This is a genomic window from Methanocalculus chunghsingensis (assembly GCF_018132105.1).
Taxonomy (GTDB): Archaea; Halobacteriota; Methanomicrobia; order Methanomicrobiales; family Methanocorpusculaceae; genus Methanocalculus; species Methanocalculus chunghsingensis.
The window spans coordinates 1-93,386 of sequence record NZ_JWHL01000005.1; the positions used below are offsets into that span (position 1 = coordinate 1).

The following is a 93,386-nucleotide window of genomic DNA, read 5'->3' on the forward strand; positions in this document are numbered from 1 at the left end:
ACCGGGGGCCACATAATCCGCTGATTGTTTGGCACTCTCGCTGCTGTCACTTGCCGCGACAATAATCGTTGCAGCCGCAGCCAGCTGCACGATACTGAAGATCACTACCAGCACTATCAACAGTCTGGTGACATGTGTTCGTTTCATTAGATTCTTTTTTGTATATACTACATTATAAACTTATCTCTTTTAAAAAAACTATATTTTAGCTAGCTTTTAATTTTTTATTGTAATATTACGACTATTTTAACATTTAAGTAGTAATTTATGAAGGCATCTCACGTCACCCCTGACTAACGTTGTAAGATGTTTCTTGCTTGTAATAAATGAGAACAAAAATCAATTTTTTCTAGATTTTATTGAAGAAAACCATTTTATTTCCAATCCTCATATCAATCTCACATTGAGGGTGACGCAGATTTTGTTGTAGTAGGATCTTTATAATCCATAATATTATTACATTATTCTTCCTTCAAGATCCATAAACGTAATCAGCACCAAAAATTTTTAAACGAATTTTAGATTTTTTTTCTAAAATAAAGACCATAAATGTCAATAAAGTTTAGTAAACAATTTTTTTCCAGTGAATCCTGGAAAATGTAGTTCGTGTGCGTGCCGCATGGTAAAAATGAATGTGGATTATAGAGTTTAAGAGTTTTTAGAGTATATTTATTCAAAATATATTAATTTTCAGACCTTTAAAATTAATAATCTTTAAATATCATTAATATATTATAATCTCAAATCCAATAAGGATAAAAAAACAAAATAACCGGAGATCCGCTTCAGGATTGTATGGGAGCTATGACCCGGCCACTCAGATATACTATTGAAGGTCCAAAATCATCTTTTTCTTATCTGGTTAAAACACGAAGAAATCATATCGAGGTAACGTTCCATTCATATCTATCAGAGAAATCCTATCATAATTTCCCTTATCAGCATTAATTCCTGCCAATTGGAGTGAAAATTTTTTATTTATGCCTGAGAAGTAATAATCCTGGCATTGACAAAGTCAATCTTCGCTCCATATACTGAGATATTATCAATGAAAACGAATGTTCCTTCAACAACATTATTGATACCGAATTCATATCCATCGATTTTTGAATTTTTTATTATAATCCCAGAAGGATTACTAACTCCCTCTGTTATTGTAATACCGGATGTATTCATTGACATTGTTTCAGAATAGATATTAACCCCATCAATAACAACATCTATGGGATCTCCACTGTGGAAGTGAATCGGGTATACCTGGTTGACTAAGCTGGTTCCAGTGATCCTGGTACCGGATGGATCAACGGGCATTGCCATTGCAACTCCCATCCATGAATCCGTATCACGAGAGTTTTCGATATGGAACCCACCGCCATAGGTGAGGAAGCCATAACGATTATTTTCAGACGTACAATTGATCAGGTGCATATCATCACTTACCATGAAGCCTGCACCAAATATCGTTCGCTCATCTGTTTGTTTCCCTTTTTGATCGTTATTCCGGCTGACACAGTCGATGTACGTTACATTCTGTTTAATAGCCGGGAGGAATTGTCCATTGAAAGTCTTGGGGTTTTCAACATGGAATCCCGATTCCCAGTTTCCTTCTGCGGTACAATTGATTGCAACAAGATCAACAAGGTTGTTATTTTCGGCAAATAAGAACCCCGTAACCCACGGATTGTACCTGCTCTCCCGTCCACAATTAATCGCAACACAATCAATAAATCGTGTATTAATTATGTCCAGATATGAACCACCTGCATTCAGAACGAATCCTGTTGACCCGGCATCATACACTTTACAGTTGTTAAATTCAATATTCTCGATATTTTTATTATACCCGGGTAACGAACCTCCATGAACATAAAAGACCCCTTCAATGCTCGAGTCGCCTATGCCGGTGACGTTCCTGACGGTGACGTGGCCAACACGAATCGTGACGACCCCCTTATAGGGATAACTATAATTCTCCCCGGATACATGGAAGTCTCTCAGTGTTACACCTTCATTGATAACACTGAGGTGCGCGTCATTCTTTACAAATTTTATAAATGTCTTCGTTTCTCCCTCGCCGCGTAGCGTTGTCAATTCTTTCGGCCTTATACTTCTTTCACAGATATACGTACCTTCCATCAGGAGCACTTCTCCACCTGACGAGGGTACAGCGTTTAATGCTTCCTGAATAGTCAGGTGATCATTGACACCGGGGGCCACATAATCCGCCGATTGTTTGGCACTCTCGCTGCTGTCACTTGCAGCGACAATTATTATTTCTGCATGTTCCGGTTGATTATCATTAGATATATCAATAAAAAAGTTATATATAAAAATCATAATCAGCATTAGAACCGTAAGATGCACCTTCATCTTTACGGAATATATAGTTATCATATATAATAGATTTGTTTCAGCTTAGTGTCGTCATCTGATATGCTCGTTCGCTTGTATTGTTTTATAATGATATGATATCAATTTGTGAGAGAATTAATAATACTATAATAAAATTTATAATTATATAATTGCTATATGCCAGTACCTGAAAATTAATCAAATGATGAATAAAATAACTATTACATACAAATAAATATGTAAAAGTTATAATAAAAAGCATCTGATAGATTTGAGGCGATGACTTCATGAATTGGAATAATAAAAATGTATTGGTTACTGGTGCCGGAGGATTCATTGGGAGCCATCTGGTTGATGAACTGGTTCGAAGAGGGGCAGATGTCACCGCATTTCTCCATTACAATGCAAGGAATGATTGGGGGATGCTTGATGATCGATATAATGAAAATGATGATCGGGTCTCAGTCGTTATGGGGGATGTGACGGACGGCTTTGCAGTTTCTCATGCGATCGAGGGTCAGGATATTGTATTTCACTTAGCGGCATTGATTGGCATTCCATACTCATACATCGCTCCAGAATCGTATATTAATACAAACGTCATGGGAACACTCAATGTCCTTGAGGCCTGCCGCAGACATGATGTCGGAAAGATAGTGCATACCTCCACAAGTGAGGTATATGGTACTGCACAATATACTCCAATAAATGAAAAACATCCACTGCATGGGCAATCACCGTATTCTGCAAGTAAAATTGCCGCTGATAAGATTGCAGAATCATATTATTGCTCATTCAGCCTCCCGGTCGCAACGCTGCGACCTTTCAATACTTTTGGTCCACGGCAGTCAAATCGCGCAGTCATTCCGACCATAATAACTCAGGCACTGACATCCGACAGAATCAGTTTGGGTTCACTCACACCAGTACGTGATCTGACCTATGTTTCAGATACCGTCCAGGCATTCCTCCGAATGGCTGAATGTGATTCTGCAGTAGGATTGACAATTAATGCTGGCAATGGCAAGGGGATTACGATTGGCGAACTAGCAGCTAAGATAGTCACTCAAATCAATCCCGAAGCCCAAATAATTAACAATGATGAGCGGATCCGCCCTGAAAAAAGTGAAGTGAGAGTTCTCGTCTGTGATAATTCTGCTGCTGAAGAGATTCTTGGTTGGAAGCCATCCATATCACTTGACGAGGGGCTCAGAAAGACGGTGGACTGGATGAAAGAACATATCACATCCTATAAACCGGGGATGTATTCAGTCTGAGGCATTATCATGCAGGCAGTTATTCTTGCAGGAGGCCGGGGAAGGCGCCTATACCCGTACACAACAGTACTACCAAAACCGCTGATGCCAATTGGAGACATCCCAATCCTTGAAGTGATCCTCCATCAGTTAGAAAAATATGGTTTTGATGACATTATTATTTCCACCGGGTACCTCCACAGTCTTATTCGGGCATACCTTGGGGGGACATCACATCCAGGACTTTCAATCAGGTACAGCCATGAGGAGGAGCCTCTTGGGACAATAGCACCTCTCCATCTGATACAGAATCTCGAAGAAACATTTCTCGTTATGAACGGGGACCTCCTGACAAATCTGAACTATCGGCAGCTTATCGATTTTCATAAAGAAAAAAATGCAATTGCAACGATAGCAACCTACGCAAGGGATACAAAAATTGATTTTGGTATACTTGAACACGATGTTGATGGCCGAATCAATAAATTCTGGGAGAAGCCGGTGTATCACTTTGAGGTGAGTATGGGAGTGTATGTGTTAGAGCGTGAGATTCTGAATATGATTCCCAAGAATCCACCCTTTGGATTTGACGACCTTATGTATACGTTAACAGATAGGAAAGATCCAGTCTATAGTTATCCATTTGATGGTTATTGGCTTGATATTGGAAGACCAGACGATTATGAGCGAGCCATCGTCGAATTTGAGGAGATGAAGGAGATTTTCCTGAAATGAATGTTCTCATTACCGGAGCGTCCGGCTTTACGGGTTTCTATTTAATCAGGCACCTTCTCTCACATAACGAGGGGGTTAATCATATCTGGGGGCTTAGCCGTCGGTTACCTCTGAAGTCTCATGCCGGATTTACCGCAGTTCGTCTGGATCTCAGCAATAAAAAGGAAGTTGAGGATAAAATCGATGAGATCAAACCGGATGCGATTATTCACCTTGCCGGTCAGAATCATGGAGATCTACCTGATCTCATGTACGCAAACGTTGTCAATACCGGTTGGCTTCTCGATGCGGTACGAAAGAATGCGCCAGAATCACGGGTTCTTGTCATCGGCTCCTCAGCAGAATATGGGTATGCAGGTAATAAACTGATTTCTGAAGACACCCCCCTTCAGCCGACTGGGGTTTATGGAGTCACCAAGGTAGCCCAGGACATCCTCGCGCTTCAATATTACCGTGCCTATAATCTCAAAGTGTCAGTTGCCCGCCCATTTAATCTGATTGGGCCTGGGCAGCCGGATACCTTCATCTGTGGTAAGCTTGTGAAACAGGCGCTAGAAATCAGAGCAGGTAAAAGAATATGTTTCGAATGTGCAGGGGGAAACACACGCCGGGATTTTATTGATGTTCGCGATGTGGTAGATGCATACTGGAAACTTATCTCTCACCCACACTTCACTGATCGGATTGCCGGAAATACATTCAATATCGGTTCCGGAAGTAGCTATTCCATTTCTGAACTAATTCATATCATGTCAGAAATTTTAGGCAAGACATGGCCATGCATAATGGGGGAGATGGAAAATGAACTTATTCCCAGCCAAATCACAGATATAACCCGTTTAACAAGTGAAATCGAATGGAAACCCTCCTTCACGATTCATCAGTCAATAAAAGATATGATGGAAACAATATAACAGTCTAACAATTGTTACAAAATCTAATCTTTGAATTTTTAAGCAAGAGAACTGCTCCTTTTCCCGAGAACATCTGACCCGATTGTTCCAATATGGCATCCATTCCTCAGCCAGTCGCGGAAGGGCCATCGGCAGCAATAACGGATGAGGGTACTCGTACAGACAGGCGATTAGATAATCCAAGAATTTAGGCAAAAGATGAAAGGAGAGAAGGATTTTGTGCTTTTGATAGCGCCATCCCCCCTCTCAAAAAAAGTGTTTATCCCCTCTTCCGCACACCCATCAGAAGGAGCCCCGCAACCCCTGTAGTAAGGATTGCGACAAGGCCTCCTGCAGACTTCTCAGCCGCAGGCGCCTCGGTCGGGGGGACCTCATTCAGCGGAGCATCGGAGGTCACCGGCGGGGTTGCCGGCCCCTCTGTCACAACCGGGGCAGGATCATCAGAGTGATAACTCATCATCGCATACTGGCCGCCCCCGGAGATCTCCACAACCAGGGAGGAGCCCTCAACCCGTGATGGAACGATAGTCCATCCACCATCCCTGTATGCAGCGATGAACGGTGTGCCGGCATCCCCATCCATCACAAACGAGAGGCGGGCAGGGGGCTGGAAGGAGATACCTGTCGGGGAGATGATATATGAACCGGATAAAGCGATCCAGTCGGCCGGGATATTAACCGGTTCGGACTGGATGATCCGGATGTCATCCGGGGAGGCCCAGGTCACCGATGAAGCCACAGTCTGAAGCCATACAATCCCGTCAAGTGAACTGACAGAGACCTGGTCGACAGGGACAGGCGTTGTTGTGCCACCTGAGCTTCCGGAACTACCACCGGTTGGTGGTGCTGTCGTCGGCGTGGGGGTGACCGTCGGTGTCCCGATGGTAATCTGCTGGTTCATCGCTTCACTCCCATCCACCAGGACGATGATCCGGGCCGATCCGTCCGAGATACCTTCCAGCCCAAAGGTGATCGATCCTGCATCAGGTCCCTTCTTGGTGCCGGAGAGTTCAAGCATCATATCGACATAATCGGAACCATCAACCGGCTTTCCGAACGCCTTGAGGACCTCGATGGTGCCCGACGGGATAGCATCAAGGCTCTGGGTGATCCGCACCTCTCCGGTCTGCGTCCGCTGGGTCATCCGCTTGATGGTATCACCATCAGATGCCTCAAGGCCAGCTTCGGTCACCGGAGAAGCAAGGAGAAGGACACGCGGACTTTCCATCCCGAACGGTACACTTACCTGGTTGGACTGGTAGGTGAATGTTGACGCTCCATCAAGCTCGATGGCAGCCTCCATCCTGAGCGCAAAGATACTGCCATCCTGGAGTCCTGAGATCCCGATGGTGATCGTATCCCCTTCCTCAATCTGCTCCGGGCTGATCGTGACCGAGACTGCTGAAGCCTGGGCAACAAGAGCGAGAAGGAGAAGGCATACTGTAAAAACAGTGATTCTATATTGTCTCATATCATCACGTACCTGAGATTTTGATCGCACGCTATCTAATCTTTCCGGTAGATCTCCTGTATACAAAGAGAGGCTTCCGTTCTCTCCGGGTTTTTTGGATGGTATGCATACCTTAACGATTCATGCCATACAGAATATATAATACGTATGAAGCAGAGGGTCAGGCATTACTATCATGGCATCGGAACCATCAGAGAGGAGCGTGGTGCCGAAACACTCGTTTCGTTTGATAACGGGGAGTCTCTCCGGGTATACACCATGACCCTCACTCCCATCAGGGATGAGAAGACAGAGACTGCCATCTCCCAGCCTCCCGACCAGGACACCCATCCCCACGCTATCCCACCCGAAGAGGCGAAGACAGACACCCTCCTCTTCACCAGGGATACTGCATACAAAGAAGAGACATCCCCGGCGACTGAAAAGAAAACCTCAGGAAAGAAGGGGAGAACGATCCCCCCTCAGGTACCAGAGACGAACAGGAATGACACCTATCTCACGATGATCGTGCTGATCATCGGTATCATCTTCATATCCGCGGTGATCATCACCACCACCCCGGAACCACCGGAGGAGATCCCGATCACCAATAGTAACAGTGCCATCAACCAGAGCCAGCCGGCGGTCTGGGGGATGCTTGAGGACTACTTCGGCAGATCCGTGATCGTCATCAATGCAACACCAAATCTGCCACCGGAAGCGCCGGATGATACGGCCGACCCTGTGATTGAGTACGACGATGAGCTCTTTATTCAGACGATAACCGCAGGTGCCGTCCCCCTCACCATCATCAGCATGCATACCATCATCGCCATCGATCAGTCAAACGCACAGATCCTTGCCCAGAACATCGAGAGCCTGCAGACAATCGCCGGTGAGAACTTCGGAAAGGTCAGTAAAATGAGGGTCTCCAGGGGGCAGATCGAGCGGAAAGAAGACTTCCAGCATGCAATGCTCGAGTTCATCTCTGCCTCCTCGTATCTGCGGCGTGGACTCCCGGCCTCAGATAGTGAGAGGCGGGAAGCACTGAATTACCTGGCAACAGGAACCGAGCGGCTTGATGCCGCCCTCCGCGATATCAATCTCGATATCGAGAGCCTTACTGAAAGGGACCTCTATGCGGTTGAATTATCGACACTCAGCGCACCGACAAAACCTGATGATCTCCTCGCTCTTGGAACACCATTCATCTACAAGGATGCCACAGAGAGTAACGAGATCTCGATCTACCCAAGGTACGCACGCCGGCAGACGACAATCTGGTATGATGATGCTGCGGGAACCGGGCACCTCACCGCCGGTGAGGGAAAGACCTTCATGATAATCCTCATTCAGGTGACACACCGAGGAAACCTTGATGGACGGCGGTATACCATCCAGACACCACAACCTGCTGCATTCACCCTTCATGGCGGCGGGGAAACATTCACCCCTGTGCAGACGGTCGCACATACGTCGCTTGGGGAAATGTACCGGCCATTCACACTAAACAGGAAGGAGAGTCGCCAGAGCTCTATACTCTTCGAGGTGCCATACAGCCTGAGCCCGCTTGATGCTCATCTCTCGATTAATCTTGGATCAACCTGGGGAACGCCGGCATGGGATCTGAAAGAATAATCATAGGGAAGATATCTTCCCGACATAATACCAGGCGATCATCGCGGCATCAGCAGAGTCGACGACAGAATCTCCATTGAAATCTACTCCCAGGTCAGCAGGCTCAAGGCCGACTGCCATATAGGCGACCCGTGAGACATCCCCGATATCAACACGTCCATTGCCATTGAAGTCGCCCCGGAGATGCTGCTGGCCAACGGTGATCCGGGTTGATGTCACCTCATCCCCATCAACCGTGATGGACGCATCGATCGTTCCGGCAGTGATACCAGAGAGGGCGAAGCTGATGGCAGCCTGATCCGGACCTTCCTTGACACCCTGAATCTGAAGCATCAGGGTAAGATGTTCTCCTCCATCGGCTGTTATCCCGCTGATGACAAGTTCCTCGATTGATCCTGCCTGGAGTGACTCCATCCGCTGGAGGATGGTCACAACGCCGGTCTGGCTGTTCTGGATGATACTCTTTTCAGCACCACCTTCCACGACCACCAGTCCCGCACGGGTCACCGGTTCGGCACGCAGCCGGATCTCAGCACCGGTGAGGGTATAGGGAATGGTCATCTCCCTGGCGGAGAGAGCAAATTCCTGGTCCGTGATCGGGATGCCGATGGCGAGCTCTACTGTAAGGGCACTCCCATCTTCGAGATCATCGATCGCGATGGTGATGGTATCTCCTTCTTCAATATGATCAGGAGAGATGGCAACCGAGACCGCCCCTGCGCAGAGAGGAAGAAGAGCCAGGCAGAATGATATGATAAGCAGCGTAATGCGGTTCATACCAAACAGATTCGTCATCCGATCATATGGTAGATGCGGTTTGGAGTCAGAGAAGAACGTCCGAACGTATCAGATGAGACGGAAATACCCCCAATAAAAAAAAGGTTGTTAGTTGTTTTTGTTATAGTAGTATGCCCCGCCTGCGATCAGGAGCAGGAGAACGATACCGATGATCACGTAGGTCCATGGGAACTCGGATGGCTCCGGAGCGACCGGAACATCCGGTGTCGTCGGAACATCCGGTGTGACAACCGGGGTCGGGGTTGGTGTGACGATGACAGACGGTGCTTCAGTGTCAGCAAAGAGTGCAAAGATACTGAAGTGGGTGATCGATGCGGTGATCGTCCGTGTTTCCGGATTCACCGTCGTCGGAACATTCTCCCAGACACCAGCTTCTGCATTATACCATTTCACAACGAGGAAGTCAGGGTTCTGATCTGCCTCGGCCATTGCTGCATTCCATTGCGCCTCGGTGAGCTCAAACGCAAGCCTGATCGATGGTGAGAATGTTGCGCCTGCAGGTCCAAGGGTAACCGCATGTCCGGCAAATGAGAAGGCTGCACCGGATGGTACTGCCGGTACATCTCCGGCTGCAAGATCATCGATGGTCACTTCTGAGAGCGGAGCTCCGTTCCTGTCAAGTGCGACGACATTGCGGTTCAGGTAGACTTTTGCAGCTTTCGAGGAGGAATCGACGATATAGGACTGGAGCAGCTGACCAAGAGAGTTGGTCAGGAGTGACCCTGTCCCGACAGTCTCAACAGGACGTGGAGCACTTGAGCCGCCACCACCACTTGGACCCGGGGCCGGGGTTGGAGTCGGGGTTGGAGTAACAGTTGTCAGGGTAACCTGCTTCGTTCCATAGGATGTCAGGTACCCGTTATTCTCCACGATCATGTGAACAGTATAGGTGCCCGTCAGGAGACCGGTGGTGTCAACATCGAGCGTCTTTGAATTTGTGGTTGTTGCTGCATTTCCGTATCCTTCGGATATCCAGACATTCGCCTGGGAAATGAGCTTCTTAACGCTCTGGTTGCCATCGCCGATGAGATAGACACTATCAAGCGATCCTGTACCGAGGGTTGTCAGATCGATGGTGACGTTTCCGGTGTAGGTTGAACCCTCACGAATGAGGAGACCCGCAATGTTCTGTGGAACTGCTGCTCCACCCCAGTTGACAACGACGGGGTTGCCGATGAGATAGCTGTCAGCAGTTGTGGTAAACTGGGAAGCTTCTTCGGTAATGATGAACGGTGTTGCCGAGATCAATGATATACGCTCATCCGGACCATCAAGGCACATCGCAACAATTGAATACTCGCCGGGTCCGAGGTCACTGACTTGAAGACCGGACGGAGCGGTGTATCCAGAATGAAGATTGACGTAGTTCTCTTTGATCATTGTGGGGAGGTCAGTATAGAAATCAAACGGTGCCTGTGTCTTGATGATAATTGCATCACCGTTATCATCGATTCTGAAGATAGCATAGCCTTGAGGGCCATACATGACAACCTTGTCCTTGGAGAGCATCGCCTCGATGGTATCCTTGGATGCGGAGGCTGAACCACTGCGAAGAATCTCGTCAATGAGCGTGCTGTTTGCCTTTCCGATAAGGATGGCGGCTTTATCGATATTTGGAACCGAGGCAGTGAAGGTCAGGGTCCCTGTCGGATCGATGTAGTAGGAGACACCCTGCGGAATCGTGTTGGCTGCAATATCATCGTTTGCACGGTTATCGACGACGACACCCGATCCTGCTGTCATCTGCTTCTGCAGAACACCAAGGGTCGGGAGATTCATCGTTCCCGCAGCACCACCGATGGTAAATGCGCGTGCCACTGAAGGGGTGAAGTAGTTGTAGACGGCGGTCTTCGTCAGATCAAGGCCGGCAAATTCACCAGCTGTTGGTTCATCGATGTATGCGAGGTAGTTGTTGTAGATATGGAATGGTGCGCTCTGGCCGACATTTCCAGCCTCATCAACCGCATAGACGACAGCCTGCCTGTTCCCCTGTGTGTTGCCCTGTGCGACACCATAGGCCAGGTTTCCGGACGGGAACGTTGTGCTCGACGCACCGCCGATCCAGATGCTCTGTGGGTTTGCATCCGTGACAGTGTAGGCAATCGTCAGCGTCTCAAGTGCCTCGGGATAGCCATCGCCATCAGAGTCGGTGATGCCGTTGATTGTGACAACGGGTGCAATAGTATCTTTTGTGAAGGACTGGGTTCTGCTCACCTCTCCAACACCGAAGAGTGAACTGGTACCATTGACGACGATGGTATATTGTCCGTCAGCGAGTGCGCCATAGGCAGTATAGTTGAGTTCAATCGAACCTGCATCCGCACTGCTCGGTGTCAGAGTGATCTGCCCGGTTACATCGACATTGTTGATGAACATCTTCACTGTCGCGCCGGTGACCTGGACGTAGTCTGCCTTGATGACAGGCTCGGTTGCATTGGTAAATGTACCGTCAAGATTTGGATTGAAGGTAATACCTGATTCGGCAACGGTAATAGTATGGGTTCTCGTTGCCAGGTTACCTGCCATATCAGAGGCGGCAACCACAACAGTTGATGCACCCAGTGGTACATTCGACCGGGTTCCTGTGACGGTATATCCTCCGGCAACAGGTGTGATCGTCAGGTCTGAGTTTGGAATGGCCACTCCACCGACTGAGACGGTGATCGTTGCTGGATCAACACCCCCGACATCAGTAATGGTTGCAGTAACAGCAACATCCTGAGGAACGGTTGCACCATCAGCCGGGGTGGTGATGGTGATCTCCGGAGGAACGTCATCTTTTGTGGTGAATGAACCATCTACTGGAGTGTATGGGCCAACGGTCCCGGGATCACTCAGTGTTGTAATTGATACGGTTAACGGAGTCGATGATCCATCATCCTTTTCAGCCCGACAATTCAATCCGAAGAGAGAGGTTGTACCTGAAAGACTGTCTGCAGGTGAATTTGCAAATGCTGATACAGTGACAGTTCCAGGAACTGCTACATTAGGGAAGATTGACCACCCGGCAGGATTATACGTTGCATTTGCAGATGGAACAGTCATCACTGTTGGATCATATGTGATCACAATAGTGAAGGCATCCAGACTGGCCATATTCTGACCATAGATTCCAACAGATGCTGTTGTATCTTTTTGTACATCAGTAACAGTACCAGCAGCAATCTCTTGTGCTGCAGCGAGTCCGGTACATGCTGCCAATAACAAAACAGCACAGAGACTCATTATCAATAATCGACTAATAGTCATAAAACCCTCCAAGTGATATCTTACTATACTCTAACCCTCATAATTAATATTCCGATTACTATTCCAAAGATTGCGGGAACAAATGATAAAGGCGTCTGGGAAACAGGAATTTCCGATGTCCCGGTTGTCATAATCTGTTCGTTATTGATCTCGATCACCTCATCGGAGAGATTATTCTGTGAGGCATCTGGTGTTTCCGTTGCCAATTCTTCTCCTTCAGCCTGTTGAACCGGTGTCGTAGAGGGGGTGGGTAGATAGATAGTTTCAGAAACAGGCAATTCCCAGGCAACACGCTTTTCTACAGGAATTGTCGGTTGTGGAACAACAGAATCTTCAGACGGTGATTCATACACCGGGATTGTACTCTCATCTACCAATGGTTCACTCCCGACAAAAGGGATTGGATTTCTATTAAAATCATCCAATATTTCAATAGAGACCTTCGGGGAGAAACCAGCCTCAGCCTGAATACGCGCAAGTGGAACACGTGTTGACTGAACATGAGGAGTCATTGCAAATGCCGAGATTCGAACCAGACCAATCTCATTATCATACTTTGAAAAGACCTCAAATGGCTCGACCGAATTCACTTTAAAAATTGGTGTCGACAAATCGTATTCAAGCTCAACGGTATAGGCACTGATCACATACGGTTGGCTGGATGAGAATAAAAGAACATAATCTCCATCAACCGGCTCAACGGTGACATCTGCAGCGGTTACTGTCATTGTTAGAATAAGAATAAGAAAAAAACCGATCAATACCTTCCTCATAATTCACTCCAAAAAAAATTATTGATAGTATCTATCACGCTCACCAACAGTATACCATGCGACATCCCGGGCATCCAGAATTGTTACCATCCCTGTATCCTGAACATCTGCATAGAATCTGTCATTGAATGATAATTGTTTACTACCAACGGTCGACCAGGCAATATCCCGTGCGTCAAGAATCGTCACAGTTCCACTGCCATCCACATCCCCAAGGGGTCTTCCCTCGAAGGTAAGGATAATCTGATCGATCTGACCGGTGTCAAGATCTGAGATCAGAACGACACCTTCGGAGATATAATCCCGGACATCGAATGGACCCTGCCAGCCTGTTACATTACGATAGCTGAATGTCACTGTATCATTGACCAGTGCAGTTCCAAGTGTACGGTTGATAGTCGGCACATCCACTGCAATCGTGGCTATACCACCACTGCTTGAGATGGTCGAGTTGAAGATCTGTTTCGCCGTCACCGCTGCATTCCAGTGGTTTGTGCTCGTCTCACTAATCGTCTCCTCAATCTCTGGTGGCATCACCAGGACATCGCCGGCAGCACCGGTGACGGTTGTGATATGCGGCAGGCCAGTGTCCGTCACAAACTGAGCAGAGTAATCGGTTACCTCACCGGTGTTGACACGGAGCGTGGTATTCAGCCACCGGTCAACACCTGTTCCGTAGATAGCTACGTTATACGTATCCTCGATCCGCTCGATGGTCGTCGTATTGACACCGGTTCCAACACTGATATCATTGACATAGAAGTCCGCATTGACCGGATCTCCATCCTCATCCACGGCAGAGACGGTTAATGTACCAAATCCTCTGATAGTTGCGGTGGCGTCGCCAACGGCCATCCACTCGTCATCATACATCGGGTAGACCCGTGCTTCAACGGTCTGTGATCCGGATTCTCCGAACCTGAGTGGGACATAGAAGTTCTTAATCTCGCCTGCAACAATGCTCGGCTGGGACTCGTCATCAGACCCGGGGTAGACATAGAGCCTGCCTGCTGTCCGGTTAACCATATGCGACAGGTATACCTTTGATACCGGGTCCGACGGATTGCTGAGATAATATGCAGAGTTCTCGCCGGTATCTGCTCCGGTGAAGTTCACACCAGCGCTGATTGGAATCTCAATGATCATCACCGTCTGATTGATATTGCCGGGTCCTGTGTTATCCACAGTGAAGACGACGTCAACATCATCTCCGATCTCGAGGCCTGCCGGGTCAGCAACAGGTATCGTGACATCAAGGAAGAAGTCGGTTGCGATCGGGTCGATGAATACCTCAGGGATGCGGGCAACTTCCCCAAAGGTCGCCCTGGCAACAGAGAGTGGAACCTTCTCGAAACTCTGGACAGCGACAACCATCTTCACCGCATCAGGACCTGCATCAGACTTGCCGGTTATGGCAATCGTTCCGAGCCTGTTTGCAACAGCATCGCCATAGAGGTCATCGACCTGTTGCGGAGTGAGAGTGAATGAATGACGGACATTGGCATTGTCAAACGTCAGCGTCTCCGGTGCACGAATCACATTCCCACCATAATTGACCCCGACGTTGGCGGTGAAGGTAAAGTCAGTCTTCACCTGAAGTTCCATCAGGGTATTGACGACCGCTCCGGTCGCCCGGGTGTTCCCCCAGCGCCCGTTGCTATCATACTGGCTGATAAGGTACCGGAGTCCTCCGGCGATATTCTCATCATCGGTTGAAAGGCCTGACCTGTTCAGGGCAAGGATCGCATAGGCAGTCGCCTCACTCTCTGCATACCAGCCATCCTCCCAGTAGAAGTTTCCGGCTGCATCAGTCTTCCGGTCGGCAATAAGTGCGTCCCGGAGTTCCGGAATCTTATCGTCTATCTCACCGACAAGAGCCTGATCATCGCTGTAATGCTCTTTGATCGCATGTAATCCGAAGATACGGAATGCTAGAGCCTTTGTTGTGGGTGTATCCTTTCCATCGGTCAGCAGATAGTCAGCAGACCTGTTCAGTGACTGGTTCACAAGAACCTGGGTCGCTGGTGTCAGGAATTCAAACTCACCGACGAACTTCTCGGAGATGAAGCCGGTCCATTCATACCGGTTGCTGATGTAGCCCCAGGAGTGCCATCCACCCTCATGGGTTCCTGTTTCAATCTGCTGATCAATCAGCCAGAGGGTGCTTGCACTGAGGTTGATCTCAGTCGTGTTAAAGATATCAACATTCCAGTATCCAGGATCATTGATCATGTCCTTCTTCAGCTCTGAGAAGACGTAATTTGGCTGGAGCGTGTAGAAGAGCGACGGAGCCGATGTTGTACCCCACGCCCATGCTCCATAATCAGCAGTACTGAATCTGCCAGTATCAAGCCTCTGCGGGTTTGCGGTGCTTGTCGCCTTCATCCGGTCAAATGCCTGATCCATAGTTCTCCTGACAGATGCATTCAGCGAATCAGTGAGACCGTCATGTTCGGCATAATACTGCTTCACACGGAGTGCGGCAAATGCCGGGCTCATCGTCTGCTCGGGGCAGCCATGCGGGTATCCGATCAGATATTCAAGACCCTGTAATGTACGCCCTTCTGCACCTGCCGATGCGGTGATGGTGATCTCACGCCCCTCGGAGGGGTTACGGTTGAAGATCTCAAAGTTGATCTCTCCTGCAGCATCAGTTCCATCAAGCGCGGTGGAGCGGAGGACTTTAATATCGACGAAGGGTTCTCTGACAACCAGCGTTCCATTGACAAAGTCAGATTCACCTTTGGCGTCAAGCTCAATTGAGTAGGTAAATGTTCCAAGCTCACGTGGGACGATAGAGTACCAGATCGCCGAGTTCCAGGTGGACTGGTAGCCATAGAATGTCCTCTCAGCAGGATTCCAGTAATTCATCTGGATCGGATTGTTCTGTGTCAGGTCGATCTCTGTACCATCAGGACCCCACATGCGAAGCCTGCCGTTCACCTGGCCTGGCTGGTTGGCTGTGTAGTAGGTACCAAGCATAACAGAGTTGCCCTGGACAACCGAGCGGTTATAACCATAGTACTGCTCCCACCAGCCTTCATTCTGGTTTGTTATCTCCAGATTATAGCTATCAATACGGACCGAGCGGGTTGCTACATTTCCTGCAGGATTATCATCTCCTGCAATCGTTGCGGTCAGGGTCTGCTGTCCGGCAGTGTCCGGCTGCCATGTGTTGACGGTAAAGTATCTGGACTGGTATGCCCCAAGTGCAATCTCATCCTGCTCCCAGAGAACAGCCCCGCCAGTCGTCACATTCGCGGAGACATTGACCGGGGTAGCTTTTGTATTCCAGACCGAGACCGAGAGGGAGACGGTTGAATCAACAGGGCCTGATGTCGGTGCCCAGAGGGATACGCGGGCATCAGTCACCCGATCCTGGGTAAAGGTACCACCGGTGATCTCAAGCTCAAGGAAGTTGTTGTTATCTGTTCTGACAGTGGCAGCAGTGGTCGATCCAAAGTCAGCCGTCCTCCCAGCCTCAGACTGCGCCTGGAACCGGAGTGTTGCCACGGTCGTGTCGGTCGCATAATTGACGTTTGTTCCCTCAACAAGCAGGCGGCCATACCCTGGATTGGTCACTGTCACACCTGTGGCAGGAGCCGAGCCGACATACCTGCAGACCGTTGGATCATACGTGACAGGAATGGAGAATGAACGAACCGGCGCTCCTGCAGAGACGTTGGAGAGGACGACAGGGACATCTTTGATCTCGGCACTTGCTCCGGTGACATGCGGCAGGATTACCGTGACAGGTTTAAATGAAGCAAATTCTGATGTAATCGTCTTGGAAACCTGCCCCTGGTCGGGATAGAGTATCCGCTCAGTGGGCTCTTCCTGTGCCTGGCCCCGGGAGTTCACCTCGACGGTGTAGGTCTTTGTACCCTTCGTCTTATCGAGCTGAATGGTCTCGCTTGCAGTCCAGTTTTCACCGGGTGCAAGGGCAGGGACAGAGATGAACTCATTGACCCCATCCCGTGCGACACGGAGGTACGTCGGGACTGCAGACACATCGCCGTCATTGCTGACACCATAGGTTACCCGGTGGGTTCCAGGGATGACATCGGCATTGATAACAGTCTGGCTCGATGGAAGCCCTTCAATCAGTGTTGTGTCAAGGACAGGAACGAGATCCGGATAGGTGACCCATGCCTGCATCTCGTGATAGTTGTTATCATATCGAATCTCCTCAAACGCCCGTGGTTCAGGGTTGATCTCGATGGCAATCTTCTTCATACCGGTTGAGATATCCACCCCATGCGTAATCTCGAGGACCTGATAGTCAGGACCATCGTCAGCCACCCTTACATGAGTAATAGAAGAAGAAGGATCAAGTGTGATAGCAGTGTAAATTGTAAAATTACTATTAACCGGGATCGTGTACCCCAATAACTCCCAATTCTCACTCCTATCAACAAAGGTCATTCTGATTTTGAAATCCTGATTCACAGGTGCCCGGCCGACATTACGAATAACAAAGGTCGGATCCATCATGATGGTGCCGTTCTTGTACTTCTTGATATGATCCGGGGAGATGATCTCATGGACCGCAAGATCCGGTAATTCGGGTGGCAGGATCGTCACGACGCCGGAATGCATCTTTTCCCAGTCAAAATCAACCGCGTCGAATCCATGACTCCATTCAGCCCAGTTAAAATCAAGCCATGCCTCACCAGACACCCCGGACTCTGCCCTGACTGTGATCAGGACAATATCCTGTGGAGTAGCCCCGATATTCAGAGGTGTCTCTGAAGGTATCGTTACGGCAACGCGAAGGAGACTCTCATGATGGTAACCAGGTCCTGTATAATACTCATACTCCTCCCCATAATCTTCCTCACCAAAGTGGGTAACATTATAGGTCACGAGCGTACCAGAAGGAAGACCGGGAGCCACGACGACATCCTCAATATCCACCATCTCTGATTCAAAGAAGATGAGAAACCCAACCCCTTCAACTCCGGTCACATTGGCAACCGAAACCGGGATATCCACAGTCTGGCCTGCCGGAACCTCATCAGATCCAATCCGGATTGTGGCATCCGAATTCTGATCTATCAGAGCCTGCAGACTGGTAGAATCAGTCTGTTTTGGTACATCTGCACCATATTCATCATTCAGCACAAAATAAGGAGGGTCAGAATACCCCCCCTCTTCAGTATCATTGCCATTTGCCCCGGCATATGCCACTCCGATAAGGCAGCATATGATGACGGCAACAGCAAGAAATCTCTGCAACTCACCCATAATCAATCACTTCTCGACTGTCATTCTGTATATGCTAATACATTTCCCGAATCTACTTAAATCTTCTCTCATTTTTCGCTGATATGGAAAAAAATCAGAGGTCATTTATCTTCCCCACATAGAAGTACGCAATCTTAGCCGCATCATTCCCATCAACTGACCCCGAATTATCAAAGTCCGCCTCGGGATCTTCGGTTGTCAGTCCGGCAACCATCCAGGCGACCTTAGAGACATCCCCGATATCGATCCGGTCGTTCCTGTTGAAGTCGCCCCGCAGATGGACGGAGAGATCTCCATCCTCCTGAATGCGGAAGATTTCATACGCAAAGGTATCTGGAGACCATTCAGCGCCGGTGATCTCTATTGGCGCAGCACCAACCTTCTGGCCAGCCTCAAATCTGATATCGATGATCCCGGTGAGATCGATAAAGTCACGTTCTCTGGTGAGGGTCATCGAGATATCGGCCCTGCCGGTGGTGTTGTCAATATCATAGATCAGCTGGTAGAGATCATCCGCAACCGATGCATTCGGAGTGATTTCAACCAGCTCAACGAGCGTCTGATCAAACGTCAGATTGACGCCAAACGCGATGGCGCCCTGAATCTGTTCGACCGAGATCCCGGTTGTCCTGTTCATACCTGTGGCGATATCAAGGTCACCAACCTGGACACGGCTTGGGACATGGACAGTGATATACCCTTCTTTTGTGATCGTATCACTCCCCTGCTCATTTGTAACGGTCAGGGTCACATTGTACTGCCCCGGAGTCCCATAGAGCTTCACCGGGTGGCGATCAGTTGATGTCGTTCCATCCCCGAAGTTCCACTCCCATGATGTCGGGGTGCCGGTAGATGTATCACTGAACCTGATTGTCAGGGGAGCGGTTCCGGTGGCCGGCACTCCGACGAAGTTCGCCGTTGGTGCAACCGGCTCAGGACCGACAGACTGGACAGAATACCCAGAGAGTGTCGTAAAGACGTGATCCGGCGTTCCGCCACCGATCTCCCAGTAGAGATAGCCGTTCTCCGGGATATACATCTTCAGAGTGGCGGCCCCGTCGGCACCGGTTGTTGTGACATCCACACCACCATACTCAGAGAAGAGAGAGGGTAATTCCTCGTAATATGCATATGGACCGACACTATCATAGGTCAGATAGACGGGCACACCGGCCCGGCCATCCGTCATCCGGACGGTCACATCAACAAGGCCCGCCTGCTCAACAAACAGAGGGGGCGGGTTCTCAACAACGAGCGGGGTTGCTCCGATGAACATCGAATATGACCACCAGTTGCCCTGGCTGTAGTTGCCACGATAGAAGTAATCCTTCATATCAAGGGTGATCAGATACGACCCAAACGGCAGGGCAGCTGCAAACTCACCATCCCCGGTGATAGACTCTGAATGGATAGTTGCAGCCTGCCGGTATCCGTGATCTGAATCCCAGCCCGTTTTCACATCCTGCCGTGAGACCTCAAAGATACCGGGCATCGGAATCGGATCTCCTGCCTGATCAATGATTGTTACATCCCCCATCAGGATGCCATCATCACCCCCAGGAATGTACTCTCCGGTCATAACAGGCCATTCGTACGGCGGATAGACATACGTATACGCATAGGCGTCACCTGAGATGCCAATAACCTGGATACCATTCCCGGACCATTCACCTTCAAACCTGATATCAACCGGGAGGGAGGCATACCCATACCCGTCAGCCCCCGTCGTCACAACGGCAGACTGGTCGCTTGTATAGAGATAGACCGTTCCGGCAACAGGCTCGCCGGTCTCGGGATTCCAGAGCTGGCAGGTGACATTCATCTCGGTTCCCGGCACGATACTCTTCTGATCAGACGAGAATCCGCCAGCCCAGTCACCGCGGATGGAGATCGCCTGGGACGGTATGGTATCCGGGGCGACTGGATGGTGTGTAAACGGCCAGAGATCGACAATGATGAGCGCAATTGACCCCATCATTTCCGAGTTGACCCCACTCTCACCATAGAAATCGCTCCCGGCAATGACGATGCCAAGATATGCACCCTCAGGGACCGGGATATCCGCCTTCCCGATACCGTTCTTCAAGAGATACGGAACGGTGATGAAATCCATCTGCAGATTCTCGATCTCAGCAAGGAGATCCCGGTACCCGGGTGTCATCTGCTCGACCTCTCCTTCAAGAAGCCGGTGCATTTCTACTGGATATTCTGCCGAGAGAGACCGGACATCTGCTTCAGAGAGCCATATGATCGGAAGTTCCCGTGTCTCGTCAGGAGCAGGCGTTGCATTCAGCGGTGAATACCGCTTCACAAGAACGGGTGTGGTACTCTTCGGGGCAGCACGGGATACAACCGGTTGTATCTCCTCTTTGAACCAGTCATCATCAAAGAACGTGACCTCTCCTACATAGAGAACCTCTGATGCATCAGCTATCGGAGAGACTTTCATCTCACCATAATAGGAGGATATCGTCGATCCGTCTATCTCATGCTCGATCACTCCGTTGACCGGCGTGAGCGTCTCATTCACGAACTCTTCCTGCCAGGTGCCGAAGATAAACCGCAGATCACCTGTATACGGCTCCATCGTCACCGGATCAACGAAGGTATACTTCACTGGAATGGTCGAGTTCTGGAGGGCTTCATACCGCTTCCAGGGAGTATCTATCAGCAGAAGCTCCTGCGAATGGCTATTCCGGGTATATATCCATCCCGAAACGACATTGCCATGATCGTCAGTCACCTGATAATCATACTCATATGCAGTCGGAACAAACGAAACCGTCACCATCCCTGAGGCATCCGTCATGACGGTTGTATTCAGAACCTCATCGTCCCCGGCCCGGATAAGGAACTGAACAGGTTCATCCTGAGAAGGAGTGCCGTTCCAGACGATTGCGGTGATAACATTCTCTTCACCAGGCTTCAGGTACTCATACCCAAATCCGGCATGCAGCCGGGGACCATCATAAACCGGGGGAGCAAGCGGCTCTGTTGCATTCACAGCAGCCCAGGCACTCACCCTGCCGTAGCCATAGTCGTTGTCGGGGCCTTCTGGCCCGAGATCGACGGCGGTGCTGGTCAGAATTGATCGGATATCCTCAGGCTCCAGATCCGGGTTCACCTGCAGGAGCAGGGCAGCCACACCGGCAACATGCGGGCATGCCATCGAGGTGCCGCTCATGGTGCGATAGAGCTCCCCATCCCGTGTCGATGCAGAGAGGACCTGTGTTCCCGGTGCAACGACATCCGGCTTGATGATGGTATCCGCACCCCAGCCGACCGGTCCCCGGCTGCTATATGGAGCGATATAATCCTGCATAGACCCGGTTGCACCGACATGAATCGCTGCCGGAGTTGCAGGGCCACTGACCGTCCGGAGACCAAATTCCCCATCGTTTCCGGTGGAGGTGACAAAGGTCACGCCATCGGCGACGATCTGATCGACCGTCTGGGACTGGAGGGATGTTCCATTATCTGTATAATACACAATCCATTCAATGGAAACCGGATACTCCTCTTTCGTCCGGCTCCAGCCATCCTCGGGATCTGCCTCCCACCCGGTATCCCCGGATGCATCATCATAGAACCCGATCTCAGGGATCGCCATCCAGTCAATATACCAGCCGGCATTGATAACTGACCCATCAGTCTCATACCGGAGGCGGAGGTCAAAATAGCTCAGCTGGTACTGGCCATCCTGTTGCCAGAGATACTCTGTGAGATTGGCAGTATAGACACCATCACCAGTACCGGTAAATTCCAGGATGACATCCCATGAAGAGGTCCCGACATTATAAACCTCGAGATACCCAAAATCCCAGCTACTTTCGATATCGTACCAGGTTTCCATTTCAAAGGTTGCCGAGTCAAGAACCCCGACATAGTCCGAGTAATCAAACCTCTGATAGAGCACATTATCGAGGTTATCCCCCTTTCCGGAATGCCAGACCCTGTTGCTCGCATTTATTGAAGGATAGGCAGCATTCAGGGTCCAGTTACCGGCAGGCAGGGCCTCATCACCGATGAATTTCAGCATCACATATCCCGGAGGATTCGGGAAAGAAAGCCAGTCACAATCAACACCGGAATACACAGTACCATCGGGTCGCATCATCGTCAGCTCGAGATCGGCAAACGGAGCCTCTTCACCCATGAGGAGAATAAACGATGGATCATAGCCGTCTCCGTCATTGGTTACCTCAAAGGAAATATCAACGCCTTCGGGGCTTTCACAAACCACATACTCGGAGAAGGTATCATACCATCTGCTCCCTCCACTGTACGAGATCAGATCAGCACCAAGCTCCACAGCCGTTTCAAACCCGGCAATGATCGTCGAGGTTTGTCCAGAACCGTTTGCGTCGAAGACCTTAACACCGATCAGATCAGCACCCGGCGCCACTCCGGTGTAGACCCCCCCGGCACCGGTTCCGGCAACCGTCCCGGCACAATGGGTTCCATGGCCAGCATCATCATAGGGTTCATCCAGATCATTCACCAGATCGACCCAGCCGATGATCTTCCCTGCAAGGTCCGGGTGCCCGGAATCGATGCCGGTATCAACGACCGCGACCGTCACCCCGGTCCCATCGATTCCGTTTGACCAGACATCAGGAGCCTCAATCCAGGAGAGACCCCATGCAATATCATCCTCTGCCGGATGCGACGGATCGATCCATTCGACCTCAGCAGATCCGGGTTTGAAGAACTGCATCTCCCGCTCACCCTTTTCAGGTTTGGTCAGGAGATCCAGTGTCACAATCCGGTCCGGTACGACCCGGGCAACATCCCTCCGGGCGGCGACCTGTTTGACCTGATCCTCGGTGAGGGTCGCTGCAATCGCATTGACAGACCAGAGTGGCCGCACCTCACCCACCCCCATACTTTTAAGGGATGTTACGACATTTCGTTGCGATTCCGCCGCAAACATAGCGAGTTCTGCAGACCCTGCTCCATGAGCGGGCTGCTCTTTCATAACAATAATAACCTGCTGCGAATCACCGGAAAACGGTGCTGCAGACCCGGTTCCCACAAAGAGAAGGAGAACCAGTGCAAAAATAATAATGGCAGAACGTGCAGACATAGAGACCACGTCAGGGCTATATCCACACTCATTGGTTATAATAACTTTTATGAGATCTTTAATATATTATATTATTTTTATTTATATTTCATAATTTTTCGAATGAATGGAATCATAAACAGCCCGGAAATACAGGCAACCGAGAGAGGAGCAGGGGTCGGTTCGGGAACCGCAGGTTCCTCACCCGGTACGACAGGGTCGGAGGTCAGATCCGGAATGGGTGTAACCGTAGGTGCAGCAGTAGACTCCGGCAATGCGGGAAGTTCCACCGGATCATCTGAGGTAAAGAAATCACCGGGATCATAGGTGGTTACAGGAGCCGGACTCGCTACTCCCGAACCTCCCCCTGAGGACGATGGCTGGGATGTGGGTGATGGTGTCGCACCAGGTGCGATGGTACTCGCAATCTCCCCTCCATTGACATCATCAAACTCAATGGAAGCAAATGCAGGAAAGTCGCTCCAGCGGGCATTGGAGAGGCTCAGAGGAGTCGTTCCCGCGGCTACTGATGAAAATGAAACCAGAACAACTCCGTCCGGAGACGCAATTGTCACAGGATCGGGAAAGATGACAAGAACTCGTGCAGTACCCGGAGTATTCATATTGGTCGTCATTGAGACGCCCTGGTAGTCATCTGCCTTGCTGATGGATGCGATCTGCACAATATCGGGATCATAGGCGAGATCAAACTGAATGCTCGTTGCCGATGCAATGCCGGAGACCTTTACCTCCAGGAGAGATTCATCGGCACGACCTGAATCAATCTCAATGACTGATGCCGCATGAACCGTGCCGACCATGACGAGCAACAGACAGACAAGTACGCCAAATGAACGAATATTCATGTAATAATCACGATCTTTTATCCACAAATAGCTAACGGTACAATTCAATCCCGGATATCGGCATCTTTTTTTCCGATGTGATGATAAAGAGATATATGCAATCCCGGCCGGCTGACATCGCAACAGAGCTCCTCGATCCAAGGATCCTCCCGATTGATCTGAAGATAGCACTCCTCTGGATCATCGGAACGGTCAGCTGTATATATCTCCCTTTTCTCCAGAATACACCATTCCGGGTAGCATTCGCCCTTCCCTTCATCCTCTTCATCCCGGGGTACCTCCTCATTGCGGCCCTCTTCCCGGCAGATGACGATCTCGACTGGATAGAGCGGATTGCACTCTCCTTTGGGTTATCCATCGCAGTCGTCCCGTTAATCGGCCTTGGGTTAAACTATACTCCATGGGGGATCAGACTCGACCCGATCGTCATCTCGCTCATCATCTTCGCCCTCGCAATGGCAACAGTCGCCGCGTATAGGAGAATTATCCTTCCTGTCGAACAACGGCTTACAATCCCGTTCAATGAAGTAAAAGAAGGGGTCAGAGAGGAGTTATTCCCGGAGAAGAGCAACAGGCTCGATCGCGCCCTAAGCATCATCCTCATCTGTGCCATCATCCTTGCCATTGGGACAACCATCTATGTGATCGTCGTCCCGAAAGAAGGGGAGAAGTTCACCGAGTTCTACATCCTCGGGGAGAAAGGAAAAGCTGCGGACTACCCGACGAACTTCCAGGCAGGAACGGAACAGTTTGTCATCATCGGGATAGGAAACCACGAGTACAGAAACGTCACCTATACCACACAGGTTTTTGGCTTTAATCAGCAGTTTGATACCAGCACAAATACATCATCGATCCTCTCGTCAATTCCGCTTGGATCCTACCAGATCGAGATCCCACATAATGAGACCGTTGAGCGACGCTTCAATTTCACCATCAACGATACGGAGATTAACCGAATCCAGTTCCTCCTCTTCACCGAGGATCTCCCGGAACCTGGCCTCTCACCGGCAGAACTTGTCAATAGCAGCTACCGGGATCTCCACCTCTGGATCAGGGTGACCTGAGGACGATCCGAACCGATCGATCCTCAGGGTTCATCGTAATCTGATCATAGATCCAGGGTTTTCCGGTCGCCTCAGCAAGGAGAAGACCGGCAAGGCCGCATATCGCACAGGGAAACATCGTGCAGCACTTCGGCGACTCAGCCGCTACTATCCTGCATCCATCAAAGAGGGTAAATCCGACGATCCCGATAACAGGATCCTCTCCCTCGACCGTTGCATGAACCTCATCAGCCAGTTCAAGGCAGACGATGATCGCCTCTTTATATGCTGAGAGGGCAGATGCAACCCCGTCGGGGGTACCGAGCCCGTACTCATCCCGGAGATGATGCCGGAGCGGGAGGGAAAGGGGTGGTACACAGAGACCAACTGATCCCTCCTGGATACAGAGCGAGGTTATTATATCACCCTCCGGAAGCACGGAGAGGCCGGAGGAGGTAAACTGCAGGGGATCGCCATCCCTGCGGGGAAGAATCGCTGCATCCCCGTCGACACCGAGGTCGGCAGCAACCCGGGCAAGGGCGATCCGGGCGCCGGGATCAAGCAGGCCCGCAATCTCCGGTGAGACAGCGGCGCCCCTGTGGAAGGTCAGGAGGAAGAGTCCGGCGATGAAGCAGGCAAATCCAGAGAGGATGAGCGTTGCCGTCGTCATATCTGCTCTGTCCGTAAAGGCAACGAGGCCAAGAGAGGCTGCTGCTGCGATAAAGAGGAGCAGGGCGGCCCTGGCATCATCCGAATCTCCCGGATGGCTGAGCCGGTACACGAGATCAGAGAGGTTCATACACCATCACCCCTGACCGTTCGGGCTACTGCATGTTCCAGGAGGTAAAGGACCCCTGAAAGAAGAACCGCCAGAATCAGAACAATGAGCATCACCCTGAACGGGTCAGTACCAGGGATAGACAGAAGTGCGAGAACCGATCCTCCAGAGAGGATGATGCCCTGCATCCACCCTGACAGAAGGTTCTCCGGACCTGTAGCCAGTGCGATGAGAAGAAGAGCAGAGACTACCATCAGAGGGATCGAGAGGTATCCGACCGCGACAACGAGAGGAATACCGCAGCAGAGCCGGGCTACGCCCTGATCATCATACCAGCGTGAGAAGAGTATCCCGGCAAGTGCCATCGGCCAGGTTATCAGGAGAATCAGATCCCCAAAAAGGAGAGCTCCTCCCGAAACCAGGAGAAAGAGGAGAGCGATAGTATCATCAGGAGAAAAACGGAACATTCAGATCACCTCGACAGAGTCAGGGGAGAGCGATGAGAGAAGATACCCTTCCGGGAGAGATGACGGGATCCGGAGATGGAGAGAGAGGCCGACCCGTCTGGCGGCCCGTGTAACCATCGCAAGATGGCTGAGATCACCGGTACATGCACTGAAGAGGAGAAGGGATGTCCCCCGAGCCCGTGAAAAGGCACGGAGACATTCCTTTTCAAATGCCGGAATCCCCCGGATCTGGTGCACCGCCTCATACCATCGGTTCAGCCTGGAGGCGGCAGGTGCGGCTTTCATCCGGATGGCAAGATCTGACGGTGCAGCGTACCGGTAGAAGTGGTGATCCCGGTATGCGGGAGGGAGATCCCGAATGGCAGCAAGCACCCGGTGGGACTGGCGTTCATTTGGCAGGAACCGCAGCACAGTACCCCCGGCGATGACAAGGAGAGAGACGGAATGGGATACTTTGAGCGTCTCCTCGATGGTGCCGACGGTAAAACCGACCAGCTTCTCATTCTCGGAGGCTTCCCCGGAGAGATCCAAAACGATCATCGGAATCTCGCCACGTTGCGCATACGTCTCCCGGATGATGAGCTGATCCCGTTTCGCCGTCGTCTTCCAGTCGATCTGGCGGGTGTCATCACCAGGCATATACTCACGATATGATCGGACAACAGATCCGGATGGAGAGGTATACCGGCGTGAGGTCGCATCCCCATACCCCAGACTATCTCCGATGGCAAGGACAGGAGAGCCCTGGGGCTGCACCTGGATGAGCGGGTTTTGATCCTCTTCCCGGCCAAGGGCGATCTCTGACGTAAAATAGCTATCAGCCAGTGTCACCACCGCCCCATGGAATGAGACACTTCCACGGGTGATCGCCCTGGTACGGTACCTGATCAGGTCATCCTCCAGGAGATTGAGCAGTGGAATATCGCCGACCGTGGCAAACCCCGGTCCCGGATAATCGAGGAGCGTAGCCTCCATCCCTTTCGGCATCTCGGCTGTTGCTGAAAGGGTGACAGCGATGAGCCCGTACTGCCGTATGATCTTGTTGTCACAGTGCCTTTCTATTCTGATACTCCGGATGACCATCTTCTCCCCGGAGAAGAAGACGGCTGCACGGGAGAAGAGAAAGAGGAGGATCAGCGTTCCGGCAAGCACGCCAGGGCTGCTCCCCATGGCGCCACCCCCTGCCACGGTAAGGATCCCTGCGGCACCGATGGCACGCGAGAGGGATGTTGGCCGCACCTTAAGGCACCTCAACTGATCGGATAATATCACTGACAACAGACTCAAGGGTGATACCGGCAATCTCAGCTTCACGACGGAGGATCATCCGGTGCTGGAGAATATTCGGGGCGATGGTGCGTACATCATCGGGGGTCACAAAATCGCGGCCGCGGAGAGCCGCAACCGCCTTACTCCCTTTATAAAATGCGATCGAGGCACGCGTACTTGCCCCAAGGGAGATATCACCATTCGATCTCGTTGCAACGACAAGATCCCGGATGTACGCGGCGACCCGCTCTTCGATATGAACCGAGGTGACTGCATCCCTGAGGCTGAAGATATCGGCCTTGCCGGAATGCTCTTCGAGATATGCAAAGTACTTCTCCCAGTCAAGCCTTCCTGAACCAAGCCTCACCAGAACCTCAAGCTCCTCATCCGGATTGAGATACTCGGAGGTAAAACTGTACATAAAGCGATCCTTCTGGGCCTCTATGAGCGGGAAAGTTCCTTCAAACTCATAGGGGTTCTGGGTAGCCATCACAAAGAAGGGACTTGGCAGGGAGAGCCGATCCCCCTCGATCGTCACCTGCCGTTCGCTCATGACTTCGATGAAAGCACTCTGTGTCCTCGGATTCAACCGGTTCAACTCATCAATCAGAAGAATATTTGCAAATGCCGGACCCTTCCGAAGGACGAACTCACCCTTCTGCTGATCATAGATCCGAAGGCCGAGGATATCGGCAGGCTGCGTATCAACGGCACACTGCACACGATTGAACGAATAGCCGAGGATCTTTGCATATGCCTTGGCAATCGTCGTCTTCGCAGTGCCGGGAACACCCTCAATAAGAATGTGTCCATCTGAGAGGAGGGCGACATTGATCAACTCGATCAAGGAATCCTTCCCGACGACATACTGATTTAAGAGCGAACGGATCTCATCGCATCTCTGTGCGATCTCTGGGATGGAAATTTCTGATGACATGTATTTCACGTTTAAAGGATCTGCCTGCGGAAAGCGAAGGCCACAACCATCATGAGTAAAAATATGACGATAATGCTACTTATTGGTGCGGATTTAACCGTATGAACAAGATATGCAGGACCATCCGCATCTGCGGGCCGCCCGTACATGGCATCCACCATGACGCTATCGGAATCGAGGAGATTGAAGAGAAGGCGTTGGTTATCATGAAGACGCCGGACCTGCTGCATCGTCGAGGCGAAGAGGCTGGCATCAGCGATAAGGATCACATCCCCGATCTCACTCTTCTCTGATGCCATCAATGTATAGCGCCCCAGCTCCTCACCGGATCCGGGGCTGCCATCGCCATCGTGATCAATCCAGGAGAGGACCGATGTCCGGACGAGCGGCTCACCGCCCTCGATAGACGAGGGACGGTTAAAGACGAGGGTTTCGACACCCTGTAAAACCGAATGGTTCGAACTGACGGTTGCACGAACCGTCCGGGGAGATGCAAACTCCATATCAACGCTCGAAACATTTCCAGGACGGATCCGCATCTCCAGACCCAGTGCCTCGAGAAGCTCGTTTGCACCCCCGTCCTCATCAGCGATGATGACGATCCCGCCTGCTGCAAGAACCCCTCTGACGATCGGTTCGGCATCAGTACCATCAGGAGCGATGAGAATATACCGATCCGGTTGATCATGGGGAGCAACATTCGGGCTGTGGATCACCGCCCCCAGACTTTCTGATAGGGAAAAGAACGCCGCCGTCCCATTCCAGCCAGGATTGAACCGCGAGAGTTCTGCTGAGGTAGCCTGGAGATGCGCCCCTGCAGCGCCCAGTGTCAGAAGGATGAGGAGACAGGCAATAAGAAGAGACGGTCTTATGCCAGCACCTCCCGGAGAAGAAGATACTCTGAGAGGAACCATTCACGTTCCTTATCCTGCGGAATCTGCCCTGCGTAGAGGACCCGCTCATAGGCAGAGAGCCATGCATGCATACGGGTATCAGATGGGAGAGCCACCCGGAGATCGCCTGCCGTCGCATATGAAGGATTCTGCAGCCCGGCAGCCCCGGCGAGGGAGATGAAGAGATGGCGGAGTGCATCCGGATAATCGGATCCGGCAGCGGCATGGTATGCCTCAAGGACGGGATCAGAATCGCTCTCTGGCAGGGGAGAAAGATCCGTTTCGATATCATCGGCCAGGCCCTCTTCGGTATCATCCGGACGCTCTTCCAGGAAGGAAGCCGGGGGGGTGGGAAGGGGACGCCGACTTCTCAGGTACCAGATCCCGCCCCCGACAGCAGCAAATAGCATCAGAACAACCAGAGGATAAAGGAGTATCGCACCAATCTCCTGCCCCTCCTTCCGGGGTGGCACATGAACAAGCACCTCGACACTCCATGATGGTTCAAGGGGATACCGGAGATCATCAAATGCCGCAACGACCCGGTGATCACCTTCCGGTAACCCGAGGGGGCCGGCAAACCGGCCATCCTCATCCGTCGTCAGGGTTGCAACCGGCCTCCCGGCTGAGAGGATCCGGACCGGCGCATTCCTGACGGGGATATCCCCGGAGAGGAGAAGACCACTGACCTTCCCCCCTCCGGAAGAGGAGAGGGTCACGGACGTCGGGGATTGGATAACACGAAACACCGGGACATCCGAGAAGACACCGTCACTGGTCGCATAGAGGGTATGCATGCCGGTCCGGATCATAGCGATTCTCATCCGGTGAAGATACGTTCCATCAAAAGTAACGGTACCATTCCAGAGCAATCTGCTGTCAAGGTAGAGCGCGACATCCCTGCTTCCGGACCCGGTGATACGGCCGGAGATCGTCAGGATATCGCCATACCTCACCTCTGCCGGTTCAACCCCGATGGTGATCGACCGGTCTGCCCGTGGCGGGACGACACGGCGGATTTCGGTAGATCGCTCCTCCTGCTCATCCTCAACACTCGCCGAGACAGCCAGCGCATCTTCGACACTCTGTGTGTAATCATCCGTCGCGACACCGAACCGTTCCGAAACCCCGGCCATCTCCTCATTACGCCCCTCATATGATGATACCGTCTCTTTAATTCTGGATCTGAGCGCTTCCCCCTCATACATAACCGAGTAGAGCATATCCGGGTTATCTGCATCCCGGTACTCGATCTCAAGCCGTTTCAGCTCAGAGAAACGCTGGGTATCCTCAAATAATGAGGTGAGATCCTCCCGGTTCTGCGCATTCAGGCGGCGCCACTCCTCAAGATCCGACTGGGACATATCAAGCCGTATCACCATATTGTCAAACTGGCGAGACCGGGCGAGGTACTCATCAAGATCCTTCTCTGCGGATTCAAAATCCTTCAGATTAATGTTGAGGACGAGGGTGCCGGAACTCGCAAAGATCTCCTCCATCAGCGGGAGGGCAACTCCTGTGGAATCCTGCGAGAGCTGCCTCAGAACCGAAACCCGGTCATGCATCGCGGTAAATGCATCAGATTCGGTGGTGTAGAGGGCAGGGCTCGCGGCATGCGGGGTGATGAGGAGGAGGAAGATGCAGACAGCCACCGCTATAGCCGGGAGTGTCGGCAATGTATGCTTTGAATCGCGTCCTCTTTTCATGAACTGATAATCTCCAGTACTTTATGGGCGACGATGGCACCAAAGAGGATGACGCCGGCGGCGATGATATACCGAAGGCGTTTCAGAAAGAGCGGCCTGATATGAACAGGATCTGCAAGCTCGGCGATGACAAGCATCCCGATGAGGACGAGGACGAAGAGGATCTCAAGATCAGGACTCTCGGCAAGGATCATGAAGAAGATCACGATCCCCATCCAGATGGTGATAGCCGATACTGCAAGCTCCCCTGATCGAATATGCATCCAAACACCCTTTACACAATATATAAGAGACCCAATACTATAATAGTCATCGATACAATCATACAGATGATACAGATGAGATCGACAGTACTTATTACGATCCTCCTCCTTATGTTCCTGGCTCTGCCGGCAGCAGCATTCAGTGCAGACCGCTTCACACTGACAATCGAGGAGAATGGAGATGCGGATATAGAATTTGACTACACCCTCACATGGATTGAGAGGGTCGCCGTCTATCTCAGGATAGCTGAACCTGAGAACGAACTCAGGCAGGCCCTTGAACGAAATTACAACCGCCCGGTCGAGATTAAGGCAGTAACACCGGGATCCGTTCAGTTTACCGTTGATGGACTCTCAAAGGTGAAGGAGACATTTGACGGAACAGTCTACACAGTTCCTGTTCTTGACTTCTCATCTGCGGTCACTGCGCTTGAAAGGTACTGGTTTGCACCCCTCGTAAAGGTTGATCTCTCCCCGGATATCTCAACAGTCACCTTCCCTGACGGAAGAACAGAAGAGTTCAGGAATGTCACCATCATCCCGATGCTGGTGCATACCATATAATATTTTTTTATCATTTTCAGCCAGGTAATGAACAGTCTTCGGATGAAGCTCTCCCCAGGTCATACTGATCACCGGTTGGGGAGATCCCTGCTTCAATCTACTCTCAATTACAATAGCCTGTGATAACTATCTTCAATATGTCCATATTCCGATCTGATAGTTCTGCAGATATCAAATAAAAACTGAAGAGAAGAGGAACGAGTGCGTCGACCGGGACTCGAACCCGGGTTTAGGCGTTGGCAACGCCTAGTGATAACCACTACACTATCGACGCATCGGGGCAATGCCCTGCGACCTAAATAGATAGGATCTCACCGTATTTATTCATATCGAAATCCCCCGAGCATATGATGAAGAGAACTGGAAAATAACATCGCCTCAGAAAAATCGTCATCTTAATAGTCCAGCATCACAAAACTAAAGGAAATGATCCCCCTGATCATCGATTGCACACATAAGAAGGTCATCATCTTCGGTGGAGGCGTGGTTGCCACACGAAAGGCCCGGTACTTTGCCGGAGAAGCAGACATATCAGTGATCAGCAGGAGCTTCTCAGATCCAATCACCGACCTCCCGATTGAGCAGATACAGGCCGACATCTCTCTGATGCAGGATGACGAGATAAGAGAATACCTCAGGGGTGCGTTTCTTACGATTGCAGCAACCTCCAGCAAAGCAATCAATGACCGGATCGGGCGGATCGCTGCAGAAGAAGGGTGCCTCTTCAACAATGCTGACGGCAGCGCAGGAGACATCTTCATCCCCTCGATCGTCCGTGGAGAGAACCTCATCATCGGATTCTCCACATCAGGGGGGAGCCCGGCAGTGGCACGGATCCTCAGGGAACGTTTTGAAGGAATTGTACCGGAGATCGATGCGATGATTGATCTCCAGCGCATCATGCGTGACGCTTTGAAGAAGACCGATCTCCCGGAAGAGGAGCGGCGGCGCAGGCTCAGGGAGGCGGCGCAGGATCCGGAGATCATCGAGGGGCTTTCCAGAGCCAGAGATGAGACGATCCGATCGGCTCTTCTGAGGTATGCCCATGAGTGACGGCCTCCTCGTCCCGATCGCTATCGCCGGCCTCGATCACCTGACAGCCAGCCAGAAAGAGCTGGAGGAGTTTCGGTTTCCGGATGAGGAGGAGTTCATCAGGCAGGCACGGTCACGATACAAAGGCGTCCTCCTTCTCCAGACCTGCAACCGGGTTGAGGTTCTCGTCCAGGGAGATCCACAGGACCTCGCCCGGTTCATGCAGAGCCTTGGAAGGAACAGGTTCAGTATTCATCATGGCCTTGGAGCACTCCGCCACCTTCTTGGTCTTGCAAGCGGGATCAACTCGATGATCGTCGGTGAGGACCAGATCCTCGGCCAGATGCGAAAAGCACTCCTCACCTCAACAGCAGCCGGCGGGAACAGCCAGGCGATCGATATCTGTATCAACACGGCAATCCATTTCGGCGTCTCGGTCAGGCAGACGACGATGATCAACAGGGGTTCGGTCTCCATCGGATCTGCCGCCGTCAAGCTGGCAGAAGAGCTCCTCGGCACCCTGAAGAACCGCCATATCCTCGTCATCGGGACCGGGGAGATGGGCCGTCTCGTCACAAAAGCACTCAGGGAGAAGGATCTCACCGCCATCTATGTGACAAACCGTACCCATGAACGGGCAGTTGAACTGGCAGAAGAGATCGGGGGAAAAGCCATCACCTTCAAAGAGCTCTTCCCGGTCATCACCCTCTCGGATGTCGTCATCTCCTGTACAGCAGCCCCGCATATCGTTATTAAGCGGGATGAACTCGCAGATGCAATGCTGGGGAGAAAATGGCCGCTGGCTGAGAAACCAAAACCCCTCATCATCATCGATATTGCACAGCCGCGGGATACCGAGGATGCTCTCCGGGAGATCCCGGGAGTCCATCTCTTCACCATTGATGATCTCCGGTCGATATCTGAAGAGAACCTTGAGGCACGACGAAGTGAGGCAGAGACGATCCGCTCCCTCATCGAGTCCGAACTCGACACCTTCATCCGGAGGATCAACCGTGCCGCAGCGAATGATACCATCGCAGCACTGCATACATGGGCTGAGGCGATCCGCATCCGTGAGAGGGATAAAGCGATCAACCGGATCGGATCAGCAGATCCCAAGGTGATTCAGGTCATCGATGACCTGACACGCGTCCTGACAGGGAAGATCCTCGCCGATGCGACGATGTCGGTCAGGACCTGTGCTGAGGAGTGCGATCTTGAGACTGCCGAAGGCATCGTCGATGCGATAACAAAAGGAGAGAGACTATGTTTCCGACGACACGATTGAGAAGACTCAGAAACCGTAAAGTACAACCCCTGGTGAGGGAGACGGACCTTACAAGAAGCGATCTCATCGCCCCGCTCTTCATCGACGAGACGATCCAGCATCCTGCCCCCATCCCCTCGATGCCCGGGCAGTCGAGGCTGCCCCTCAGAGACCTCCCCGAGACGGTCAAACGGCTCTCTGCCGCAGGAATCAGGGCAGTGATCCTCTTTGGCATCCCGAAAGAGAAGGATCCGGGTGCGGCATCGGCATATGCAGACGACGGGATCATGCAGCAGGCGGTCCGGCTGATCCGATCGGATGTGCCGGAGATGCTCGTCATCACTGATGTCTGTGCATGCGAGTACACCGATCATGGCCACTGCGGGATCATCATGGAGTGCGGAGACTGCCCTGAGCTCGACAATGATCTCTCCCTTGACCTGATGGGACGCATTGCGGTCAGCCATGCACGGGCAGGAGCAGAGATGGTGGCACCCTCCTGTATGCTGGATGGACAGGTGATGGCGATCAGGCAGGCTCTTGACAGGGAAGGCTTCTCCTCCATTCCAATCCTCTCGTATTCGACAAAATTCGCAAGTGCGCTCTATGGCCCCTTCAGGGAGGCGGCCGATTCGGGATGCTGTCAGGGCGACCGCTCCACCTACCAGATGGACCCGGCAAACAGAAACGAGGCATATCGGGAGTCGCTCCTTGACGCAGAAGAGGGAGCCGATATCCTGATGGTGAAGCCGGCGGGGCTCTATCTTGATATCATCAGGGAGATCACGACACTCGGCCTCCCCGTCGCCGCCTACCAGGTGAGCGGGGAGTATGCCATGATCAAGGCGGCTGCCGCCAACGGATGGATCGATGAAGAGAAGGTTGTCCTTGAGTCCCTCATCTCAATAAAAAGGGCCGGGGCAACCCTGATCATTACATACTTTGCAGAAGATGTCGCACGGTGGTTACAATGAGAAGTGATGAGTTATTCAGACGAGCAGTATCCCTCCTCCCCGGAGGCGTCAGCAGCCCGGTCAGGGCGATCAAGCCATACCCCTTCTATACAGACGGAGGGAAAGGATCCCGTATCAGGACATGTGATGGGGATGAGCTCATCGACTGCTGCCTCGGGTACGGCCCGCTCATCCTCGGCCATGCGAATAAACAGGTAGCAGACGCCATACGAAGCCAGCTTGAGAAGGGATGGCTCTATGGAACACCGACAGAGCTTGAGATCCTGATGGCTGAGCGGCTCATCCGGGATCACAGGGGAATTGAGATGGTACGATGCGTCTCAAGCGGTGCAGAGGCGACGATGGCCGCCATCAGGCTCGCCCGTGGTTATACAGGGAAGAAGAAGATCCTCAAGATCGAAGGAGGGTTTCATGGAGCCCATGACAGCGTCCTGATCAAGGCGGGATCGGGTGCGACGACGCTCGGCATCCCTGATTCGGCAGGGATTCCACCGGCTATCGCTGAACTGACCCGGCAGGTCCCATACAATGACCCGGAGGCACTGGAAGCGATACTCAGTAGCGACGAGGAGATAGCGGCATTCATCATCGAACCGGTGATGGGCAATGTCGGAACTATCCTGCCAGATAAGGAGTACCTGAAGGAGGTGCGGGCGATAACAGAAGAGCATGACGTCCTTCTCATCTTCGACGAGGTGATCACCGGGTATCGCCTCGGCATTGGTGGTGCACAGGAAAAGTATGGGATCAGACCTGATCTCACCACACTCGGAAAGATCATCGGCGGCGGCCTCCCGATTGGTGCGTTCGGCGGAAGGAGGGAGATCATGGAGATGATCGCCCCGGCAGGACCGGTCTACCAGGCAGGCACCTTTAACGGAAACCCGCTCTCCCTTGCAGCAGGCATCGCAACCATCGACCTGCTGACAGGTGACCCGGCTTTCTACAGCCGGCTCGATGCACAGGCACGGGTTATTGAAGAGAGCATTCCAGGGACCGCAGACGGCTCATTTGTCAGAACCGGATCCATGTTCACCTACTTCTTCAGGGATGCCCCGCCAAGGAACTATATTGAGGCAAAAGAGAGCGATACCACCCGTTTTGGAGCCTTCTGGAAGAAGTCGCTCGCATCAGGCATCTTCTTCCCGCCTGCGCAGTTTGAATCCTGTTTCATATCATCGGCCCATACAGACGAGGATATCAGCAGAATCGCCGGGGTCTTCTCCTCATGCCTCAACTGATCCGAATCGGTACACGGGGAAGCGCCCTTGCAATGCGCCAGACCGAGATCGTCTCACGCCTCCTCGCCAGCAAGGGTCTCAGGACCGAGACGACGATCATCAGGACCGAAGGGGATGCAGAGACGAGTGTCCCGCTTCACCAGGTCGGTGGCCAGGGTATCTTTGTCCGGGCACTCGATGATGCAATCCTCCGGGGCGAGATCGATGTTGCGGTCCACAGCATGAAGGATATCCCCGCACTCCGACCGGAAGGGCTTGCCACCCCGGCCATCCTCGCCCGTGACCCGCCAACAGACTATCTCGCCTTTGATACACCCCTCGATGAGATCTCCATCATCGGGACATCAAGCACGCGGCGGCGTGCCCAGCTCCTGCGGCATGATCCGGAGCTTGAGATCCGGGAGCTGCGCGGGAATATCGACACCCGGATCAGAAAGCTCAGGGACGGGGAGTATGACGCCATCATGCTCGCCGAGGCGGGGTTGGTCAGGATGGGAATGCAGATTAATGGTATCCGTCTTCCGGTGACACAGTTCGTCCCTGCGCCAAACCAGGGAACGATCGCCATCGTCTGCAGGGATGATACCGGTTTGAAGGACGCACTCGCACCCCTTGACCATCAGGAGACACGCATGGATACGATGATCGAGCGGGCGGTTATGGAGGAGGTGGGGGGTGGCTGCTTCACCCCCCAGGGGATCTTCTGCCGGGATCGCTATCTGATCGCAGAGATCCTCTCCCTTGACGGATCAAGATCCGAGCGGATCGAACGGAGAGTAGATGATATTGACGATGCACGCTTCACCGGCCGGGAATTAAGGGATGCCGCTGCCGATCTGATACGTGAAGCAAAGACGACACTGGGACTGGAAAAACCATGAGCGGAATTGTATATCTTGTTGGTTCAGGGCCTGGCGGCCTTGGACTTCTGACATTTCGGGCACGCGAGGTGATCGATGCAGCAGAGGTCGTCCTCTATGATCAGCTGCCGGGCGAAGAGGTCCTCGCCTCATTACCGGCATCCGCAGAAAAGATCAACTGCGGAAAGTTCGGGGGGGCGCACACCCTCACCCAGGACGAGATCGAGAGCCTGATGGTGGACCGGGCGAAGAAGGGATACCGGGTCGTCAGGCTGAAAGGCGGCGACTCATTCGTCTTTGGCCGTGGAGGCGAAGAGATGGAGGTACTCAGGGAGCATAACATCACGGTTGAGGTCGTTCCGGGGATCACAAGTGCCGTCGCCGTCCCCGAATGTGTCGGCATCCCGGTCACCCACAGGACATGGGCAAGCCAGGTCACCTTCCTGACAGGCCATGAAGATCCAACCAAGGAGGAGTCAGCCATCGACTGGCGATGGCTTGCGGGATCACCCGGCACCATCGTCATCCTGATGGGGGTGAAGAATCTCCCCATGATCACCAGGTCGCTCATTGAGCATGGGATGGCAGGGACAAAGCCGGTTGCGATCATCGAACGCGGATTCCGGCCGGATCAGCGGGTCACCACAGGAACACTTGCAGATATAACAAAGAAGGCGGAAGAATCAGGGGTGAAGCCCCCGGCCATCATCGTCATCGGTGAGGTCGTCTCGCTCTATCGGGATGGGAGCGAGGGGGCGTGGAGCAGATAATCGCTATCTGTTATTGCGCTTGAGGAATCTGATGACATTCTCAGATTCCAGCCACCTCTCATCCAGTTGCATGATCTGACCATCAATCTGATCGATCTCCTCATCGATCGCCTGGATATATTCGGGTTTGTCCTTCAGAAGGAGGAGATACCCCCTGATCACCTGGAGGGGATTTCTGATGCTATCCCCGATGATGGCAAACTGTTCAATATTATGACTGATCTGCTCAAGAGAGAGGTTTCGTTCTTCTTCAATCCGGAGCCGCTCAGAGATATTCCGGGCAACCCAGACGGCAGCAGGCTGATGGTTCATGGAAAACGTATGCATACTTACTTCAACCGGGATCGACTCGCCGCTGAGGGGGTGAAAATGCCCTATGGAAAGTCCTGTTTCAGGATTGGCATGCTCCATATCAAAGAACGTCGATAGACGCATCCCAATCAGATCGTGATATCCCACCCCGAGGAGGGAGAGGGCGGCCTCATTTGCATCACAGATTACTCCGGGATTATCATCAGGATCGATTGCCACAAGGAGCATGGGATCCATAGCCGCATTGAAGATCCGTCTGTATCGTTCCTCACTCTCCCGAATCCTCCCCTGATGCTGATCAAGAGATTCCAGCATCCCGTTGATGGAGCCGGCAAGGCCGGAGAGCTCATCATCGCCCTCCAGATATACAGAGTCGCGGGCAACAGAATCCCCCTTGATCTTCTGAACCTGACTGTTGAGAGAGGCGATTCGTGAGATGAAGGAATGATTGAGGAAGAGATATATCAACACCCCTGAAATGAACGCCAGGAAGGCAATCACAATAAATGCGGACTGATAGGCTAATCTTCCTTTCTCATAGATGGAGCGATCATGGGTCACCGAGAGAAGGAAGAGAGGGGACCCATGTATATCACTCAAAAGACGGGACCCTGTGATCATCGTGCCATCTGCGGATCTAAAGACAGCTGCCCCCCGTTCAGGATTGCCATCCAGTGTGATGGTGAGGTCCTCTCCCGTCTCTTTGGAGAGGGCAGCGATCCATTCGTCGTCAACGAGTTGCCCGAAGGAGACCGCACCAGAGGTAGCGTCGATCGGGGCAAGGACAACAAAAACCGGCCCATCTCCGGTCTTCAGAAACCCCGAGGTTTCATGAAAGCCCTCTGCCATGAGATCATGATGGAGAAGGGAGAGTTCAGGGGGAATGGGAAGCGGACGCTCATCACGGGGATCATACCCTTCAGCTGAGAGGATGCTCCCATCCTCCCGGGTGACAATGATGTATTGGATGTCAAGATACTCATAGAGACCTGTATCAGAATAGATCTCCGGATATTCAGTCTGCTCTCCGGCCATTGTTAAAGAGATGCCGTCACATTGCCCAGGATAAAGGGCATATCCCGCCAGGTACTCCTGCCTGAGATCGATAGTCCGGACTACCCGATCAAGCGTCTCTTCGATATGCGTTTCTTCAAGGTTTGCAAATCCGTCAAGAATTGCTCCCTGGGAGACGAGGCCGAGACCAGCAATGAGACAGAGGCTGACAGATGCAATAATTGCAATCGTCTGGGCGCGGACATTCATGAGATTATTATTATGTAATTAGTCGCTTTCCCGCAACGATTTATCATTTTAAAGATCAAGGTACTCCTGATCATCTATGCGTAGTGATGCAATAAAAAAAGGGTACCCGCGTGCCCCAAACCGATCCCTCCTCAGGTCACTTGGGGTCAGTGATCAGGAGATGGATCTCCCCTTCATCGGGATAGCCAATGCATGGAACGATATCGTCCCTGGTCACACCCATCTTCGGAACCTCTCCCAGAAGGTCAGGGAAGGAATAGCCGCAGGCGGGGGCGTTCCCTTTGAGTTTGGCGTCATCGGAATCTGTGATGGGATCGCGATGGGCCATCAGGGAATGCGGTACTCCCTCCCTTCCCGTGAAAATATCGCAGACTCAGTCGAACTGATGGCAGAGGCACACCGGTTCGATGGCATCGTCTGTATCGGGACCTGCGACAAGATCGTTCCCGGCATGCTGATGGCCGCCGCCCGCCTCGACATCCCCGCGATCATGCTCACCGGCGGGCCGATGATGCCCGGATACCTTCAGGGAAAAGACCTCTCCCTCGTCGATGTCTTCGAAGCGGTCGGTAAGGTCGCCGCAGGAACCGTTCCCGAAGAGGCGCTCTGCACCCTCGAGTGTGCCGCAATGCCGGGATGCGGCAGCTGTCAGGGCCTCTATACTGCTAATACGATGGCCTGTATGAGTGAAGCGATGGGGATGTCCATCGTGGGGTCAGCCGCCATGCCTGCTGTTGAAGCAGGGAAGCTCAGGATTGCCAGGGAGACAGGACTGCGCATAATGGATCTCGTCAGATCAGGCATAACCGCGACTGATATCATCACAGAAAAGAGCCTTCGCAACGCCATACGCGTCGATATGGCACTCGGGGGATCGACAAATACCGTTCTCCACCTGATGGCGATTGCCCGGGAGGCGGGAGTACCCCTGAATCTTGAGACCTTCAACAGCATCAGTGACACCACCCCCCATATCTGCCATATGCAGCCCGCGGGGCCGCATGCGATGGTCGCCCTCCACAGGGCTGGCGGAATCCCGGCGGTCTTTCAGAGGCTGATCGACTCGCTTGAGGATGCAGAGACGGTTTCAGGGAAGACCGTGTACCAGATCGCCGAAGAGATACAGCTCCTCGATGAGAGTATCATCCAGCCGATCACTGATCCGGTGCATACGAGTGGCGGCCTTCGAATCCTCTCCGGAAGCCTCGCCCCGAATGGTGCCGTCGTCAAGTACGCAGCAGTTCATGAGTCCATGTGGAAGCACAAAGGACCCGCACGTGTCTTTGATGGCGAAGAACTGGCGATGAAGGCGATCCTTGGACGGGAGATACAGGAGGGCGATATCGTCATCATCAGGTACGAAGGTCCCCGCGGCGGTCCGGGGATGCCGGAGATGCTCGCACCAACATCGGCACTCATGGGACTTGGGTACCAGAAGGTGGTCCTGATCACCGACGGAAGGTTCTCCGGGGGAACACGGGGGCCATGCATCGGCCATGTCGCACCCGAGGCGGAGGTCGGAGGGCCGATCGCTCTTGTCAGGGATGGGGATGAGATCATCGTCGACATCACGACAAAACGCCTTGATATAAACGTTGATGAGGCAGAACTCGACCGGAGACGGAGTATGTGGAGACCGAAAGCGCGCACGCTCAAAGGTGTTCTTGCACGCTATGCACGCACCGTCGGCCAGGCAGATTCGGGTGCCGTCGAATTATAACCCTTTTTTTCCCTCCATACAAGCCGCATCTCCCGTATCGTTAATTCAGAGTGTTTATATTCGTTCATCACCAGAATCACAAAAGGGTTTCAAAAGCCCTGGTGTTTGTATGATTGAAGAATTTATCAAAGGAAACAAGTCTTTTATCGAGAACGATTTTGAGAAGGATCCGGCACGGTATGATGCCCTTGCGAGCTCGCAGAGCCCAAAAGCACTCTGGATCGGATGCGCAGACTCACGGATCGAACCAGAACGGATAACAGATGCAGATGCAGGCGAGCTCTTCGTTCACCGGAATATCGCAAACATCGTCCCGGTCGGGGACTGGAACTTCGCTGCCGTCCTCGAGTATGCAGTCGCCCACCTCAGGGTTCCGGGTATCGTCATCTGTGGCCACTCCGACTGCGGAGGGATCAAGGCACTCGACAAGGAGATGGATGACGCCTATATTCCCCTCTGGATCGACAATGCCCGTGAGGCGAAACGAAGGGTCGATGCACGGATGGCTGCACCCACAACACCGGAAGAGGCAAAGAACCGGCTCACCGAGATGGAGAAGGAGAATATCAGGCTCCAGATCGAGCATCTGAGAACATATCCGATCGTGAAGAAGGCAGAAGCCGACAAAAAAGTGGAGATTTACGGGGTATATTACGATCTCGCAACTGGTCTCCTTGAAGAAGTGCAATAATTCAATTATCCAGTTCTTTTTTTATCTCCTTCCGGATGAGGGCGAGAGATACCCGCCCAATCGGGGTGACACGCCCATTGACGATGACGATGGGGAGTGGTGGCTGATGCTCCTCGATGATATCGCGGATCCGCCGTGGGACACCATCGTCAAGGAGGGTGAGCGTGACGCTGATATTATCGCCAAATTCCGAGCGAAGCTTCTTTTTCAGTGCATCCACAGCCGGCAGGAGACGCTCGGTCGGGAAACATTCGGTCAGCTCACAGGAGCGGTCATCATCGCAGGGGAACGGTCCGCAGGGGAGTTCTGAGAGACCGATGATCTCAATATCAATATCCATAGAAGGTATCTGAATGGAGACGATTTAGCACCATCGTTTGGTGCAGGAGTCTGTCCCGAGATACACCCTCACTCATCAAGATTCAGCAGAACCATCTGCGACTCATCAATCCCCTGCACCGACAGGCTCCCGCCGCCGGAGCCGGGATACTCGGTCAGGAAGGATTCATGCGGCGGCAGGGCGACACGCCAGCACTTCGTCGTCTCCCCGTCGAGGTCAGAGACGAAGTCCGGAGGAATGGTCGCCCCCTCACCGGTATCTGCCGAGATATCATAGAGCGTCAGCTCAACCGGTTTTGCCGTATGATTATCGACCCGAATGGAGACATGGTCCCCACGGAGCCCGCGTTTCACCACCACACGGCGCATGATCCTCCCTTCAATCGCGGAGGTGTCGGGGACCGGCGCTTCCACGATCTCTGCGACCTTTGAGGCGATATCAGGGATGATGGCACAGACCGCACGTGCCCGATCCTCTGCGATCCGGCCCCGGTCCCGCCGTGAGAGAAAGAGTTTCAGATCCCGGCCAAGCTCCTGGAGTGCAAGGACGATCTCCCGTTCGACCTCGGGGATCGAGGCGACGGCATCCTTGCTCTCACTTGTAAATGGAACATTTGTCGAAGCGACATGGACGAGGATCAGAACCGGGCCCATCGGGAGGCCGGCCTGGGATATCCCATACCCCTTCCAGTTGATCGACTGGATCGACTGGGTGATGGCGCATGCCCCCTGCTGATAGAGGAGCGGCACCCGGTTTGCAAACCTGAGTATCTTTGCGGATCCTTCTGCCTCAAGCCTTCCTCCATATCCTATCGCCGCCTCCACCACGAACGAATGTCCTGAGAAGACCCCGGGCGCCCTGCTCCGTGCCTTCACAAAATCGAGGGCAAACTCCTTCTCAAGCCCCTCAACAAGAAGCTCCTCCCCGATTGGGGAGAGGCAGGTCTGCGCCGGGGGTGCCGGGATCCGGACCGTCTGCATCGTTGCAAGGAGTGTCTTCAGATCAGGCGGGGAAAGTGACGATGCCGTGACGCCCCCATCTATCAAAGCGAGGGCAAGGATCTCCGAAGCGGTCTTCTTTCCGACACGCGAGAACTCCTCCTGGAGGAATACCTCTACCGGAAGGTCGCTTGCCGCCGCCATCCGTTTCAGTATTCCAAGTTCAATCCCATGCGGATGTGGCTTGATCGACCTGGGGCAGGGGGGAACCTCACCGGATACCCGTTCAAAGGTCGTCCCCTCGCCATCGATCTCGATCCGGAACCGGGCATGAGGATTGACGATGGAGGTGTACTTCAGGTACTCAAGGAGACGTTTCTTTGCAGCCATCGAGCTGGCAAACTCAAGCTCGATCCGGGTGCCATGCGGGAGCGCCCAGTCTATCTCCTCGTGGGAGAGGACTTCCGGCTCATTCGTCTGCGTCCTGATCATCAGGGTGAACCGGTGCGCCTTCGTCTTCGCCCCGGTCCGTGAGATGACCACCGCAGGTGTCCCGCTTGTCAGCTGGGCATAGAGGACGGCGGCCGAGATTCCGATCCCCTGCTGACCCCTGCTCTGCCTGACCTGGTGAAACCGGGAGCCGTAGAGCAGTTTTCCGAAGACGAACGGCACCTGCTCCGGCATGATGCCGGGGCCGTTATCCTCAACAGCAATTGAGTAGGTATCTGATCCCGTCTTCCTGATGATCACAAGAATGTCAGGGAGGACCATCGACTCTTCACAGGCGTCGAGGGCATTATCGATCGCCTCCTTTATCGTGGTGATGATACCGCGTGTCGGGGAGTCGAAGCCGAGGAGATGTTTATTCTTCTCAAAGAACTCCGCTACACTGATACTCTTCTGTTGCTTCGCCAGTTCCTCAGCAAGAACCACCACTCACCACCCGGAGTACCGCCTCTTCCACTGAAACCGTCTCCTGATCTCCGCTCCCGAGGTCGCGGAGTGTCACCATCCCGCTCTCAGCCTCGCGTCCACCGATGACAACTGCATAATCTGCATGCTTTGCCGCATACGAGAGCTGGGCTGAGAGACTTTTCCCTGTCAGATCAGCGAGCGTCCGTACCCCGGCTCTTCGGAATGCTGCAGCCGCACCGATGCCTGCCAGTCTCCCCTCAGGTGTCACCACCAGGGCGACCGTCAGGGGGCGCGGGACACCCTGGTCACCCCGGGAGACCATCACACGATCAAAGCCGATGGCAAACCCACAGGATGGTGTATCTTCGCCGCCGAAGAGATGGGCGAGCCGGTAGGCACCTCCCCCCATAATCTGGTTCTCGGCTCCGAGATTCTCGGCAAATGCCTCAAAGACACAGCCGGTATAGTAATCAAGGCCACGGGCAATCCCGAAATACTGGGTATATGGCACCTCATGTGCATCAAGGAGGGCAAATGTCTCCCGAATCCGCGCCTCTTCAGGGATTGATCCGGTGATCGCAAATGCATCATCAAGGTTTCGTGACTCGATGAGTGCGGTGAGGCGCTCCGCGAGATCACCCTCAGGGAGCACCGTCTGAAGAGCCCCATAATCCCGCTTATCGAGGCATGCCATCACCTTCTTCTGGGTATCCGGCTCAAGATCGGCGATGAGGCTCTTCATCATCGAGAGATGACCGACACGGAGCTCAAAGGTTACTCCGGCGGAGGTGAGAAGATCAGAGCCGACCGCGATCACCTCGGCATCTGCCTGTGCGGTATCCGCACCGATCAGCTCGATCCCAAACTGCCAGAACTGCCGGTACCGCCCCTTCTGTGGCCGCTCATACCGGAAACAGTCCCCGAAATAGTACCACCGGACCGGCCTGTTCAGCACCTTCGCCTCATTGACGTACATCCGGAGGACCGGGGCCGTCAGTTCAGGACGGAGCGAGAGATCACGGCCTCCTTTATCCTGGAAGGCATACATCTCCCCGATAATGCCTTCACCGGAACGTATGGTGAAGAGTTCGAGATGCTCAAATTCGGGTGTTGCAACCTCCCGGTATCCCCACTGCGATACCGCCCTGCGTAACGTCTCTTCAACGCCTCTCCGCTCTTCCAGTTCATCCGGGAAGAAATCCCGGGTTCCTCTCGGTCTCTGAATCATCACATACCACGTCGCTTATCTCTTCTGTATCCGGACTGCCCCGAGGAACCGCTCAAGGGATCCCTCGCCTGTCCAGATTCGCTCACGCTCATCCCGCCCCTGCATATACAAGGCACCGAGGACGAGAGCGATCCCGATGAAGGGCTGATTGAAATCCGCTGCTGCAACACCTGCAAGCCCCGTCGCCGACCAGAAGATTCCCCGGAGGGCTGCCCTCCGATACCCGGCCCTGCCCGTCCGCCCGTAGATCCGGAGGTCACGGAGCCAGAGGAAGATGACGACGGCTGCGCCAAAACAGGTGACGTAGAAGAGGATATCCATGCAATGCACTTAATATGAGCCTCATCCCTTGATAATAATAATCATGGCAAACCATCCATTCCTGATGGATCTCCTGGAGGAGGTGAGATCGGGGAGACGAACCCCGCAGGAGGCTGCGGAGGAGATCTCCGGACTCCGCGTTGAGGAGGTGGGATCCCTCGCCAGGATCGATCTTGGACGGACCCTCCGTTGCGGGATCCCCGAGGTCGTCCTGGCAGAGGGAAAAGATACCCCGCACCTTGTTGCAATCATGAAGCGCTATCTTGAAACGACCGGCCGATGCATTGCAAGCCGGGCGACAGAAGAGCAGGCAGATGCGGTGAGGAGCGGAGTCCCGGACGCATCCTGTGAGTACTTCCCGGATGCACGGATCATCATCCTCTCAGACGGCAGCCCGGTGCCAAAGACAGGTGGAACGGTTGCGATCATCACCGCCGGGACCTCGGATATCCGTGTTGCTGAGGAGGCGCGGATCATTGCCGAGGAGATGGGATGTACCACCCTCACCGCATATGATGTTGGTGCGGCAGGTATCCACCGCCTCTTCCCTGCCCTTCAGAAACTGAAGGATGCCAATGCCTATGTCGTCTGTGCAGGGCGTGAAGGGACACTCCCTGCCGTCGTTGCAGGGCTTGTCGGCCGGCCGGTCATCGGGGTGCCGGTCTCAGTCGGGTACGGATACATGGGGAAAGGAGAAGCGGCGCTTGCAAGCATGTTGCAGTCCTGTGCAGTCCTTGCAGTCGTCAATATCGATGCAGGGTTCACAGCAGGGGCCTTCGCTGCACAGATCGCGCATGGAGCAGACCAATGATCCGGCGTGGATTCTATATCGGCCGGTTTCAGCCGTACCATAACGGCCACCAGGCGGTACTTGAAGGGATCGCAGATGAGGTTGATGAGATCATCATCGGTGTCGGGAGCGCCCAGCTCTCCCATGACACCCAGAATCCGTTCACCGCCGGAGAACGGGTGCTGATGATCACCCGCGCACTTGAGACGATAGACTGCCCTTTCTATGTCATTCCCATCGAGGATATCAGAAGAAATGCCCTCTGGGTCTCGCATGTCACCTCAATGTCACCCCCGTTTGAGATCTGCTATACCTCAAACCCGCTCGTCATCCAGCTCTTCAGGGAGGCAAATATCAGAGTGAAATCGCCCCCGATGTACCAGCGTGAATCCCTCTCCGGGACCGCGATCCGGCAGAGGATACTTGATGGCGAGCCATGGGAGGACTATGTTCCTGCACCGGTTGTTGATGTCATCTCTGAGATCGAGGGCGTACAGCGGCTCAGAACCATCGCAGAGACCGATTGAACATTTATAGACCTGACGACAAGGTACAGGGTAGCAATGGCACAGAAGAAACCAACTCCACCGTTTGCAGCAGCCATCTCACGGTACTGGTACCTGACACCAGGCGTTGCAATGCTTGGTATCGCCCTCGTCTATCTCGGAGTCACCCTTCCGCTCCCACTATATACCTCGCCGGGAATATGGGGCTGCTTTATCGCATCCCTCCTCCTCTGCGGGATGGCGTTTGCAGATCCACGGCGTGATCTCGTCTCGATGTTCACCCCGCTCTATGCAGTCATCTTCTTCTTCCTTCCCGGTGACATCCCTCTCGGCCTCCCGCTCTTCATCTTCTTCACCATCACCATCGTCATCCTGACGATACGGCTGCAATATCGGATCCATAACTGGGAGGGGAACAGGAAGGTAACCCGTTCAGAGGATGCTCAGCCTGAAAAAGATCAATACTGAAACTTTCGTGCCGGAATGAGCGATATAATCCTTCCGGCTATCCGAATCTCTTCCTCCTGATCAGCAGTCAGAATATATCCCCTCTCAAGTCCGAAGTGATCCATCGCCTCCAGCAGCCCGCCCACCTCTCTCTCTTTATTCCGGCTGGTGACCTCATAGCAGACCTGGATTGCCTGTATGATGGCCGCCTTCTCTTTGACAACGAAGTCACACTCTCCCTTCTCCCGGAAATAGAAGATCTCCCGGTAGCGTCTCCGCAGCTCCAGGAATACATGGTTCTCAAGGAGTCTGCCTTGATCATCTGAAAATCCTAAGGAATTTGCCCGGATCAGCCCATTATCAATGGCATACACTTTTTTGGGGTTAACCTGCCTGACTCTTTGGGAAAACGAAAACCGTGGCAGGATAAAGAGGATATACGCATCTTCAAGAAGATCCATATAGGATGAGAGGGTAGTAACCGAACCGATCTCCGGAAACGTCTTCTGAAGCCGGGAGAGGGTAACCTCTCTTGATATATTTCCAAGCAGGTAGACTGCAAGGTCAGTTATAGTGCCAGGATTTTTAATGAGGTGACGAAATACGATATCCCTGGCAATAATATCCATGAGCAGATTCCGAAGAACCTCATCAAGACCTGTTCTGAGGTACTCCGGAAAGCCACCAGCGAAGAGAAACTCCTGAAATGAATCGAATGAATCCTCCCGATCCTGATACATCAGATATTCCTGATAGGAGAATGGAAATAGTTCAATGCGCAGGTTTCTTCCGGTCAGTTTTGTTCCGAGCTCCCGGCTCAGAAGAGATGCATTTGATCCGGTGATTATCACCTTCTTATTCTGATCCAGAAGGTATCTCACATATGATTCCCAGCCTGGAAGGTTCTGGATCTCGTCAAAGTAATAGAGATCCCGGTCTCCAAACTCCTCAACGAAGACCTCCTGAAGCATCTCAATATCCTTAAGATCAAAGCTACCCAGACGGGGATCCTCAAAATTCATAAAGTAACATTCCTCCTCCCTCTTCATCGACTGAAGAAGGAGCGTGCTTTTCCCACATCTCCGGATACCGGATATGATGACGGCAAAATTCAACAGAGGCTTCACCTTCACGAGATCCCCCCGTATTATTCCGGATTCGCGATTTTGAAGCATATTCCTTTGAGATATGAGAATCCGCGAGAGTTCACTCTTCAGGAGCATACCAGTACAGGAAGAGGAGATCTCATAAAACTATCCATCTCAAATGGACACCATTGATCATTTGGAATGGAAACTTTTGATCAATACAAATGGATACCATGTGCACTGAAACTTCCGACATCGCTGTACAAAGGCAAAAAAGAAAATGGTCCGATCAAGGACTAGAATGAGTCGAGGGATACGGTGCCGAAGTCATCGGCGATCTGCCTGACATTGGTGACGCCAAACGCGGTCTGGACGATCTCCAGATCAAGGGCGACCGCGGCATCGACCATATAATCGAGGATGTCGACACTGAGCTCCTTCTTCTCGCGTGACTTGCGCATCTGGTCAAGGAGAAAGGTGACTTTCGAAGGATCCTCGCTTCTGAGCTTTGCGAGGGTGATAACACACATCGAGATGCGGGTGAGGTTTCTATCCGATCCGGTGATGGTATCGAAGAAGTTCTTCAGCACCTGTGCCTGATAGACCTCGCCTGCCATACGTATACTCTTCTCTTGATTGATATTACTTTAATCTGTCGCTCATTTCACTTTGCTGTGCTGACGATCCGGATGATGTCCCCACTCTTGAGCTCTGTCGAGTCTTTCACCCGCATCTTCGTCCGCGCGTCAACCGCATAGAGGAATCCCTTCCCGATATCCGTATGCACACGGTATGCGAGATCGCGTGGGGTCGAACCCCGCTTCATCAAAAAAGCATCCGGGAGGATCCGGTTCTTCCCATCGGTGAAATGGGTCTCATCCTCGACAGGATAGACGACGATCATATCAAGAAGCGAAAAAACAGCCCTGTTCACCGCTTCCTGAACACCGGTTCCCTTGAATCTCTGCATCACCGCTCTGATCATGGAGAGACCCTTCTCCTGCTGCGGAGTGAGCGTAACTCCCGGCTTGACCGTAAAGTCAGGATCACCAGGAAGATACGAGATAACCCCGGCAGAGGCGGCACCTCTGAGAGCAAGTTCGGCCGCTGCCGTCGTCCTGACAACCTCCGGAGGGAATGAAGCAAGGAGTTCTTCAAATGCGAGATCTGCCTTGTTTGCAACCGTCACCATCGGTTTGTTGATGGCAATCAGGGCATCCGCAAAGCGGCAGAGGGCATCGCCATCGGCGGTGAAGAGATCCACATCAGTCTCTGCGAGTGCGGATCTGATATCCTCAGCCGTCATCGAGAGTCCGGCAAGCCCTTCTGCAAGCAGGTCGACAAGAGCCGCCTCCTTCCCCTGTGCAGCACGGGCAAGGCGGGGAAGATGCTTCTCAATAATGCCTGCAACCCACATCGCCATCTCGAACCTGAGGAATCTGATATCCTCCTTCGGATCGTGACTCCCCGGATCAACCGGATTCCCCTCGGCATCAGTACCCCCGCTTGCATCCACGACCTGAATAATCGCATCGGCAGACCGGAGATTGTCAAGAAACTGATTCCCAAGCCCCTTTCCTTTGTGGGCATCCGGGACGAGACCCGCGACATCGATAAGACCGACATTGATGAACCGGAATCCATCATGGCAGTTCCCACAATCAAGGCCAAGCTCACGGCATGGACAGGGAGACCGGACATACGCGACGCCATTGTTTGCATCGATCGTTGTGAACGGATAATTTGCGATCTCGACATCCGCGAGGGTCGCCGCCTTGAAGAAGGTGGACTTGCCACAGTTCGGTTTGCCAGCAAGAGCAAGCGTGATCATAGTAATTCACATGTACGACCGATGCATATTAAGTTACATGGGCTACATCACACGAGAAACGGCATACTTTGACAAGCCAGGAAAAGAGAATACCGCAGATGTGGTTCATCTCGCGGTCGAACGGGCGCGCCTGCTGAACTGTACGCAGATCGTGGTCGCCAGCACCAGCGGGAAGACCGCACTCGCGTTCCTTGATGCAATCCGGGGAACCGGGATTCGCCTTGTTGTCGTCTCGCATGTCGTCGGCTTCTCAAAGCCCGGCATCTGGGAATTCTCCGAAGATACCGCGGCAACGCTCAGAGCAGAAGGCCATATCATCGTCACCGGAACACATACCCTCTCCGGGCTTGAACGCGCCCTCTCACGTGCAGAGCGTGTCGGCGGAGGCTCACGATCTGAGGCGATAGCCGAGGCGCTCCGACGCGTTGTTGCAGTCGGGCTGAAGGTTGCGGTTGAGTCGGTTCTGATCGCCGCAGACCAGGGGGCCATCCCGATCGAAGACGAGGTGATTGCTGTTGGGGGAACGGCAACCGGCGCAGACTGTGCCGCTGTCATCCGGCCAGCACATACAGCCACCTTCTTCGATCTCCAGGTCAGGGAGATCATCGCGATGCCAAGGAACCGATGACCATGATCCGTGAGGCACTCGCAGATACCATCGGACTCCTGAAGCGCCGGCCGCTTCTCTGGCTCTCCGGCCTTATCATCGCAGCAGTCACAGCAGGTGATATCCTGATAACCGGATCAGATTCCCTCGCCGGAACAGGGAGCTTTCAGATCCTCGCTCTCCTCGTCTATCCGTTCATCATCGCTGCAGGTTATGGGATCATCAGGGAGGATTCAAACGATCCGTCCGTCTATCTCCGGTACGGGCTCTCATACTACTTCCGGGTGCTCCTTCCGCTCCTCGTCATCATCTTTGCAAGTATCATCACCATCATGCTGGTGATTGGGACAACGATGCTGATCGGGATTCCGGCAACGGCAGATTTCACCATGATGATCGCGATGTGGGTCATGATCCCGATCTTCCTCTTCACGTACTTCTACGACACCTTCGTCGTCTTCCGGGATGAGAAGATCTTCGACTCGCTCCGTGCCAGCATCACGCTGGTGATGGTCCATGGATGGAAGGTGCTCCTCTTCATCGCCGCAAACATCATCATCCTGCTTGGCATCCTCTTCGGCCTCGCCTTCCTCTGGATGGGCCTCCTCTGGGAGAAGATGACAGAGGTTGCAGAGATGGATCCGGATCTCATCAGCGAAATGACCGGCGATGAAGTGATGGCACTCCTCGGACCAGACGCCCTCATGGCAACCGCAGTCGTCCTCTTCATCTGGGCGCTCATCGCCACCCCCTTCACCCTCGCCTTCAAGGCGGCCTTCTTCAGGAGACTGGAGAAGATCCCGGTCGTTCAACAGGAGATCGGTGAGTATGATGAGAAGGGACGGTGGTATAAGTACTGAGAGAGGGAATCCCCCCCTCATACGATACATCCAGAAGGAAATTTTCTATCAAACTCTTTTTTCGCAGTCGAACAAGGAGATTAAGAGGATGGATCGGATGCGATCCTGAATGAGAAACAGATACGCCACTCCTGATCAGATCAGCCAAAGCACCAGTACTGCTGCTGCAACCCCGCCTCCAAAGGTGGCGATGAGGTTCGTCCCCGAATTACCGATGATCCCACGGTTCTCAATAGTAGCACCGACGATGCTGTCGATATTTGTCCCGATGAGCCCGGCAAGGGTGCAGATGAGGAAGACCGGAAGGGGGATCATCCCAAGGATCACCGCAAGGCCGGAGATGATCAGGGACCCAACAAGCGCCGCCATCTCGCCACGGATGGTCACTCCCCCGTTCGTCCCTTCAGGAACAGGCTGAAACGTCGTGATCATGTATGGGCGACCTCCGGTGACCCCGATCTCCGAGGCAACGGTATCGGCGGTCGCTGTTGCAATGCTCCCGACGAAGACAGCGACCCAGATCGGATCCCCGGTGATCCCAAAGACGATCGCCGCACCGGTCGCGACAAGACCGTTTGAGAATGCGTTTTTATATCCCCGGGCGCCTCCCCGTTCCTGCTCAACCCCCATCGACTGCTTCTTCCGGTACTGGTATCTGGTGCTGGCTGAGCCGATGATGAAGAAGGCGAGCATCACGAGGAACCAGCGGGCATCGGCAAAGACGATCAGAAGAATGCCGATGAGCGCACCCGAGAAGAGACCTGAAAGGTCAGCTGCACCAACCCGGAACGAAGAGTACCCGAAGAGGAGCGCGATCGTCACCGCCAGGATCAGGAGCAGGATATCAACCTGGAAATCCAGCTCGAGGAAGAGGAACATCGTCATCGCCACTCCGAGCATAATGATCATATACGCATCCTCGCGGGCTGCAAGGATGGATCTGAGGAGAAGAGCAACGAGCACCCCTATGATCAGGACGAGCGGCTGGATATTCCCAAGATATGCCATCACGATGAGGGCTCCAAGGGTTGCGCCCGCAGTATAGTGGATATAGGCCAGCTTCTCCTCACCACCTGCCCGGAACGCTAATTCCCCGAGCGTGACGATGGCCACCGTCCCTCCGAATGCAACCAGCGGCAGAAGCCCGACCCCATAAAGGATCGCCGTCACCCCGAGTGCAAAAGAGATGTACTGAGTGCCGCGGATCAGGTACAGAACAGCGGAGAAGGCGATGACAAAGATTGAAAAGAGCCACGCTGGCTGGATAAAAGGTGCAAGCAGGATACCTAGGATGGCAATTCCTGAGGCCAGCAGGAGTCGTGGCTGAATCTTCATAGATACAAAGGGATTGGTCAAATAGAAAGAAGAATCTTCGTATAGGCTCTTCTGGTTGTGCGAACAGTATATCAGATGACGATGACAATCTGATATAAATGTCGTCACCAGAGGATCTCGATAAAACCTATGATTATGCCGGGGTTGAGCAGAAATGGCTCGAACAGTGGCGTGACGAAGACTTCTACTTTGACCGGACCTCCACAAAGCCGAGGTACATCATCGACACACCACCACCATATCCGACCGGCAGGCTGCATATCGGCCATGCATTGAACTGGGTCTACATGGATATCATCGCGCGGTATAAGCGGATGCGCGGATATAATGTCATGTTTCCACAGGGCTGGGACTGTCATGGTCTCCCGACCGAGGTGAAGGTCGAGGAGATTCATGGAATCACAAAGAATGATCTCCCACGAAATGAGTTCCGTGCAATGTGCCAGGAACTGACCCGTGAGAATATTGAGATGATGCGCCGTTCCATCCGGATGATGGGCTTCTCTGTGGACTGGAGCAATGAGTACATCACGATGGAGCCGGAGTACTACAGCCTTACACAGGCATCATTCCTCAGGATGCTCAAATCAGGCTACATCTATCAGTCCGATCATCCCGTCAATTACTGTACCAGATGCGAAACCGCCATCGCATTTGCGGAGGTTGCATATACGGAGAATACCACCCTCCTCAATTACTTCATCTTTGACGGCGTGGAGATCGCAACAACACGGCCGGAGCTTCTCGGAGCATGTGTCGCCGTCGCCGTTCACCCCGATGATGAACGGTACACCAGCCTCAGAGACGGAACCCTCACCGTCCCTCTCTTCTCGTACCAGGTTCCGGTTATTCTGGATGAGACGGTCGATCCTTCCTTCGGATCTGGCGCTGTGATGATCTGTACGTTTGGCGACAAGCAGGATGTCGTCTGGTGGAAGACCCACAATCTCGACCTCCGAAAAGCGATTGATCATACCGGCAGGATGACCGCCATCTGCGCACCCTATACCGGGATGAAGACGAAGGAGTGCCGGGAGGCTATTCTCGCAGAAATGAGGAAGGAGGGTATCCTGATCCGGCAGGAGGAGCTGCCACAGCGTGTCGGCACCTGCTGGCGATGTCAGACGCCGATTGAGATCCTCTCTGAACGGCAATGGTTTGTGAAGGTCAGGCCCGATGAGATCACCGATGCCGCAAAGGAGATCACCTGGTTCCCGGAGCATATGCTCACCCGGCTTCTGAACTGGACATCCCAGATGGAATGGGACTGGTGCATCTCCAGGCAGCGGCTCTTTGCCACCCCGATCCCGGTCTGGTTCTGTACAGCCTGTGGCGAACTACTTACCCCTGATGAAGCTGATCTCCCTATTGATCCGACGGTCGAATCCCCAAAGATCCCCTGTCCGGCATGCGGATCAGCAGAGTGGCAGGGAGAGACCGATGTCCTCGACACCTGGATGGACTCCTCCATATCCCCGCTCGTCGTCTCGGGGTGGGACGGAAAGACCACCCCTGCCCTCTATCCGACACAGCTCCGTCCCCAGGGCCATGATATCATCAGGACATGGGCATTTTACACCATCCTCAGGTCACTTGCCCTTACCGGTGAGAAGCCCTGGGATGGCATCCTCGTCAACGGGATGGTCCTTGGTGAAGACGGGTTTAAGATGTCAAAGTCCAGAAACAATGTCATCTCTCCCGATGAACTGATCGAGAGGCACGGCGTCGACGCACTCCGGCAATGGGCTGCTGCAGGCGGCGCAACCGGATCCGATATCACCTTCTCATGGAACGATGTCGTCGCGGCATCACGATTCCAGACGAAGATGTGGAACATCGTCCGGTTCTCCCTCCTTCAGATACGGCGGGATGAAAGCACAGCAGATCCAACAACAGAACTCGCAGACCGCTGGCTTCTTGCCCACCTACGGAGGACCGTCGACGAGGTGACAACGGCACTTGACAATAACCAGTTCGACCGGGGGTTAAAGGCACTCCGGGACTTTGCCTGGTCAACGCTTGCAGACAACTATCTTGAGCTCGTCAAAGGGAGACTCTATGGCAACACCCCGTCCCGTTCCGGGGCGGTATCCACCCTCAGAACGACCCTTGACACCCTCTGCCGCTGTCTGGCACCCTACACACCATTCTTTGCGGCTGAGTGCTACCATCATCTCACCGGAGAGAGGGTCATCGACCAGGAGTGGCCTGCACTCCCGGAATATGATGAAAAGGACCTGAAAGACGGGGATCTCGTTGTCACCATCGTCTCTCTCCTCAGGAAGTACAAACATGATGAAGGACTTGCCTTAAACGCCCCTCTCGGGCATGTCACCATCTATACTCCGGGAATTTCATTCGATGATGGCGGGGATGCAGGACGGACGGTAAACGCTATGATCGACTGGAGATCCACTGCACCGAATCTCGATCGAATCGTCTCGGGTATAACCTTCAACATGGGGATCATAGGGCCCGCCTTCAGAAAACAGGCCGGCGCCGTCATGCAGGCGATCCGTGATCTCCCGATGGAAACCCTGAAAGAGGGGATCTCTTCGGTGATGATCGGAGAGGATGAGATCGCAATCCCTGACGGTGCCTATACCCTTGTTCACTCCTATGCGATCGAGGGAGAAGAGGTCGATATCCTCACGATCGGGGATATCTTCCTCGCAATTCACAAACGCGCCTGATCTCCTCTGCAACAAAGGAGGCGATCACCCCCCTCTCTTCTTCGGCATCAACCAGGATGAATCGTGAAGGCTCTGCCCCTGCACGTGCCAGATACTCCGCCTGAACTTCGGTGAGAACCTCCTCCCTCTCAAAATGCTCACGGGTATTTTCTCCATCCAGCCGCTCAAGCGCACGATGAACCGGGAGAACGAGAAGGAACGTGAGATCCGGCCGTATCGACCATCCTTCATGAAGAGCGGCCAGCCAGCGCCGGGGATCCTGGAGATGCCCGCGCAGGGTTACCTGCTGATACGCAAACCGGGAATCGGTATAACGATCCGATATCACCAGTCGCCCGGCATCAAGAGCAGGCCGGATGACAGCTGCACAATGCATCGCATGATCCGCGACAAAGAGGAGCGCCTCTGCTACCGGATCAACCTCCTCGGCGATTGCCTGACGGACGACCTGCCCAATCCATGTTGCACCAGGCTCCCGGGTAAAGATGGGATCGCAATCGGCAAGCTCCTTCTTCAGCGAGGCAAGAAGGGTGCTCTTCCCTGCCCCGTCGATACCCTCGATCGTTATCAGCAGAAGACACCCCTCCTGATGAGATCGAGTGGTATGGCTCCGGTATGAAGCGCAGTTGCGATGATGGCACCGTCAAACCCTGCATCATGGAGGATACCAAGGTCCTCTTCACCCCGGACACCCCCGCCATAGAGGAGAGGGAGATCGGTTGCTGATCGGATCCGCCCGGCCTCGCCGGGATCGATCCCTGAGGAAGACCCGACAGCAGTGATATGAAGATAGATACAACCATCAATATTCATCGCATCTGCGCGGGAGAGGAGAGCGACCGGATCCTCACCAGTCGGGACGACGCGCCCCTCCTTCACATCCACACTGAGATATCCGCCACAAAAACCAGAGAGATCCGGCCCTGCGGTCTCGGTGCCGATGACATTCTCGATAAAGGGTGCTCTGAGTATATCTCCGGGACCCAGGCATCCCCGGTCCAGATAGCAGCGATCGACAAGGCCGGCAAATCCGAGAACCATCTCATCATGGGATCCGGTTCCGGCGATCCGGTCGAGATCAGCAACATAGAGATACCGCGGACGGATTGCTTTGAGATATCCTACCGGCTCCGCCGTCGGGGAGAGTCCCCAGGTAAGGGGTGTATATGAGGACCGATTCCCGGAACACCCATGCACTACCTGACCTCCTGAGAGATCCATTGCACAAACAAGCTGCATCATTGAACGTAATCACTATTATCCTCCGGGATCATTAAGTTCTATGCAATTGCTTGTCAGCCCGAGTTCTTTGGAAGAAGCGAAACACTCTCTTTCAGCTGACATTATCGATGTGAAGCGTCCTGCAGAGGGATCCCTTGGTGCAAACTTCCCATGGGTAATCCGGTCCATTAAAACACTGGCCGGGAATAAGCCTGTATCTGCTGCCATCGGTGATTTCTCTCCGAAACCAGGAACAGCCGCCCTTGCAGCGTATGGTGCTGCCTGTGCAGGTGCCGATTATGTCAAGATTGGACTCTTGTTTTCAGATCCAAATGATGCGCGTTCCGTGATCAAGGCCGTCGTCCAGGCAGTCAAGCCAGAGTTTCCTGAGAAGACGGTCGTCATCGCCGCATACTCGGATTATGAACGTCTCAATACGATATCACCGTTTGATATGGCGCAGATAGCCGGCGAAGAGGGGGCAGATGTATCCATGGTCGACACAGGTGTTAAGGATGGCAGGAGCACCTTTGAGTTTATGGATGAGAGCCAGCTGACCGATTTCACACGGGAGAACCGCCGCCTCAATATGAAGACGGCACTTGCCGGATCACTCAAATTCGATGATCTCCCCCTCCTCAGAAGGATTAACCCTGAGATCATCGGTGTCCGGGGTATGGTCTGCGGCGGGGATCGCTCAGGCGTCATCAACCCGGCACTGGTCGGGAAGGCAATTGATCTCATCCGGGGGTAATCATGTTTGAAGAGAAGCTCAATATCCCGTACTCACTGACATTCGATGATGTTCTCCTCGAACCTGCCGAGTCCTATGTAGAACCGAGCGAAGCCGATGTCAGATCCAGATTCTCGAAGAATGTTCCTCTATTCATCCCGATCTGCAGTTCAGCGATGGATACCGTCACCGAGTCCGAGATGGCAGTCACCCTCGCGAGAGAGGGTGGAATAGGGGTGATCCACCGGAACCTTACTGCAACAGATGAGGCGGAGATGGTCCGGATCGTCAAGCGTGCCGAGGATCTCATCGAACGGCACGTGCTCTTCGTTGAGCCGAAGGCAACTATCATCTCCGTCGAGCGGCTGATGAATGAACATGGTATCGGAGGGGTACCGGTTCTTGAAGATGGCAATCTGGTTGGAATCGTCAGCAGACGTGACATACGGGCAATCGTCGGTAAACGCGGAAGCGAGCCGGTCCACAGGGTGATGACCCATGATCCCATCAGTGTTAATGAATCCATCACCCCTGAACAGGCTCTTGAGATCATGTATACAAACAAGGTCGAACGGCTCCCGGTACTCCATTCGGATGGATCCCTCCTTGGAATCATCACGATGCAGGATGTCCTCGAGAAGCGCCAGTTCCCCCGTGCAAACCGGGATGAACACGGACGGCTCCGGGTGGCAGCGGCGGTCGGGCCCTTCGACTTTGAACGTGCGATGCTCCTTGATGACGCAGAGGTTGATGCCCTCGTCGTCGACTGCGCCCATGGCCATAATATGAAGGTCGTCAAGGCGTTCCGGGAGATTAAGGAGAGCGCAAAAGCCGACTGTGTTGCAGGCAATATCGCAACACGTGAGGCAGCAGCTGAGTTTGTGAATGATGTCGATGGCATCAAGGTCGGCATCGGTCCGGGATCCATCTGTACAACACGGATCGTTGCTGGTGTCGGCGTCCCCCAGATCTCAGCAATCGCGGCCGTTGCGGATGTGATGAACGGGACAGGGGTTCCGGTCATCGCTGACGGGGGTATCCGGTACTCAGGCGATGTCGCAAAGGCGATCGCTGCAGGTGCAGACTGCGTGATGATGGGGAGCATGCTTGCCGGAACCGACGAGTCGCCCGGCAGGGTCATCGTCATCAAAGGACGGCGGTACAAGCAGTACCGTGGGATGGGATCGCTTGGTGTCATGACCGGAGGCCAGTCGAGTGACCGGTACTTCCAGTCTAAGGGGATCGGTGCAACCAAGTTCGTGCCCGAAGGTGTCGAAGGGGCAATACCCTACATCGGCGAGGTATCTGATATCATCTACCAGATCATCGGCGGTCTCAAATCGGCGATGGGCTATACCGGTGCAAAGACGATCACCGACCTCCAGAAACGGTCACGGTTCGTTCGGATCACCTCAGCCGGGTATACTGAGAGCCATCCACATAATATCATGATTACAGATGAAGCCCCGAACTATCGGCTCACCTGATACCAACTTTTTTATACTAAAAATCCTAACATAATGTTAGTATGCTAAACCACGTCGAGGTTTCCCGCCTGCTCGACATCCTTGGAAATCGTAATCGAAGGCGGATTATCGAGCTTCTTCGCCAGAAACCCTGTTTTGTCACCGAGATATCCGACCGTCTCATCATATCACCAAAAGCGGTGATCGATCATCTTGGTCTGATGGAGCGTGAGGCACTCATCTCCTCCTTCCTCGACGAACGGAGGAGGAAATATTATTATCTCTCCCAGGAGTTTGACATCGTCGTCTCAATGAGAAAGAACGGGAGTGAGATGCGGGTTGCAGGCCTTCCTTCAGCCGATCTTCGCCTCATTGAATCTCTCTCAATGCTCAGGCGCATGGCACGGGCACGGGAGAGTATCCTTGACACACTTGAGAATCTGGAACATGATATCGAGGCGACGATGAACGATATCATCAGAATGAGCCGGGGCGTCTGTGAGGGCGACCTGGATCTCGATATTATTATTACACTCTCTCACCAGGATCTCACCTTCGGCGAGCTCGTCGAAGTGATGGAGAGGGATCCGGAGGCGGTCAATATATCGCTTGGACGCCTGGGATCAAGGGGAATCGTCACGAAGGAGGGGGAACGGTACAGGATTGCCGGAATGTATGGAGCAGTACAGACCTGAAGATGAGTACAGGAAGCGTCCCGGAATCCTACGGATCATTGGATGTATCCTCAGGCCGGAAGGGGGATTTGGCGGATATCTTCTGGTTCCAACCTACTCCCCGCCGGCTGATCTCCCATTTGAGATGATCGAGACAGAAAACCGGATTTATATCACCGCCGGACTCCCGCCTGAGAATATGTTGAAATCGGCACCCTATGCCCGGATAGAGAGGGAGAGGGTTGCGGTCGTCGTCAACGAACATGAGACCTGGATCCCCCTCCCGGCCAGGATCAATGTCTTCCATTCAAATTACACGGTGCGGAACGGAGTGATGGATATCCTCTGCCGCAAACCGGTCTTCTTCACCCTCTGAGGGATTGTATCGCCCTCTCTGCCATATCGCGGACATATGGGTTTTCGTCATCGAGGAGCGGGGTAATATCCTCAATCGCTGCTGGATTTCCAAGACTCCCGAGTCCTTTGGCTGCCATATACCGGACATGATCCCTCTCATCCTGTACGGATCTCCTGAGGTGGGGCAGGGTTTGGGGGTTCTTCATCTCCCCAAGTGCTTCGCATGCACGATACCGGACAACCCACCACTGATCCTTTTGGACCGCGGCAAGCTCAGGAATGGCCACCTCGCCGATCCTGGTAAGCAATGCGGATGCCGAAGCCCGGACAGTTTTGTCGTCATCCCGCAATGCTGCAATGAGATGTGGGATGGCACGACGGCCGTTCATCGCTGCAAGAGATGTCAGATGGGTTATCTTCTCTCCGGCAGATGGTGTGGTGAGCAGGGCTGTGAGCGTCTCCTCAAAAGAGACGGTACGCCTCTCATCCGGATGATCATTCATGATCTCTCTTTGCTCTACCATACTATCTTCTTTTGGAAGATAGATCGGTATGCGGGAACAAATATCTGCATCAAGCCCAATGGTATCAATGATCATAATGGACGGAGATGCCATCAGACGGGATGATACGACAGATCAGGTCCTGATCAATACACCGAAGGTCTTCTTCAACCGTGAACTCTCCTGGATTCAGTTCAACCGAAGGGTGCTCGAAGAGGCATGGGAAGGTGACCACCCTCTCCTTGAGAGGGTCAAGTTCCTCTCGATATTCTCAAACAATCTCGACGAATTTGTGATGATACGCCTCTCCGGACTCTGGCGTCAGGTAGAATCAGGAGCACTGGAGCGCCCCCCTGATGCCCTCTCCCCGGCAGAGCAGATCGCAGGAATTCGATCAGAGCTGCTTCCGCTCCTTGAAGAGGCGACAGAATGCTGGCGGGAATATCTCCTCCCCCGTCTCCGTGAGGAAGGGATCTTTATCCACAGGATGGAAGATCTCTCCCCGGAATGCAGAAAAAATGCCCGTGAACGGTTCATGAAGGAGATATTTCCGATCATCACACCGATGGCCTTTGATATCTCCCACCCCTTCCCGTTTATATCCAATCTCTCACTGAACCTGGCCGTCGTCATTAACCATCCACAGCGTGGCCGTCTCTTCTCCAGGGTCAAGGTACCAAGGGGTATTGTAAAACGGTTCATCAGGCTCGTGGAGATGCCGGATGCAGGGAGGAGAGACTATCACTTCGTAATGCTTGAAGACCTCATTGCAGATAACCTCGATCTCCTCTTCCCGGGGATGGATGTGGAGGCGGCATACCCCTTCCGGGTAACAAGGGATGCCGACTTTGAGATCGAGGAGGACGAGGCATCGGATCTCCTCACCAGCATTGAGGAGAGTGTCGAGCACAGGCGGATCGGCCAGCCTGTACGGCTTGAGGTGGACAGCTCCGTCCCATCCTGGATCAGAGAGATGCTCGGGGCAAAACTCCATCTCCATCCAAATCAGGTCGATACCAGCACCGGCCCGATCGGGATGGCAGATCTGATGGAGCTTACAGGAATCAACAGGCCGGAGTTGAAAGACCCGCCGTTCCTCCCGGCAACACCCCCCGGCCTCGAGAACGAAAAGCAGATCTTCGCAGCTATCAGGCAGCGTGATTATCTCCTCTACCACCCCTATGACAGCTTCAACCCGGTGGTGGCATTCATCAGGCAGGCCGCCCGCGATCCGGATGTCCTTGCAATCAAGCAGACACTCTACCGGGTCGGCACCAACTCTCCCATCGTCGAGGCCCTGATGGAGGCGCGTGAACGCGGCAAGCAGGTGACCGTCCTTGTTGAGCTGAAGGCACGCTTTGACGAGGAGAATAACATCGTATGGGCGCGGGCGCTGGAGCGTGCCGGGGTGCATGTCGTCTATGGCCTCGTCGGCCTGAAGGTCCATGCCAAACTCTGTATGGTCATCCGGCGGGAAGGGGAGAGACTCGTCACATATACACACATCGGAACCGGGAACTACAACGCCCAGACGGCGCGGGTCTATACCGATATCGGCATATTTACCACTGATCCCGATGTCGGGTCCGATGCCGCCGACCTCTTCAACGCGCTCACCGGATACTCTGCAAAACGACGGTACCGTACGTTCCTCGTCTCCCATGGAAAAGACGGTCTGATGCGTGATGATCTCATCATGAGGATCAACCGGGAGATCCAGCGCCACCGTGAGACCGGTGACGGCTGCATCGTCTTTAAATGTAACGCCCTCGTCGATCCCGCCTGTATCGCGGCCCTGTACAGGGCATCTGAGGAGGGCGTCAGCATTCACCTCCAGGTGCGGGGTATATGCTGCCTCAGGCCGGGGATTCCCGGTTTATCCCGGAATATCACCGTCTCTTCCATCGTGGGACGCTTCCTTGAGCATACAAGAATTTTTTATTTCAGAAACGGCGGGGAAGAGGATGTGTTAATCGGATCTGCGGATCTGATGCCTCGAAATCTTGATCGGAGAGTGGAGATTCTGTATCCGATACGGGATGCAATGATACGCCAGATGCTGATTGAGAAGATCCTCTGGATACATCTCAAGGACACCCTGAAGATGAGAATGATGAACGATACAGGCCGGTACAAACGGCAGGAGCTTGGGCCGGAGCCCCTGGATTCGCAGGGATGGATGATCACGAACAGGGGGATCTGGCATGACGCATGATCTCACCTCCCCGGAATATTATATCAATCGAGAACTCTCCTGGCTCTCCTTTAACCGGAGGGTGCTTGCAGAGGCACATGATGATGCTCATCCCCTCCTTGAGCAGGTGAAGTTCCTTGCCATCTGCGGTGCAAACCTCGACGAATTCTTCATGGTCCGGGTATCAGGACTGAGGCACCAGATCAAGGAAGGGGTCTGGAAAGCCCCTCCTGACAGTATTATGCCAGCGGATCTCCTCTGGAGAATTCAGATTGAAGTGGATGAACTCTACCGTCTCTATGATACATGCTGGCGGGAGAGGCTCCTCCCGAGGCTGACAGATGCCGGGATTTCGATCATCTCTGCCGGTGATCTCACCGATGAGGAGAGAGAGCAGGTTCAGGAATACTTCATGACGACGATCTACCCGATCCTGACACCGATGGCGATCGATGCCGCACGTCCGTTCCCCTTCATCTCGAACCTCTCGGTGAACCTTCTGGCCGTCCTTCGCTCAACCGAGCAGAGGCAGTACCTTGCAAGGGTAAAGATCCCGACACTCACCTTCGGGAGGTTCGTCCCGATAGAAACAGGAAAGGGCCACTCCAGAACCAGATTCATCCTGCTTGAAGATCTCATCGCAGAGAACCTCGGCGTCCTTTTTCCCGGGATGAGGGTTGAGCGATCATACCGGTTCCGCCTGGCACGGGATGCAGAGATCAAGGTTGTCATCGATGAGGCATCAGATCTCCTCACCGCAGTCGAGGAGAGTATCGAGTGCCGGAGAACCGGTATGCCGGTCAGGCTTGAGGTCGATTCCGGGATGCCGGCAGACCTCATCCTCCTCCTCTCAGAGCGGCTCGGTCTGAGTCAGGCTGACATCTATGGTGTCGGATCCTTCATCGGGCTTGCAGATCTCTGGCAGCTCCACAGCCTGCCCCGTCCTGATCTGCTGGATACCCCGCTCCTCCCCTTTGTCCACCCCGCACTCACACCGGAACGGGATCTCTTCACTGCGATCCGTTCAGAGGACTTCCTCTTCTACCATCCCTACGACAGTTTCAATCCGCTCGTCCGCCTCTTTCGACAGGCCGCAATTGATCCGGATGTCCTTGCACTCAAGATCACCCTGTACCGGATCGATACGAATTCCCCAATCGTCGATGCCCTGATGAAAGCGAGGCAGCATGGGAAGCAGGTGACGGTCGTCCTTGAGCTAAAGGCGAAGTTTGATGAGCTGAACAATATCACCTGGGCGCGGGCACTTGAGCATGAGGGGGTGCATGTCGTCTATGGTCATGAAAGGCTGAAGATCCATGCGAAACTTGCCCTCATCGTCAGAAGGGAGCCAGATGGCATCCGGAGGTACGTCCATCTCAGCTCTGGAAACTATAACACAGTCACCACACGGATCTACGGCGATATCGGCTACCTGACAGCTGATCCGGATATCGCAGCCGATGTCACCGAGCTCTTCAACCTCCTCACCGGGTACGTCGGGAAGGAGGAGTACAGAAAACTCCTTGTTGCCCCGGTGAGCCTCCGGCAGGGAATCATCGATCGGATCAACCGGGAGATTGACCACCAGAGGCGACAGGGTGACGGGTACATTGCATTAAAACTCAACGGGCTTCTCGATCCGGATATCATCAGCGCACTCTATCGGGCATCCCAGGAAGGGGTGCGCCTTGATCTGAATGTCCGTGGACTCTGTGCCCTCAGGCCGGGGATACCCGGCGTCTCCGAGACAGTTGTTGTCAGATCCATCGTCGGAAGGTTCCTGGAACATGCCCGAATCTATCATTTCCATAACGGAGGCGATGATGAGGTTCTCCTCGGCAGTTCTGATATGATGCAGAGGAACCTGAGGCGGCGTGTTGAAGTCCTCTTCCCGGTCAGGGACCGAAGGATACGGAATGCCCTCATCAGAATACTGAAGATACATCTGGCAGATAATGTCAAATCATGGCAGCTCCTGCCGGATGGGCGATATGAGAAGATCCATCCGGCAGAAGGAGAAGAAGCATGCCATTCGCAGAACTGGCTGATCGAACATCATGGGGAATGGCATGGCTGGAAAGAGTAAAAAAAAGGTGGATACGGGTTTCTGCCTCTTTGGCGCAGAGATCATGGGGAAGCTCACCGAAGATCTCCTCTCCGAAGCGGATGGTGTCCGCGAATCTGATGACATCGAGTATATTCACCGTATGCGTGTCGCATCACGCCGGATTCGCGCAGCACTCCCCCTTTTTACAATCTGTTTTCCGGGAAAGGAATATAAACGACTCAGAAAGAGTATCCGGGCGATTACACGCTCCCTTGGTGATGCACGGGATCTTGATGTCCAGATGGATTTCCTCACCTCATACCTTGAGACCCTCCCTGATGAGGCACCTCCTCTCTGGTATGCAGGGTTTCTCCCACCAGGTGAGGAGACGACGGTTATGGTCCAGGAGGAGGAGGAGGAGAGACCTGCTCCCCCAGAACCATCAGGTATCATCACCAGGATTACTGAGGTCATCCGTCGGATGCGATCCTATCTTGCCGGTGAGATGGCAGTATCTGTTCAACCGGCACCACCCCCGCACTCCCCATCCCTCAGGCCCGGAATAGAGTGCCTCCTCCTCAGATGGACAGAACGGCGGACAGCACTTCAGCCGGACGTCATATCTGCCGTTGATACCTTTGAAGCATCCGGTGTCGGGGACGAGCTCCTTGAATGGAGCAGGGATCAGATCATCTCCGCCCGTCTCCATGACACCGACAGCCACAGCAGATTTGCGTACGAAACCGCCTACAGGGTGATCAGCAAGAAGATTCTCGATATCTTCTCATATGAGCGATATATCCCGGACCCCGAAGAGGTGAGGAAGCACCATGAGATGCGGATCAGTGCCAAACAGCTCAGGTATACAATCGAGATCTTCCGGGATCTCTATCCGGACCGTCTGAAAGAAGAGATCCAGTCGATCAAGCACCTGCAGGATCTCCTCGGTGATATGCATGACTGCGATGTCTGGCTTGAGGTACTACCTGCGTTTCTTGAGGAGGAGGAGGCGCGGGTCAGCGCCTTCTTCGGCCATCCCGGGTTCATGCAGTTCATCCGGCCGGGGATTATCCATCTTGCACGGGACCGGCGGACGAGACGCGAGGATCTCTACAGATCCTTCGCCGCATACTGGGAGACGATGAAGAGTGAAGGACTCTTTGACCGTCTCAGACAGAAGATACTTGAGCCGCTTGTTATCGGCCCTCAGAGCTCTCATCTCCAGACCGGGAGTGATCCAATCCGGATTGCCTTCATCAGCGACATCCATGGAAACCTTCCTGCCCTCGATGCTGTTCTCGAGGATGCCGGCCGCCGTGGCGTCTCCCATATTCTGCATCTCGGAGATCTCGTCGGTTTCGGCCCGTTCCCGGAAGAGACGATCCGGCGGATCAGGGGTGAATCAATCACCGGTGTTGCCGGCAATATCGATACAGACACCCTCCTGATGAAGAAGAAAAATTGTAAGAAGAAGGACTCTGAGAAAGAGATCGCCCTCTGCTGGACGAGAAGACACCTCTCAAAAGAGAGCCGGAGATACCTGGCCGGTCTTCCCGGGGAGATCCGAACACGTGCGGGCGGTATATCCCTTCTTCTGACTCATGGTAGTCCGGTCTCGTCTACCGGCCGGATCGGGCCTGATACGCCCGATACAGAGCTCTCAGAATATGCAGCATCGACCGGGGCAGCGGTCATCATCACCGGTCATACACATATCCCGTTTGCACGGACGATCGATGACTGCCTCTTCATTAATCCGGGCTCTGTCGGACGCCCCCATGACGGGGATCCCCGGGCGTCGTACTGTATCCTGCAGACAGATCCCCTCTCAGTCTGTCATATCCGGATCCCATATGATATCGATGCCGTCACTGATGAAATGGAAGCGGTGAAACTTCCCGCAATCTTCAAAACGATACTCCGTCACGGTATAACCATCGACGAGGCACGGCTTCTGATGCATCTTCCGGAGGAGAAGGACGATAGTATATCTGCAGGCCACAGGAGCGAACCGGAGTTTACCTGGTATGAACCAGGAAGGCGGAATGAATGATAGCCGAAGAGACAGTCGCTTTTATCGATATTGGTACTAACTCGATCCGACTGCTCGTCGTCCGGCTGAACCAGAACGGATCGGTGACGGTGCTGACGATGCAGAAAGAGGTTGCCAGGCTTGGAGAGGGGGAGTTTGCAACAGAAGAGCTCTCCCCTGATGCGATCGGCCGGGCAGTAACTATCTGCAAGAACTTTGTCGATCTCAGCCTCGCATTCGGAGCAACGGAGATGGTCGCCGTGGCAACATCGGCAACGCGGGAGGCGAGAAATGCCGATCAGTTCCTTGAGCTCCTCCTTCGTGAGGCAAATCTTGAGGTACGGGTCGTCTCCGGCAGGGAGGAGGCGCGGCTCATCTACCGTGGCGTCGTCAGCGGCATCGATCTCGGCAGTTCCCGCGCCCTCTTCATCGATATCGGGGGTGGATCCACCGAGATGATCATCGGTGGCCAGCATGACTACCTCATCCTCGAGTCGATGAAACTTGGTGCGATCAGGCTCACCAATCAGTTCTTCCGGGCAGATGAGTCCGGGGTTGTCTCACGAAAGAAGTACGCACAGATTCAGCAGTTTGTCAGAAACGTACTTGCACAGCCGCTGAACCGGCTGAGAAAGGTCCCCTATTCGCAGGTTGTCGGAAGTTCAGGGACCATCCAGAACCTTGCAGAGATAGCAGCCCGCCTCTATCCCGGGACATCCGCCCCGGGTTGTCTGCGCTACGAGGATCTGCAGCTTGTTATCAGGCGGCTCTGTTCCCTGCGGCTTGAGGAGCGGAGGCGGGTGCCCGGGATCAACCCTGAGCGGGCAGATATTATCATCGGGGGTGCTGTCATCCTTGAGTCGGTGATGAGGGAGCTTGGGATCGATGCAATCGGGATCTCCCCCCACGGCCTCAGGGAAGGGCTGCTGATGGAGTATCTCTCACGAATACCCGGCCTTCCCCATGCAGAGAAGATCTCGGTCAGGCGGCGAAGCGTGATCCAGCTTGGTCGATCCTGCCGGATCGATGAGACACATGCCATGACGATCGTCGGACTCTCTGCCAGGCTCTTTGATACCGCCCGTGATGCCGGCCTCCATCAATCAGGGGATCGCGAACGGGATCTGCTTCTGTATGCGGCATATCTGCATGATATAGGGAATTTCATATCATTCTCCGATCATCACCTCCATTCCGGGTATATCATCAGGAATGCAGAACTGCTCGGCTTCGATAAGGGCGAGATTACGATCATGGCAGAGATAGCCCGCTACCACCGAAAGAAGCCCCCGCGAAAGAAGGATCTCACCTTCAGCCAGTATGATCCGGATGTCCAGGATCAGATCCGGACCCTCGCCCTCTTCCTGAGGCTTGCAGAGCATCTCGACAGAACCCATGCCGGGCTTGTCATGGATGCCGGGCTTGCACGATCTGCAGACGGTTCGATCATGCTCACCATTGAGGGACGGGGGGACTGTACCCTTGAGGTATGGGGAGTTCGTTCCGAGGCGGCCGCCGTCAGGAAGGTCTTTGGCGGGGGGCTCACCATCGAGGTGAGGGAAGGGAGTGGAAAATCACTGCGCGGAGAGCTCCCGGGATGATTTCTGCACCGCTTCAGCCGATCCCACCTGTACTACAGGCACCTAGGAAAAAAGAGATATTAAAGCTCTAATATCTAAAAAGGATATTATATGAGGTTTTTACCTCATTCAACCATCATTTCACCCTTCGATATGTTTATATGTGATCTGAGCCTTTTTATTTAGTGCAGTTACCCGCCTTAACTCAGACTGGTAGAGTGCGCGGCTGTAGTAAGATCATCGCCTGCGGGCGAACTGCGCGGCTACCGCGATGTCCCCGGTTCGACTCCGGGAGGCGGGACCAGTAACAAAAAAAACCACGTGCCCAGATAGTGTAGTGGCCTATCATGATGCCCTGTCACGGCATCGACTCGGATTCGAATTCCGATCTGGGCGTCCTCTTCTTTTGGATGATTATTCAAAGTTTATCGTTGCGCTATTTAGCATCCACTGTAAAAGTGGACTGATATGTCCATCTCATAGCTCTGATAGGAACAGGCATACTATAGGTCGCTGTGGAATAATAAAGATCATGGACTTATACAGAAATGAAGAGTGTGAAGTCTCCTCCATATCAACTACAAATAAAGGTGAAGAGCGTGAAACAACAATCACCCCATCAAATTTGGATGGGTATTCTGTTGATAGCCTGGTTGGATGCATAAAGTGGAAATGATAAATATCCACAATGTATATTGTATATACTAGTGGTGGAAATGAAAGATTACCAGACAGTCATCGAAGAAAATTTTTTGACCCTGAGAGAAATGGTTGAGGTATACAATTTTAAAGCTGCTTTCACTATTGTCTCCGATCTCACAAAAATATGTACCCTGTTCGATGATGAGGATGGCATAATAATTATGGAGGTCCTGGAAGGGATATTCACTCAAGTTGGACCGATATTTGAAAAATATGAGCTATCTGATAATTTAAAAAATGAATATACTTCAATAGCTGTTGTAGAATTGAACAAACTGATCGAAAATTATAAGTCAAATAATCAAATTGAAATTTATAAAAATCTGAGATATATCCGCTCGATCTCAACCAAACTACAAATTGATCAATTAAGAACCGGAACTCGATCGATCCAACAGGATCAGATCAAACTCCCCGAAGTGATGAGTCATCTTTTATCCAGGTGAATATGATGCTTGTTGAACCCAAAAAACCACGTTTAATGTCTCAAGAGATCATGAAAGCATCACACCATAATTATGATTTAGAATCTGACCAATATGTACAATTAACAAACCACCCTGGCAAAGAATTGATGTCAGATTATTGGAGTAATGATGCACCACAAAGTATCCTTCAACAATTATTAGAGTCGAACCGTGCCACTACAGAGTTTTGTCAAATAATTTTTGCAAAACTACAGAATATTGAAAGACAAAACCAGATGTTAATAGATATATTTCAATGTGAAGTGGGATGCAACGAAATTCCTGTGTCATTCGCCGATGAAGGATTGACAGACGAGCAGGTAAAGGAGCGGGTGCTCAATTATTATCAAACCAAACGTGAGTCTTATCCTTCCGATGTTGCAGTTGCATTAAATTTTGACCTTAAACGTGTAATTAACGCTGTTTATCAGCTTGAAGAGGAAGGAATTTTGGAGGGATAGTTTTTTGAAGCCAACATATCGTGAAAAGGGCGATGCTCTTGAGGGTGAGAGAATAGCATGTCAAGCGCGCAAAATCATTAGCAAACCTCCTCGCCATGGATCATCCAATCATAAAATTCAAACTATGACCTTAGAGAGCAATGCATATTGTGTTATCGAAAAATCATTTCGTTTAACAAAGTAAATCTATATCCCTTCTTCCATAAAATTCTTCTGTCAGGTCTGCTTTTGCCAGACAAGGTAAAGGGAAATGTCGCATCGATAATCCTGAATAGATTACATTCTGTCAATCCCCAATGGAGACGTTTTGTCAACACACCCGATGACAAATATCGATTATCCTTATTCAGGTAAGGGGAATACCACAGCCACCCCACAACAGAACGCTTTATCATCTCCAATACGCAATATATCAGTATGCCTCAGGCAAATACTTCCGTGGGGAATTGCTTTCTTTGTTGATCGCAAACGCCCAGAGAGAGTAACTGTTTTTGACACCACCCTCAGGGATGGTGAACAGACACCAGGTGTATCATTCACCATTGAACAGAAACTGGATATCGCACGACTCCTCTCAGAGATAGGTGTCGATACCATCGAAGCCGGATTCCCTGCATCCTCTGCACAGGAGAAGGAGACGGTCAGCCGGATCGCCTCTGAGAACCTTGCTGCAAAAGTCTGCGGGCTGTCACGATCACGGATCGATGATGTCGATACGTGCCTGGACTGCGGCGTCGATATGGTCCATGTCTTCATTCCGACATCGGATATCCAGAGAGAGAATACCATCAAGAAGAGCCGCGAGGAGGTCCTCCAGATGACTGGAGAGATCGTCGGATATGTCCGTGATCACCTCGGATCCTGCATGTTCTCTGCGATGGATGCAACCCGGACCGACCTCCCGTATCTGATTGAGGTGCTGAAGGTGGCAGCAGATGCCGGTGCAACAGTCGTCAATATCCCCGATACCGTCGGCATCTCCACCCCGATGAAGATGGGGGAGCTGATCTCGGCTATCTCCCGGGAGATAACCGTCCCGATCGATGTTCATTGCCACAATGACTTCGGCCTCGCCGTTGCCAATACCACAACCGCCGTGGAGGCGGGCGCCTCCCAGGTGCAGGTAACGGTCAATGGGATCGGTGAACGTGCCGGAAATGCCGACATCGCCCAGACCGTCATGATCCTTGAGGCGATTCACGGGATCAGTACCGGTATCGAGACGCCAAGACTCGTCGAGACCTCGCGTGTCGTCTCCAGGTTTTCAGGGATTCCGATCACCCCGATCCAGCCGGTCGTCGGAGATAACGCCTTTGCACATGAGTCCGGTATCCACTCCCATGGCATCATGGCAAACAGCCAGACCTTTGAGCCCGGGATCATGACACCCGAGATGGTCGGCCACCGCCGCCGCCTCGCACTCGGCAAGCATGTTGGCAGGCATGCCGTCCGGCAGATGCTCTCGCTGGTTCATATCTCGCCATCTGACCGCCAGCTGGATGAGATTGTCGAGAGGATCAAGGTGATATCATCCCGAGGCCGCCGGGTCACCGATCACGATCTCTACACAATCGCTGAGGACATCATGGGTATTCAGGCAATCGCAAAGACGATCGAGCTGCGTGACATCTCCATCATGAGCGGGAACCACTGTATCCCGACAGCGAGTGTCCGTGCCCTCGTCGGCGGGGTTGAGAAGACCGCAAGCGCCACCGGCAACGGTCCTGTTGACGCCGCAGTCCGTGCAGTCCTCGGGGTGATGCCAATCGCCATCTCGCTCAAGGATTTCCGGATCGAGGCGATCAGCGGTGGAACCGATGCCATCGGCCATGTCACGATCACCGTCGAGGATCAGCAGGGAAGAACCTTCGACGCGAGCTCATCAGGCGATGATATCGTCCTTGCATCTGCAGAGGCGATGATCAATGCAATCAATCTCCTCCGGTGGACTGGGGAGACACCCTGAACTTTTTTATTTCTGAATAACATTCTCGTCAGGTATGCGGGAACCACGCCCTTTCTGCCTTGGCGGCAGATGGAAGACGAGCACCAGTACCATCCCTGTCATCAACCCTTATACCCGGGAAGAGGTGGCTCGTGTCTGTACGGGATCAGCTGACGACCTCTTCATGGCAGCGGGGCATGCTGCGGCTGCCTTCCGGATAACCAAAACCCTCCCCACATATATCCGGCGGCAGATCCTCCATACCATCGCTGCGCTCCTTGAAGAGAGGCGCGAAGAGCTCGTCGATGCGCTCATTGCAGAAGGCGGCAAGGTCAGGAAAATTGCAGACGGCGAGGTCACCCGTGCGATAGAGACGATCACCATCTCTGCCGAGGAGGCATCCCGAATCACCGGGACGATCATCCCCCTGGACCGAACCCCCGGAGGAGCCGGCCACACCGGCCATCTCATCAGGGTTCCGGCAGGCCCTCTCCTCGCTATCACCCCGTTTAACTATCCGCTAAACCTCGCCTGCCATAAGATCGGGCCGGCGATCGCAATCGGCGCTTCCTTCCTCCTCAAACCGGCAACGGCAACCCCCCTCTCCTCCCTCATCCTTGCTGAGATCATCCTTGCCGCAGGATACCCGCCCGAAGCAGTATCAGTCATCCCGGCACCCGGATCCGTCGCAGACGCCATCGTTGGAGATGAACGGTTTGCATACCTCTCCTTCACCGGAAGCCCTGATGTCGGATGGGAGCTGAAAAAACGTGCCGGGAAGAAGAAGGTCAGCCTCGAGCTCGGGGGAAATGCGGCCGTCATCATCTGCAGGGATGCCGATCTCAGGTATGCCGCATCCAGGATTATTGCAGGAGGATTTGTCAATGCCGGACAGAACTGTGTCTCGGTCCAGCGTGTCCTTATTCATCATGAGGTGTATGAGGAGATGACCGCCGGAATCATCTCTGAACTCAGGGCCCTGAAAATAGGTGATCCCAGAGATCCCACAACCGATCTGGGGCCGATGATCTCAGAGGAGGCAGCAGCCGTAGCCGAAGAGATGATCCGATCGGCAGGTGCCCGGGTCATCGCGGGCGGCATCCGGGAAGGGGCACTCCTCCACCCGACAGTCCTTGCCGATGTCGATCCCTCCCTTCCCATCGCATGCCGTGAGATCTTTGCACCCGTCATCCTCCTATCCCCATACAGGAAAGAGGATGAAGCCTTCAGCATTGTGAATGCCTCAGAGTATGGCCTCCAGGCAGGCATCTTCACAGACTCTCTTGAGACGGTTCAGAGAGCCTTCTCTGCCCTTGATGTTGGTGCGATCCTGGTCAACGACATCCCGACATTCAGAGTCGATGAGATGCCGTATGGCGGGGTGAAGGGATCGGGAACAGGCCGTGAAGGACCGGCATATGCCATCGCCGGGATGACGGTAGAAAAGATGTTAGTAATAAATAAAAGATGATTATGCGGCTTCGGGGGCCCTGCCCTCGAGAGCGTTTTTAACCTGCTGCTGAAGCTGCTCAAATCTGCCAGAGAGAGCCTTCTCCTGTTTTTCCAGAGATTTGATCCGGAGCTCAAGGGTGTCCACCTTCTCAGAGAGCATCTTCTCAACATGGTCTTTCTTCTGCTGAACCATCACAGATCCGACGGTCATGAAGACGTCCGCATCTTCTGCAGCCTCTTTCAGCTCCTCTTCTGCACGTTTCGTCTCGCGGATGGTCATCTCATACTGGGACTTCTGAGAGACGATGGTCTGAAGCTGCTGCTGCATCTGCTGGAGCTGGGCGATCTGGTTCTGGATCTTCTCGGGAATATTCTGATTCGGGTTCATATACGTATCTCCTGCATCTCTTCTGCTATTGTAATCAGGCGAAGCCACATATTGAGAGCGGCCCGCATAGCCGGGATATCCCCGGCAGTCACTGAAAGGGAGAGGCGATCGCCGTTACAGCTGATCATTGCATGCGACCGCTCACCTGTCTCATCACAGGCCTCGGGTGCAAGCACCTCATAGATCCTCGCTGCATGAGGGGTCTCAAACCAGAACTCGGCATGATGCCTTATCTCGCTATCTGACACCTGTACAATCTCCTCTGTCTTCCGTCAAAGGTGATCGTACCCTCTGCATCGTCTTTCAATGTGACGGGTACATATCTCGCCAGGAGATCATAAACCGATTGGTCAGAAACGAAGATTCCTCGCTGCATCGCCCCCTCACGGGATTCGATCGACCAGGTGGATATGATCACCTCGCCCTTCACCTCCCCCTCAACCTCGAGGCGGAGCATTGTCTTCTCCTGCTGCTTCTCAAGAAAGATAAAGACCGGATCACGAACTTCGAGATCACGAAGGCCGGCCTTGCCCCGGTTGATATGATCACACCCAAGGGCAAATGCAAGATCCCGTGCAAATGTCCGAAGCTCAGGAGTCGGCCGACGTGATGTCGTCAGGATCGTCATCTGGCTTTGAGGTCTTTGATACCCGCACCGCGCTCTTTAAAGAGGATACGGTGTCCGCAGTATGGACAACGGACATTGACATCGATCTCTACCTTCTTTTTGCAACGGGCACACTTATAGGACCCGGTCACGCCAGATTACGCCTCCTTCTTGGTTGCTGCCTCGATGTTCCTGAGTGCTACCTTCAGTCCCGGGGTTTGTGGCGCGTATGCTCCACCTGCAAACGCAAAGCCGCACTTTCTGCATCCCCAGATGCCGGTACCCTGCCGCTTCACAGAGAATGTGTCGCAACGTGGACAGAGGTGCTTTGCGCGCTGAACCTTCTCGGTTTCATTGACGCTCTTTCTGATGAATCGTCCGTATCGCGGTCCATAGCGGCCTGCACTACCTGTTACACGACCCTTTGCCTTATGTTTTCCCTTTACCATGATTGAAATCTCCGGGATATGTCTTATTCTATTTGCTATCAGTTCCTATTAAGTTACTCGATGATCCTGACATCCGCATCTCCCTTTGAGACACGGTTGATGAGTGAGAAGAGCTCCTCCTGCATGCCTGCAGGTATCTTCACAAGGCAGATCCAGGAGCCGTCTGCCTGCCATTCCTCCTTCTCCAGCGTGACCATTGCAGCGCCTGCAATCTCCCCATATCCTCGCGGAGCATAGTCGGCAGGGATTTTGACGGCATATCGCCGCTCTGCAAACTTAATCGGGAGGATCGGTCGTAAGGCTTTGACCACCTCCTTGACGAGCGCATCGACAGACTTGAAGGGATCAAAGTGTATCCTGACCTCTTCAAGTGCAAGCTCGATCCGCTGTCGAGGATGGGGGAGGTTCGTCTGCGGATTGATCGCATTGCGCGCGATATAGGTGATCACCTGCCGCTTCTTCTCCTCAGCTCTCTGTTTTCGCTGCTCGGAGGTGAGATGAATCTCCCCCTTTTTGATGATCACCTCCGCTACCGTCTCAAAATCCGTCGTCTTGAAGACCTTGTTCAGGGCTTCATCTGAGGCTTTCTCCACATGAGCTGCGTTCTCATAGACATATGCAGCAGCGACGGCATCTTCGATCCCAATCTCTTCACCCTCGCGTATCTTCTGGGCGAGGTCCGGATCAACCAGGATCTCAAACCGCTCTCCATGCGCCTCATAGCGCGCGACAACGGCATCATCAAGAGGGATCATTGATCTCCCTCACTGCTCGAAGGTCTCGACACAGACAGCGACCTCTTCCGGAGTCATCTTCCGGAATGTTCCTGACTGTACTGAGACGATGCCGATCTCGACCGTGTTTACGTCAAATTTCCCTTCGGTTGCTGCGTGAAGGGCCTTGAGGCCAAGGAAAATCGCCTCCTTGCAGGAGTTCTCCGGGTTGTACTCCTCCTCAAAGACCTTCATAACCGCCGGCCTGCCGACACCAATACCTGTCGCCTTATACTCAAGGAGCGTTCCGGATGGATCGGTTTCAAAGAGATGGGTCTTTCCATCAGAGATCCCTGCAATCAGAAGTGCGGTTCCATAGGGACGGGCCCCACCGAACTGTGTGTAGGTCTGCATATGATCGCAGAGCCTCTTTGAAAGGGTCTCGATATCGATCGACTCATCATAGGAGACGCGGTTAATCTGCGACTCGATACGCGCGCGGTCAACGAGGGCGCGGGCATCGCCGACAAGACCTGATGATGCGACACCGATATGTGCATCGATCCGGAAGATCTTCTCGATGGATGATGGCTCAAGGAGGCGTGAACTCACCCGCTTATCGACGATGAGGACGACACCCTCCCTGCATTTGATCCCGACAGCAGTTGTTCCCCGCTTGACTGCTTCGCGTGCGTACTCGACCTGGTAAAGGCGGCCGTCCGGACTGAAGACGGTGATCGCCCGGTCATATCCCATCTGACTTGGTTGTGGTTGCATGAAAACTCTCCATATCGTCTTTCGTGAGAAATACTACTTCCTGACCTTTCATATCTCTTCTGATAAGGTCAATGTTTCCATCGGCATAGTATATACCGGAATGGTCACTCCCATTGATGACACAGGTGACCTCATCTCCAGTGATAACGGGGCGGATCTTCTTTTTAAGTGCTTTGATCGTCCCTGAGGTACTGATTGCCTGAAGATGGACGGGGGTCTGGTGTACAGCCCGGACTGTTGTAAGTGCAGTGCTGAGCTTGTCTTCCCATCCTCTTTTGCATCTGATGATAAGATATGCCCCTTCCTGCCGGATTGTTCCGGCATGTATCTCCGCTGCGGTGATATCCCCATATAATGAAGAAACCGCCTCGGAGATGGCAATATGCCAGTCCCGCTCATCAGCCACAATCGTCGATGGCCGGATCCTGGCAAGGACATACCGCCGGTTCTCCCTGAGTGTAGGGGGAAGCGGCTTCATGAGACCACCCGTGGCGATGAGGACTCAAGACGCAGATCGGGGATGGTAGCAAGAGCCGCGAGTGTCTCATCACGTTCCATACCAAAGAGTCCGCAGAGCTGTACCATCTCGCGGACCGAGCGCTGATCAAGAATGGAATATGCCCCGCTCCCGAGAGCAAACGGGAATTCATACTTCCTCTGGAGGGTGAGGAGCTCCCTGTACCGTGTGAGTACTTTCTGGCGGGTATGGCCGCGGCAGGTGATGAGCATCCCGATATCAAGATGGACCGCCACTTTCTTCTCCGCAGCAAACCGTGCCGTCACATGATCGAAGGCATTCCTCCGTGTCGAACAGATCCCGGTCAGGAGAGCGACGCCCGGAGTCTGGATGACTGAGCGGTTAAAACTGTTCTCTCCGGCAGTAACACCGACGATCGTATCGCCCCGTTTCCTTACCGCCGCATTAACTGCCTTCATCGTCCTCTCGGAGACGATGATCCCCTTCAGAATAGAGACACCGTTATATTCTGCAGGCGGTTGATCGATCGCAACAAGGGTATCAAATCCGCACTCGCGAGCGGTGCGCGCCATTCGTCGTATGGTCGAGTCGCCCCGCGGATGGGGATGGATGAAGACATCCGTGACCGTCATAAAAAAGAGGGATTATTTCCCCTGGTTCTTGTGTGAACGGATGCTTGGACGGGTCTTCTCAGTACCCTTTCCGCGGTGGCGCATCCCACGCCCTTTCCTGCCTGCTGAGGTCTTGCCACGGAATACACGGTTCTTCTGATCACAGATCCAGTTGAGTGTCGGGTCGCTCCTGACGGATGGGTGGTCTCGGTCGACGAGGATGACCTCGAAAAATTTCCGGACGCCATCTTCTCCAACCCAGTAGGAGTTGAGAACTTCCATGTTCGGATACCGTCTGCCGGCACGCTCCTCTGCGATCCGCTGGATGCTCTTTCCTGCGGTAACGCGGGACATACCCATCCGGGCAGTCCTGCGGCCACGGATATATCTGGATTTCCTTCTTCCTCCACGGCGTACCTGCACGCGGACGACGATGACACCCTGCTTTGCCTTATACCCGAGTGTTCGGGCGCGGTCGATACGTGTCGGGCGGTCGATCCTGACGACCGATCCCTGGCGCCGCCACTTCTGCATGCGGTGCCAGAGGAGTGCTTTTACTTCCGTCTCATCAGGCTTCTTCCAGGCCTCACGGACGTACGAATACATAGATCGTGACATAGTTGCTCCAGGTTCAGCTCTTTCGAGCCACATTCCTTTACGGGATAGATCCCGTGTGCGTAGTTGTTCGTTACGAGCGCAGATAAAGATGTCTGGTTAGGCGGTGCCCTTCTCTTTTGAAAGAACCCGGATCCCCTCAATACGGGTCGTCGGGTACTGCCCGCCTTCATCCTTCTCCGCCGACTTCACCATATCCCAGATGGTGAGGAGGGCGACCGAGACGCCGGTGAGTGCCTCCATCTCAATACCGGTCTTCCCATAGGTTTTGACGGTGACGGTGACGTTGATATACTCGTCTGTTTCAATAAAACCGACAGAGACACCGCCGATGGGGAGGGGATGGCACATCGGGATGATCGCAGAGGTCTCCTTCACCGCGAGGATGGCTGCCACCTCCGCTGTTGCAAGGACGTTTCCTTTAAGTCCGGTACCATCCCTGATTGCGGCAAGCGTCTCACTGCTCAGGTATATCTTCCCTTCCGCTGTTGCAGAACGGGAGACATCGGGCTTGCCCGTCACATCAACCATTCGGACATGCCCCTCTTCAATATGGGTAAATTCCACCATCAGTATAACTCTCCATATAATATCCGGGCGATGAAGGGAAGAAGATCACCCGCGATCATGCCATCTCCGATCCCCGCTGCCGCAGACTCCCCTGCGACACCGTTTGCATATGCAGCAACAGAGGCCGCCTCAAATGCAGACATCCGGCAGAAGAGTCCGGCAGCAATACCAGCGAGAAGATCTCCGGTTCCCCCGACAGTCATCGCAGGATGGCCGGTCCTGTTAAACCGCACCCTCCGCCCGTCGCTGACGATATCGATCTTCCCTTTGAGGAGGACAACCCGCGTCTCCGATGCGGCTGCCGAGACGAGGCGGGCCCTCTGCCGGGAACTCCCCTCCGGAGACCGGCCGAAGATACGTGCAAACTCTCCTGCATGCGGGGTGTAGATCGTCTCTCCCCCCACAGGGAGCGGGAGGCGGAGTGCATCTGCATCAATAACAACCCTGCGTGCTGCTTCTGCAACCCTGACCGCAACATTCTGGCTTTTGCTGCCCATACCGGGCCCGATGAGGACCACGTCGGCCTCTTCTGCATCTGCAATCAGCATCTCCGTATCGGCCTCACTGAGGATTGTACCGCCGACAGGGATGTGTATGATATCCGGATAGTCAAGGGGGCAGGGGGTTGCAACCCTGACGATATCCGCACCTGCGCGGAGCGCGGCGAGACCGGCGAGGTATGGCGCTCCCTGATACGGTCCCCCGCCGATGATGAGGACCTTTCCTCCCGCACCTTTATGGGCACTGCTTTGCTTCGCCGGAATGAGGAGGAGATCCCCGGGGCCTGTGCAGCATTCGGCTTCGATCGGAATCCCGATATCCGCCGCTTCGGTTGCACCGCCTTTGCTCCGGTGAAACGCAAGGATGCAGTCCGGTGAGATGCCCGGGGTCGGGAGATCAGCTGAGAGGATGAACGCATCCGACTCCCCTGCCAGCCGGACGCAGGTTGCAACCGGCTCACGGAGGATACCGGCTGAGCCGGTCCCGATGAGGGCATCGATGATGAGATCCGCAGAAGAGAAAAGGGGGCCATGAACCAGAAGATCATCCCTGCAGCTGATCTCATGGATCGGGATCCCGCATCGCCTGAGTGCAAGAAGGTTTGTTGCCGCGTCACCCTGCCGTTCCCCTGAGAGGCAGATGCAGGTGACCTCAGTATGCCTGGCAAGGTATCTGGCGGCGACGAAACCGTCACCACCGTTGTTCCCCTTTCCACAGAGGAGAAGGACATGATCCGGCGCCTCGATGAGTGCCCGGTCTGCAAGAGCCTTGCCCGCACTCTCCATCATCTGAAGGGTCGAGACCCCGAGTGCAACCGCATTCCTCTCGATCACCTGCATCAGGCGCGGTGTCACCGGTCCTTCATCCACCCATTCTGACGTCCTGTATGGCATAGCACACCTTTGATGTATTGGGAGATCATATCTATTAGTGTATGGCTTTTACTGAGGATCTCCGCGAGGCATCGGAGATCATCAGATCTGCATCCGCAGTGACGATCCTCTCACATATCGATGCCGATGGCATTGCAAGTGAGGCGATCCTGAGGGAGGCAGTATCCCGACTCAACATTCAGACACGGTCGGTCTTTCTCAGGCAGCTTGAACCTCTTATGATGAAATGGGTTCCCAAGGATGATACCCTCAAGATATTCGTTGATCTCGGTGCAGGCCAGCAGAACCTCATCGAAGAGCATGGTCTTTCGGATGATGAGGTTCTCATCCTTGATCACCACATCAGCCAACCGTCAAACATCGAGTACCGGCAGGTGAACTGCCTCCCATATGGAATTGGGAAGCTCTCTGCAGCAGGGATTGCATACTTTGTCGCCAGGGAGATGGATGCAGGCAACCGCGATCTGGCAAAGCTTGGTGTCGTCGGAAATGTCGGTGATATGATGGCGCGGGAGGCATGCGGGCTTGTCGGTCCCGCCCGTGAGATCGCACTCGATGGTGTCACAGCTGGCAATGTTAGAATAACCACGCATGATCTCAACTGCTACGGCCTCTCCACACGCCCCATTCATATCTGCCTCAGTTATAGCGACGATCCGATCATCCCGGGGATCAGCAACAACCCAAATGGTGCGCAGGCGTTTCTTGAGAGGCTCGGGATTACTCTTCGTGAACCCGATGGCAGGTGGCGGGTCTGGGAGGAGCTGCCTGATGAAGAGAGAAGGACGATCGCCTCTGCTATCGTTGAACAGCTGATAGCCCATGGAGAGCCTGTGAACCGGATCTTCGGGGAGTCCTATATCTTCCCGGACGAAGCACCGAGATCTCCGCTCAGAAACGCCTCTGAATACGCCACAATGCTGAATGCCTGTGGACGATGGGCTCGTCCCGATATCGGGAGTTCCGTCTGCACCGGAGATCGGGATCTGCAGTACCGCAAAGCTGAACATATGCTCCGTCACCACAGAAGCGTCATCAGAGAGCTCTTCCAGTATATCCTGGATACGGGAGTAGCCAGAACAGATAACCTGCAGTGGATCCATACCGGGGACCGGTTCCCTGACACCATCGTCGGGATCGGGGCTGGCATGGCCCTCTCGAAGCTTGACTGGAAACGGCCGATTATGGTCTTCTGTACCCTCCCTGATGATCCCGAGGTGGTGAAGGTCTCGATGCGGACGGTCGAGCGTGTCGTTGCGAGAGGTATTGACCTCCAGGCAGCACTCTGTGAAGCATCAGAGCGGGTCGGTGGGGCAGGTGGCGGACATGCAATCGCCGCAGGGGCGTATATCCCTGCAGGGACGGAGGAAGTTTTTGTCAGAGAGATCGATGATATCCTCGCACGGCAGTCTTCGTCGTGTGCGGAGAATAGCTGAATTTCAGTTTGGACGAGGATCCGGAGAGGCACTCTTTCCAGAGACATGTACGTTTCAGTACTCAACATCAAAGCGGATACGCTATATCAGTGATGGCGGGAAGCGTCTTGCTACGGTACGTGCACAGGACGGGCGGCTCACCCTCAGCTACGACGGGGCAGAACGTATCCATGCGTTCTCTGCGCCGCCCGTGGGAAGGGTTATCCTCCATCCCGAGGCAGTTCCCTTCGTCCTCGCAGGGAAGAATGCGATGGCGAAGCATGTGATCGGTGTAGATCCGGATATTCGTGCTGAAGATGAGGTCTTCGTCGTTGATGAGGAGGATACACTCCTTGCAACCGGGATGGCGGTCCTCTCCGGATCAGAGATGCTGGAATTTAAGTACGGTGGTGCCGTAAAAGTACGACAGGGAAGAGATAAACGATGATGCCAGGTGGAATGAACCCAAAAAAGATGAAACAGATGATGAACAAGCTCGGCATGTCGATGGAGCCTATCGAGGGTGTCACCCGTGTCACCATCGAGGCGCGGGATGGAACCTATATCTTCGAGGAAGCCGAGGTCGTCGGCATGACGATGCAGGGTGTGACAACCTACCAGCTGACAGGGACCCCCAGACTTCAGCCTGTGAAGATCCTCGACTCCGCACCCGTAGAGGTCGAGATCTCCGAGGATGATGTGCAGCTCGTCGCCATGCAGGCGAATGTCTCAGAAGAGGCTGCGCGTGCAGCCCTGAAAGAGACGAACGGCGATATTGCTGAGGCGATCATGAAGATCGGCATGCAATGATCGAGGAAGGGGATCGCGTCCTCCTCATCGGCCCGAAGAGGGAGTACTACCTTCGGGCAGGGCCGGGAAAATTCGGATCCGATGCAGGAGAGATAGAACTCTCTGACCTCATCGGAAAGGAGCCAGGCGATGAGATCAGGACACACCTTGGAAAGGTATTCTCCATCCGGGTTCCCCGACCCCCGGATCTCTTCACCCACGGAAAGCGGAGCGGGGCGCCGATGCTCCCAAAGGACATCGGGATGGTGATCGCCTATACCGGCATGAACCGCAGAGACCGGGTGCTCGATGCCGGGACCGGGAGTGGTGTGGCAGCCATCTACTTTGGAGGGATTGCAGCATCAGTTGATACCTATGAGATCCGCCCCGAGTTTGCACGGCTCGCAGAGAAGAATATCGCTGATGCACGCCTCGATAACGTCAGAGTTCATCCGGAAGATTTCCTGACCGCCACCGGGAGCTTTGATATCGTTCACCTCGATATGATGATACAACCCGACCATGTCGCCCATGCCCACAGCCTCCTCGTTCCAGGCGGGTTTTTTGCAACATATACCCCGTTCTTTGAACAGACCTTTGGCGTCATCGATGCTGCCACAGAACTCTTCGCAGGAGAAGTGCACTGCTACGAGTGTATGGAGCGCGAACTGACCCGGAGCGCGAGGGGGACAAGGCCATCAACACGGGTCGCTCATAGCGGATTTCTGACAATCGCCCGGAAGTGATCCCCTCGTTTTATCTGGATAGCATGATAATGTCTGGGACAATGAGGAGATACCCTCGAACTGGCGGATCATTATGGATCATATAATCTCGATAAAAGAGGTGTCGCGGGAAGAGATCGATGACATCCTCGATCGGGCGGCTGCGATCGACCAGGGCATATTCGATCATGATGCCCTGGCAGGGAAGATCCTTGCCGTCCTTTTTTTTGAACCTAGTACCAGAACACAGATGTCATTTACCGCGGCGATGCAGCGTCTGGGTGGCACCGTCATTAATTTTGGCTCGGTGGAGGCGAGCTCGATTGCAAAGGGAGAGACCCTTGCAGACACCATCCGGGTCGTCTCAGGATACGCTGATGCCATCGTCCTCCGGCATCCAAAGGAGGGGGCATCACTGTTTGCATCCGAGTTCTCGACGGTCCCGGTCATCAATGCCGGGGACGGGGCGGGTCAGCACCCCTCCCAGACACTCCTCGATCTCTTCACGATCAGGCAGTCGATGCCGCTTGAGGGGATTGACGTCGGATTTCTCGGGGATCTCCGGTATGGGAGAACGACGCATTCTCTTGCATTCGCCCTCTCACACTATGGTGTCCGGATTCATACCATCACCCCGCAGGGGCTCGAACTCCCGCCAAGCCTCGTCCATGACCTCCATGAAGCCGGGACTGAGATTGTGGTCCATGAACATATCGATGATATCATCCCGGACCTTGATGTCCTCTATGTCACCCGCATCCAGAGGGAAAGATTCCCCGACCCCGGCACCTATGCATCAATCGCGTCATGGTATCGCATCACGCCGGAAGTGCTCACCGGAGTCAGGGACCGGTTCATTCTGATGCACCCGCTTCCCCGGGTCGATGAGATCGACCCGGCTGTCGATTCGCTCCCATGCGCCCGCTACTTCCAGCAGGCGAAGAATGGTGTTCCGATTCGGATGGCCATGCTGCAGAAGGTGTTACCATGAAGAGAAAACCTGAAGAAGGACTTCTGATCAGCCCTATCAGGAACGGGACGGTGATCGATCACATCGATCCAGGGGAAGGGCTCTCTGTCCTCCGGATTCTCGGTGTCACCGGAAGGACGACGGAGTGCCTCTCCATCGCGACGAATGTCGAAAGCAGACAGATGGGAAAGAAGGATATCGTCAAGATCGAGAATCGTGAACTGAAGAAGGAGGAGGTGGACCGCATCTCACTGGTTGCCCCCCATGCAAGCATTAACATCATCCGGGAATTCCGGGTTGAGAAGAAGATCGGTGTTGAGATCCCTCCCCTCATCACCGGTGTCATCCGCTGTCCGAATCCAGGCTGCATATCAAATGCAAATGAACCGATTCAAAGTTCATTCCACTGCCGGTCGAAAGGATACCGGTGCAGGTACTGCGAGACCCTGATCACCCGGGATATTGCAACCTATATCATCTGATCAGATGGCCGTCGGGATCTATCTCTCCCCGGTAGATCCGGGTACTGGAGACGATCTTTCCATCATCTGCGAGGATGCACCGGATGGTATAGATATCGACCCTCTTTCTTCCCATCTCCTCCCGCAGTCTGTTGATCTCCCCGGCAACGGGAAATGTCTCTTCTGAGACGACGAGTGCGTCAAAATCATCGTTAAGGGCTGATCCGTACTGGTCTGAGAGGCATTCGATGATATACGAAGCCTCAAAATGCATCGATTCAATCCAGATGATCAGCTCTTCCCTCCGGATATCATATGGACGGACCGGGTGACTCTTCTTCTGGACAAATGCATCTGATGTCAATCCGATGGTGACGAGCCCCTCTCTTCCGGCAATCTCAAACGATCTACTGAGGAGGACCCGGTGGCCGGCATGGAGAGGATCGAAGGTGCCTCCAACCATAACGTTCATGCAAATCATCGTACAACATATAGACTATTATGTGTAATGGTGGAAGCCCCAGCTCCTGCATCTTCATCGCAGGGAACAGCACCATCGTTGGTGATGTTACCTTCGGCAAAGATGTGAGTGTCTGGTTTGGTGCCGTGATCCGGGGAGATCGTGAGCGGATTGTCATTGGTGAGGGATCAAATGTCCAGGATAACGCTGTCATTCATGGGAGTGTCGGCCACCCAACACTTATCGGCTCTGAGGTATCTGTCGGTCACGGGGCAATCCTGCATGGCTGCACCGTCTCAGATGAGGTTCTCATCGGGATGGGCGCCATCGTGATGAACGGAGCAGTAATCGGGACCGGGAGTATCATCGGTGCCGGAGCTGTCGTCACCGAAGGGAAGGTCATTCCACCATATTCCCTTGTGCTTGGCGTTCCAGGAAAGGTCATCGCGGAGACGACAGAGGAGCAGCGCGCATCCATCCTCAAGAATGCAACCGACTATGTGGCACTTGCAGGGAGGCACAGGGATGCGTAGGGTTGTTGTCATCGGTGGGGGTGTAGCAGGGATCCAGGCGGCACTCGATGTCGCAAACCATCATATCCCGGTGACACTGATCGAGCGGGAACCAAGCATCGGGGGCCATATGGCACAGCTTGACAAGACCTTCCCGACAAACGACTGTTCGATGTGCATCCTCTCGCCGAAGATGGTTGATGTTGAACGCCACCCCCTTATAACCATCAAAACACTTGCAGAGGTGACCGATATCGAGGGGGAGGTTGGCGCCTTCCGCGTAACAGTCCGGCAGCACCCACGGTATGTCGATGCAACTCTCTGTAACGGGTGTGGAGATTGTGTCGACATCTGCCCCGTTGAAGTGTATAACCGGTTTGATGCCGGTGTCGGTGTCCGCAAAGCTATCTATAAGCCGCACCCCCAGATTGTTCCAAACATCGTTGTCCGGGATGCGGAGCACTGTATAGAATGTGGTCTCTGTTATGATATCTGCGGCCGTGAAGCAGTTCTCCGTGAGGATACGGAGAAGATGGAGGTGATCGAGGCGGCGAGCGTCATCATCGCCACCGGGTACCAGCTCTTCGATGCAACGCGCAAGGCGATGTTTGGGTACCTCAGGTATCCTGATGTCATCACAAGCCTCGAGTTTGAACGACTGATCAATGCGAGCGGACCAACCAGGGGAGAGGTGCGGAGACTCTCGGATGGTGCAGTACCTCGTTCTGTCGTCTTCGTCCAGTGTGTCGGGTCACGTGATATGCAGATCGGGAAGAGCTACTGCTCAAGTGTCTGCTGCATGTACGCGCTGAAGAATGCGATGCTGATCCGTGAGCACCATCCCGAAACCGAGGTGACGATACTCTATAACGACATCCGTGCCTATGGAAAGGGATATGAGGAGTATTGTGTTCGTGCCGAGGCAAGCGGCGTCCACCTGCTCCGTGCCTTCCCGGGAGAGGTGATGGCAGGCGATACCGATCTCATCCTTCCGCTCGAAGATACCGAGACCGGCGAGTTCATCAGCCTCCATGCCGATCTGGTCGTCCTATCAGCCGGAATTGAGCCGGTACCAGACACACAGGCGATTGTGGAGCAGCTCGGTATCCCCCTTGATCAGAACGGCTTTGTCAATACAACCGATCTGAAGCTCGATCCCGTCGGAACGATCCGGCCGGGGATCTATGTTGCAGGCACGGTCACCGCCCCACGTGATATCCCGGATTCGGTGATGACGGCGGGTGCTGCTGCAATGAGAGCTACCCGCGACGCACTGGCGACTGGTGAGTGATGGAGGGACGGACGATCTGGTGGGAGGAGGGCGGTGTCGGCCTGATCGACCAGACACTCCTTCCCGGCCGGTATGAGCATGTCGTCTGTACAACGGTTCGCAGGCTGGTTGTAGCGATACAGAGGCTTGAGGTCAGGGGTGCACCGGCACTCGGTGTAGCCGGGGCCTATGGCATCGCTCTCGCCTGTTCGATGGCGCTACAGGAGAGCCCTGATACCTTCCATCAATCTGTTCAACAGGATGCAGCAGCGCTCCGATCTGCCCGCCCGACCGCAGTGAACCTTGCATGGGGTGTGGATCAGGTCCTCGCAGCCGTCATGGAGGAGGATAATCCTGCTGCTGCCGCTCATCTCGCACTCAGACTGGCAGAGGCGCTTGCCGATGAGGATGAGGCGATCTGCAGGCTGATCGGATCGCATGGTGCAGGGATCATCCCTGATGGTGCCACGGTACTGACCCATTGTAATGCCGGTGCCCTCGCCTGCTCAGCATGGGGAACTGCCCTTGGCGTGATCCGATCCGCTGTGGCCGATGGGAAGGATGTCAGCGTCATCTCATGTGAGACACGCCCCCTCCTCCAGGGATCGCGGCTGACGGCGTGGGAGCTTGCAAGAGACGCTATACCGGTGACAACGATCATCGACTCCCAGGCCGCCTACCTGATGCAGAAGGGTGAGGTGGATCTCATCATCGTGGGTGCCGATCGAATCTGCCGTGACGGTCTCTTCAACAAGATCGGCACCTATATGCATGCGGTCACTGCGCGGTATCATCAGATTCCGTTCTATGTTGCCGCACCGAAGTCTACTTTCGATCCATCACGATCTGTTCTCGATGTCATCGTTGAGGAGCGGGAACGTGATGAGGTCGCTGCATTCTGCGGCGTCAGAACCGTTCCTGATGATGTTCCGGTCCGTAATTATGCATTTGACGCAACCCCGTTTGATCTTGTCTCCGGTATCATTACCGAGGAGGGGATCATCACCAGGCCATACGAGCACCCATGGCTTGTGCCCTGAGGCAAGAGGATAAAGGGGTCAATGGTACATACTAGATAGCTATGATCTTTACGGATCCGACCTTGCAGAACCTGATGATCCTTCTTGGAGAGGTGACTCTCTTCATCATCCTCTTCCTCTTTGGAATAGCGATCCTCATGGTTGTTTTAATCGGCACATCGATCCGATCCGGGAAGGTCATCTTCCCCGCTCTCCTCCGCCCCTTTCTGGTCCTGATGGAGGGGTTCGTCAAAGGCCTCTGTGCCTTCATCGGAATTGAGCCAGGAGAGCTCCTGAAGTTTTTAATCAGGCTCGATAACAGAATGAATACAAGTGCGTTCTCTGCAGTTCCTGTAGCAGAGCGGGCCATCTTTCTACCGCAATGCCTTCGATCTTCCAAATGCCCTGCCCACCTCACCCCGGAAGGACTTGCATGTGTCGGCTGCCGGCGATGCGAACTCGGAGCTGCCATCCCGAAGATGGAGGGTCTTGGGTACCGGGTGTTCATCATCCCGGGATCGACATTCATCAAAAGGATGGTCCAGAAATATCGTCCAAAGGCGATTGTGGGTGTCGGATGCCTGATGGAAGTCAAGGAAGGGCTTGAGATGTGCAACCGGATCGGACTCGTCGGAATGGGGGTCGTCACGGTGAAGGACGGGTGCGTCGAGACGATCGTCAACTGGCATGATATCTGCGAGGTGATCACTATCGGAATTGATCCATCATCAATCCCCGATGATTTTGACGTTTCTTCCAACTAATGTTCCTGACTGTATCTTGCCATAGATCAGGACAGAGTTCTCTGATCGCACATCTCCGACACTCACACCCGGTCTGAGGATGATATCACCACCTGCTTCGACGGAGTGAAGATGTGCCCCATCACAGATCGTTGCATTCTCATCGACCCGGAGCGGGCCTTTGATGGTACTCTCCCGCCCGATGACGGCGTTTTTACAGACAATATCCCCTTCGACCGATGACTGCGGGCCAAGTTCAAGATCACCGTCAACGACAAGCCTTCCCCAGAAATGGGTGCGTGTGGGGACCATGAAGTTGCCATGTATATGGACATTTCCTTCAAAGAAGGCTCCGGGTTCTGCAAGATAGGTTGTTTTTCGCTTATAGACTCGCATATCTCCCCTCTATACTAAGCAATTAGTCAATCGGGATAAAGATTTCCATTCCTGCCGCAAGAGCAAAGATGAGCAGGGCTGCATACATCAGGTATGCCAGCTGTTTTGTCACACGAAGGTCCCGTACGCATGCCGGGGTGGAACACCGTCTCACGGAGTAAACGGATTTCAGAATCGCTCCATCCAGAACAAGTATCCCGACAAGGTATGGAAGTCCCCACCAGAGCACCGGAATGAGACTTGCCATGACGGCGATGATGGCGCATCCAAACGCAACTGTTACCGAACGCTGCAGACCAGCGACCATCGGGAAGGTCGTTGCCCCCCCCAGGGCATCTCCATCAATATCCTCTGCATCCTTAAGGATCTCTCGTGCAACCGTTCCGAAGAAGGTAATTGCTACCAGCGGAAGCGTGATGATAAGCCCTTCGATACCGGCGAGTGCCCCCCCGAAAAGGAAGATGCTCCCTGACAGATAGGCGACTGCAATATTTCCGATAAGCATGGCTTTTTTCAGGCTGCGAGCATAGAAGAAGAGAATAAGGGTATTGAAGACGGCAATCGAAAGACAGATCGAATTGGTGAAGAGTGCAGCTCCAATACCTCCGATAAAGAGGAGGAGGGAATATTGTTGTGCTGTCCGAACTGTCATCTCACCCGAGGGTATCGGACGATCAGGCCGGTTGATGGCATCAATTGCAGCATCGTAGGCATCATTGATGGTATTGCCTGCCGCAGTAATCAGAAGGACGGTGACAAAGAGAAAGAGCGTCTCCGGGATGAACGATCCGGCCGCTATAAAATACGCGATGATCGCCGCACCTCCGGCAACGAGGCAGTTCGCAGGCCGAGTGATTCGTATGAATCCCGGTAGATGCATTACGTACTACGTTGGTAGTCAATCTATTTATCATTGGATGTACTATTCCGGCCCTTTCCGGTCTGGAGGATGGTTATAACCGCGAGGACAGGAAAGATCACTGATGGCAGTTTGTAAACCGGATATCCGCCGGGGTAAGAGCAGGTTTAATCAAACAATTTTTGGAATTATACACCCTGCAGAAGAGACGGGCATGGAGGGATTTGAACCCCCGACCATTAGCTTAGGAGGCTAACGCCCTATCCTGACTAGGCCACATGCCCTTTGACCATTATAGTTAGGGTGACGAAGGTATAAGTTTTGCGAAGACCAGGTGTACAGAATGGATTTTGCTTCTGTCGTCGAAGGGACGACCCGGTTTGCCATTCCCCGGCAGGATGATGATGCGCACTTCCCACCAGGGACAGCCCCTGTCTTCTTTAATAAACGGATGGAGCTGAACCGTGATGCCACCATCCTCCTCCTCTCCGAACTCCTCCCATCGGACTATCTCGACCTGATGGCTGCAACAGGCGTCCGGGCACTCCGTGTCGCACATGAATGCGCCATCCCCGTCATCGCCAATGATCGTGATGCTGCTGCTGTCAGGTTTCTGAGAGACAATGCCCGGCGACTCAATCTCCCCATCAGGGTTGTCAACCGTGATGCCCATGCACTCCTTGCAACTGAACGGTTTGAGACGGTGGATCTCGATCCATTCGGGAGCCCCGCACCCTTCATTGATTCATGCATCAGATCTGCACGGCGGTATCTCTTCGTGACCGCAACAGATACCGCACCACTCTGTGGCGCCCATCTGAAGGCAGGTATGCGACGGTATGCAGCCCGGCCGATGAATACCGATTACCATCCCGAGGTGGGGCTCAGGATGCTTATCGGCCATGTGGCACGGGAGACGATGAAGTATGACCGGGGTATCGAGCCGATCCTCTCTTTTTCGTTTGAGCATTTTCATCGGACACATCTGCGGCTCATCCCCGGTGTACGGGCAGCTGACAGAACACGTACATCCCTTGGCTATATCCACCAGTGCCCCACCTGTGCATACCGGGAGGTGGAGGCAGAACTGCTCCCAGGATCCGTTATCTGCCCGTATTGTTCAAAAAAGACTGATCCCATCGGACCACTCTGGATCGGAGAGATCATCAACCGTGAGATTGTACAAAATCTTCTTGAGAGGATTCCGACGATGATCCTCGGATCAAAAGCGAGGCTGACCCGCCATCTCACCCTCCTCCTGGGAGAACTGCCGCTCCTGCCTCATTATGATTATCATCTGATGGCAAAGAGGACCGGGGCATCACCCCCGGCGATGGAGATTTTTTTGACCCGGTTGCGGGAGAGGGGGTACCGGGCGAGCAGGGCTCATTACTCCGGGACTGCCGTACTGACAGATGCCCCTCTGGATATTATTCAGGATGTCTTCAAAGTTTCGTAACGATGGTGAGGATATCACCGTCTGCGAGGACATGAGGGAGGCCCACACGCTGGGCATCATGCTTGACCGAGTCTCCCCAGACCTTCGCATATCTGAATCTGTCAACGAACTCCCGGTGAAGCCGGTTGCAGACATCCTCAACGGTGCTGTCCTTTCTGATGATGAGTGGCTCTTCCATATCGGCAGGGCCTCCAACCGGCTTTAGGAAGATCTGTATGAACCCCAGATGATTGTAAATGGCATCCTTCAGCCCGGTGATGTTGTACCCGGAGACTGCCGAGATCATGATCGGCGGCTGTCCAAACTGTTCTGTGAGGTGGCTCTCGATCTCGCCGCGTGTCTGATCATCAACGAGATCAACCTTGTTGATGGCAACAAAGGCAGGGATGTACCTGCGGTTGCCGATCATTGCATCGATGAAATCCTCCTGTGTCACATTTCCGCGGATGAGGACATCGGCATTGACAATCTTATTCTCTGCAAGGATGGTCCGGATCTCATCGAGATCCAGTGTGGCTGTCCCGACGGTATTGAGCCTGACACCGCCCATCCCGCTCTTCTTGATGGTGATATCCGGCTGTGGTTTGTTGATCCTGATCCCGGCATCATATAACTCTTTCACCAGGACATCGATATGCCGGTCATTGAAGACATCCCCGAGGATAATAATGAGATCTGCCGTCCGAACGACTGCGATAACCTCTTTCCCACGCCCCTTCCCCATCGCTGCACCGGCAATAAGCCCGGGAATATCCAGGATCTGTATCTTTGCACCTTTGTACTCCATCAATCCGGGGACGACGGTGAGCGTGGTAAACGCGTATGCGGCCGTCTCACTCTTCGTTCCGGTCAGTGAGTTTAAGAGTGTTGATTTACCGACCGATGGAAATCCAACGAGGACAACTGTCCCATCCCCGGACTTCTTGACAGAATAGCCTTCTCCCGTTCCGGAGGATTTCATGGCGCGGGCAACCGCCTCATCTTTGAGTTTGGCGATTTTTGCCTTTAAGCGGCCGATGTGGAGGGATGTTGCTTTATTGTATTTCGTATTCTTGAGCTCATCCTCAATCTCACGAATCTGCTCTTCAAGGCTACTCATTCCTATATTATGGGCTCTCTCTCTTCATGAATCTATGGAATCGCCCATCCCGGATCTGAATCATAACGATTAAATATTCAGAAGATATAGTTAATAGGGCACAAGCGTTGCTGATATAGTGTAGTCGGTCAATCATGTAGGACTCTCACTCCTACGACTGGGGTTCAAATCCCCATATCAGCATTCTGTCTGCTTTCTTGTCGTTTTTCCTTTTGTAACTTTTATTCGACATCCTTTCAGTGACTACTCCCCCGACTAAAGTCAGAGGCATCTATGCAGTATTTGCAAGAGATTGTAGCCCCAATCTCATGATATTACGAGACGCATTCAGATCGCGATCCATAATCAACCCACAATGAGAACAGGTATGGACTCGATCAGAGAGTGTCTTTTTCACGATGGCACCACAGGTTGAACACATTTGCGTCGTATGAGCCGGATTCACAAGAACAACCTGACAACCAGCTTCTTCCGCTTT

87 protein-coding genes and 5 tRNA genes are annotated in these 93,386 nt (G+C 53.4%); 46 read left to right on the top strand and 46 right to left on the bottom strand.

The genetic code is table 11. The features are described from left to right. Positions 1–978: 978 nt before the first annotated feature. Positions 979–2,370 (bottom strand): PemB family protein, encoded by a 1,392-nt coding sequence (locus tag RJ53_RS04825; protein ID WP_211530491.1) that lies wholly within the window; start codon positions 2,368–2,370, stop codon positions 979–981. A 269-nt stretch (positions 2,371–2,639) separates the two neighbouring features. On the opposite strand from RJ53_RS04825, the gene RJ53_RS04830 reads away from it, so the two are divergent. From RJ53_RS04830 to RJ53_RS04840, 3 genes are read left to right on the top strand one after another with little or no spacing between them, the layout of a single operon-like run. Then, a complete protein-coding gene (locus RJ53_RS04830) occupies positions 2,640–3,629 on the top strand; it encodes an SDR family NAD(P)-dependent oxidoreductase (protein WP_211530492.1) in 990 nt (329 codons plus the stop codon). Positions 3,630–3,638: 9 nt separating this feature from the next. Continuing rightward, positions 3,639–4,343 (top strand): nucleotidyltransferase family protein, encoded by a 705-nt coding sequence (locus RJ53_RS04835; RefSeq protein ID WP_211530493.1) that lies wholly within the window; start codon positions 3,639–3,641, stop codon positions 4,341–4,343. Beyond that, positions 4,340–5,257, top strand: coding sequence for an NAD-dependent epimerase/dehydratase family protein (locus RJ53_RS04840; protein WP_211530494.1), 918 nt, complete (start codon positions 4,340–4,342; stop codon positions 5,255–5,257). Before RJ53_RS04835 ends, RJ53_RS04840 begins: the two co-directional genes overlap by 4 nt. Positions 5,258–5,516: 259 nt before the next feature. On the opposite strand, the gene RJ53_RS04845 is transcribed toward RJ53_RS04840, so the two are convergent. Beyond that, a complete protein-coding gene (locus RJ53_RS04845) occupies positions 5,517–6,728 on the bottom strand; it encodes a hypothetical protein (protein ID WP_211530495.1) in 1,212 nt (403 codons plus the stop codon). 147 nt (positions 6,729–6,875) lie between these two features. Here RJ53_RS04845 and RJ53_RS04850 point away from each other — a divergent pair, with 147 nt between their 5' ends. After that, positions 6,876–8,345, top strand: coding sequence for a hypothetical protein (locus tag RJ53_RS04850; RefSeq protein ID WP_211530496.1), 1,470 nt, complete (start codon positions 6,876–6,878; stop codon positions 8,343–8,345). Here the strand turns inward: RJ53_RS04850 and RJ53_RS04855 are convergent, their stop codons facing one another. The 6 genes from RJ53_RS04855 to RJ53_RS04895 form a co-directional block, all read right to left on the bottom strand. Beyond that, on the bottom strand, positions 8,346–9,122 hold the full coding sequence (locus tag RJ53_RS04855; protein WP_211530497.1) for a dockerin type I repeat-containing protein: 777 nt from the start codon (positions 9,120–9,122) through the stop codon (positions 8,346–8,348). Between the two features lie 108 nt (positions 9,123–9,230). Next, positions 9,231–12,344: a cohesin domain-containing protein gene (locus RJ53_RS04860; protein WP_211530498.1), complete on the bottom strand. Its 3,114-nt coding sequence runs from the start codon at positions 12,342–12,344 to the stop codon at positions 9,231–9,233. Positions 12,345–12,415: 71 nt separating this feature from the next. After that, positions 12,416–13,120, bottom strand: a complete 705-nt coding sequence (locus RJ53_RS04865) for a hypothetical protein (protein WP_211530499.1) — start codon at positions 13,118–13,120, stop codon at positions 12,416–12,418. Positions 13,121–13,183: 63 nt separating this feature from the next. Then, positions 13,184–18,412 (bottom strand): cohesin domain-containing protein, encoded by a 5,229-nt coding sequence (locus tag RJ53_RS04870; RefSeq protein ID WP_211530500.1) that lies wholly within the window; start codon positions 18,410–18,412, stop codon positions 13,184–13,186. 94 nt (positions 18,413–18,506) lie between these two features. After that, positions 18,507–23,498, bottom strand: a complete 4,992-nt coding sequence (locus tag RJ53_RS11775) for a S8 family serine peptidase (protein ID WP_281412423.1) — start codon at positions 23,496–23,498, stop codon at positions 18,507–18,509. Positions 23,499–23,575: 77 nt separating this feature from the next. Then, entirely contained in the window at positions 23,576–24,343 is a 768-nt protein-coding gene (locus RJ53_RS04895) for a cohesin domain-containing protein (protein ID WP_211530501.1), read from the bottom strand. Between the two features lie 95 nt (positions 24,344–24,438). Here RJ53_RS04895 and RJ53_RS04900 point away from each other — a divergent pair, with 95 nt between their 5' ends. Beyond that, on the top strand, positions 24,439–25,410 hold the full coding sequence (locus RJ53_RS04900) for a DUF1616 domain-containing protein (protein WP_211530502.1): 972 nt from the start codon (positions 24,439–24,441) through the stop codon (positions 25,408–25,410). Here the strand turns inward: RJ53_RS04900 and RJ53_RS04905 are convergent. The 7 genes from RJ53_RS04905 to RJ53_RS04935 are packed head-to-tail and all read right to left on the bottom strand — an operon-like array spanning position 25,397 to position 31,702. Beyond that, positions 25,397–26,188 (bottom strand): hypothetical protein, encoded by a 792-nt coding sequence (locus RJ53_RS04905; RefSeq protein ID WP_211530503.1) that lies wholly within the window; start codon positions 26,186–26,188, stop codon positions 25,397–25,399. The genes RJ53_RS04900 and RJ53_RS04905 overlap by 14 nt on opposite strands. After that, a complete protein-coding gene (locus RJ53_RS04910; RefSeq protein WP_211530504.1) occupies positions 26,185–26,634 on the bottom strand; it encodes a hypothetical protein in 450 nt (149 codons plus the stop codon). The genes RJ53_RS04905 and RJ53_RS04910 overlap by 4 nt, the downstream gene beginning before the upstream one ends. Further along, positions 26,635–27,873: a DUF58 domain-containing protein gene (locus RJ53_RS11645; RefSeq protein WP_211530505.1), complete on the bottom strand. Its 1,239-nt coding sequence runs from the start codon at positions 27,871–27,873 to the stop codon at positions 26,635–26,637. 1 nt (position 27,874) lies between these two features. After that, on the bottom strand, positions 27,875–28,840 hold the full coding sequence (locus RJ53_RS04920; protein WP_211530506.1) for an AAA family ATPase: 966 nt from the start codon (positions 28,838–28,840) through the stop codon (positions 27,875–27,877). A gap of 11 nt (positions 28,841–28,851) precedes the next feature. After that, positions 28,852–29,754, bottom strand: coding sequence for a DUF4350 domain-containing protein (locus tag RJ53_RS04925; protein ID WP_211530507.1), 903 nt, complete (start codon positions 29,752–29,754; stop codon positions 28,852–28,854). Next, on the bottom strand, positions 29,709–31,439 hold the full coding sequence (locus RJ53_RS04930; protein WP_211530508.1) for a hypothetical protein: 1,731 nt from the start codon (positions 31,437–31,439) through the stop codon (positions 29,709–29,711). The genes RJ53_RS04925 and RJ53_RS04930 overlap by 46 nt, the downstream gene beginning before the upstream one ends. After that, positions 31,436–31,702 carry a hypothetical protein gene (locus RJ53_RS04935; RefSeq protein ID WP_211530509.1) on the bottom strand — a complete coding sequence of 89 codons (267 nt, stop codon included), beginning with the start codon at positions 31,700–31,702 and terminating at the stop codon, positions 31,436–31,438. The genes RJ53_RS04930 and RJ53_RS04935 overlap by 4 nt, the downstream gene beginning before the upstream one ends. A gap of 75 nt (positions 31,703–31,777) precedes the next feature. Between RJ53_RS04935 and RJ53_RS04940 the strand changes: the two genes are divergently transcribed. Beyond that, entirely contained in the window at positions 31,778–32,266 is a 489-nt protein-coding gene (locus RJ53_RS04940; RefSeq protein ID WP_211530510.1) for a hypothetical protein, read from the top strand. 202 nt (positions 32,267–32,468) lie between these two features. Here the strand turns inward: RJ53_RS04940 and RJ53_RS04945 are convergent. After that, positions 32,469–32,540 (bottom strand) — tRNA-Gly (locus RJ53_RS04945). Between the two features lie 152 nt (positions 32,541–32,692). Here RJ53_RS04945 and RJ53_RS04950 point away from each other — a divergent pair. Genes RJ53_RS04950 through cobA form a run of 6 tightly spaced genes read left to right on the top strand, consistent with a single transcriptional unit; the run spans position 32,693 to position 38,410 of the window. Next, positions 32,693–33,319: a precorrin-2 dehydrogenase/sirohydrochlorin ferrochelatase family protein gene (locus RJ53_RS04950; RefSeq protein WP_211530511.1), complete on the top strand. Its 627-nt coding sequence runs from the start codon at positions 32,693–32,695 to the stop codon at positions 33,317–33,319. Then, on the top strand, positions 33,312–34,586 hold the full coding sequence (gene hemA, locus RJ53_RS04955) for a glutamyl-tRNA reductase (protein WP_211530512.1): 1,275 nt from the start codon (positions 33,312–33,314) through the stop codon (positions 34,584–34,586). The genes RJ53_RS04950 and hemA overlap by 8 nt, the downstream gene beginning before the upstream one ends. After that, positions 34,565–35,539: a porphobilinogen synthase gene (gene hemB, locus RJ53_RS04960; RefSeq protein WP_211530513.1), complete on the top strand. Its 975-nt coding sequence runs from the start codon at positions 34,565–34,567 to the stop codon at positions 35,537–35,539. Before hemA ends, hemB begins: the two co-directional genes overlap by 22 nt. Then, complete coding sequence (gene hemL / locus RJ53_RS04965) at positions 35,536–36,780, top strand: glutamate-1-semialdehyde 2,1-aminomutase (protein ID WP_211530514.1); 1,245 nt, start codon at positions 35,536–35,538, stop codon at positions 36,778–36,780. Before hemB ends, hemL begins: the two co-directional genes overlap by 4 nt. After that, positions 36,768–37,661, top strand: a complete 894-nt coding sequence (gene hemC / locus RJ53_RS04970) for a hydroxymethylbilane synthase (RefSeq protein ID WP_211530515.1) — start codon at positions 36,768–36,770, stop codon at positions 37,659–37,661. Before hemL ends, hemC begins: the two co-directional genes overlap by 13 nt. Then, a complete protein-coding gene (cobA, locus tag RJ53_RS04975; protein WP_211530516.1) occupies positions 37,658–38,410 on the top strand; it encodes a uroporphyrinogen-III C-methyltransferase in 753 nt (250 codons plus the stop codon). The genes hemC and cobA overlap by 4 nt, the downstream gene beginning before the upstream one ends. Positions 38,411–38,413: 3 nt before the next feature. Here cobA and RJ53_RS04980 read toward each other — a convergent pair whose 3' ends face one another. After that, on the bottom strand, positions 38,414–39,985 hold the full coding sequence (locus tag RJ53_RS04980; RefSeq protein ID WP_211530517.1) for a CHASE4 domain-containing protein: 1,572 nt from the start codon (positions 39,983–39,985) through the stop codon (positions 38,414–38,416). Positions 39,986–40,061: 76 nt separating this feature from the next. On the opposite strand from RJ53_RS04980, the gene ilvD reads away from it, so the two are divergent. Together ilvD and RJ53_RS04990 are read left to right on the top strand one after the other, a co-directional pair. Further along, on the top strand, positions 40,062–41,705 hold the full coding sequence (gene ilvD, locus RJ53_RS04985; protein WP_211530518.1) for a dihydroxy-acid dehydratase: 1,644 nt from the start codon (positions 40,062–40,064) through the stop codon (positions 41,703–41,705). Between the two features lie 109 nt (positions 41,706–41,814). After that, positions 41,815–42,396: a carbonic anhydrase gene (locus RJ53_RS04990; RefSeq protein WP_211530519.1), complete on the top strand. Its 582-nt coding sequence runs from the start codon at positions 41,815–41,817 to the stop codon at positions 42,394–42,396. A 1-nt stretch (position 42,397) separates the two neighbouring features. On the opposite strand, the gene RJ53_RS04995 is transcribed toward RJ53_RS04990, so the two are convergent. The 4 genes from RJ53_RS04995 to RJ53_RS05010 form a co-directional block, all read right to left on the bottom strand. Further along, positions 42,398–42,736 carry a hypothetical protein gene (locus tag RJ53_RS04995; RefSeq protein ID WP_211530520.1) on the bottom strand — a complete coding sequence of 113 codons (339 nt, stop codon included), beginning with the start codon at positions 42,734–42,736 and terminating at the stop codon, positions 42,398–42,400. Positions 42,737–42,804: 68 nt separating this feature from the next. Beyond that, a complete protein-coding gene (locus RJ53_RS05000) occupies positions 42,805–44,607 on the bottom strand; it encodes a DNA topoisomerase VI subunit B (protein ID WP_211530521.1) in 1,803 nt (600 codons plus the stop codon). Then, positions 44,594–45,817, bottom strand: coding sequence for a histidine--tRNA ligase (gene hisS / locus RJ53_RS05005; protein WP_211530522.1), 1,224 nt, complete (start codon positions 45,815–45,817; stop codon positions 44,594–44,596). The genes RJ53_RS05000 and hisS overlap by 14 nt, the downstream gene beginning before the upstream one ends. Positions 45,818–45,832: 15 nt before the next feature. Next, positions 45,833–46,138, bottom strand: a complete 306-nt coding sequence (locus RJ53_RS05010; RefSeq protein WP_211530570.1) for an ABC transporter permease — start codon at positions 46,136–46,138, stop codon at positions 45,833–45,835. A gap of 43 nt (positions 46,139–46,181) precedes the next feature. On the opposite strand from RJ53_RS05010, the gene larB reads away from it, so the two are divergent. Genes larB through RJ53_RS05025 form a run of 3 tightly spaced genes read left to right on the top strand, consistent with a single transcriptional unit; the run spans position 46,182 to position 47,902 of the window. Further along, positions 46,182–46,949, top strand: coding sequence for a nickel pincer cofactor biosynthesis protein LarB (larB, locus tag RJ53_RS05015; RefSeq protein ID WP_211530523.1), 768 nt, complete (start codon positions 46,182–46,184; stop codon positions 46,947–46,949). Next, positions 46,949–47,455 carry a nicotinamide-nucleotide adenylyltransferase gene (locus tag RJ53_RS05020; RefSeq protein WP_211530571.1) on the top strand — a complete coding sequence of 169 codons (507 nt, stop codon included), beginning with the start codon at positions 46,949–46,951 and terminating at the stop codon, positions 47,453–47,455. Before larB ends, RJ53_RS05020 begins: the two co-directional genes overlap by 1 nt. Positions 47,456–47,491: 36 nt before the next feature. Next, complete coding sequence (locus tag RJ53_RS05025) at positions 47,492–47,902, top strand: hypothetical protein (RefSeq protein WP_211530524.1); 411 nt, start codon at positions 47,492–47,494, stop codon at positions 47,900–47,902. Here RJ53_RS05025 and RJ53_RS05030 read toward each other — a convergent pair. The 3 genes from RJ53_RS05030 to RJ53_RS05040 all read right to left on the bottom strand — a co-directional run bounded on the left by RJ53_RS05030 (position 47,893) and on the right by RJ53_RS05040 (position 50,800). Beyond that, positions 47,893–49,014 (bottom strand): ATP-binding protein, encoded by a 1,122-nt coding sequence (locus RJ53_RS05030; protein ID WP_211530525.1) that lies wholly within the window; start codon positions 49,012–49,014, stop codon positions 47,893–47,895. The two genes, RJ53_RS05025 and RJ53_RS05030, sit on opposite strands and share 10 nt — an antisense overlap. Before the next feature lie 251 nt (positions 49,015–49,265). Beyond that, a complete protein-coding gene (locus tag RJ53_RS05035) occupies positions 49,266–49,586 on the bottom strand; it encodes a hypothetical protein (protein ID WP_211530526.1) in 321 nt (106 codons plus the stop codon). A gap of 47 nt (positions 49,587–49,633) precedes the next feature. Further along, positions 49,634–50,800 (bottom strand): redox-regulated ATPase YchF, encoded by a 1,167-nt coding sequence (locus RJ53_RS05040; protein ID WP_211530527.1) that lies wholly within the window; start codon positions 50,798–50,800, stop codon positions 49,634–49,636. Positions 50,801–50,837: 37 nt separating this feature from the next. On the opposite strand from RJ53_RS05040, the gene RJ53_RS05045 reads away from it, so the two are divergent. Continuing rightward, entirely contained in the window at positions 50,838–51,428 is a 591-nt protein-coding gene (locus RJ53_RS05045; RefSeq protein WP_211530528.1) for a pyruvate kinase alpha/beta domain-containing protein, read from the top strand. A gap of 2 nt (positions 51,429–51,430) precedes the next feature. After that, positions 51,431–52,267, top strand: coding sequence for a DUF7847 domain-containing protein (locus RJ53_RS05050; RefSeq protein WP_211530529.1), 837 nt, complete (start codon positions 51,431–51,433; stop codon positions 52,265–52,267). 135 nt (positions 52,268–52,402) lie between these two features. On the opposite strand, the gene RJ53_RS05055 is transcribed toward RJ53_RS05050, so the two are convergent. Further along, positions 52,403–53,602, bottom strand: a complete 1,200-nt coding sequence (locus tag RJ53_RS05055; protein ID WP_211530530.1) for a TIGR00297 family protein — start codon at positions 53,600–53,602, stop codon at positions 52,403–52,405. Positions 53,603–53,700: 98 nt separating this feature from the next. On the opposite strand from RJ53_RS05055, the gene RJ53_RS05060 reads away from it, so the two are divergent. After that, the gene (locus RJ53_RS05060) at positions 53,701–56,295 is read left to right on the top strand and encodes a valine--tRNA ligase (RefSeq protein ID WP_211530531.1); all 2,595 of its coding nucleotides are present in this window, start codon (positions 53,701–53,703) and stop codon (positions 56,293–56,295) included. Here the strand turns inward: RJ53_RS05060 and tmk are convergent. Together tmk and RJ53_RS05070 are read right to left on the bottom strand one after the other, a co-directional pair. Further along, positions 56,252–56,869, bottom strand: coding sequence for a dTMP kinase (gene tmk, locus RJ53_RS05065; protein ID WP_211530572.1), 618 nt, complete (start codon positions 56,867–56,869; stop codon positions 56,252–56,254). The genes RJ53_RS05060 and tmk overlap by 44 nt on opposite strands. Then, on the bottom strand, positions 56,863–57,537 hold the full coding sequence (locus RJ53_RS05070; RefSeq protein WP_343221833.1) for a HisA/HisF-related TIM barrel protein: 675 nt from the start codon (positions 57,535–57,537) through the stop codon (positions 56,863–56,865). Before RJ53_RS05070 ends, tmk begins: the two co-directional genes overlap by 7 nt. A 40-nt stretch (positions 57,538–57,577) precedes the next feature. Between RJ53_RS05070 and RJ53_RS05075 the strand changes: the two genes are divergently transcribed. From RJ53_RS05075 to RJ53_RS05090, 4 genes are read left to right on the top strand one after another with little or no spacing between them, the layout of a single operon-like run. Continuing rightward, on the top strand, positions 57,578–58,270 hold the full coding sequence (locus tag RJ53_RS05075) for a (5-formylfuran-3-yl)methyl phosphate synthase (protein ID WP_211530532.1): 693 nt from the start codon (positions 57,578–57,580) through the stop codon (positions 58,268–58,270). 2 nt (positions 58,271–58,272) lie between these two features. Beyond that, on the top strand, positions 58,273–59,736 hold the full coding sequence (gene guaB / locus RJ53_RS05080; protein ID WP_211530533.1) for an IMP dehydrogenase: 1,464 nt from the start codon (positions 58,273–58,275) through the stop codon (positions 59,734–59,736). A gap of 41 nt (positions 59,737–59,777) precedes the next feature. Then, on the top strand, positions 59,778–60,410 hold the full coding sequence (locus RJ53_RS05085; RefSeq protein WP_211530534.1) for an ArsR family transcriptional regulator: 633 nt from the start codon (positions 59,778–59,780) through the stop codon (positions 60,408–60,410). Then, positions 60,391–60,765 carry a hypothetical protein gene (locus RJ53_RS05090; protein WP_211530535.1) on the top strand — a complete coding sequence of 125 codons (375 nt, stop codon included), beginning with the start codon at positions 60,391–60,393 and terminating at the stop codon, positions 60,763–60,765. Before RJ53_RS05085 ends, RJ53_RS05090 begins: the two co-directional genes overlap by 20 nt. Here RJ53_RS05090 and RJ53_RS05095 read toward each other — a convergent pair. Continuing rightward, positions 60,755–61,270: a HEAT repeat domain-containing protein gene (locus tag RJ53_RS05095; protein ID WP_211530536.1), complete on the bottom strand. Its 516-nt coding sequence runs from the start codon at positions 61,268–61,270 to the stop codon at positions 60,755–60,757. The two genes, RJ53_RS05090 and RJ53_RS05095, sit on opposite strands and share 11 nt — an antisense overlap. A gap of 58 nt (positions 61,271–61,328) precedes the next feature. Here RJ53_RS05095 and ppk1 (RJ53_RS05100) point away from each other — a divergent pair, with 58 nt between their 5' ends. From ppk1 (RJ53_RS05100) to RJ53_RS05145, 10 genes are all read left to right on the top strand, one after another. After that, positions 61,329–63,464, top strand: coding sequence for a polyphosphate kinase 1 (gene ppk1, locus RJ53_RS05100; protein WP_343221834.1), 2,136 nt, complete (start codon positions 61,329–61,331; stop codon positions 63,462–63,464). Continuing rightward, entirely contained in the window at positions 63,454–65,529 is a 2,076-nt protein-coding gene (gene ppk1, locus RJ53_RS05105; RefSeq protein ID WP_211530537.1) for a polyphosphate kinase 1, read from the top strand. The genes ppk1 (RJ53_RS05100) and ppk1 (RJ53_RS05105) overlap by 11 nt, the downstream gene beginning before the upstream one ends. After that, the gene (locus RJ53_RS05110; protein ID WP_211530538.1) at positions 65,513–67,543 is read left to right on the top strand and encodes a YfcE family phosphodiesterase; all 2,031 of its coding nucleotides are present in this window, start codon (positions 65,513–65,515) and stop codon (positions 67,541–67,543) included. The genes ppk1 (RJ53_RS05105) and RJ53_RS05110 overlap by 17 nt, the downstream gene beginning before the upstream one ends. Continuing rightward, entirely contained in the window at positions 67,540–69,123 is a 1,584-nt protein-coding gene (locus RJ53_RS05115; RefSeq protein ID WP_211530539.1) for a Ppx/GppA phosphatase family protein, read from the top strand. The genes RJ53_RS05110 and RJ53_RS05115 overlap by 4 nt, the downstream gene beginning before the upstream one ends. A gap of 173 nt (positions 69,124–69,296) precedes the next feature. After that, positions 69,297–69,406: transfer RNA gene (locus tag RJ53_RS05120), tRNA-Tyr, on the top strand. Between the two features lie 19 nt (positions 69,407–69,425). Next, positions 69,426–69,498: transfer RNA gene (locus RJ53_RS05125), tRNA-Asp, on the top strand. 320 nt (positions 69,499–69,818) lie between these two features. Continuing rightward, entirely contained in the window at positions 69,819–70,250 is a 432-nt protein-coding gene (locus RJ53_RS05130) for a hypothetical protein (protein WP_211530540.1), read from the top strand. A 2-nt stretch (positions 70,251–70,252) separates the two neighbouring features. Beyond that, positions 70,253–70,732, top strand: coding sequence for a hypothetical protein (locus tag RJ53_RS05135; RefSeq protein ID WP_211530541.1), 480 nt, complete (start codon positions 70,253–70,255; stop codon positions 70,730–70,732). Positions 70,733–71,039: 307 nt separating this feature from the next. Continuing rightward, positions 71,040–72,698: a 2-isopropylmalate synthase gene (locus RJ53_RS05140; RefSeq protein ID WP_246495996.1), complete on the top strand. Its 1,659-nt coding sequence runs from the start codon at positions 71,040–71,042 to the stop codon at positions 72,696–72,698. 34 nt (positions 72,699–72,732) lie between these two features. Further along, a complete protein-coding gene (locus RJ53_RS05145) occupies positions 72,733–74,148 on the top strand; it encodes an aldehyde dehydrogenase family protein (RefSeq protein WP_211530542.1) in 1,416 nt (471 codons plus the stop codon). Here RJ53_RS05145 and RJ53_RS05150 read toward each other — a convergent pair whose 3' ends face one another. From RJ53_RS05150 to RJ53_RS05205, 12 genes are all read right to left on the bottom strand, one after another. Then, positions 74,149–74,517, bottom strand: a complete 369-nt coding sequence (locus RJ53_RS05150; RefSeq protein WP_211530543.1) for a prefoldin subunit beta — start codon at positions 74,515–74,517, stop codon at positions 74,149–74,151. It lies immediately after the preceding gene. Continuing rightward, entirely contained in the window at positions 74,514–74,765 is a 252-nt protein-coding gene (locus tag RJ53_RS05155) for a KEOPS complex subunit Pcc1 (protein WP_343221835.1), read from the bottom strand. The genes RJ53_RS05150 and RJ53_RS05155 overlap by 4 nt, the downstream gene beginning before the upstream one ends. Continuing rightward, positions 74,747–75,145 carry a hypothetical protein gene (locus RJ53_RS05160; RefSeq protein ID WP_211530544.1) on the bottom strand — a complete coding sequence of 133 codons (399 nt, stop codon included), beginning with the start codon at positions 75,143–75,145 and terminating at the stop codon, positions 74,747–74,749. The genes RJ53_RS05155 and RJ53_RS05160 overlap by 19 nt, the downstream gene beginning before the upstream one ends. Next, positions 75,142–75,276, bottom strand: coding sequence for a DNA-directed RNA polymerase subunit P (locus RJ53_RS05165; RefSeq protein WP_211530545.1), 135 nt, complete (start codon positions 75,274–75,276; stop codon positions 75,142–75,144). Before RJ53_RS05165 ends, RJ53_RS05160 begins: the two co-directional genes overlap by 4 nt. A 6-nt stretch (positions 75,277–75,282) precedes the next feature. Continuing rightward, positions 75,283–75,573: a 50S ribosomal protein L37ae gene (locus tag RJ53_RS05170; RefSeq protein ID WP_211530546.1), complete on the bottom strand. Its 291-nt coding sequence runs from the start codon at positions 75,571–75,573 to the stop codon at positions 75,283–75,285. 53 nt (positions 75,574–75,626) lie between these two features. Continuing rightward, on the bottom strand, positions 75,627–76,328 hold the full coding sequence (locus RJ53_RS05175; RefSeq protein ID WP_211530547.1) for a ribosome assembly factor SBDS: 702 nt from the start codon (positions 76,326–76,328) through the stop codon (positions 75,627–75,629). Between the two features lie 9 nt (positions 76,329–76,337). Next, entirely contained in the window at positions 76,338–77,063 is a 726-nt protein-coding gene (gene psmA / locus RJ53_RS05180) for an archaeal proteasome endopeptidase complex subunit alpha (RefSeq protein WP_211530548.1), read from the bottom strand. Next, positions 77,032–77,541, bottom strand: a complete 510-nt coding sequence (locus tag RJ53_RS05185; RefSeq protein ID WP_211530549.1) for an Rpp14/Pop5 family protein — start codon at positions 77,539–77,541, stop codon at positions 77,032–77,034. The genes psmA and RJ53_RS05185 overlap by 32 nt, the downstream gene beginning before the upstream one ends. After that, a complete protein-coding gene (locus tag RJ53_RS05190; protein ID WP_211530550.1) occupies positions 77,538–78,173 on the bottom strand; it encodes an RNase P subunit p30 family protein in 636 nt (211 codons plus the stop codon). The genes RJ53_RS05185 and RJ53_RS05190 overlap by 4 nt, the downstream gene beginning before the upstream one ends. A gap of 12 nt (positions 78,174–78,185) precedes the next feature. Then, complete coding sequence (locus RJ53_RS05195) at positions 78,186–78,770, bottom strand: 50S ribosomal protein L15e (protein WP_211530551.1); 585 nt, start codon at positions 78,768–78,770, stop codon at positions 78,186–78,188. 96 nt (positions 78,771–78,866) lie between these two features. Next, complete coding sequence (gene moaC / locus RJ53_RS05200) at positions 78,867–79,337, bottom strand: cyclic pyranopterin monophosphate synthase MoaC (RefSeq protein ID WP_211530552.1); 471 nt, start codon at positions 79,335–79,337, stop codon at positions 78,867–78,869. Then, positions 79,337–80,731 carry an NAD(P)H-hydrate dehydratase gene (locus RJ53_RS05205; RefSeq protein ID WP_246495997.1) on the bottom strand — a complete coding sequence of 465 codons (1,395 nt, stop codon included), beginning with the start codon at positions 80,729–80,731 and terminating at the stop codon, positions 79,337–79,339. Before RJ53_RS05205 ends, moaC begins: the two co-directional genes overlap by 1 nt. A gap of 41 nt (positions 80,732–80,772) precedes the next feature. On the opposite strand from RJ53_RS05205, the gene RJ53_RS05210 reads away from it, so the two are divergent. The 6 genes from RJ53_RS05210 to pyrI all read left to right on the top strand — a co-directional run bounded on the left by RJ53_RS05210 (position 80,773) and on the right by pyrI (position 85,112). Then, complete coding sequence (locus RJ53_RS05210) at positions 80,773–82,167, top strand: single-stranded-DNA-specific exonuclease RecJ (RefSeq protein ID WP_211530553.1); 1,395 nt, start codon at positions 80,773–80,775, stop codon at positions 82,165–82,167. Then, a complete protein-coding gene (locus RJ53_RS05215; protein ID WP_343221836.1) occupies positions 82,151–82,594 on the top strand; it encodes a PUA domain-containing protein in 444 nt (147 codons plus the stop codon). Before RJ53_RS05210 ends, RJ53_RS05215 begins: the two co-directional genes overlap by 17 nt. Further along, a complete protein-coding gene (locus tag RJ53_RS05220) occupies positions 82,591–82,956 on the top strand; it encodes a nascent polypeptide-associated complex protein (protein ID WP_211530555.1) in 366 nt (121 codons plus the stop codon). The genes RJ53_RS05215 and RJ53_RS05220 overlap by 4 nt, the downstream gene beginning before the upstream one ends. Next, complete coding sequence (locus RJ53_RS05225; protein WP_211530556.1) at positions 82,953–83,681, top strand: methyltransferase domain-containing protein; 729 nt, start codon at positions 82,953–82,955, stop codon at positions 83,679–83,681. Before RJ53_RS05220 ends, RJ53_RS05225 begins: the two co-directional genes overlap by 4 nt. Positions 83,682–83,754: 73 nt before the next feature. Then, on the top strand, positions 83,755–84,651 hold the full coding sequence (gene pyrB / locus RJ53_RS05230; RefSeq protein WP_211530557.1) for an aspartate carbamoyltransferase: 897 nt from the start codon (positions 83,755–83,757) through the stop codon (positions 84,649–84,651). Next, the gene (gene pyrI / locus RJ53_RS05235; RefSeq protein WP_211530558.1) at positions 84,648–85,112 is read left to right on the top strand and encodes an aspartate carbamoyltransferase regulatory subunit; all 465 of its coding nucleotides are present in this window, start codon (positions 84,648–84,650) and stop codon (positions 85,110–85,112) included. The genes pyrB and pyrI overlap by 4 nt, the downstream gene beginning before the upstream one ends. Here the strand turns inward: pyrI and RJ53_RS05240 are convergent. Then, entirely contained in the window at positions 85,105–85,563 is a 459-nt protein-coding gene (locus RJ53_RS05240; RefSeq protein WP_211530559.1) for a phosphopantetheine adenylyltransferase, read from the bottom strand. The two genes, pyrI and RJ53_RS05240, sit on opposite strands and share 8 nt — an antisense overlap. Positions 85,564–85,592: 29 nt before the next feature. Between RJ53_RS05240 and RJ53_RS05245 the strand changes: the two genes are divergently transcribed. From RJ53_RS05245 to RJ53_RS05260, 4 genes are all read left to right on the top strand, one after another. Continuing rightward, positions 85,593–86,084, top strand: a complete 492-nt coding sequence (locus tag RJ53_RS05245; RefSeq protein ID WP_211530560.1) for a gamma carbonic anhydrase family protein — start codon at positions 85,593–85,595, stop codon at positions 86,082–86,084. Continuing rightward, positions 86,077–87,354, top strand: a complete 1,278-nt coding sequence (locus tag RJ53_RS05250) for a CoB--CoM heterodisulfide reductase iron-sulfur subunit A family protein (protein ID WP_211530561.1) — start codon at positions 86,077–86,079, stop codon at positions 87,352–87,354. Before RJ53_RS05245 ends, RJ53_RS05250 begins: the two co-directional genes overlap by 8 nt. Further along, positions 87,354–88,373: an S-methyl-5-thioribose-1-phosphate isomerase gene (mtnA, locus tag RJ53_RS05255; protein WP_211530562.1), complete on the top strand. Its 1,020-nt coding sequence runs from the start codon at positions 87,354–87,356 to the stop codon at positions 88,371–88,373. Before RJ53_RS05250 ends, mtnA begins: the two co-directional genes overlap by 1 nt. Positions 88,374–88,447: 74 nt before the next feature. Then, positions 88,448–89,116: a DUF116 domain-containing protein gene (locus RJ53_RS05260; RefSeq protein ID WP_211530563.1), complete on the top strand. Its 669-nt coding sequence runs from the start codon at positions 88,448–88,450 to the stop codon at positions 89,114–89,116. Here the strand turns inward: RJ53_RS05260 and RJ53_RS05265 are convergent. From RJ53_RS05265 to RJ53_RS05275, 3 genes are all read right to left on the bottom strand, one after another. Then, positions 89,081–89,491: a polymer-forming cytoskeletal protein gene (locus RJ53_RS05265; protein ID WP_211530564.1), complete on the bottom strand. Its 411-nt coding sequence runs from the start codon at positions 89,489–89,491 to the stop codon at positions 89,081–89,083. The two genes, RJ53_RS05260 and RJ53_RS05265, sit on opposite strands and share 36 nt — an antisense overlap. A gap of 22 nt (positions 89,492–89,513) precedes the next feature. After that, positions 89,514–90,371: a geranylgeranylglycerol-phosphate geranylgeranyltransferase gene (locus RJ53_RS05270; protein WP_211530565.1), complete on the bottom strand. Its 858-nt coding sequence runs from the start codon at positions 90,369–90,371 to the stop codon at positions 89,514–89,516. Positions 90,372–90,559: 188 nt separating this feature from the next. Then, a tRNA-Arg gene (locus tag RJ53_RS05275) sits at positions 90,560–90,634 on the bottom strand. Between the two features lie 59 nt (positions 90,635–90,693). On the opposite strand from RJ53_RS05275, the gene RJ53_RS05280 reads away from it, so the two are divergent. Next, positions 90,694–91,809 carry a tRNA (guanine(26)-N(2))-dimethyltransferase gene (locus tag RJ53_RS05280; RefSeq protein WP_211530566.1) on the top strand — a complete coding sequence of 372 codons (1,116 nt, stop codon included), beginning with the start codon at positions 90,694–90,696 and terminating at the stop codon, positions 91,807–91,809. Here the strand turns inward: RJ53_RS05280 and RJ53_RS05285 are convergent. Next, positions 91,796–92,908, bottom strand: coding sequence for an OBG GTPase family GTP-binding protein (locus RJ53_RS05285; RefSeq protein ID WP_211530567.1), 1,113 nt, complete (start codon positions 92,906–92,908; stop codon positions 91,796–91,798). The genes RJ53_RS05280 and RJ53_RS05285 overlap by 14 nt on opposite strands. Before the next feature lie 109 nt (positions 92,909–93,017). Here RJ53_RS05285 and RJ53_RS05290 point away from each other — a divergent pair. After that, positions 93,018–93,091: transfer RNA gene (locus RJ53_RS05290), tRNA-Glu, on the top strand. 88 nt (positions 93,092–93,179) lie between these two features. On the opposite strand, the gene RJ53_RS11905 is transcribed toward RJ53_RS05290, so the two are convergent. After that, positions 93,180–93,386, bottom strand: a 207-nt coding sequence (locus tag RJ53_RS11905) for a zinc ribbon domain-containing protein (RefSeq protein WP_211530568.1), incomplete at its 5' end; no start/stop codon positions are given.

Coding starts and splice junctions, on each gene's coding strand:
- RJ53_RS05160 (WP_211530544.1), bottom strand. CDS start 75,145: ATGACGATCCTGACGACATCACGTCGGCCGACTCCTGAGCTTCGGACA.
- RJ53_RS04825 (WP_211530491.1), bottom strand. CDS start 2,370: ATGAAGGTGCATCTTACGGTTCTAATGCTGATTATGATTTTTATATAT.
- RJ53_RS04950 (WP_211530511.1), top strand. CDS start 32,693: ATGATCCCCCTGATCATCGATTGCACACATAAGAAGGTCATCATCTTC.
- RJ53_RS04870 (WP_211530500.1), bottom strand. CDS start 18,412: ATGGGTGAGTTGCAGAGATTTCTTGCTGTTGCCGTCATCATATGCTGC.
- RJ53_RS05045 (WP_211530528.1), top strand. CDS start 50,838: ATGGGCTACATCACACGAGAAACGGCATACTTTGACAAGCCAGGAAAA.
- hemA (WP_211530512.1), top strand. CDS start 33,312: ATGAGTGACGGCCTCCTCGTCCCGATCGCTATCGCCGGCCTCGATCAC.
- ilvD (WP_211530518.1), top strand. CDS start 40,062: ATGCGTAGTGATGCAATAAAAAAAGGGTACCCGCGTGCCCCAAACCGA.
- RJ53_RS04995 (WP_211530520.1), bottom strand. CDS start 42,736: ATGGATATTGATATTGAGATCATCGGTCTCTCAGAACTCCCCTGCGGA.
- RJ53_RS04835 (WP_211530493.1), top strand. CDS start 3,639: ATGCAGGCAGTTATTCTTGCAGGAGGCCGGGGAAGGCGCCTATACCCG.
- cobA (WP_211530516.1), top strand. CDS start 37,658: ATGAGCGGAATTGTATATCTTGTTGGTTCAGGGCCTGGCGGCCTTGGA.
- RJ53_RS05070 (WP_343221833.1), bottom strand. CDS start 57,537: ATGATGCAGCTTGTTTGTGCAATGGATCTCTCAGGAGGTCAGGTAGTG.
- RJ53_RS05265 (WP_211530564.1), bottom strand. CDS start 89,491: ATGCGAGTCTATAAGCGAAAAACAACCTATCTTGCAGAACCCGGAGCC.
- RJ53_RS05050 (WP_211530529.1), top strand. CDS start 51,431: ATGATCCGTGAGGCACTCGCAGATACCATCGGACTCCTGAAGCGCCGG.
- RJ53_RS05115 (WP_211530539.1), top strand. CDS start 67,540: ATGATAGCCGAAGAGACAGTCGCTTTTATCGATATTGGTACTAACTCG.
- ppk1 (WP_211530537.1), top strand. CDS start 63,454: ATGACGCATGATCTCACCTCCCCGGAATATTATATCAATCGAGAACTC.
- RJ53_RS05110 (WP_211530538.1), top strand. CDS start 65,513: ATGGCTGGAAAGAGTAAAAAAAAGGTGGATACGGGTTTCTGCCTCTTT.
- RJ53_RS05250 (WP_211530561.1), top strand. CDS start 86,077: ATGCGTAGGGTTGTTGTCATCGGTGGGGGTGTAGCAGGGATCCAGGCG.
- RJ53_RS05075 (WP_211530532.1), top strand. CDS start 57,578: ATGCAATTGCTTGTCAGCCCGAGTTCTTTGGAAGAAGCGAAACACTCT.
- RJ53_RS04900 (WP_211530502.1), top strand. CDS start 24,439: ATGCAATCCCGGCCGGCTGACATCGCAACAGAGCTCCTCGATCCAAGG.
- RJ53_RS04940 (WP_211530510.1), top strand. CDS start 31,778: ATGAGATCGACAGTACTTATTACGATCCTCCTCCTTATGTTCCTGGCT.
- RJ53_RS05060 (WP_211530531.1), top strand. CDS start 53,701: ATGTCGTCACCAGAGGATCTCGATAAAACCTATGATTATGCCGGGGTT.
- RJ53_RS04925 (WP_211530507.1), bottom strand. CDS start 29,754: ATGGTTCCTCTCAGAGTATCTTCTTCTCCGGGAGGTGCTGGCATAAGA.
- RJ53_RS04845 (WP_211530495.1), bottom strand. CDS start 6,728: ATGAGACAATATAGAATCACTGTTTTTACAGTATGCCTTCTCCTTCTC.
- hemB (WP_211530513.1), top strand. CDS start 34,565: ATGTTTCCGACGACACGATTGAGAAGACTCAGAAACCGTAAAGTACAA.
- RJ53_RS04980 (WP_211530517.1), bottom strand. CDS start 39,985: ATGAATGTCCGCGCCCAGACGATTGCAATTATTGCATCTGTCAGCCTC.
- RJ53_RS05170 (WP_211530546.1), bottom strand. CDS start 75,573: ATGGTAAAGGGAAAACATAAGGCAAAGGGTCGTGTAACAGGTAGTGCA.
- ppk1 (WP_343221834.1), top strand. CDS start 61,329: ATGGTATCAATGATCATAATGGACGGAGATGCCATCAGACGGGATGAT.
- RJ53_RS05280 (WP_211530566.1), top strand. CDS start 90,694: ATGGATTTTGCTTCTGTCGTCGAAGGGACGACCCGGTTTGCCATTCCC.
- RJ53_RS11775 (WP_281412423.1), bottom strand. CDS start 23,498: ATGTCTGCACGTTCTGCCATTATTATTTTTGCACTGGTTCTCCTTCTC.
- RJ53_RS05175 (WP_211530547.1), bottom strand. CDS start 76,328: ATGATCCCTCTTGATGATGCCGTTGTCGCGCGCTATGAGGCGCATGGA.
- RJ53_RS05190 (WP_211530550.1), bottom strand. CDS start 78,173: ATGACGGTCACGGATGTCTTCATCCATCCCCATCCGCGGGGCGACTCG.
- RJ53_RS05095 (WP_211530536.1), bottom strand. CDS start 61,270: ATGGTAGAGCAAAGAGAGATCATGAATGATCATCCGGATGAGAGGCGT.
- RJ53_RS05150 (WP_211530543.1), bottom strand. CDS start 74,517: ATGAACCCGAATCAGAATATTCCCGAGAAGATCCAGAACCAGATCGCC.
- RJ53_RS05185 (WP_211530549.1), bottom strand. CDS start 77,541: ATGAAGCCGCTTCCCCCTACACTCAGGGAGAACCGGCGGTATGTCCTT.
- psmA (WP_211530548.1), bottom strand. CDS start 77,063: ATGCAACCACAACCAAGTCAGATGGGATATGACCGGGCGATCACCGTC.
- RJ53_RS05225 (WP_211530556.1), top strand. CDS start 82,953: ATGATCGAGGAAGGGGATCGCGTCCTCCTCATCGGCCCGAAGAGGGAG.
- RJ53_RS05010 (WP_211530570.1), bottom strand. CDS start 46,138: ATGGATATCCTCTTCTACGTCACCTGTTTTGGCGCAGCCGTCGTCATC.
- pyrB (WP_211530557.1), top strand. CDS start 83,755: ATGGATCATATAATCTCGATAAAAGAGGTGTCGCGGGAAGAGATCGAT.
- RJ53_RS04920 (WP_211530506.1), bottom strand. CDS start 28,840: ATGTCATCAGAAATTTCCATCCCAGAGATCGCACAGAGATGCGATGAG.
- RJ53_RS04830 (WP_211530492.1), top strand. CDS start 2,640: ATGAATTGGAATAATAAAAATGTATTGGTTACTGGTGCCGGAGGATTC.
- RJ53_RS04855 (WP_211530497.1), bottom strand. CDS start 9,122: ATGAACCGCATTACGCTGCTTATCATATCATTCTGCCTGGCTCTTCTT.
- RJ53_RS05085 (WP_211530534.1), top strand. CDS start 59,778: ATGCTAAACCACGTCGAGGTTTCCCGCCTGCTCGACATCCTTGGAAAT.
- hisS (WP_211530522.1), bottom strand. CDS start 45,817: ATGATTCAGAGACCGAGAGGAACCCGGGATTTCTTCCCGGATGAACTG.
- RJ53_RS05245 (WP_211530560.1), top strand. CDS start 85,593: ATGTGTAATGGTGGAAGCCCCAGCTCCTGCATCTTCATCGCAGGGAAC.
- RJ53_RS04850 (WP_211530496.1), top strand. CDS start 6,876: ATGAAGCAGAGGGTCAGGCATTACTATCATGGCATCGGAACCATCAGA.
- RJ53_RS05130 (WP_211530540.1), top strand. CDS start 69,819: ATGAAAGATTACCAGACAGTCATCGAAGAAAATTTTTTGACCCTGAGA.
- RJ53_RS05195 (WP_211530551.1), bottom strand. CDS start 78,770: ATGTCACGATCTATGTATTCGTACGTCCGTGAGGCCTGGAAGAAGCCT.
- RJ53_RS05145 (WP_211530542.1), top strand. CDS start 72,733: ATGCGGGAACCACGCCCTTTCTGCCTTGGCGGCAGATGGAAGACGAGC.
- RJ53_RS05285 (WP_211530567.1), bottom strand. CDS start 92,908: ATGAGTAGCCTTGAAGAGCAGATTCGTGAGATTGAGGATGAGCTCAAG.
- mtnA (WP_211530562.1), top strand. CDS start 87,354: ATGGAGGGACGGACGATCTGGTGGGAGGAGGGCGGTGTCGGCCTGATC.
- hemC (WP_211530515.1), top strand. CDS start 36,768: ATGCCTCAACTGATCCGAATCGGTACACGGGGAAGCGCCCTTGCAATG.
- hemL (WP_211530514.1), top strand. CDS start 35,536: ATGAGAAGTGATGAGTTATTCAGACGAGCAGTATCCCTCCTCCCCGGA.
- RJ53_RS04935 (WP_211530509.1), bottom strand. CDS start 31,702: ATGCATATTCGATCAGGGGAGCTTGCAGTATCGGCTATCACCATCTGG.
- RJ53_RS05270 (WP_211530565.1), bottom strand. CDS start 90,371: ATGCATCTACCGGGATTCATACGAATCACTCGGCCTGCGAACTGCCTC.
- RJ53_RS05055 (WP_211530530.1), bottom strand. CDS start 53,602: ATGAAGATTCAGCCACGACTCCTGCTGGCCTCAGGAATTGCCATCCTA.
- pyrI (WP_211530558.1), top strand. CDS start 84,648: ATGAAGAGAAAACCTGAAGAAGGACTTCTGATCAGCCCTATCAGGAAC.
- RJ53_RS04865 (WP_211530499.1), bottom strand. CDS start 13,120: ATGACAGTAACCGCTGCAGATGTCACCGTTGAGCCGGTTGATGGAGAT.
- RJ53_RS05135 (WP_211530541.1), top strand. CDS start 70,253: ATGATGCTTGTTGAACCCAAAAAACCACGTTTAATGTCTCAAGAGATC.
- RJ53_RS04895 (WP_211530501.1), bottom strand. CDS start 24,343: ATGAATATTCGTTCATTTGGCGTACTTGTCTGTCTGTTGCTCGTCATG.
- guaB (WP_211530533.1), top strand. CDS start 58,273: ATGTTTGAAGAGAAGCTCAATATCCCGTACTCACTGACATTCGATGAT.
- RJ53_RS05220 (WP_211530555.1), top strand. CDS start 82,591: ATGATGCCAGGTGGAATGAACCCAAAAAAGATGAAACAGATGATGAAC.
- RJ53_RS05040 (WP_211530527.1), bottom strand. CDS start 50,800: ATGATCACGCTTGCTCTTGCTGGCAAACCGAACTGTGGCAAGTCCACC.
- RJ53_RS05090 (WP_211530535.1), top strand. CDS start 60,391: ATGGAGCAGTACAGACCTGAAGATGAGTACAGGAAGCGTCCCGGAATC.
- larB (WP_211530523.1), top strand. CDS start 46,182: ATGGCAAACCATCCATTCCTGATGGATCTCCTGGAGGAGGTGAGATCG.
- RJ53_RS04910 (WP_211530504.1), bottom strand. CDS start 26,634: ATGTTCCGTTTTTCTCCTGATGATACTATCGCTCTCCTCTTTCTCCTG.
- RJ53_RS05035 (WP_211530526.1), bottom strand. CDS start 49,586: ATGGCAGGCGAGGTCTATCAGGCACAGGTGCTGAAGAACTTCTTCGAT.
- RJ53_RS05205 (WP_246495997.1), bottom strand. CDS start 80,731: ATGCCATACAGGACGTCAGAATGGGTGGATGAAGGACCGGTGACACCG.
- RJ53_RS04905 (WP_211530503.1), bottom strand. CDS start 26,188: ATGAACCTCTCTGATCTCGTGTACCGGCTCAGCCATCCGGGAGATTCG.
- RJ53_RS04990 (WP_211530519.1), top strand. CDS start 41,815: ATGATTGAAGAATTTATCAAAGGAAACAAGTCTTTTATCGAGAACGAT.
- RJ53_RS05240 (WP_211530559.1), bottom strand. CDS start 85,563: ATGAACGTTATGGTTGGAGGCACCTTCGATCCTCTCCATGCCGGCCAC.
- RJ53_RS05025 (WP_211530524.1), top strand. CDS start 47,492: ATGGCACAGAAGAAACCAACTCCACCGTTTGCAGCAGCCATCTCACGG.
- moaC (WP_211530552.1), bottom strand. CDS start 79,337: ATGGTGGAATTTACCCATATTGAAGAGGGGCATGTCCGAATGGTTGAT.
- RJ53_RS04840 (WP_211530494.1), top strand. CDS start 4,340: ATGAATGTTCTCATTACCGGAGCGTCCGGCTTTACGGGTTTCTATTTA.
- RJ53_RS05260 (WP_211530563.1), top strand. CDS start 88,448: ATGATCCTTCTTGGAGAGGTGACTCTCTTCATCATCCTCTTCCTCTTT.
- RJ53_RS05210 (WP_211530553.1), top strand. CDS start 80,773: ATGGCTTTTACTGAGGATCTCCGCGAGGCATCGGAGATCATCAGATCT.
- RJ53_RS04930 (WP_211530508.1), bottom strand. CDS start 31,439: ATGAAAAGAGGACGCGATTCAAAGCATACATTGCCGACACTCCCGGCT.